The sequence below is a fragment of the Pseudomonas maioricensis genome, assembly GCF_022790535.1.
Lineage (GTDB): Bacteria > Pseudomonadota > Gammaproteobacteria > Pseudomonadales > Pseudomonadaceae > Aquipseudomonas > Aquipseudomonas maioricensis.
On the sequence record NZ_LOHG01000003.1, the window covers coordinates 367,747 to 462,100 of the forward strand.

Below are 94,354 nucleotides of genomic sequence, written 5' to 3' on the forward strand. Positions count from 1 at the left end.
AGAAAGCACATTTCAATTCAGTGATTTGCATTTTGCTTGATCGAAGTGAGCGATCTCGCCTGAACCTCTGCAATCCCCACCAAATCCTGACGTCAGCATTACGACTGCTTCCACCTGCCAAATAGTTTTTTATGGCTGTGTGCTGCCCCGTGTTGAACCTATATTCCAGCAACCTTGGGTAGAAGCCTTCGCGCCACGCATGTCGATCGCTCCGTAGTTTCCCTGACTTGATCCCCTGACAGGTTATGAAGCTATGGCGACAGCTAACATTGCAAGCGCGAGAGCATGGTCCTGGCTGACCGACCAACAGTTGACGGCACTGCTGCTACTGCCCGTGGCACTGCTCACGCTGATCATCATGATCAACAACCACGGCATGTTTATTTACACGCTGGATGACCCTTACATCCACATCGCTCTGGCCAAGCAGATATTCAGCGGTCATTACGGCATTAATGCCTCAGAGTTTTCGGCGCCTTCCTCCAGCATCTTATGGCCGTTCATCCTTGCCCCGTTTGCGATGTTCGGCGACGCGATGGCCTATGCGCCGTTCGCATTGAACCTGATCTTCGCGTATCTGACGCTTTCACTGTTCAGCAAAGTGCTGGTAGACATCAGTCCGCTCAGCAAGCTGATTATCCTGGGCGGTTTCTGCTTCGCGACCAACTTCTACGGGCTGATTTTTACCGGGATGGAGCACTCGCTGCAGATCTACCTCGTGAGCCTGATTGCATGCGGCGTGTTGAACAAAGAGTTCGGAGCCAGCGCTGTTACCCCCAAAGCGGTTTACCTGGCGTTGATCCTGCTGCCATTGACCCGTTATGAAGGGCTCGCGGTATCGATTCCAGTACTGGCGTATCTGTTTTGTCTAGGCGAGCGCCGGACAGCGGTGGTCAGCACGGCGATCATGCTGGCTCTGGTGATCGGGTTTTCACTGTTTCTCAATCATCTTGGCCTTGGCTACATTCCCTCCTCCGTGATTGCCAAGACCAATATGGCCGGCCTGCCTGCGCTGATTTTCAACATCATCAGCCAGAGCGACAAATATGGCTGGGTCATCCTCGCCCAGCTGTTTATCTGCGTGCTGTACTTCGACAGAAAGCCGCTGATTCTGATGCTGATCAGCGTGACAGTGCTGCACACGATGTTCGGTCGATGGGGCTGGTTCGGGCGCTACGAAGTGTATTGGCTGGTCTTCGTCGGGGTGTTCGTATTGCACGCTTGCCGCTCGTGCATGCGCGAACGCCACATGGCAGCACTGTTCGCCATGCTACCGGTAGCTTTTGCGACGCTGGTCAACTCCACGCTAAGCGTGCCGCTGGCCTCTGCCGCCATCTACAACCAGCAATATTCCACCTCAATGATCGTCCATGACCTGCATGAGCCGGTTGCTGTAAACGACCTAGGACTAGTGGCGCTGCACGGCGATCAGTACATTCTCGATCTGTGGGGGCTGGGCAGCATCCAGGCACTGAACTACCGCAAGACTGAAACCGGCGTGGACTGGATGACCGCGTTGATGAAAGAAAAAGGCGTTCATTACGCGTTTGTCTACGCAGAATGGTTTCCCGAAATCCCCAAGAACTGGATTGAAGTGGCGGAAATGAGGCTGACCATTCCCAAATCCTCCACGGCTTCGAAAAGCGTTTTCTATTACGCGACGGATGACGAATCAGCCAAAAAGCTCAAGACGGTCATGGAGCGGTTTCGCGACCAGACGCCCAATGGCAAATTCACCCTGAATTTTCCAGTGGTTGCGGCGGTGCGCTGAGATACGGTACCCATGAGTTGTAGAAACTGCCCCAGTGTTGTCCCGAGGCGAACATAGGAACTGTAGGAGCTGTCGAAGGCTGCGATCGCGGTGTGTCAGGATAAATGCTTCGCAGCCTTCGGCAGCTCCTACAGGTTTTCGTTTTTCTGCAGCCGTTGACGGTGTTCACGACGGCGACGTTGCGATTTGGATGAATCGACGTCCCTCAGCCTTGAGCCGCCAACTCCCCCCACCAAAGAAAACTGCCCCTATCCCGCCTCGGCTGGCATTATGTCGGTCATAAAGCTCAATGGACGCTCGATGGCTCTGCCCCGGGACGCCCGTGACTATCTGATTCATTTCGTTTGGCCGCGTCTGGCGGCCGGTCCTGCTGGAGCGACCCAATGAGCGAGAGCGCTTTCTCCAATCGCATCGTGCAAAACCTGCTCGACACCGATCTGTACAAATTGAGCATGATGCAGGCGGTGTTGCATAACTACCCCAACGTCGACGTTGAGTGGGAGTTTCGCTGCCGCAACGGTGAGGACCTGCGTCCCTATCTCAGTGAAATCCAGCACCAGATCAAGCAGCTCTGTGATTTGTCACTGAGCGCCCAAGAGCTGAGCTTTCTGGAGCGCATCAACTTCATGAAGCCGGACTTCCTGCGGTTTCTCGGACTGTTCCGCTTCAACACGCGATACGTCAAAACCACGATCGAAGATGATCAACTGTGCATTCGCCTACAGGGTCCATGGCTGCATGTGATCCTGTTTGAAGTCCCGGTGCTCGCGATTGTCAGTGAAGTGCGCAACCGCCATCGTCATCCTGAAATTCTACTCAGCCAGGCGCGCGATCAGTTGCATCGCAAGTTCGACTGGCTGGCCGCCAATGCACAGGCGGACGAACTGGCAGAGCTCAAAGTCGCAGACTTCGGCACCCGTCGACGCTTCTCTTACCGTGTTCAGGAGGACGTCGTTGATGTCCTCAAGCGTGACTTCCCTGGGCAGTTCGTCGGCACCAGCAATGTGCAACTGGCCCGCAAGTTTGACCTGAAACCGCTAGGTACCATGGCCCATGAGTGGATCATGGCCCATCAGCAACTCGGTCCACGCCTGATCGACAGCCAAAGCGCCGCCCTTGATTGCTGGGTCCATGAATACCGGGGATTGCTGGGGATTGCGCTGACAGACTGCATTACCACCGATGCTTTCCTCAGGGACTTCGATCTGTATTTCGCCAAACTTTTCGATGGCCTGCGCCATGACTCCGGTGATCCGGTGAAGTGGGCCGAAAAATGCATCTCGCACTATCAGAAGCTTGGTATTGATCCGATGAGCAAGACGCTGGTGTTTTCCGATGGCCTGACATTGCCCAAGGCGCTGGAAATATTTCGCGCATTGCGCGGTCGCATCAATGTCAGCTTTGGGATTGGCACTAACCTCACCGCAGACATACCGGGCGTTGAACCCATGAGTATCGTCCTGAAGATGACCGCCTGCGCCGGGCAACCGGTGGCCAAAATCTCCGACGAGCCTGGCAAGACGCAATGCAAGGACCCCAATTTTGTCTCGTACCTGCGACATGTGTTCAAAGTGGCGGATTAATCCGCAAACAGAATCCGTCGCCACCATCCTTAACAAGGAGTGAATCATGCAAGCCGTACAGCTCCAGATCGCTGAGCAGCTCAAGGTGCAACCACCTTTCGCCGACGAAAACGCACTTCAGGCCGAGGTCGCCCGGCGTATCGTTTTCATTCAGGACTGCCTGACCAACGCCCGCCTCAAGACGCTGGTGTTGGGCATCAGCGGCGGAGTGGATTCATTGACGGCAGGCTTGCTTGCCCAGCGCGCCGTTGAAGAGCTGCGCAGCAGCACCGGCGATGACAGTTACCGATTCATTGCCGTGCGTCTGCCTTACCTCGTGCAACATGACGAGCATGAAGCTCAGGCTTCGGTGGACTTCATCAACCCGGACATTCGCCACACGGTCAACATCGGCGGCGCGGTCAAGGCGATGGCAAGCGAGATCAAGGCGTTCGAGGGTCAACATGCAAACGCCGTGGACTTCGTACTGGGCAACACCAAAGCGCGCATGCGCATGGTTGCGCAGTACACCATCGCTGGCGCACATCAAGGCCTGGTGATTGGTACCGACCATGCAGCAGAAGCAGTGATGGGTTTCTTCACCAAATTCGGTGACGGTGCCTGCGACCTCGCGCCGCTGAGCGGGCTCGTCAAGAATCAGGTTCGGGCCATTGCCAGGCACTTCGGTGCGCCGGAATCGCTGGTCGAGAAGGTGCCGACTGCGGACCTGGAAGACTTGATGCCCGGTAAACCGGACGAAGCGTCACATGGCGTGACCTACGCCGAAATCGACGCCTTCCTGCATGGCGAGCCAGTCCGAGAGGAAGCGTTCAAGATCATCTGTGACACCTACGCCAAGACCCAGCACAAGCGGGAATTGCCGTACGCACCTTGATGTAGGTTAGGTCCCTGTAGGAGTGAACTTGTTCGCGAAGCATTTCACCTGACACGCCGCCTCGCCAACAAGTTAGCTCTCATCAAACAACAACAGGCAATCTACTGGATTGAAATGCATTTTCTGTAGGAGCTGCCGAAGGCTGCGAAGCGTTTCTTCTGATACAACGCGATCGCAGCCTTCGGCAGCTCCTACAGATCCCATGTTTGCCGCGAGACAGCGCGGTGCCATGGACACCGGGGTGCGAAGGTAACGCTTATTTCAGCGTCACGGTGCCTTTCATCATGCTGATGTGGCCAGGGAACGAGCAGAAGAAACCGTATTTTTCAGCCGGGTCCAGCTTGGAAACGTCGAACTTCACCGAATCCGTTTCACCAGCACCGATGATTTTGGTGTGGGCGATGATGCGTGCGTCGCCCTCCTTCAGGTAATCCTTGTCGATACCAGCGCCCAAGCCATCAGTAGCGATAGGCTGCATGTCCGACTCTTTGCTCAGCACCCAGTTATGGCCCATGACATTCTTTGGCAGGCTACCGGAATGGGTAAGGTTTACCGTGAACGTCTTGCAGCTTTTATCTATTTCAACGGCCTTGGTGTTGAAGGACATTTGATCAGTTGAATCAACGTCTACACTGCACTCTGCCGCCAGCAACTGCCCGCTGGCCAATGTCAGCAGGGATACAGCAACAAGCTTGCGAATCATGGGGAATCTCCAAGGCTGGGTATTTTGTTTATTCCGGCAAAGACTGCCTGATATAACGCCAGGTTCCAATGACCTGCGTCAACAAGGCTCAGTGGCAGTTAGCTATCGAGGCCATCGAGACAATCAACGGGCAGTCTGTCATCCAACCGCGCAAGATGCCTCATCGCCATATTTCAGGAAGACCATCATGCAGCTCAACAGCTTTTTCCGTAGCTTGCTCGCGGCTTATGCCTGTGGTGCCACCGGCAGCAGTGCTGAAGAATCAAATCAGGTTTAGTGACGACTTAATTGACGAAAAGCGGGGCTTGGGAATTAGGGCTTTGGACCGGAGGACATACAACGCCGTGTGCCCGACGCCGTTCTCAGGCAGAATGGCGCCATTAACCGCCTAAACAGAGGATCGCCCATGGCTAAACCTAACTATTCCTTCGCAAAGCGTCAGCGAGATCTGGCTAAAGAGCAGAAGAAAGAGGAAAAGCTTCAGCGCAAAAATGCTGCCTTGGCCGAAACCACAGCCGAAAGCGACGCCGAGACAACTGAAGCTACCGACGAAGCTGCGCCTGTAGAGCAAACCACTACTGACGACAAGCCAGCTAGCTGAAATGCTTTTTCTGTAGGAGCTAACTTGTTGGCGAGGCGGCGTGTCAGTCCCACCGCTTCGCCAACCAGTTGGCTCCTACAGGTGGACGGCAGCAACCTACACCTCACCCCTCAACCGGCATCACCGTCACCCGCACTTCCGGGTCGTGATTACCACCGCCCAGAATCACCCCGCGCAACGGCGAGACGTCTGAAAAATCCCGCCCCCAGGCCAGGCTGATGTGCTCCAGCGCAGGCTGCACATTGTTGGTGGGGTCAAAATCTACCCAGCCCAGCACCGGACAAAACACCGAAACCCAGGCATGGGAAGCATCTGCGCCAATCAGCCGCGGCTGCCCCGGTGGTGGCTGGGTCAGTAAATAACCACTGATATAGCGCGCCGACAAACCGCGTGAGCGCAAGCAGGCCAGCATCAGGTGAGCAAAATCCTGACAGACACCACGTCGGGATTCCAGCACTTCCACCAGCGGTGTCGCCACTTGCGTAGCTTCGCCGTCGAAGGTGAATTCAGTGAAGATTTTCTCCATCAATGCCTGCACGCATAACATCAGCGGCTGGCTTGGTACGAAACAATCCGCCGAAAACTCGATGAAAGACTGCTTCAAATGCACATAAGGCGACTCGAAACGATAGCGACAAGCTTCGAGGATATCCGCAGACATCGGCCTGGCGTTGTACGTCATGATGCTGCGAGTCATTTCCCAGGCGGGCGAATGATCGAAGTTAAGGGGCGCACGCTCCAGAACTTCCACCCGCAGACGCGCACTCACCTGCAGCTCATCGTGAGGCCGCTCGAACGCCAAGCGCGTCAGCGGGTTGCCGAAGACATCGAATTCATCACGGCGAATAGTCGGAATCGGGCTGACCAGTAACTGCTGCTCGGAACAGCGCTGCCACGGATTAGCCCTTGGCCACAGGTGCGCCAACTGCTGCGCCAGAGAAACCGGGCTGTCGTATTTGTAATGCGTGTCATGAAAAATCTGGTAATGGGCACTCATCAGACGGACACCGTACGCTGGCTGATATCGTCGACATGGGCAAAGTGACGCAAGGCCAGACGGTCAGAGACTTGCCCGGCGGCATCACCAATGCTTTGCAGCATGTCCGCAAGCCCCTCCAGCACTGCCTGAATACTGCTCTCACCAAACAAAGGATTTTCCAGACAACCCAGGTCGAAACTCGACAGTCGTCGAACCAACGTGCCAAGGCTCGCATCTCGCGGCGCACAAAACTCTTCGTTCAAACGATTCAGAGACTTGGATACCAGTTTGAGCTGGAACAGCACCGCGTGAGGGTTCTGGTCATCGAGCAGTAACAGGTCAAGCACCGGAATCAGTTGCGGCACGGCCAGGTAACGCGAGCGATAGGTGATGCTGCTATTACCCAGTTCCAGCAGCCACTCCAGCCCTGCCTGGTCTGACACGGCCGAACTGCGCAAGAATGCCGCGAGGCTGTTGCTGAGGAACTTCAGACGCTCGATACGCCGACCGATCATCAGAAAGCGCCAGCCTTCGTCACGGGTCATGTCGTCCAGGGCGAAACCGGACAGGGCCGCCAGGGACATCACCAGTCGATTGAGGAAATCCAGCAGTTGGCCGAAATCCGGATCCTTGCTGTCCAGACTGATGGCTTCACGCTGCAATTCAACCAGCGCCTGCCAGTTCTCCCGGGAAAGCTTGCCGCGCACCTGAGACGCAGCCCATTGCAAGCGTTGCAGGTTCGCGCGCAGGCTAAACGGCCACTCTTCGCCGAGAAGCCCCGCAAGAAGCCGCTCAGGCAGCGAACCGCCCTCTTCTTCATCTGGCAGCAGGTTCAGGCGCTCGCCCAGCGCCACGGCGGCCTCAAGAGCCACAGGATCATCGCCGTCCACATATCGCGTGAGCATGATGCGCAGCAAGCGCGCGCTGTTATCACAGCGTTCGCAATACCGACCGAACCAGAACAGGTTCTCCACCACGCGGGACGGCAGGTAAGGATCGCGACGAATCAGATCATGTACACCCAGGGTACGCTGACCTTTCCAGGGTTCGCCGGTTTGCGAGAGCTCGCCCAGCACCCAAGTATCCTTGCTGGCACCGCCGCGCTGCATCGATACCACCTCGGCATCAGCTTCGGCGGCGACCCGGGTCAGACCTCCGGGCAGAACGCGATAGCCTTCGGAACTGGCCACGGCATATACGCGCATGCCAATCGCGCGTGGCTGCAATTGCTCGCCGTCGGCCTGCCAGATTGGCGCATGGGATAGCTGTGCAAGCTCCTGCGCCACGTAAGCGTAAGGCCTGGCCTGCATACGCAGTGCAAGCGCTTCACGTTGGGCCTTGTTCAAGTCCCGGCCAAATACCGGCGCGAAACTCTGGGATGGAAACGCGGGCTTGATCAACAACTCCGGCAGCTTCTCCAGCGCCTGAGCGAGAACAGGAGGCTCGCCACACCACCAGGTGGCCACTGATGGCAGGATCAGGTCTTCGCCGAACAGGTGCTGGGATATTTTCGGCAAAAAGCCCAGCAGGCCCGGCGATTCCAGAACGCCGCTGCCCAAGGCATTTGCGACCAGCACCTTGCCCTGACGCACAGCCTCCAGCAAACCCGGTACGCCGAGCGCCGAATCAGTACGCAGCTCCAGCGGATCGCAGAAGTCGTCATCCAGACGCCGCATGATCGCGTGCACCCGGCGCAGGCCACTGAGGGTTTTCAGGTACACCGTTGCGTCGCGAACAGTGAGGTCACCACCTTCGACCAGCGGATAGCCCAACTGGCGCGCCAGATACAGATGCTCGAAGTAGCTTTCGTTGAAGCGTCCCGGCGTCAGCAAGACGATCAGCGGTGTTTCATTGCTGGCGGGCGCTTGACGGGCAAGGGTTTCCTGCAAGGCGCGGAAAAACCCGGACAGGTGCTGAACCTGCAGATCCCGGTAGGTTTCGGGAAATGCACGAGACACAATCTGACGGTTTTCCAACGCGTAGCCAGCGCCCGATGGCGCCTGGGTACGATCGGCTGTCACCCACCAACGCCCATCGGGCGTACGCGCAAGATCGACCGCGTACATATGCAGAAACGCATCTTCCGGAGGCGCGATGCCCTGGCACGGCCACAGGAAATTGTTGTGGCCGAACACCAGCTCAGCGGGCAAGAGCCCTTTGGAGATCAGGGTTTGCGGACCATACAGGTCTGCCAGCACGGCATTGAGCAACTTAGCCCGCTGGGCGATGCCCGCAGCCACTTGTTGCCATTCTTCAGCGGGAATCAGATGCGGCAGCAGATCCAGCTCCCACGGCCGGTCAGCCCCCTTGGGGTCGGCGTAGACGTTATACGTCACGCCATTTTCCTGAATCTGCCTGGCCAGCAGGGCCTGACGCTGGATCAGTTGCGCGGGAGTACTGCGCTGCAATTGCTCATACATGCGCTGCCAATGGGGGCGAACGGCGCCATCAGCATCAAGCATTTCATGATAGGTACCCGCAAACACAGGGTAATGGTCAAGCAAGTCGTGCATGGAAGGCTCGGCAGAGACTAAAAATTCAGAGTAGCGTAGTCGGATGTCAGCCATTGGATGGCTGCTCCGGCTGACGAAACCATTTTTATAAAAACGAATGAATCAAGGTGCCCGGTAGGAGCGAACTTGTTCGCGAGACGTCATACCCGATACGCAACCTCGCGAACAAGTTCGCTCCTACCAGTCCGAGCCGGCTGTGACTGACGCCCTTTTATTTATGCAAACGCATATCCAGCGTCATCGGCAGTTCATCATTAACGCTAAGCAGTGGCACTTCCAGTTTGCCGGGGGTATGACCAATCCTGAAGAACCGCGCCAGACGACGGCTTTCCGCTTCGTTGGCATTAACCGGCAGGGTCTCGTAATTACGCCCCCCAGGATGCGCGACATGATACTCGCAGCCGCCCAGTGAGCGCTGCATCCAGGTATCGACAAGATCGAATACCAGCGGTGCATGCACCGGGATGGTTGGTTGCAGACAGTTGGCAGGTTGCCAGGCGCGATAACGCACGCCCGCGACAAACTCGCCAACTCTCCCGGTGGGCTGCAACGGTATCGCAATGCCATTACAGGTCAATACATAACGTTTCGGCGGCATGCCGTTAATCTTGACTTGCAGGCGTTCAAGGGACGAATCCACGTAACGCACCGCGCCACCCGCCGAACCTTCTTCACCCAGTACGTGCCAGGGTTCAAGCGCCTGGCGCAACTCCAGTTCGATACCGCTGACCGCATAATCGCCAACCTTGGGAAAGCGGAACTCCAGATGCGCCGCAAACCACTCGGCACGCACCGGGTAACCGGCGATGTTCAACTCCTCGATAACGTCCGCAAAGTCTTGCTCAATGAAGTGCGGCAGCATGAACCGGTCATGCAACTCGGTCCCCCAGCGAGCCAGCCTGGCGGGCGCATAGGGTTCGCGCCAGAAGCGCGCAACCAGCGCTCGAAGCAGTAATTGCTGAGCCAGACTCATCCGCGCATGAGGCGGCATTTCAAAAGCACGCAACTCCAACAGGCCGAGACGACCAGTCGCACCATCCGGGGAGTACAACTTATCGATACAGAACTCGGCCCGATGGGTATTGCCGGTGACGTCGATCAGCAAGTTGCGCAGCAGACGGTCGACCACCCAAGGCGCGACTTCTTCGCCGGGCGCGGGCATTTGTGCGAAGGCGATTTCCAGCTCATACAACGAGTCGTTACGCGCCTCATCGACCCGCGGTGCCTGGGACGTCGGACCGATGAACAGCCCGGAAAACAGGTACGACAGCGACGGATGGTTGTGCCAGTAGCTGAGCAGACTGCGCAGCACGTCGGGGCGACGCAGGAACGGTGAATCACCTGGCGTAGCGCCACCCAGAACAAAATGGTTACCGCCACCGGTTCCAGTATGGCGACCGTCAATCATGAACTTCTCGGTGGTCAGGCGCGTCAGGCGCGCCTGCTCGTAGAGAAACTCGGTGCGCTCCACCAACTCGTCCCATGATGCGGACGGCTGTACGTTAACTTCAATGACGCCCGGATCAGGCGTGATACGGAAATTCGCCAGGCGAGGATCGCTCGGCGGCTCGTAGCCTTCAAGCAGAATCGGGCAGTTCAGCTCTTCGGCACTGGCCTCGATGGCAGCTACCAGTTCCAGATAATGTTCGAGCTTTTCCAGCGGCGGCATGAACAGGTACAACCGCCCTTCCCGCGCTTCAGCACACAACGCCGTACGGGTCAGCCAGTCGGCAGACTCGTCGATCTTCGGCATCCGCTCGGCGTTGGTGTCTGGATGTTCTGTAAGCCCGGTCAGTTGCGCTTGAACCTGCCCGTCATCCGGTAACTCGGGAAAGTCCTGGTTGAAGTCGGTGGGATGGATAAAAGGATATTCCGCCGCCTTGACCCAGGGCTGCGATGCCAACGGCAACCGATAACCGAGTGCAGAATCGCCAGGCACCAGACGGCAGTGGTTGTCGCGCAGATACCAACGGCCGCTCTGCCAGCGATCACCGTCAACGGAGCGCGCCAATGGCAAAACCTGGCCGATCACCTTGTCCAGCCCCTGAGCAAAAACCTTGCGCAGTCGCGCACGCTCAAGCTCGTCACCCAGCCGCGAATCTTCCGCGCTGACGTTGGCAGGCAGCGCACCTTCACGCCATAAGTAGTAGAAATTGTCTTCGTAGGCCGGGAATACAAAGCGCGTCGGCAGCTTCAGCCGTTCGGCCACGCTGGCGAGAAACTTTCCGGCCAACTCACCGGTTGCACCGTAACTTTCGGTCTCTTCGGCAATCAACGCGTTGTTGTGCCAGACCGGCTGTCCATCTTTACGCCAGAAGCAATTGAGCGACCAACGTGGCAATTGCTCGCCCGGGTACCATTTGCCCTGACCAAAATGCACGATCCCCAGTGGCGCGTAGTGCTTGCGCATGCGCTGGAACAGCTCAGCCGACAAGGCACGCTTTTTCGGCCCCAGTGCAGCCGTGTTCCACTCAGCCCCATCGCGGTCATCGATCGAAACAAAGGTCGGCTCGCCGCCCATGGTCAGACGAACATCATTGTCAGCCAGATCACGGTCTATCTGATGGCCCAGCGTCTGAATCTCGGCCCACTGTTCTTCGGTGTACGGTTTGGTGACACGAGGTGCCTCCCAGATCCGCTCAACGGACATCTCATGGCTGAATTCAGTTTCGCACGGTTCGACCAACCCGCTGATCGGTGCCGCCGATGAGGGCTCGGGGCTGCAGGCCAGCGGAATATGCCCTTCGCCTGCGAACAAACCGGACGTGGCATCAAGGCCGACCCAGCCGGCGCCGGGTAGATAAACCTCGCACCATGCGTGCAAATCGGTGAAATCGACGTCCGTTCCGGAAGGGCCATCAAGGGCTTCAACGTCGGCTTTAAGCTGAATCAGGTAGCCGGACACGAAGCGCGCCGCCATACCGAGATGCCGCAGCAACTGCACCAGCAACCAGGCGGAGTCACGGCATGAGCCAGAGGAGTTTTCCAGAGTGAATTCTGGCGTTTGCACGCCAGGCTCCATACGGATCAGGTAATCGATATCCTGACTCAGACGCTGATTGAGCCCGACCAGAAAGTCGATGGCGGGTAACGGCGTGCGATCGATGCTGGCCAGATAGGCAGCAAAGCGAGGGGTCAGCGGCAGCTTTTCAAGATACGGCGCCAGTTCGCGCTGCTCTTCGCTGGCATAGAAAAACGGAATCTTCTCGGCGTAAGGTTCGAGGAAGAAGTCGAATGGGTTGAAGACAGCCATTTCGGCGACCAGATCGACTTCAACACGCAACTCATTGGTCTTTTCCGGAAAGACCAGACGCGCCAGATAATTGCCTTGAGGGTCCTGCTGCCAGTTGATGAAGTGATTTTCGGGCAGGACTTTCAGTGAGTACGACAAAACCCGGGTACGGCTATGGGCCGCCGGGCGCAGGCGAACAATCTGCGGACCAAGTTCAACCGCTCGTTCGTAGCGGTAGTGCGTAACGTGGTGCAAGGCAATATGAATCGACACGGCGTGCCTCCTGCGAGCCTGGACGGTAATGGAACCGCGCAAGACTTATGCCATCCGGGCAAATACGGCGGTTCCTCGACGGCGAGGCAGAACCAGGCACTATTAAAGCGCCCACCGTGCCCCGCGGTGCAAGCGTTGCACAGAAATAAGGCAGGAGGATGGAAATTTTGCGGAGGAGGTTCTGATTGCGGCTATCGCGGGCAAGCACCGCTCCCACAAGGATAAGGTCTCTGTGGGAGCGAGGCTTGCCCGCGAAGAACGATAACGCGGTGTCTCTGGCTCACCGACTCGACTGCTTCGCGGGCAAGCCTCGCGCCGACAAAAGGTCGCGAAGGTCAGCGCAGGAATTGCCCGCGATATAGACGACGCGATTTAGCGTGGGACTACTGGCTTGCGCTTGGGCGGCTTGGGGCCTTTACCCTTTGCAGCGTCCATACGCTCTTTGGCAGCCTGCTTGTTACGGGCCATGGCCGCAGCCTTGGCTTCTTCACGCTTGTCCCATGGTTTGCTGCCGTCACTGCCGCGTGGTGGCAGGCCGGTGTGCTGGGTCTGGATAAGCGTGGTCTTACCCACTTTATGACTGCCAGCAGGCGTCGAGTTTTTACGTCGAGCGCTCTGGTAACTGTCGGTAGCAGGCTGGTGTTGCGGGATCAACTGATCCTTGCCGGAGCCGATCAGGTCGGCTCGGCCCATGCGGATCAGCGCTTCGCGCAGCATTGGCCAGCCTTTAGGGTCGTGATAGCGCAAGAATGCCTTGTGCAGACGACGCTGCTCTTCGCTCTTGACGATGGTGACAGCATCACTCTTGTACGTCACTTTGCGCAGCGGGTTCTTTCCGGAGTGATACATAGCGGTCGCCGAAGCCATTGGCGACGGATAGAAAGCCTGTACCTGATCTGCACGAAAACCATTGCCCTTGAGCCACAGCGCCAGATTCATCATGTCTTCATCGGTGGTGCCCGGGTGGGCCGCGATGAAGTAAGGGATCAGGTACTGCTCTTTGCCCGCTTCCTTGGAGTACTTCTCGAACATGCGCTTGAATTTTTCATAGCTGCCAATGCCCGGCTTCATCATCTGGTTGAGCGGACCTTCCTCGGTGTGTTCCGGGGCGATCTTCAGGTAACCACCGACGTGGTGGGTGACCAGCTCTTTGACATACTCCGGCGACTCGACCGCGAGGTCATAGCGCAAGCCGGAAGCAATCAGAATTTTCTTCACGCCAGGCAACGCACGGGCGCTGCGATACAGCTGAATCAACGACGAGTGATCGGTATTCAGGTTCGGGCAGATGCCCGGGAACACGCAGGACGGCTTGCGGCAGGCGGATTCGATTTCCGGGCTTTTGCAAGCGATACGGTACATGTTGGCGGTAGGCCCGCCGAGGTCGGAAATGACCCCTGTGAAACCTGGAACCTTGTCGCGGATCTCTTCGATCTCGCGGATGATCGACTCTTCAGAGCGGTTCTGAATAATCCGGCCTTCGTGTTCAGTGATCGAGCAGAACGTGCAGCCACCGAAGCAGCCACGCATGATGTTCACCGAGAAACGGATCATGTCGTAAGCCGGGATCTTCTCCTTGCCATAGGCAGGATGCGGGACACGTGCGTACGGCATGCCGAACACGTAGTCCATTTCTTCAGTGGTCATCGGAATCGGTGGCGGATTGAACCAGACGTCCACTTCGCCATGCTTCTGCACCAATGCCCGAGCGTTGCCTGGGTTGGTTTCCAGGTGCAATACGCGGTTAGCGTGAGCATAGAGAACCGCATCGCCACGCACTTTTTCCACGGACGGCAAACGGATAACCGTTTTGTCACGGGTCATGCGCGGGCTGGCCAGAATCTGCACAACTTTGGCTTCGTTCGGATCTTCAACCGGCCCCTTTTCCTGCTCGATGGCGCAGGCCTGGGTGTCCTGGGTATTGACGTACGGGTTGATGATCTTGTCGATCTTGCCCGGACGGTCAATACGGGTGGAGTCCACTTCGTACCAGTCTTTAGGCGTGTCACGGCGAATGAACGCGGTGCCGCGCACATCGGTGATGTCTTCGATCTTGTGACCATAGGACAGACGCTGAGCCACTTCGACGATCGCCCGCTCGGCGTTGCCATACAGCAGGATATCGGCACAGGCATCAATCAGGATCGAGTTGCGGACTTTGTCCTGCCAATAGTCGTAGTGTGCGATACGACGCAACGATGCTTCGATGCCGCCAAGCACGATGGGCACGTTCTTGTAGGCTTCCTTGCACCGCTGGCTGTAAACGAGGCTGGCGCGATCCGGACGCTTGCCAGCCATACCGCCTGGGGTATAGGCGTCGTCGGAGCGGATTTTCTTGTCCGCGGTATAGCGGTTGATCATCGAGTCCATGTTGCCAGCCGCAACACCGAAGAACAGATTCGGCTCGCCGAGCTTCATGAAGTCGTCTTTGGACTGCCAGTTTGGCTGTGCGATGATCCCGACGCGGAAGCCCTGAGACTCCAGCAGCCGACCAATGATCGCCATACCGAACGAAGGGTGATCCACGTAGGCATCACCGGTCACGATAATGATGTCGCAGGAATCCCAGCCAAGCTGATCCATTTCTTCCCGGCTCATTGGCAGGAAAGGCGCTGGCCCAAAACATTCGGCCCAGTACTTCGGATAGTCAAATAACGGCTTGGCTGCTTGCATGTCGGAACCTACGTTTGCACGTTGGAAAAATCGCGGGCGCGGAATATAGCACAATTTTTGATCAAGTCCGACGGTAATGGTCGGAATTGAGTTACTGGTGGCGGGACTGCCATTACCTGTGGGCAAGCACCGCTCCCACATAAACACTCCCAGCAAATCAATCGTCGTCGAAGTTGTAACTGCCCGGCGCGAGATTTTCGAAACGGGTGTACTTACCGATAAACGCCAACCGCGTGGTACCGATAGGGCCGTTACGCTGTTTACCGATAATGATTTCAGCGATGCCTTTGTGCTCGGTTTCCGGGTGGTACACCTCGTCCCGGTAAACGAACATGATGACGTCGGCATCCTGCTCGATCGCTCCTGATTCCCGCAAGTCGGAGTTGATCGGGCGTTTGTTTGGTCGTTGCTCCAGGGAGCGGTTGAGCTGCGACAGGGCAACAACCGGGCAATTGAACTCCTTGGCGAGGGCTTTCAACGAACGGGAAATCTCGGAAATCTCGTTAGTCCGGTTATCACCGCCGGAGCCGGGGATCTGCATCAACTGCAGGTAGTCGATCATGATCAAGGCGATGTCGCCATGTTCCCGCACCAGACGCCGGGTCCGGGCGCGCATCTCCGACGGGCTGATACCCGCCGTATCGTCAATGAACAGCTTGCGCTCGTTGAGCAGGTTGACCGCCGAAGTCAGACGCGGCCAATCGTCATCTTCCAGCCGACCGGCACGGACCTTGGTCTGGTCGATGCGCCCCAGCGAAGACAACATACGCATGATCAGCGATTCACCTGGCATCTCCAATGAGTAAACCAGTACTGCCTTGTCGCTGCGCAATACAGCGTTCTCCACCAGGTTCATGGCGAAGGTGGTTTTACCCATGGACGGACGACCGGCGACGATGATCAAGTCAGCCGGTTGCAGGCCACTGGTTTTTTCATCAAGGTCGGTATAACCGGTGGACAGGCCGGTGATCGCGTTATCAGTGTTGAACAGCGTATCGATACGGTCGATGGCCATGGTCAACAGGTCAGTCACCGCGACCGGGCCCCCGGTCTTTGGCCGCGCTTCGGCGATCTGGAAGATCTGACGCTCGGCCTCATCGAGGATCTCTGATGCGTTACGCCCTTCCGGGTTGAACGCACTGTCGGCGATCTCGGTACTGATACTGATCAATTGTCGCAACGTCGCCCGCTCACGAACGATTTGCGCATAGGCCTTGATGTTGGCAACCGACGGAATGTTTTTCGCCAGCTCACTGAGGTAGCCCAGACCGCCAACTTGCGAAGTCTGGCCTTCCTTTTCCAGCTGCTCGGCCAAAGTTACCACGTCGATTGGCTGATTCTGGTCAGCCAGACGTGCAATGGCACGGAAGATCAAGCGGTGGTCATGCCGATAGAAATCGCCGTCCGAGACCTGATCAAGCACACGTTCCCAGGCGTTGTTGTCCAGCATCAGACCGCCGAGTACTGCCTGTTCGGCCTCGATGGAATGCGGGGGCACCTTCAGGGCAGCGGTTTGCAGATCATATTGCTCGGGGGCGGAGATATCGTTCATATCCACTCGAAATCAGGGATGGTAAAAGCCATCGGTACAGAAAGACAAAGGGCACGACCTGTAAACAGGATCGTGCCCGATGTTAATCCTCTGACGAGCAAGTCGCCAGACGATTACGTACTGCTTAAGCAGCCACCACAACAACGCGAACGGTTGCTTCTACATCGCTGTGCAGGTGCACGGCTACGTCGAATTCGCCAACGTTACGGATGGTGCCGTTCGGCAGACGAACTTCGCTTTTCGCAACTTCAACGCCCGAGGCGGTCAGTGCATCAGCGATGTCGTGGGTGCCGATCGAACCGAACAGCTTGCCTTCGTCACCAGCGGTGGCAGTGATAGTCACTTCCAGCTCAGCCAGTTGGGCAGCGCGAGTTTCGGCAGAAGCTTTTTTGTCTGCAGCCAGTTTTTCCAGCTCGGCACGACGCTCTTCAAACGCAGCAATGTTAGCAGCGGTCGCAGCGGTAGCCTTGCCGTATGGCAGCAGGTAGTTACGACCGTAACCGGCCTTAACATTTACTTTGTCGCCCAGGTTGCCCAGGTTCGCGACTTTTTCCAGAAGGATCAGTTGCATGTGAAAATCCTCTTAACTTTTAACCTTCACCGTTCGCGCTATCGGAGTCTTTCGATCCCAGACGACCGCGAAAATCAATCAGGCTGTCGACAATGGCAATAACCACGAGCAACGGACCTATCAGGTGCATGAATGGCACCAGCGTGACGTACATCCCCACCAGCCAGAAACCGGCCAGCTTTTTCTGCGCCACCAGCCCGTGAATCAGGGCCAGCCCGGCGAAGGCCAACGGTATGCTCAACAACGGCAACAAAATCAACATCTGTACGCCAATCATCGGCCCTACAAACATCGCTGCCAGCAACGATAACGCCAGTCCTTTCGGGATTCTGATCTGACGAAATTCGCGACCAAAACCACCGGGGTTGTACAACAACGCCTGCCAATAGCGCCCAAGAATCAGGCACAACACACTGAAAACCTGAAGCGTAACCGCCATCGAACCGATGATCAGGGGTGGAATCAGTGAAGCGAAGGTAACTCGCTGGTCAGCCGAGAGTTTCTCGTAGACCTCACCGAAAGCCTGAGGCATGAGTTTCTCGAACTCCTGACTCAAACTGTCAACCATGGGACTGAACACCGTTCCCAGGCTCACTGCACACAACAACCCGACTACCACGCTGACCAGCAGCGCGCGATTCCAGGTGTGGCCTGCGCGTAAAACCAGCGACAGACCACAAGCCCCCAGCAACACTAAAAGTGCACCGGGATCTTTCTGGAAGTACCAGCAAACTAACGCTGAAAGCACTCCCACACCAATGACGCCGATGGCGTCCGAACCGCGCCGCAGTAGTACAAGACTAGCTGCAGCGGCACTCACACAGTACAACAGCGGCAATGCCGCAAATCCGGCCACAACCAGCATGGCCTGCAAACGTCCCCGCATGATGAATTCAGCCAAGGCGCGCATGCATTAGATCCTTACTACTTTGTCGACTGCCCGGTCTCAGCGGCCGTGGCTGTCGGTGTAGGCCAGCAGGGCCAGGAAGCGGGCACGCTTGATAGCGGTGGCCAGCTGACGCTGATAACGTGCTTTGGTACCAGTGATACGGCTTGGAACGATTTTGCCGGTCTCGGATACGTATGCTTTCAGAGTGTTGAGATCTTTGTAGTCGATCTCTTTCACGTCTTCAGCGGTGAAGCGGCAGAATTTACGACGACGGAAGAAACGTGCCATGTGATTGGCTCCTTAAAAGGTCCGTGGATTACTCGTCAGCGTTATCGCTGTTGTCGCTGTCATCACCATCAACGCCATCGGCGCTGTCGGAGTGCTCAGGACGGTCGCGACGCTCACGGCGCTCACTGCGGTTTTCTTCAGCCTTGAGCATCTCGGACTGGCCAGTTACGGCTTCGTCACGACGGATGACCAGGTTACGGATCACTGCATCGTTGTAGCGGAAGTTGTCTTCCAGCTCGGCCAGAGCCTTGCCAGTGCACTCAACGTTCAGCATCACGTAGTGAGCCTTGTGAACATTGTTGATTGCGTAAGCCAGTTGACGACGGCCCCAATCTTCCAGACGGTGGATTTTGCCGCCGTCTTCTTCGATCAGCTTGGTGTAACGCTCTACCATGCCGCCGACTTGCTCGCTTTGATCCGGGTGGACCAAAAAGATGATTTCGTAATGACGCATGAATGCTCCTTACGGGTTGTAGCCTGCCGCCAATAAGCGGTCAGACAAGGAGTGAATGACACTGTTAGTCTTGCTCAGGGACAGGCACATGAGCGCCTGCCGTGACAGCAAGGGGCGCAATTGTAGAGAAGGGGATGCAGAGGTGCAAGGTAATTGGTGATTATTTGAGCAATTACCACAAAGCCTCTGTAGGAGCTGCCGAAGGCTGCGAAGGTCCGAAGGACCCTCGTCGCGACTGAAGGCCAATCGCAGCCTACGGCAGCTCCTACAGGGATATTACTTCTTGGTTCCAGCCGCTTTTACGTTGCGCTGACGCATGGCCTCGAACAGGCAAACACCTGTCGCGACCGATACGTTGAGGCTGCTGACACTGCCAGCCATCGGCAGGCGAACCAGATAATCGCAGTGTTCACGGGTCAGACGACGCATGCCTTTGCCTTCGGCACCCATGATCAGGATGGTCGGGCCGGTCAGGTCCTGCTGATACAACTCCTGCTCAGCCTCCCCCGCCGTACCGACAACCCAAAGACCGCGCTGCTGGAGTTTTTCCAGGGTGCGGGCCAGGTTAGTTACAGCAACCAGAGGAATGACTTCAGCAGCGCCGCAAGCAACTTTACGCACGGCCGGAGTCAACGTTGCCGACTTGTCCTTGGGCACGACAACTGCCAAAGCACCAGCAGCATCAGCCGTGCGCAGGCACGCACCGAGGTTGTGCGGATCGGTTACGCCATCGAGCACAAGGATCAGCGGGGCACCCTCGGTACGATCCAGCAATTCATCGAGCATTGCCTCGCCCCAGACCTGGCTAGGGCTGACTTCCGCAACAACACCCTGGTGAACACCTTCAACCCAGGCGTCCATTTCGCGACGCTCGGCCTGACCGATCGAAACACGATTTTCACCGGCCAGCGCGACCAGCACCTGAACGCGAGGATCATTACGACCCTCGGCCAGCCAGATTTGCTTGACCCGCTTAGGGTGGTGACGTAACAACGCTTCTACAGCATGCACGCCGTAGATTTTTTCCAACGAACTCATGACTTGGCCTTAGGCTTGCGCACCCCGCCGCTCTTCGCGGCGGGTGCAGAGCCCGCTTTAGGCGGGCCTTTACGGTGTTTACTGGGCTTAGCAGGTCTGTCCGACGAAGGGGCAGAACCAGCTTTACCGGACTTTCCCGACGATGCCTTGCTACCACCCTTCGCTTCAGCCAGCAGAGCCTGTTTCAGTTCGCGGCTTTTACGCACTTCAGCGTTTTTCGCGGCTGCATCGCTAGGCCGGTAGGCCTCTGGCTCGGCGCTGGCCTTGGCTTTAGCCTTTGCCGGACGCTTGCTCGGCGTACGCTCCGGAGCAGCGGCTTTTTCAACAGCCTGCGGCTCGGCGCCGCGACGCTTGCGGCCAATCGGCGCGCTGATGGTTTTTTCGGCCATTTCGAAGTCGATCTTGCGCTCATCCAGATCAACACGCATGACGCGCACTTCAACGGTATCGCCCAAACGGAAGCTGCGACCGGTGCGCTCGCCCGCCAGGCGGTGATGCAGCGGATCGAAATGATAATAATCGCCCGGCAAAGCGGTGACGTGCACCAGACCTTCGACATAGATATCAGTCAGTTCAACAAACAGACCAAAACCAGTCACAGCGGTGATCACCCCAGGGAAAGACTCGCCTACGCGGTCTTTCATGAACTCACATTTGAGCCAGTTGACCACGTCACGCGTAGCTTCATCGGCGCGGCGCTCGTTCATCGAACACTGCTCACCCAACTGCTCGAGAATGGCATCGTCGTACGGATAGATACGAGCTTTCGGGATTACGGCAGCACCCGCTCGGCGCACGTGCGGCGTGTCCTGCTTCGAGCGGATCACACTGCGGATTGCGCGGTGAGTCAGCAAGTCCGGATAACGGCGAATCGGCGAGGTAAAGTGGGTATACGCCTCGTAATTCAAGCCGAAGTGGCCGTTGTTGTCAGAGCTGTATACCGCCTGACTCAACGAACGCAGCATGACGGTCTGAATCAGGTGATAGTCCGGACGATCCCGAACAGTCTCAAGCAGTGCCTGATAATCCTTCGGAGTTGGACCGTCCTTGCCTTTGTGCAGAGACAGACCCAGCTCACCGAGAAACGCACGGAGTTTTTCCAGACGCTCGGGTGGCGGACCATCGTGCACGCGGTACAGAGCAGGAATTTCGTGCTTCTTGAGGAACTCGGCAGTGGCTACGTTAGCAGCCAGCATGCACTCCTCGATCAGCTTGTGTGCGTCGTTACGAGTGGTCGGGCGGATTTCAGCGATCTTGCGCTCGGTACCGAAAATGATCCGGGTTTCCTGCGTTTCAAAATCGATCGCGCCGCGCGTATGACGAGCACCCAGCAACACCTTGTACAGCGCATAAAGCTGCTTCAGGTGAGGCAGCACGTCCGGGTATTCGCCACGCAACTGGCGAGCGTCGCTGCTTTTCGGCTGCTCCAGCATGGTGCTGACTTTGTTGTAAGTCAGGCGGGCATGGGAGTGGATGACAGCCTCATAGAACACGTAATCAGTCATCTCGCCAGTTTTGGAGATGGTCATCTCACAAACCATGGCCAGGCGATCAACGTGCGGATTCAGCGAGCACAAGCCGTTGGAAAGCTGCTCAGGCAGCATTGGCACGACCCGCTCAGGGAAGTAAACCGAGGTGCCACGCACCTGCGACTCGGCATCCAGAGCAGAACCGATCTTCACGTAGCTCGACACGTCAGCGATAGCGACGTAAAGCTTCCAGCCGCCCGAGAACAGGCGCAGTTTGCCGGGTTTGGCTTCGCAATAAACCGCATCGTCGAAGTCGCGAGCATCTTCACCGTCAATGGTGACGAACGGTAGATGGCGCAGGTCGACGCGATTTTCTTTGTCTTTTTCTTCAACTTCCGGCTTGAGCCTGGCGGCTTCTTTGAGCACGGCCTCTGGCCAGACGTGAGGAATATCGTAGGTGCGCAGTGCAACATCGATTTCCATGCCGGGAGCCATGTAGTTGCCCACGACTTCGACGATATCGCCCTGAGGCTGGAAGCGCGGTGTTGGCCAGTGGGTGATTTTCACCTCTACGAACTGACCGATCTTCGCGTTGTTGTTACGACCCGGTGTGACCAGCACTTCCTGCTGGATTTTTGGATTGTCAGGAATGACAAAGCCAATGCCGGCCTCTTCGAAGTATCGACCGACCACGGTTTCGTGGGCACGGGAAATCACTTCGACGATCACACCTTCGCGGCGACCACGACGGTCCAGGCCGGAAACGCGCGCCAGAGCACGGTCGCCGTCGAACACCAGACGCATCTGGGCCGGACTCATGAACAGGTCGTCACTGCCGTCATCGGGTACCAGGAAGCCGAAACCATCACGATGCCCGGAGATACGCCCCAGGATCAGGTCCAGCTTGTCCACCGGGGCATAGGTGCCACGACGGGTGTAGATCAACTGAGCGTCGCGCTCCATGGCTCGCAAACGGCGGCGCAGGGCTTCGAACTGATCTTCAGTTGTCAGGCCAAATTCTTCCACCATCTGCTCACGACTCGCAGGCGAACCGCGATCGGAGAGGTGAGCCAGAATCAATTCACGGCTGGGGATAGGGTTTTCGTATTTTTCCGCTTCACGAGCGGCCTCGGGATCGAGGGACTGCCAATCGGCCATTAGATAGTTTTCACCTTGTCTATATGCGGGCTAGTTTGGCATACACCTATTGAAACGGGAAATTTCACACTCGAACAGCAGTTGAAAAACCCGTGACCGGATGCAAAAAAGCCTTTGAATACACCGCCTGCGAATTTTTTCAAATATTTTAACCACTGGGGGTTTACAGTGCAAAAGGCGCTCCGTATAGTGCGCGCCATCGACAGGCAGACGCTTTTCGATGCTGCCCAGATGGTGAAATTGGTAGACACGCCAGCTTCAGGTGCTGGTGACCGCAAGGTCGTGGAAGTTCGAGTCTTCTTCTGGGCACCAATTCAGAGCAACAGATTTCAAAATCTGGTGACTCACCAAAAACCCGCGAAAGCGGGTTTTTGCATTTCAGGGTTTGGGTTGGCTTTTAGTTTTATGCTTTTTTGTTTCCTGAAGCTGAAAAGCATTTATTAAAACCAAAACAGGGGTTTACAGATCAAAAACCGCTCCGTATAGTGCGCTCCATCAACGGCGTGCAACGCTGCTGATGCTGCCCAGATGGTGAAATTGGTAGACACGCCAGCTTCAGGTGCTGGTGACCGCAAGGTCGTGGAAGTTCGAGTCTTCTTCTGGGCACCAATTCAAACAAAACCGAGCCATGTGCTCGGTTTTGTGCTTTCTGGGGTTTGGAAAAAGTTACTGAGTTGACGCAAAACCTGTGGGAGCGGTGCTTGCCCGCGATAAGGGCGACGCGATCTAAAGTGAATCGCATCCAGCCTTATCGCGGGCAAGCACCGCTCCCACAAAAGCCCATCATAGCCGCCCCACTCGCTACGCCCGGAACTGCCCCAGACTCGCCTTCAACTGCGCAGCCAGGCCATCCAGCACTTTGCCGCTCGCCGTAGTCTCTTCGACGACCTGCGCCGCACGCTGAGCCTGGGCATGAATCACCTCGACACGCCCTCTCACCGCGTGAGCACCTTCGGCCTGATGCACTGCTGCCTTGGTTGCCAGACCAATCGCCGCATGCACCTGCTCTACAGATTCTTGAACCGTCTGCTGCAATCTGGCGCTGTTGCGCAGCACTGTCAGCCCCTCATTAGCCTGCCGTCCAGCCAGACCAATGGCCGCCACCGCTTCTTTCGCACCCGACTGCAAAGCACCGATGTGCGCCTGAATATCCCCAGTGGAGCTTTGCGTCTTGCTCGCCAGTGCACGAACCTCGTCTGCCACCACAGCAAAGCCTCGACCCGTCTCACCTGCACGCGCCGCCTCAATGGCTGCGTTCAACGCCAGCAAATTGGTCTGTTCGGCAATGCCATGAATCACTTCCAGCACCACTTCGATCTGCTCGCTTTGCTGAGCGAGCCGCTCAATGACTTTAGAACCAGTCTCGACCTGACCGGCCAGAGCCTCGATCAACCCACCGACCTGATTTGAGGTACGCGTGTTTTCATCGGTTGCCTGACGAATATCCACTACCTGCCGCAAAGCTGCCTGCATCGCGTGGCTCTCGGACTGAGCCTCTTCAGCCATATGCTCAAGGGCTTGCAGACTCGCAGCAACTTCATCGCGCTGCAGCGCTGCAGCAGCTCCCGCACCGGCGTTACGCTGGCTCATCGCATTGATTTCAACACCCGTGCGCTGCGCCACATCCCCTGCCTCGCGGACAATCGGTTGAAGCTTGGCGACAAAACGATTGACCGCGGCGGCCATGTCGCCAATTTCGTCTTTGCTGTCGAGCTTGACCCGCTTGGTCAGATCACCCTCGCCAGCTGCCAGATCATCCAGCGCTGCGATCAACAACAGCAGCTTGTTGACGACCCGACGACCCAACACTACCGCCAACACCAACAGTACCCCCAGCCCGACCAGCGCCAGACCCATGCCGATCCGCCAGCGCAGTGTTTCAGATGCTTCCTTTACTGCTGACGCCGTGTTGGTCGCCATGGCCGAAGCGGCCGTTTGAGCGGAATCCAGACGCGCTCGCAGTGCCGCCGAGCTATCTTTCGAGGCACCTCCAAGACTTTCAGAGACTAACTGCCCGCCACTGGTGATAAGCGTTGCAAAACGCTTGTCCAGAGCAGCAAGGTTCTCTTCAACTGCGGAAGTGGAAACACCCATACGCACCTTGCCGATTTCGACCCCGTTCGGGCTTATCGAAGCTTCAACGTAGTAAACCGATGCGTCGTTTTTGGCCGCACTAAGCACCTTATCCATGGCCCGCTCACCTTCTCCCTTGGCAAGCAACGCCTGGATAAGAGGGTTTTCGCGATTCAGGTAGCGGGTTAGATGCTCTCCTGCCGCATCGTCATAAACCACGAACAACACATTGGGATTACGCTGCGCGCGACGGGCAAACTCGGAGAGCGTTGGCGTATCGTTATCCCACATGGCGCGAGGCGCCACAGCAGCGAGAAGCTCCGCCATATCAGTAGCGGACTCTTTCAGGTCTTTTTCAAGAGTGGCACGCAATTGCCCCTGCTCGCCTTTCAAGCGATCAGCCAGACCGGCACTCAGGCGCTGACTGGTACTGGTCGAGAGACTGTCGAGACTGGAGGTTACTTCGCGACTGGCTTGCTCCAGTTCGGTAGACAAGTGTTGCGAATCTACCCCAAGACGACTCGCAAGATCGGCTTCAAGCGCCGTAACAGTGCTCCGGGTAAGAGCGACCGCAACGAGCACCTGCACCAAAAGAGCGACACCCAAGGCAATAAACACGGGACGCAGCAAGCGGCTGCGCAAAAGAGAAAGGACAGCTGACACGGGGAATCCCTCCACCATCGGCGCCATTAAAATGATGGCACCTTTTCTGACGCTTATTACAGCAATCGCCGTGCCGTTCCGGTGGTCACGGTAAAACAGAAAAAACAAAGGGCCGCATAAGCGACCCTTTGTTTTTATTTCAACGACTTATCAACCAAACGGGTGACGCAACACGATGGTTTCGTTGCGATCAGGACCTGTCGAGATAATGTCGATTGGCGCACCGACCAGCTCCTCCAGACGCTTGATGTAAGCGCGAGCATTGGCTGGCAGCTCTTCAAGCGTCTTGGCGCCCAGCGTCGATTCAGACCAGCCCGGCACTTGCTCGTACACAGGCTTGAGGCCCAGGTAGCTGTCGGCATCGGTAGGCGCTTCGATGACTGCGCCCTGCTCGTTCTCGTAACCCACGCAGATATTGATGGTTTCGAGGCCATCCAGTACGTCGAGCTTGGTCAGGCAGATGCCGGAGATGCTGTTGATTTCGATAGCGCGACGCAGGATCACGGCATCAAACCAGCCGCAACGACGAGCACGGCCGGTAGTTGCACCAAATTCGTGCCCACGCTTGGCCAGGAAAGCACCCACGTCATCGAACAGCTCTGTCGGGAATGGACCCGAGCCTACGCGCGTGGTGTAAGCCTTGGTGATACCCAGGATGTAATCCAGGTACATCGGACCAAAACCCGAACCGGTGGCGATACCTCCAGCAGTGGTGTTGGAACTGGTGACATACGGATAGGTACCGTGGTCAATGTCCAGCAGCGAACCCTGAGCACCTTCGAACATGATGTCTTTGCCGTCGCGACGCATTTCATGCAGCGCAGCGGTAACGTCGAGCATCAGCGGTTTGAGCAGCTCGGCGTATTCCATGCACTCGTCCAGAGTCTTCTGGAAGTCGATGGCAGGCTCTTTGTAGTAATTGACCAGCACAAAGTTGTGATAGTCGAGCAACTCGCCCAGCTTGGCCGCGAAACGCTCACGATGGAACAGATCGCCAATGCGCAGGCCACGACGTGCAACCTTGTCTTCGTAAGCCGGGCCAATGCCACGACCGGTGGTACCGATCTTGAACTCGCCACGCGCCTTTTCACGCGCCTGATCCAGCGCAACGTGATACGACAGGATCAGCGGGCAGGACGGGCTGATGCGCAGACGCTCACGCACCGGGATGCCTTTCTCTTCCAGCTTGATGATTTCGCGCATCAGTGCGTCCGGCGCAACCACCACACCGTTACCGATGAGGCATTGCACGCCTTCACGCAGTACACCGGACGGAATCAGGTGCAATACGGTTTTTTCGCCGTCGATCACCAGAGTGTGACCCGCGTTGTGGCCACCCTGGTAACGCACTACAGCGGTAGCATGTTCGGTCAGCAGATCAACGATCTTGCCTTTGCCCTCATCACCCCATTGGGTGCCCAGGACTACGACATTCTTACCCATAACACTTGTCCTCATTCACGCAAACTTGGTGTCGGCGGCCGCCGACAGGAAAACTCAAGAAGCCAGCGGCACGACTTGCCAACGCTCGCCATGCTGAATCAATTGCCGATCACAATCGGCCTCACGCGCTGCAGCCACCAGCTGCCCAGGCAATGCCTGCACAACACGCTGACCTTCACTGCGCAACTGACAAACCTGCTGCCAGAGTGCTGCATCCGTACTGTCCGGCATCCAGATACCGCCGGAAGGCAATTCGATTTCCGCACGACCCAATGTCACGAGGGTTTTCAGGTCCGTGGAAAAACCGGTGGCCGGGCGAGCCCGACCGAAATCCGCACCGATGTCGTCATAGCGACCGCCCTGAGCAATGGATTGACCCACGCCCGGAACGAACACGGCGAAAACAACACCCGTGTGATAGTGATAACCGCGCAGTTCACCGAGGTCGAAGTACAACGGTAGCTCAGGGAAGCGGGTCGCAAGACGCTCAGCCACAGTCAGCAGGTCATCAAGCGCTGCCAGCACCGGCGCCGGCGCACTGGCCAGACGATCGCGGGCCGCAGCCAGCACTTCACGACCGCCGCACAGATCGACCAGCGCACGCAGCATGGACGCCAGGTCAGCAGGCAGATTGGCAGTCAGCTCGATCACTTCGTCGATAGCCTTGCGCTGCAGGGCATCAAACAGCAATTGCTCGACCTCGCCAGACAAACCAGCTGCGCGTGCCAGACCACGGTAGATACCCACGTGACCAAGGTCCATGTGCACATCTGGCACATCGGCCAGTTGCAGCATGGCCAGCATCAAGCTGATGACTTCAACGTCGCTGCTTGGGCTCGCATCACCGTACAACTCCGCGCCCAGCTGAATCGGGCTGCGAGAAGAAGACAGGGCACGCGGCTGCGCATGCAGCACGCTACCGGCGTAGCACAGACGGCTCGGGCCCTCACGGCGCAGGGTATGCGCATCGATGCGCGCCACTTGCGGCGTGATGTCGGCGCGAAAACCCATTTGCCGACCGGACTGCGGGTCGATCACTTTGAAGGTGCGCAGATCAAGGTCGGAGCCCGCGCCAGTGAGCAAGGATTCAAGGTATTCGATATGAGGGGTAACTACGAATTCATAGCCCCAGCTCTGGAACAGATCCAACACCTGACGACGCGCTACTTCAATGCGCGCCGCTTCAGGTGGCAGTACTTCTTCGATGCCATCTGGTAGCAGCCAGCGGTCAACCGTTGCCATTACGCCTTTCCCCTATGATCCGGGCGACCCGCGCCGAGGCGGGCCTTGAGTAAAGCAGAGAGTGGTCAGGTGCTGCGCGCATTCTTGCGGGCACGGCGAGCGCCCGAGAATGGCTCTTTCAGACCACTGTCCTCGAAAATCATGCCACTGCCGTGGCCAATCAATCGTGCAGACGCAAAAAAGCCGGGAATTTCCCGGCTGCCGCATCATACACACGTTTTACCGCATGATCACCCCGCCAGACGGTTTTGCCGCCCGGCGGGTGAATTGCAGCTTTCAGATCACGGCTTGGATTTTTCCAGGTAGCGGAAGAAATCGCTGCTCGGATCCAGAACCATCACGTCACTCTTGTTCGCGAAGCTTTCACGGTAGGCACGCAGGCTGCGGTAGAACGCATAGAACTCCTGATCCTGACCGTACGCCTTGGAGTAGATCGCGGAAGCTTGTGCATCACCATCACCGCGCGCCTCTTCCGACTCGCGATAGGCTTCAGCCAACAACACACGACGCTGACGATCGGCGTCGGCACGAATACCTTCAGCCAGCTCGTTACCCTTGGCACGATGCTCACGCGCTTCACGTTCACGCTCGGTACTCATCCGCTCGAAAACGCTGCGGTTCACTTCCTTCGGCAAGTCGATAGCCTTGACCCGAACGTCGATAACCTCGATGCCCAGTTCCTTGCTCGCCATGGCATTCAACGAGGCAGTGATGTCAGCCATCAACGCGTCACGCTCGCCCGACACAGCTTCGTGCAGGGTGCGCTTACCGAACTGGTCACGCAGACCGGATTCGAGACGACGCGACAGACGCTCATCAGCGATTTGCTTGAGGCCGGATGTAGCCGTGTAGAACACTTCTGCATCCTTCACACGCCACTTGGCGTAGGCATCAACCATGACCGCTTTCTTTTCCAGCGTCAGGAAACGTTGAGTCGGTGCGTCCAGCGTCAGCAGGCGACCATCAAACTTGCGCACCTGGTTGACGTAAGGAATCTTCACGTGCAGACCCGGTTGAATATTGGGCTCAACCACGCGGCCAAATTGCAGCATTACGGCACGTTCGGTCTGGGACACGATAAACAAGCTGTTCCAGGCAACCACTGCCAGCACCACAGCAACAATCAGGGCGATCAGCGATTTATTGCTCATCAGCGAGTCTCCCTTGTACGCGGCTGCTGAATCTCTGCGGCGCGGGCACCAACATCAGCTCCAGCAGTGTTTGCACCGGTAGTCGGGGCAGTGCTGTTACCACTACGGCCATTTTCGATCATCTTGTCGAGCGGCAGATAAAGCAGGTTGTTCTGCCCTTTATCACCGGTCACCAGCACTTTGCTGGTATTGGTGAACAGCTCTTGCATGGTGTCCAGATACAGACGCTCACGCGTCACTTCCGGAGCCTTGCGATACTCGGCAACCAGCTTGGTAAAGCGATCAGCTTCACCTTTAGCGCGCGAGATCACTTCGTCACGATAGCCGTTAGCGTCTTCGATAATGCGCTGAGCCTGACCGCGTGCTTCCGGGATTACACCGTTAGCGTAGGTTTCAGCCTGGTTACGCGAACGCTGCTCGTCTTCACGGGCACGAATCACGTCATCGAATGCTTCCTGAACTTCACGTGGCGCAGCAGCGCTTTGTACGTTCACCTGAGTCACCGTGATACCGGTGCGATAGGTATCGAGGAAGCGTTGCAGACGCTCCTTGATTTCGCTCGCCATCAGCTCACGACCTTCAGTCAGCACTTGGTCCATGGCAGTGGAACCCACGACATGGCGCAGGGCACTTTCAGTGGCGTGCTGCAGACTGACTTCCGGCTGATCAACGTTCAGCACGAAATCACGCAGGTTGGAAATCTTGTACTGCACAGTCAGCGGCACTTCGACGATGTTTTCGTCTTCAGTCAGCATCTGGCCTTGTTTGCTGTAGGCACGTTCGCGAGTCACGTTTTCCATGTACTTGCGATCGAATGGCGGGAAATAGATATTAAGACCCGAGCCTACTGTCTCGTGGTACTGACCGAAGCGCAGCACGACGGCCTGCTCCTGCTCGTCCACAACGTAAATGGCGCTGTACAGCCAGATCGCGACCAGCACGACCAGACCAATGCCCAGCAAGCCGACACCGCCACCCTTGCCAGGGTTGCTGTCACCACCACCGTCACCACCACTGCGTTTCTTACCACCACCGAACAACCCATTCAGGCTTTCCTGCAGCTTTCGGAAGGCCTCGTCGAGATCCGGTGGCCCCTTGCGGTCGCCGCCCTTGCGCTTACCACCCCAAGGATCCTGATTATTCGAGTTGCCACCCGGCTCATTCCAAGCCATAGCGCTCTCCATCTGATAAAGCAAAGACGCGCCCGCGGCGCGCCGACCAATGCTACAGAATGCCCAAGAGAGCCGTACAACGGCTTTCTCACGCTTTTATTGCAAAGTGTGTTGCTCGATGAATTCCAGCGGCTGCAGTCCTTCGCGACTCACCAGACGATTGAACTCAACGCGCGGTAAACGTACTGCCAACAGGCTGCTGCCTTGCTCATCATATTCTTCGCTCTGCACCGCACCCAGCTCGAAGAACTGGGCACGCAGCCGGGCAAAATCCTGAGACAGATGCAGGGTGCCGACAAACAGGTCATCACCCAGTAATTCCGCAACGGCCTGCTTGAGCAGATCCAGCCCTCGACCATCACGGGCGGACACCCAGACACGTTGCGGTTTGCCATCGGCATCACGCTGTATCTGCGGTTCTACCCCTTCAAGCAGGTCGAGTTTGTTATAGACCTCAAGTATCGGCAAGCCCTCGGCACCGATCTCGCCAAGTACAGCCATAACCTGTTCGATCTGCTCCATGCGATCAGGCTCGTGAGAGTCGATGACGTGAAGCAGCAGGTCAGAGTTGCTGGACTCTTCGAGCGTAGCGCGAAAGGCCTCAACCAGCTTGTGCGGCAGGTGGCGAATAAAGCCCACGGTGTCAGCCAGCACGATAGGCCCCAGGTCGTCGAGTTGCAGACGGCGCAGGGTCGGGTCGAGCGTGGCGAAGAGCTGATCCGCAGCAAACACGTCGGAATCGGTCACAGCATTGAACAGTGTCGATTTGCCGGCGTTGGTATAGCCAACCAGTGAAACCGAAGGGATGTCGGCGCGCTTGCGCCCCCGACGAGCCTGCTCACGCTGGCTGCGAACCTTTTCAAGACGGCCTTTGATCTGCCGCAGACGAACCCGCAACAGACGCCGGTCAGTTTCCAGCTGGGTTTCACCGGGACCACGCAGGCCAATACCACCGCCCTGACGCTCAAGGTGAGTCCAGCCACGGACCAGCCGCGTACTCATATGCTCGAGCTGAGCCAGCTCGACCTGCAATTTACCTTCATGAGTACGCGCACGTTGCGCAAAGATGTCGAGGATCAACCCCGTGCGATCAAGTACGCGACACTCGAAAACACGTTCGAGGTTACGTTCCTGACTGGGTGTGAGCACGTGATTGAAGATGACGATATCGATTTTTTCAGCTTTGACCTGATCGCGAAGTTCCTCGACCTTGCCGCTGCCAATCAGATATTTGGCCGATGGCCGATGACGCGGCACGTTGACGAACGCGACGGTATCGGCGCCAGCCGATATGGCCAACTCCCGAAACTCCTGCGGATCTTCGCGCGCCTCAGGGTCCTGACCATCCAGATGAACGAGTATCGCGCGTTCACCACCACTGTGGCGCTCAAAGAACAAAGCAGACTCCTATCAGGCGTTACCTGGCTCGGCGTCGCCCTGCTCACCTTCGTTTGCGCTTGGCAGACGAATTGGACGAACCGGTACAACGGTAGAGATGGCGTGCTTGTAGACCATTTGGCTGACAGTGTTCTTCAGCAAAATAACGAACTGGTCAAAGGACTCGATGGTGCCTTGCAGCTTGATACCGTTGACGAGATAGATCGAAACCCCAACCTTCTCTTTACGTAGGGTGTTCAGGTAAGGGTCTTGTAGCGAATGCCCTTTTGACATGTGCCGCACTCCTTTAAGGATCAATAATAATTCGAATTCAATTGGCTTGAACCGCCACCCCCCAAGGATAGACGGCTATTGCAAGGACTCAGCTCAATATGGAGACCGACCCCAGGTATTTCAAGGTGCGTGGCAAATTGTCGCTGGCCAGACTGTCTAGCCAGTGTAAATCGTCCCAACTGCGTAGCCAGGTAAACTGTCGTTTGGCCAGTTGGCGCGTGGCAATGATCCCACGCTCCTGCATCTCGGCCCATGTCAGTTTTCCATCCAGATGATCCCAGACCTGGCGATAACCGACGGCTCTTATAGACGGCAAACCCGCATGCAGGTCGCCTCTTGAGCGTAACGCCAGAACTTCGTCCAGGAATCCCTGGTCCAGCATTGTTGAAAATCTTGATGCTATACGGCCGTGCAACACCTTGCGATCTGCCGGAGCAATGGCCAGGCTGGCGACAGTATAGGGCAATTGCGGTCTACCAGAAGCCGCAGCATCAGTAGTTTGCGCACTTTGTTGTTCTCTATGTGCTGTCATGTTCAACCCACTGACCCGATAAACCTCCAGCGCACGTATCAATCGCTGCGGATCATTGGGGTGGATTCTAGCCGCAGATACTGGATCCACTATGGCCAACTGGTCGTGTAAAGCCTGCCAGCCATGGGCTGCTGCCTGCGCTTCCAGCTCCGCCCGAACACCTGCGTCAGCGGCTGGCATATCTGCCAGCCCGTCCAATAGAGCCTTGAAATACAACATAGTGCCGCCAACCAGCAGCGGAATTTTACCCCGAGCGGTTATTTCAGCCATCGCAAACAGTGCATCCGCGCGAAAATCAGCCGCCGAATAGCTTTCGGACGGATCAAGAATATCCACCAGTCGGTGAGGAAATTCGGCCAATTGTGCCTTGGAAGGCTTGGCAGTTCCGATGTCCATGCCACGATAGACCAGCGCCGAATCGACACTGATCAGCTCGCAAGGGAGGACTTTACACAGTTCCATGGCCAGATCGGTTTTACCCGAAGCCGTCGGCCCCATCAGAAAGATGGCCGGAGGTAGAGCGCTCATTCAACGACCGCGCAGGAAGAGTTTGTCCAGATCATCCAGGCCCATTTGGGTCCAGGTAGGTCGGCCATGGTTGCATTGACCGCTGCGCTCGGTGTTTTCCATGTCGCGCAGCAGACCGTTCATTTCAGGAATCGCCAGACGGCGGTTGGCCCGGATTGCGCCATGGCACGCCATGGTGCCCAGCAATTCGTTCATGTGAGCCTGAACACGGTCACTGGTGCCGTATTCCATCAGATCGGCCAGCACGTCGCTGACCAGCCGATTGGCCTCGGCCTGCTTCAACAAGGCCGGAATCTGCCGGATTGCCAGACTTTCAGGGCCAAGACGTTGCAACTCAAAGCCCAGGCGTTGGAATGTCTCGATGTGCTCTTCAGCGCAATCGGCTTCACGCTGACTGACCGCAATGGACTCAGGCACTAATAAAGGCTGACCGCTGAGGCCTTCACTGGCCATCGCAATCTTCAGGCGCTCATACATGATGCGCTCGTGTGCGGCGTGCATGTCTACCAGCACCAGACCGTGAGCGTTTTCCGCCAGAATATAAATGCCTTTGAGTTGCGCCAAGGCGTAGCCCAAGGGGGGAATATCGCCCTGAGTTTCCGGTAGCGAAACGGCAGGCGTGCCGGGCAACGGTGCATAAAACTCGCGATAGGCACTTTGCGCCTCGGCCGCAGGCAACGTCGACGCAGGGCGCGGCGTGTACTGATATTGATAACCGGCGCCCGCACCTGAACCGGCTGGTGGCGCATAGGGCTGAGCCTGCGGCTGCTCCAATAGATTATTGGCCAGACGCATTTCACCCTGCGGCCCGAATTCACCGGCTTGCGGGCCAGTCGGGCGCTCCACGGCGGTAACCGGCACTGAGCCAGCCAACTGATCTTCAGGCCGAACATCGCCTAGCGCCCGGTGCAAAGTGCCGTACAGGAAGTCATGGACCATGCGCCCGTCACGGAAGCGGACTTCGTGCTTGGTCGGGTGCACGTTGACGTCGACGACCGCAGGATCAACCTCGAAGAACAGCACGAAAGTCGGGTGACGGCCATTGAACAACACATCGCGATACGCCTGACGCACGGCATGGGCCACAAGCTTGTCGCGCACTGCCCGACCGTTCACAAAGAAATATTGCAAATCAGCCTGACTGCGGGAAAACGTCGGCAACCCGACCCACCCCCACAGGTGCAAGCCATTGCGCTCAATCTCGATGGGCAGCGCCTGCTCGAGAAAACCGGGACCGCAAATCGCTGAAACGCGTCGGGCTCGGGCAGTGTCGTCGTTGGCTTCGTGCAGGCTGAGGATCGTCTTGCCGTTGTGCCGCAGGTGGAACGCCACGTCGAAACGTGCGAGCGCCATGCGTTTGATCACTTCCTGCAGGTGATCGAATTCGGTTTTTTCAGCTTTGAGAAACTTGCGCCGTGCCGGGGTGTTGAAAAACAGGTCACGGACTTCCACCGACGTACCCACAGGGTGCGCAGCAGGCTGAACACGGGAGGCCATGTCGCGCCCCTCGGTTTCAACTTGCCAGGCCTGATCGGCATCCCGCGTTCTAGAGGTCAGGGTCAGCCGCGCGACGGAGCTGATCGACGCCAGCGCTTCCCCTCGAAACCCGAGGCTCATGACCCGTTCGAGGTCTTCAAGCTCGCGAATCTTGCTGGTGGCGTGGCGGGCCAGAGCCAATGGCAGGTCATCTGAAGAAATGCCACTGCCGTCGTCACGCACTCGCAGCAACTTGATCCCGGCCTGCTCGACATCCACGTCAATACGTTTGGCGCCAGAGTCGAGGCTGTTTTCCAGCAACTCTTTGATGACGGACGCTGGCCGCTCGACCACTTCACCCGCCGCGATCTGGTTGGCCAGTCGCGGGCTGAGCAATTCAATACGCGCAGCATTGAAGGATGCATTGCCGGTGTGCGCCTGGACACCAGGCTCAACACTGTCGAGTAGAAGATCGGTCATGGTTGAGTCGCCACCTCAGAGCTAGGGATTTTCAGGTCCTGCCCGACACGCAACTCATCCGTCTTCAGGTTATTGGCGCTGCGCAATGCGGCAGGGCTCATATCGTAGCGGGCAGCCAGCATCGAGAGGCTTTCGCCCGAGCGAACTACGTGGTTGCGCGGCCCCTGAGCGAGCTTGCCGTTATCACGCAACCAGGCAATGTAGGTGCCTTGTGGCGGGTTTTGCTGGAAGAACTGTTTCACGCCGGAATTGATCGAGCGCGCCAGTGCCTGCTGGTGCGAGGCGGCGCTGAGCTTCGCAGCTTCGGCATTGTTAGAGATGAACCCGGTTTCTACGAGGATCGACGGAATATCAGGCGACTTGAGCACCATGAAGCCCGCCTGCTCGACCCTGGACTTGTGCAGCGACGTCACGCGACCAATGTTGGTGAGGACCTTCTGTCCGACATTGAGGCTTGAGGACAGCGAAGCGGTCATGGACAGGTCCAGCAACACGCCCGCCAGCATCCGGTCCTTGTCATCAAGGCTCACCGCGCCAGCACCACCGATCAAGTCAGAGCGGTTCTCACTGTCTGCCAGCCAGCGTGCGGTTTCTGATGTTGCGCCGCGCTCAGACAACGCGAACACCGAGGCACCAAAAGCCGCGCGCGAAGGCGCAGCATCCGCGTGAATCGACACAAACAGGTCCGCGCCCTTGGCTCGGGCAATTTCCGTCCGCTTGCGCAGCGGGATGAAGTAGTCGCCAGTACGGGTCAACTCGGCACGGTAGCCCTTTTCAGCATTGATCTGCCGCTGCAGCTCTTTGGCGATAGCCAGAACGAGGTTTTTCTCTTTCTGCCCGCTACTGCCCGAAGCACCCGGGTCTTCGCCGCCGTGACCAGCGTCGATCACGATCACGATGTCGCGCTTGCCGTTAGGCACTGGTGTGAGCTTTATCTCGGGCTTGGCAGGGCTGACCGGTACAGCAGGCGCTGTATTCGCGGCCGTATCTGGAATGGTCGGACTCGGGTTGGCATCACCCGGCTCATCGAAAAGGTCAACGACAAGGCGGTTACCGTATTGCTGATTCGGGGCCAGGGTGAAGCTTTTGGGCGTCACGGCCTTTTTCAGGTCGATGACCACACGCAAATCCGTAGCTGTGCGCTGCGCCGAGCGCATGCTGGTAATCGGAGTGTTGGCCATAGGGACGTTCAACGGGCCGCCCAACGTGGCGCCGTTGATATCAATCACCAGTCGATCAGGAGAAGTCAGGGTGAAAACGCTGTGCTGGACGGGACCGGACAGGTCAAAAACCAGTCGTGTGTTATCCGGTGCACGCCATAAGCGAACACTTTTTACCTGTGTTGCGGCCAGCGCATCAACAGCCAGGGCTGTCAAAAGCAGACCCACTACAGTAACCAGCGCGCGCATGCGCATACCTAACCCCATATCTATTTGAATTCCTGCGCCAAAGCGGCACACCAGGTTTCGCCACGCGAGCCAATTGGGCTCAAAGTCAGTGCTCGACCTTGCGCATGCGGGCTAATGGTAATGGTCAGGTCAGGCTTTGGCAAAAAGCCTGCACCGAGCTGGGGCCACTCGATCAAACAAAGGGCATCGCCTTCCAGATAATCACGAATGCCCATGTACTCCAGTTCCTCGGGATCAACCAACCGATAGAGATCAAAGTGGAACACGCGAATGGAGCCTATTTCATAGGGTTCCACCAAGGTGAACGTGGGGCTCTTGACCGCACCCTCATGCCCGAGCCCACGGATGATGCCCCGCGAAAGTGTGGTTTTCCCCGCCCCCAGATCACCTTCAAGAAAAATCACGCCGACCCCTTGAGTCACTTGGGCAATGCGCTCACCAAAGCGGGTCATGGCCTCTTCACCGGCCAAATGCAGCGTTAACTCAGACACGGTTGCTGCTCCTCCAATAACTGACGAATGGCTGGAATAACATCACTGGCCGCCAACCCGCGACCCGCCTCGCCGACTTGCTGCCCGGCGCTGGCATGCAGCCACACCGCCAGACACGCCGCGTCGAACGGCTTCATTTTTTGCGCCATCAAGGCGCCAATCAGACCTGCCAATACATCCCCCAGGCCACCGGTGGCCATGGCGGGATGGCCGCGATCACATAACATCAGTCGACCATCGACGTCGGAGATCAGGCTGCCCGTCCCCTTCAGAACACAGACCGCTTTGAATTTATCGGCCAGCGCCCGCGCAGCAGCAGGGCGATCAGCCTGAACTTGCGGGGTGGTGATCCCCAGCAGGCGCGCGGCCTCTCCGGGGTGCGGGGTAATGACGCTGTTTGCAGGCAACGAAACCCATCCCTGAGCCAACTGATTCAGTGCGTCGGCGTCCCATACTTGCGGCTTTTGGGCATTGGCAGCCGCGGACAGCAGGCTACGCCCCCAAGCAGCCTGCCCCAACCCGGGGCCGACCACCAGAATGCTGGCTGGCTCGATCAGCGCCATCAATTGATTTGCCGAGCGAATCGCCGCGCTCATGACTTCAGGCAAACGAGTCAGCGCGGCAGGAATATGTTCAGCGCGTGTTGCCAGCGTCACCATGCCTGCGCCGCTGCGCAGCGCGCTTTCGGCAGTCAACAGGCTGGCACCGCCAAAGCCATGATCGCCGCCGATAATCAGAACACGACCGTACATGCCCTTATGGGCCGTGCGCGGACGGCCAGGCAAATCCGGCAGGTTGAACGTATCCAGGCGGATCGCGCTGCGGGGTGCCTGAGCAACGATAGCCGGGTCTGCCTGCAAATCGTCAAAGACCAGTTCACCGATAAGGTCTGCCGCATCGCCGGTCAGCAGGCCGAGTTTCAGGCCTATATACGTCACCGTAAGATCGGCACGTACGGCCACACCAAGGGTACGCCCTGTGTCAGCGCTCAGGCCAGAAGGGATGTCGACAGCCACGACGGGCTGATCGCTGTTATTGATCGCTTCGATAGCAGCCGCGTAAGGCTCACGCACATCACCGGTCAAGCCTGTGCCCAACAGCGCGTCCAGTACAATGCCGCGTAACGGTTGACTGGCCCAGTTCTGGACGGCTACACCCGCCGCGAGCGCCTCGGCATGAGCATTAGCGGCATCGCCAGTCAGCCCAGCGGGGTCTGCCACGGCAAACACCTGCACATTCCAACCCGCATTGCGCGCTAGAACAGCGACCAGATACCCGTCGCCAGCGTTATTGCCGCGCCCGGCCAGCACGCTTAACTCATGCACATCAGGCCAGCGTCTGCGCAGTGCTCGCCAGGTTGCATGGGCTGCGCGCTGCATCAATTCACTGCCGCAAGTGCCCGCAGCGATGAGCTGTGCGTCGAGGTCACGGACCTGCGCAGCGCTATACAGCGCGTCGGGTAATTGGGGTTTCGTATTGACCATGCGTCTCTTGGCTCCGATGTCTGGCAGAATTATACGCACCTCCACCCGGTTTCTCCTTGCGCATGCCCGTTATTACTGTTGATTCGCCCAATACTGTTGACCTCGCCACCCTTGCTCAGTCGATCAAGGAGTGGGGCCGCGAGCTGGGCTTTCAGCAAGTCGGGATTGCCGGGCTCGATCTCGCCGAACACGAGCAGCACCTTGAGCGTTGGCTCGAAGCGGGCTATCACGGCGAGATGGACTATATGGCAGCGCATGGCAGCAAACGTTCGCACCCTGAAGAACTGGTGCCCGGCACCTTGCGGGTAGTCTCGTTACGCATGGACTATCTGCCCGGCGATACAGAGATGACGCAACGCCTGACCGAGCCGGAAAAAGCCTATGTGTCGCGTTACGCCCTTGGCCGCGACTATCACAAGCTGATTCGCAAGCGTGTGCAGCAATTGGCCGAGCGCATCCAGCAAGCCATTGGACCGTTTGGCTATCGGGCCTTCGTTGACAGCGCCCCGGTGCTGGAAAAAGCCATTGCTGAACAGGCCGGGCTGGGCTGGATCGGCAAGAACACACTGGTACTCAATCGCAAAGCCGGAAGCTTTTTCTTTCTTAGCGAGCTGTTTGTCGACCTGCCGTTACCGGTGGATCCACCCCACGCGACCGAGCATTGCGGGCGCTGCACCGCGTGTTTGGACATTTGCCCCACCGCAGCCTTTGTCGGGCCTTATGTGCTGGATGCCCGGCGTTGTATTTCTTATCTGACCATCGAGCTGAAAACTGCTATCCCAGAAGAGCTGCGTCCGCTGATCGGCAATCGGGTATTTGGTTGTGATGACTGCCAGATTGTCTGCCCGTGGAATCGCTTCGCCCGACCGACCGATCAGAGCGACTTCCAGCCACGGCATAATCTGGATAACGCAGGCCTGGCCGAGCTGTTCATGTGGGATGAGGATAAATTCCTCAGCAGTACCGAAGGCTCCCCCCTGCGCCGTGCGGGCTATGAGCGCTGGCTGCGCAATCTGGCAGTCGGCCTGGGCAATGCACCGTCGACGATCCCCGTGCTGGAGGCGCTTGAGGCAAGACGGGATTATCCGTCGGAATTGGTGAGGGAGCATGTGGAGTGGGCGTTGCGGCAGCATGCGCAGAATCGCTGATCCGTAGGAGCTGCCGAAGGCTGCGAATGGTGGAGTGTCAGATGCCCCCCTCGCAGCCTTCGGCAGCTCCTACAAAAAAACATCAGTGCTCATCACCCTTGTAGACAAACTTCGGCATGTTCCAGTTGAAGCGGATAGCCAGCAGGCGAAGCAGCAGACCGCCGAACAGGGTAATCAGAATGCTCTGCTCCTCAGGCAACTGCAGGTGCTGACACAGCAGAAAACACCACGCGGCCAGAAATGACACGCTGGCGTACAACTCACGGCGGAACACCAAGGGAATGTCATTGCAGAAGATATCCCGCAGGATGCCGCCAAATACGCCCGTGATCACGCCGCAGACAGAGGCCACCAGCAAGCCGGTCCCGACTTCCAGCGCGGTCATCGTGCCTATCAAAGTAAAAGCCACCAGCCCCAAGGCGTCGAGCACCAGAAACAGCGAGCGCAGATGGCGCATCAACGGTGCGATGAAAATGGTCAACAGCGCCGCGACACTGGTCAGAATCAAGTATTCGGGGTGTTTGACCCACGTCAGTGGGTAGTGCCCCAGTAGAACATCGCGCACCGAACCGCCGCCAAGGGCGGTCACGCACGCGATCAGCACCACACCGAACCAGTCCATGCCACGCCGCCCCGCCGACAACGCACCCGTCATGGCTTCAGCGGTAATAGCGATCAGATAGAGCATCAACAACATGGCGGCAGTCCCTGCGACGAAGCCGCGCAGTTTAGGGCAAGCACCAAAAGAGGGCAAAACTAGAATGCGCGTTAGTCTTCTGTTGGAGCGTGGCTTGCCCGCGAAGAAAGTTACGCGGTATATCCGCTATACCGCGTGGTCCAATTCGCGGGCAAGCCTCGCTCCAACAGGCCGCGCATTAACCCTTAATGAAATGCTCGCGATAGAACCGCAACTCGGCGATCGACTCACGAATGTCATCCAGCGCCAGGTGGGTGCTGCCCTTCTGGAACTTCAACTCAGGCGACCAACGGGCAGCCAGCTCCTTGAGGGTGGAGACGTCGAGGTTGCGGTAGTGGAAGTAATGTTCCAGGGTCGACATGTGGCGATAAAGGAAACGGCGATCCTGGCAAATGCTGTTGCCGCAGATTGGCGAACTGCGCTCTGGCACCCATTGCTTGATGAACTCAAGGGTCTGAGCTTCTGCTTCAGCCATGCTGATAGTGCTCTCGCGAACCCGCTGAGTCAGGCCCGAACCACCGTGTTGACGAGTGTTCCACTCATCCATTTTGGCCAGGGTTTCATCACTCTGGTGAATGGCGATGACCGGACCTTCAGCCAGAGTATTGAGTTGGCTGTCAGTAATGATCGTTGCCATTTCGATAATGACGTCGGTGTCCGGGTCCAGGCCGGTCATTTCCAGATCGATCCAGATCAGGTTCTGCTTGTTCTGCATATTTGGCTCCTCAGCGTAGGCGCGCAGTTTAGCTCACCCCGGCGTGCTAGACTCCCCCGCGTTTACTTATCAGCTGCTTTATCACTCGGAACACCCATGGCCAAACGCCAACTCAATCGTCGTCAGAACTGGCGCATCGAAAAAATTCAAGGCGAGCGCGCTGCCCGCGCCGCCAAACGCGAATCACAAACCCTGGAAACACTCGAGGGCGGCGATCTAGGCCCCGAGCAGACCGGGCTGGTGATCGCCCACTTCGGCGTGCAGGTCGAAGTCGAAGCGCAGGACGGCGATCAGGCCGGTCAGGTTTTCCGCTGCCACCTGCGCGCCAACCTGCCTGCGCTGGTGACCGGCGATCGAGTGGTCTGGCGCGCCGGCAACCAGGGCATCGGCGTTATCGTCGCGCAACTGCCGCGCACCACTGAGCTGTGCCGCCCCGACAGCCGTGGGCAACTCAAGCCGGTTGCCGCCAACGTCGATCTGATCGTGATCGTGTTCGCGCCAATGCCAGAACCTCATGCCAACCTGATTGACCGATATCTGGTCGCAGCCGAGCACGCAGGTATTCGCCCGCTGTTGCTGTTGAACAAATTCGACCTGATCAACGAACAGAACGCCCCGGCGCTTAATGCGTTGCTGGAGGTTTACCGGACGCTGGGTTATCCGGTGCTGGAAGTTTCTGCGCACCACGGCGACGGCATGCAACAACTGCAAACCCAGCTGGACGGGCATATCAGCGTCTTCGTGGGTCAATCCGGCGTGGGCAAGTCATCGCTGGTCAACAGCTTGCTGCCTGAGGTCGAAACCCGTGTGGGCCCGCTGTCCGAGTTGTCTGGGCAAGGCACGCACACCACGACCACCGCCCGTCTGTTTCACTTCCCCCGTGGCGGCGACCTGATCGACTCCCCGGGTATCCGTGAATTCGGTCTGGGCCATGTCAGTCGTGCGGATGTTGAAGCTGGTTTCATCGAGTTCAACGAGCTGATCGGTACCTGCCGTTTCCGCGACTGCAAGCACGACCGTGAACCTGGCTGTGCATTGCTGATTGCACTGGAAGAAGGCCGCGTGCAACAGCAACGCATGAACAGCTACCGCTCGATCATCGCCAGTTTGCCGGAAAGCAGCTACTAGCTGCGCCTTGTAGGAGCTGCCGCAGGCTGCGAAACGCAACTGTCTGGAAGAATGCCTTCGCAGCCTTCGGCAGCTCCTACAGATTTGCGGCCGACAAAAAAGCCCGGACTCTCACGAGTCCGGGCTTTTTACTTGCAGCTTTAGGCTTGTAGCTTGCGGCTAGAACGCTAGTTCTTCGTCTCGTCCAGCTTCAACGTGCCGTCTTCGAACAGGTTCAGCTTCTGGCGCAATTCACGTGGCTGGGCATATGCCTGCGGGTCAGCTGGCTGTCCGTTCGACGCACCGGGCGCTGCGCCCGGAGCAGGGGCCGGCGCTTTTGGTGCTGAATCACCCGCACCACTGTTCTGACTGCCTTCCATCCGTTGCAACGCTTTCTTGGTCATGACCACGATGTCGATGCGGCGGTTGACCGGGTTGAGCGGCAGGTTGCGGTCATACAGCAGCGATGACGCATAACCCACCACGCGCGCCACCTGACCTTCAGGGTAAGTACCTGCCACCAGAGCGCGTCGCGCTGCGTTGGCGCGGTTGGCCGAAAGCTCCCAGTTACCGAACTCGCCATTGCCTGCATACGGTTTGGCGTCGGTATGACCGCTCACACTGATCTTGTTCGGCACTGCTTTGATGGTGTCAGCCATGGCCAGCAGTATGTCTTCGAAATACGGTTTCAGTCGCGCACTGCCCAGATCGAACATCGGACGGTTATCCGCGTCAGTGATCTGGATCCGCAGACCATCCTGAGTAATCTCGAAATGGATCTGGTCCTTGAATTTCTGCAGTTCAGGGTTCTCGTTGACCTTGTTCTGCAGCTCTTGAAGCAGCAGTTCCAGGCGTTCCTGCTCTACCTCTTCCGCTTTTGCTTCAGCTGTCTCGGCTTCGATTGGCACCGTGTCCGGCGTCGGCGTGTTCTTGATTTCCGGGTTCAGGGTCTGGTCCGGGGACATTTCCGGCGAGCCGCCCAGATCAATTACATAGGGCGAACCACTTTCCGAGAACCCGACCGGGTCCTTGAAGTAACCGGCAATAGCGACCAACTGCTCCGGGGTCGCCGAAGACATCAGCCACAACACCAGAAAGAAAGCCATCATGGCCGTGGCAAAGTCGGCGAACGCAATCTTCCATGCGCCGCCGTGGTGCCCGCCCTCATAGCGCTTGACGCGCTTGATGATTATCGGCTGATTATTTTCCATGACTCAGCGACCGCGAACCGCTTGTTCCAGCTCACTGAAGCTGGGCCGATGCGCTGGATAGAGAACCTTGCGGCCGAACTCGACGGCCAGCGAAGGTGGCATGCCGGAAGCCGAAGCGACCAGCGAAGCCTTGATGGATTCGTAAACGTTCAGCTCTTCCTTGGCGTCGTGAGCCAGGGAGGTTGCCAGCGGGCCGAAGAAACCGTAAGCCGCCAGAATACCGAAGAAGGTGCCCACCAGTGCCGCACCTACGTGGTTACCGATCGCAGCCTTGTCACCATCGCCCAGCGAAGCCATGGTCACAACAATACCCAGTACCGCCGCCACGATACCGAAACCGGGCATACCGTCAGCAATACCGGTAATGGCGTGGGAAGGATGACCCAGCTCTTCCTTGATGCTTTGCAGCTCCATGTCGAACAGGCCTTCCAGTTCGTGAGGAGCCATGTTGCCCGACGACATGATGCGCAGGTAGTCACAGATGTAAGCCGTCATGCGCTCGTCTTTGAGCACGCCGGGATACTTGGCAAAAATCGGGCTGGCTGCCGCATCTTCGATATCCCCTTCAATCGCCATCATGCCTTCACGACGACTCTTGTTGAGAATTTCGTACACCAGACCCAGTACTTCAAGATAGAACGCGTGGGTGAAGCGAGTGCCGAACATCTTCAGCGACTTCTTCATCACGTGCATGGTCATGTAGCCAGGGTTGGCCTGCAAAAACGCGCCAAATGCCGCACCACCGATGATCAACACCTCGAAAGGCTGGATCAGCGCGGCAATTTTGCCGTGTGAAAGGACGTATCCCGCAAGCACGCTCGCGAAAACGACGATGATGCCGATAATTTTAGCCATAGGTAGAAAGTACTTACTGAGTCGGGTTCAGGGACATGTGCGGAAGTTCTTGAAACTCTTCTTCTACTTATCGGCATATGTGAGCCAGACTATAGCCAGATAAATCGAAAAGCCAGTTGACCGGTGAACGGGGGCCCAGGCACAGGGGTCTTACCCATTGATTTCGCAGTGTCCACTGCCTAAATTTTCAGTCGCACGGGCCTTGATGCATGCCTCCAGAAACGTCGTCACAGCTTCCCGTTCCGAACACGCTTGATGCGTGGATCAAACAGTTGGACAGCATTGCGTTGCCAGTGCCTCTCGCCAGCCACAGCAAAGTCCGCAGCGCGCTGAACGATAGTCGCCGCTCGTTGCGGGACATCGCCGATATGATGCAGGACAGCCCGGCCCTGGTCCTGAGCGTGATGCGCGAAGCCAACAGCAACGGTACCGGCCTGACCGAACCTGCTGAAAGCCTGGAAGTGGCAATAACTCGCCTGGGTCTGGCGCGCACCGAAGTGCTGCTTAATCGACTGCCCGCGCTGGAGAACGAAAAAATCCCGGTGACTTTTCGGCAATTACTGCTGATCAGCCAACACGCCACACAGCAGGCCAACGGTCTGTTTGCCAGCCGTCTTGCTCGCCTGTGGCAAGACATCCACCTTGGTAGTTTGTTGTTTCTGGCGCCGCTGTGGCCAATAGCCCTGGCGCACCCGAAATTGCTGGATGAGTGGGAACTGCGGGTGATCCATAAAGGCGAATCATCACGCACGGTGGAGAAAGCGCTGTTTGGTGTCAGCCTGCTGGAACTGTGCATGGAGCTGGCAACCTTGTGGCGCCTGCCGTTGTGGGTCACTCAAGGTTACAAATTACTGATCAGCGAGCGACGCCAACTGGTCAAAGCGCTGCATGTGGCCCGGGCTAACGACGACCCGCTACAGCAACAACAACTGATGGACGCCGATCCGAACCTGCGGCGCTGGTTCAACCAGCCGGCCAACACGGTTCTGCTGGGCAATGGCCTTGCACTCTCGGCTCAACAGGCCTGGGACAGCCCGCACTGCCTGCGCTGGGAATTACTGTGCAGCCTGTATCTGCAACAAACTATGGACAGTGTGCAGCAGCAGGCCCACCAGAACGCCGCCAGCAGCGCTCGCAACCATAACGATCCTGTCCTGTGGCACCCGGCCGAAGCCCTTATCTGGCCGTGGGCGACCCGCCGGATTCACAGCAAACTGCAGGCGGCCCCACCACCCTCCCCCGATGCCCTGCAAAACTGGCGCAAGCAATGTGCCGAGCTGCTTGCTACACCGAGCCCCTTTAGCAACGCCATGCACTTGACCACAACGGCAAGGGACGCGCTGGTTTCCTGCGGCATGGAGCGGGTGATGCTGCTGATGGCAGACAAGACCGGTACCGTCCTGCGTGTTCACCAGATCGCAGGGCTGCGAAATGAGGCGGCGTCTCTCGCGCTCTCTATAAAGGAAAGCACTGTGTTGCAGCGTTTGTTGGCACAACCAACTCAATTACGCATGACACCTGCCAACATCGAGCAATTCTCGGCGTTATTGCCGGGCAACCTGCGCGCTCTGTTTCCCGGTAAACACTGGCTTATACGATCTCTGAGCAGTAACAACAAGGTGTTGATGCTAGTCGTGGCCGATCAGGGCGGCGGGCAGTTTTCGGAAACCTCAGTGCAGGGTTTCGGCAAAACCTGCCAGTGCATTGAACGGGCGCTGACGAGCTTTAGTGGTCGCAAAGCCTGACAGCTGGGCTACAATTCGCCTCTTTTTTCGAATTGGAGGCTGCACATGTCCGTCTTCTCTGACTTGCCGCTGGTCATTGAGCCAAGCGACCTGAAGGATCGTCTGGATGCCCCGGAACTGATCCTGGTGGACCTGACCAGCAGTGCCCGCTATGACGCAGGGCACATACCCGGCGCGCGCTTCGTTGATCCGAAACGCACTCAGTTGGGCCAGCCTCCAGCACCCGGTCTGCTCCCCTCCAAAACCGATCTGCAAGCACTGTTCGGCGAGTTGGGGCACAACGCCAATGCGGTGTATGTGGTCTACGATGACGAAGGCGGCGGCTGGGCCGGTCGGTTTATTTGGTTACTGGATGTGATTGGTCACAGCCAATACCACTACATCGACGGTGGCCTGCTGGCCTGGCAGGCGGATGGTCTGCCTTTATCCACGGATGTTCCAGCCTCCGCAGGGGCGCCTGTTGAACTGCAGTTGCACGATGAACCCACCGCCACCCGCGAGTATCTGCAAAGTCGCCTGGGCGCTGCTGATCTGGCAATCTGGGACGCTCGCGGGCCGCTTGAATACTCCGGCGAAAAAATCGTCGCCGCCAAAGGTGGACACATCCCCGGCGCGATCAATTTCGAGTGGACCGCAGGCATGGACAAGTCACGCGACCTGCGCATCCGTGAAGACATCGCAGAGATCCTCGACAGCCTGGGGATTACCGCGGACAAAGAAATCATTACCCACTGCCAGACACACCACCGCTCAGGTTTCACGTACCTGGTGGCCAAAGCACTGGGTTACCCTCGTGTCAAAGGCTATGCCGGTTCTTGGGGCGAATGGGGCAACCACCCCGATACGCCGGTTGAACGCTAAAAACTTGCCCACTTTAAGCATTACATTCAGGAATTTTGATGAAAGAGCGTCTGTTTATCCTCAGCCAGTACCTGCTTCCGCACCACTTGCTGTCGCGTCTGGCTGGCTGCGTTGCCGAGTGCCGCGTACTCTGGTTCAAGAATGCCTTCACCGCATGGTTCGCCCGTCGCTATCAGGTGAACATGGCGGAAGCGCAGGTCGAGGACTTGAGCGCCTATGAACACTTCAATGCCTTCTTCACCCGCGCCCTGAAACCCGGCGCACGCCCGCTTGATGAAACACCCGGCGCCATATTGAGCCCGGCAGACGGCGCAATCAGCCAATTGGGCCGCATCGAGCAGGGCCGTATTTTCCAGGCCAAAGGCCATAGCTTCAGCGTACTGGAATTGCTTGGCGGTGACCCTGCCCTGTCGGCCCCCTTCATGGGTGGCGAGTTTGCGACCGTGTACCTCTCGCCCAAGGATTACCACCGCGTGCACATGCCGCTCGCCGGTACCTTGCGTGAAATGGTGTACGTGCCTGGCCGGATCTTCTCGGTTAACCAGACCACAGCCGAAAACGTTCCTGAGCTGTTCGCCCGTAACGAGCGCGTCGTTTGCGTCTTCGACACCGAGCGCGGACCGATGGCTGTGGTGCTGGTCGGCGCAATGATCGTTGCTTCCGTCGAAACGGTCTGGGCCGGGTTGGTGACACCGCCTAAGCGCGAACTGAAGACTTTCCGTTACGACGAAGTCGCACGTGCGCCAATCCATCTGGAGAAAGGTGCAGAAATGGGTCGCTTCAAACTGGGCTCTACCGCCATCGTGCTGTTTGGCCCGGACCAGGTGAAGTGGGCCGAGCAACTCACTGCCATGACGCCGGTGCGCATGGGTCAGGCTCTGGCAGCACCTGTCGAGGCCTGAAAAAAGTAAATAGTGGCACTATGTGCCACTATTGCTGTCAGTACCGGAGGATTTCGGTGCTGCGACGGCAGGCCGATGCTGCTAGAGTTCTAGCACCGGCGCTGTAGGAAACTTCGCATTTTGTTGATGTAGATTTCGGCTCCCGTCCGCGGTAGCTGGTATTACTGCATTGATCAAAAGCCGCCGTTCGGGCCAGAGTGGGTAGTTGGAGTTAGCCTGTCACATGAGTAATTTGAGCCTTCCTGTGTTGTTGCGCGTGCCTGCGCCAACGCAGTCGAGCCTGACATTCTGTGAAGCGACGCCCAAGGATCTCAAGCGGTGGATATCTACGCTGCCCAAAGCAAACCTCGGTGAAACCGCCCGTCAGCTCTACCAGGCGCTTGCCGAGCTCAACCAACTGCTCACGCCCAGCGACAATCGCCTGCAACTGCTTGAGCTGCTGCGCCCCGAAGTGCATTTCGTCTGCAAGCACCTGGAACGCCACTTCCTCAATCAAGCGGTTGTGCTCGACGAACGTCCACGCAAGGTCGCCAACCTTTGCCAGGCACTGCAAAACCACTTGGCGGTCGGCTACAAACTGATCATCGAACGTGTCAGCTCACGGCTCAATAAAGACCGGATTCCGCTGCTCGCCACTGCACTGCAACGTGCCCTGCAGTGCCTGAACGGCCCGCTGATTCGCGCCAATCAATTGTATTGTCCCGTGCAGGAAGGTCTTTGGCTTGAGCTGCACAAGATCTATCAAATTGCCTGCGAACACCAATTGCAAAATATGCAGGTCGCAGATGAACAGGCCAGTCACGCCCGCGCGCTGACGGTGGAACAGACCTACATCATTGCGCTGCTAATGGGGTGCTCACGCTGCAACCAGATGCGCCAGCTCAATATTGGTCGCCTTGCTGATGTGCTGGATGCCTGGAGCCCGTTTGTCCGCTTGCAATCACCGGTAGACGAAAACAGCCTCTACGCACTTTCAGCCAGACAGGACAAGCCGCCGCTCTACAAGTCGTTGTTTCCGGAGGATCAGTACCCCAATCTGCTCGGTCTCAACACCCAGGCATTGGCAGCCATGATAAGCCGCTATCTGGAAACCCCTATAGATCAGCGAGCGCAATCGCCACTGTTGGTCCCTCAGGGCTTTACCCCCGACCTGCTTGAGCATCTGGCTGCCGCATGGGGTGATGTTGCAGAGAGAACCTTTCAGCGCACCCCCGGCCAGGGCACCCTGAGCCTGTGCATCGGCATGAGTGCCCTGCATTACTATCTGGGCGGTAAACGCTCTTTCAGTGACATGCTGCAAGTACCGGCGACCAAAGCCGCCGAGTTCACCTTGCAATTGGTGGACGATAAAGCCGACGACCCTTGGGGTAAGGCTTTTGACACCCAGCGTGGCAACACCTCGGCGCTGATGCTGCCTTATGAAGAAATCCAGTATGAACAGCCTGAAGCTGACGGCGGTGATGCAGCGTCCAACGCCCAGCAGACATTCCCGACCTTTAACCTGAACATCGTCAACCACAGCCCCGGCGGTTACTGTCTGGCGTGGCCCAAGGAAGTACCACAGCAGTTGCAGGCCGGAGAATTAGTCGGGATTCAGGATGATGCAGGTCAGGGCTGGAGTGTTGCGGTCGTGCGCTGGGTTCGTCAGGTCCGCAGCGGCGGCACCCAAATGGGTATCGAGCTGATTGCTCCATTTGCGCAGCCTTGCGGCTTGCAGATCATTCGCCCAGAGCAGAACAGCCCTTACATGCGTGCTCTGCTGCTGCCCGAAATCCGCGCCATCGGACAACCGGCCACCATGCTGGCGCCGCGCTTGCCCTTCAAAGAGGGCAACAACGTCATGATCAATATTGCCGGACAAGAACACCGCGGCCTGCTGGGCCATCAGCGCACCAGCAGCGGTAGCTACAACCAGTTTGAGTACGAGACCTTCGAAGTACCCGGTACAGCAGGCGGCGGCACGCTGAAGGCCGACCAGGAATTCGATTCGTTGTGGTCGTCGCTTTAAAGAGCAACACATCCAATACCGTGGGAGCGAATTCATTCGCGAAGAGGCTGGCACATCCCATACCTCTCTATCTGTTGAAATGCAGCCTTCGCGAATAAATTCGCTCCCACACAGACTGTGTGAAAACGTAGCGAGCGACGGCAAGACAAGGCAAAAACAGGCGAAAAAGCGGAGTCTAGGTGTTCTAAATGAGCATTTTTCGCCTGTTTTTAACGCAGTATTGCCGAGCGCAGTAGTTTTCACACAGTCTGCACAGGTTCAAATCCACAGTTTTAGTTGCGCCCTTCCCGCTCCCTGACACCCAGCAGATACAGCACCCCATCCAGCCCCAGCGTCGAGATGGCCTGCCTGGCTGACTGCTTGACCAATGGCTTGGCGCGGAACGCAACACCCAGCCCCGCAATGGCCAGCATTGGCAAGTCGTTCGCGCCATCACCGACGGCGATGGTCTGCTCCAGGCTCAAGCCTTCCTTCGCTGCCAGCTCACGCAACAGGTCTGCCTTGCGCTGGGCATTGACGATGGGCTCAACGGCCACGCCGGTACATTTGCCATTAACCACTTCCAGCTCATTGGCGAAGACATAGTCGATACCGAGTCTGGCCTGCAGCTGTTTGGCGAAGTAAGTAAAGCCGCCCGACAGAATCGCAGTCTTGTAGCCCAGACGCTTGAGTTCGGCAAAGAGGATTTCGGTACCTTCGGTCAAACGCAACGAAGCACCTATTTCGTCCAGCACGCTGACGTCCAGACCTTTGAGCAAGGCCAGACGCTCTTTGAAACTGGCACTGAAATCCAGCTCGCCACGCATGGCGCGCTCGGTGATTTCCGAAACCCGATCGCCCACGCCATGAGCCTTGGCCAGCTCATCAATGACTTCAGCCTCGATAAGCGTCGAGTCCATATCGAACACAGCTAGACGACGGTTGCGGCGGAACAGCGAATCCTGCTGGAACGCTATATCGACGTTCAACTCCTGCGCCACCTGCAAAAACTCAGCCTGCAGGGCTTTGGCGTCAGCAGGCTCGCCACGCACTGAAAACTCAATGCAGCCTTTGCCCTGTTCAGTCGGCGCATCCAGTGGCATGCGCCGTGAAAGACGATCAATCCTGTCAATGTTCAGGCCGTGTTGCGACGTAATCGAGCTGACCCGTTGCAGCTGTTGGGCGGTGACCTTGCGAGTCAGCAGCGTCACGATATGCTGGGAGTTACCCTGATCGTCTACCCACTGCTGATAATCCGCCTCGGATACCGGCGTAATACGCACCTGCTGATCCAGCTTGTGGGCGATGGACTGGATATCTTCGAGGATGGAAGAGTCTTGTCCGGAGTCAGGAATTTCAATCAGAATGCCGAACGACAGGACGTCGTGGATCACCGCCTGGCCGACGTCAAGGACGTTCACTGCGCCCTGTGCAAGCACGCCAGTGATAGCCGCAGTGAGACCGGGACGGTCTTCACCGGTGATGTTAATCAGGACGATTTCGCGCAAGGGACACCCCAGCAGTGGAAAAAAACCGCATTCTAACCACTTTCAGTGACCATCGGGCACAGGCAGCGCTTTGCCGTCACTGGGTCGGTCGTTATACTGCGCGGCAACTTCTTCGAAAGAGCCGTGCTCTGTGAACCGGCCCACGCCCGTTAAAACCGATAATTTCTTCCTGCTGATCTTCCGGGCATTGCGTCATCGCCGTGTACCGATTGCTTTGCGCATTGCCAGCCATAACGTGATCCTCGTCTCTCTGGCGCTGTTGATCTACGCCGGTGTAATGGGTTTGCAATTCAAGCAGGCCATGCACGAGCAGGCCGATGCGCTAGGTCAGGCACTCACCACGCAAACTGCGACCTCTGCCACAGAGCTGCTGGTGTCCAACGACATCCTCAGTCTTAACGTGCTGCTGGGTAATCTGGTGAAAAACCCGCTGGTGGCCCATGCCGCAATCTACAGCGTGGACAACCGTATTCTCGCGGAAGCGGGTCAGCGCCCGAAAAACGGGCTGCTCGGCGAAGCCGAAGGCCTGTACGAGATCAAAATCACTTTTCAGGACACCATGGCCGGGCATCTGCGCATCAGCCTGGACATGTCACAGTTTCAACAGCCGATGACCATCAGCCTGCAAAGCATGGGCATCCTTGCGGGTATCCTGCTGGCGCTGGCGCTGGCTCTGAGCCTGCGCCTGGGCAGACACATTTCCACTCCGCTGATGCAATTGCGGATCTGGCTGCGCGACATCGACCCGTACACTCCGGCAGTTGAACGCCAGGATGAAATCGGTGATCTGGCCCGTCAGCTACGCGCATCTTTCGCGCCGCCAATGCCGGAGCCTGAGCCCGAACCCGAGCCGGAATACGCTGAAGATGACTCGGACGATCACTACGTAGACGCCGAAGAAGACGTTGAACCGGCTTCCACAGGCAGATCCTCACGCGAGCCGGGCTTTGATGAACCGGCCAAACCGCGCTTGCCGGCACCACCGGTGCAGCGGCGTCTGGTCGCCGAAGAAGATGAAGAAGACGAGGACGATCCTTTTGCCGACCTACGCGACCACTCCAGCGTTGCGCCTCAGGTCAGCAAGGCGGCAGTCCCGAGCACACCACAACCGAGTGCCGTGCTGGCAATTCAGCTTGGCTCGCAGGATCAATTGCGTCGCTTGCCGCGCGCACGCCTTACTGATCTGCTGCAACGTTATCGCGATTGCCTGGATCAGGCGTCGTCGCTCTACGATGGCGAACTGCATACCCTGAACGACGGCAGCACACTGATGCTGTTCCATAGTCAGGAAAGCGGGGATGACTACCTCACCAACGCTATCTGCTGTGGTGAACTGTTACGGGCCCTGAGTCACGCATTGCAGATTGAAGTCGCCGATAGCGGCATCACCCTGCAATTACAACTTGGCCTGACATTGGGCGAAGGTCTGGCGGGGCTGAGTCAAATCGACCTGTTGCTGACCGAAACGGCACAAGACGCATTGGCCCTCTCGCAACACAGCCGCAACCTGTTGCTGGTAGAGCGCAAGATCAATGACGATGCTCTGATCCGTCAGCGCGCACGTATCCGCCCGATTGCCAGCCCTGAAGGCGCCTGCTGCGTAGAGCGCCTGATGGAGCCCTACCCTTCGATGCTTGAACGCCAGCTGGCGCGCATGCACGAGACGGCCCGGAAGGTTTGATTCAACTGACCTGAAGCGCACGAGCACCGCGAGGCCGGATAGCGACGCGCCGGTCTCACCGCGATTGACGGCCGTATGTAACCTTGGCCAAATCGCGGATGCATCTGAAAGACATAGAGCCTGTAGGAGCTGCCGAAGGCTGCGAAAGCGATTTCTCCGAAATACCGCCATTCGCAGCCTTCGGCAGCTCCTACAGCGAATTCCGGATAGCAGCCCACAAAAAAGCCCGCATCGCTGCGGGCTTTTTGTTTGCGCCAATCCTAGAAGCGGAACACTTCCAGATCAGTACGAATTGGAGAGGCCATTGGAATCTTTGGCTTCTCAGGCTCTTTGGCGCGAGCCACTGGGGCTTTCTTTGGCTCCTCAGGCTGCCAGGAAATCGGCTTCACCGCAGAGCTCAACTGATCCGCCAGACGCTGGAGCAACAAACCCTGAGCGCGTACCTGATCGGCAGAGGTCCCGGCGTGAAGCTCTTCAAGGTGGACAATACGACTGTCACGAACATTACCTTTACGATCCACCAGACGCCATTGAGCATCAAGAATCGCAGGTTGTTTCGCACCTGAGTCCAGACGACTGATGGACAACACCACTTGCACGTCAGGCGTGAAGTTTGCCGCCGCAGGGGCCAGAACAACGCGCTGGCTGTCCAGCTTCCAGGCGAGTTGACGCAACAGCAGTTGATCGATATCCGAAGACAGACTACCTGCCCAGCGACCATCGCTCGAAGCCGTCAGGCTACCGTCAGGCTGTCGCTGCAGCAGCGTTTCGCGCTGCAGGTAGTCAGCCACTGAGACTGGCCCCAGCAAAACAGCCAGCCCCTTATCATGTGTAGGTTGCCCGGGTGTGCCACTGTCCAGCTGATATAGCGCAGTCGGCTGATGCACACTGCAACCAGCCAGACCCAAAACACCGGTCATCAACAAAACAACGGGAAGGCGTAGAAGATTCATCATCCCATCCAGGTGGCCGCCGTCAGGCAAGCCACAGTGTATAACTCAACAAATTCGTGCAGGCACTCAGCCACGCTTGCGCCTCAAGACGTCATATCATCCGTGAATATGCGTCATGACTCCAGCGATTATGCGTCGATCTTCATGGCAAAACGAAGACCAATAGCTCTAAAGCAGGATTAAGAGGCGTTTTCTACCAAAAGCGCATCGACCCGCTGGAAGCCACGAGGCAGCTTATTACCCCGACGCCCGCGCTCGCCCTTGTAATGTTCCAGATCATCAGGTTTGAGTGACAGATTGCGTTTACCGGCCTGCAAGACCAGAGTAGCGCCCTGTGGTATCACCGCAATATCAGTTACATATTCTTCACGGCTGGCGACCCGATCACCCGGCACACCGATGATCTTGTTGCCTTTACCTTTGCTCAACTGAGGCAAGTCACTGATCTTGAAGATCAGCAGACGCCCTTCAGTGGTTACAGCAGCGAGCCAGTTCTGCTCACGATCAGCGACCGGACGCGGCAACATCACTTTAGCCCCGTTCGGCAAACTCAGCAGCGCCTTGCCCGCCTTGTTCTTGGCCTGCAGATCCTCGCCCTTGACCACGAACCCATAACCCGCATCCGACGCAATGACGTAGAGCGCGTCATCTTCAGGCAGCAACACGCATTCAAACGTCGCGCCTGGCGGTGGCTGAAGCTTGCCTGTTAACGGCTCACCCTGCCCCCGAGCAGATGGCAAGGTATGAGCGGCCAGCGAATAACTGCGGCCCGTGGAATCGATAAACACTGCGTATTGGTTGGAACGGCCCATTGCAGCCGTCTGGAAACCATCCCCCGCCTTGTAGGAAAGCCCGGTCGCGTCGATATCGTGACCTTTGGCGGATCGCACCCAGCCTTTTTCCGACAATACGACGGTCACTTTCTCATTCGGCAGCAGGTCATGTTCCGTCATGGCCTTGGCTTCAGCGCGCTCGACGATTGGCGAGCGGCGGTCATCGCCATAGGTTTCGGCGTCTTTCAGCAGCTCGGTGCGGACCAGCTTCTTCAGCTTGGCCTCGCTGCCCAGCAACGCCAGTAGCTTGGTCCGCTCTTTGTTCAGTTCATCCTGCTCATTGCGCAGTTTCATCTCTTCGAGGCGTGCCAACTGACGCAAACGGGTGTCCAGAATGTAGTCAGCCTGGATTTCGCTCAGTTCGAAGCGCTCGATCAACTTCGCCTTCGGATGCTCCTCGGTGCGGATGATATGAATCACTTCATCCAGATTGAGGTATGCCACCAACAAACCGTCCAACAGGTGCAGACGGCGCTCAACCTTGTCGAGGCGGAACTGCAGGCGACGGCGCACCGTGCGTACACGGAACTCCAGCCATTCCACCAGCAATGCACGCAGGTTCTTCAGTTGCGGCTTGCCGTCCAGCCCGATGATGTTGATGTTGACCCGGTAGCTGGACTCCAGATCGGTACTGGCAAACAAGTGCTGCATCAGCGCTTCATGATCAACCCGGCTGTTCACCGGGATGATCACGATTCGGCAAGGGTTTTCATGGTCAGACTCGTCGCGCAGGTCAGCGACCTGCGGTGCCTTGGAAGGCTTGGCCTGCATCAAGGCAGCAATCTGCTCCAGCACCTTGGCCCCGGAAACCTGATGCGGTAGCGCAGTGACGATGATGTCGCCGTCTTCAACGTGATACACGGCGCGCATGCGCACCGAACCTTTGCCGGTTTCATACATTTTCAGCAGGTCGGCACGCGGGGTGATGATCTCCGCTTCGGTCGGGTAATCCGGGCCCTGAATATGCTCAACCAGTTGTTCGACGGTAGCTTTCGGCTCATCAAGCAGACGCACGCAGGCAGTCGCGACCTCACGCAAGTTGTGCGGCGGCACGTCAGTGGCCATGCCCACGGCAATACCTGTCGTGCCGTTGAGGAGGATATTCGGCAAACGTGCTGGTAACACAGCAGGTTCGTCCAGAGTACCGTCAAAATTCGGCACCCAGTCAGCAGTGCCCTGGCCTAACTCGCTGAGCAGCACCTCGGAGTAACGCGACAAACGCGCCTCGGTGTAACGCATGGCCGCGAAGGATTTAGGATCATCCGGCGCACCCCAGTTGCCTTGCCCATCCACCAGCGTGTAGCGGTAGCTGAACGGCTGGGCCATGAGCACCATGGCTTCATAACAGGCCGAGTCACCGTGAGGGTGAAACTTGCCGAGCACGTCGCCGACGGTACGCGCCGACTTCTTGTGCTTGGAATCAGCGTCCAGGCCCAGCTCGCTCATGGCATAGACGATGCGTCGCTGCACGGGCTTGAGACCGTCGCCGATATGCGGCAAGGCACGGTCCATGATCACGTACATGGAGTAGTTGAGGTAGGCCTGTTCGGTGAAGTCAGCCAGTGACCGGCGTTCTACACCATCCAGACTGAGGTCAAGGGAGTCGCTCATGCGTGCCTCATTATTTCGTGGTCTGACGCAGCAGCATGGTGCCACCGCGCTGAGTGAATTCGAGTTGTTTCATTGCGCTCATACCGAGCAGCACCTGCTCTCCGTCCAGACCGGGCACCACCAGGGCGCGCACGTTGTACAGGACGATGTCGCCCAGCTGCAGACGTTCGATTGACGTTCGAAAGCCCTCACTGCGGCCATTGGCGGTGCTGACCCAAACCGGCGCACCCCGTTGTAACTGCAAGGTGTCTGCCACCTTGCCCGGGACCGCCACATCAGTGGCACCGGTATCCAGCAAAAACTCTACGGGGTGATCATCGATCTTGCCCGAGCTGACAAAATGCCCCTGACGATTGCCCACCAGTTGCACTTCTATATATCCATCACCGTGTTGCGAAGTGACCACCGAGTTAGGGTTCACCTGGCGATCTTCCCACTCGCCAAAAAAGCGCGTAGCCAGAAATAGCGCTGCGCCCCAGGCCATGATCATTAGCACCTTGCCCGCGCGTTTGCCGGGAGGTTGCGAACTCATGGTTGCGCACTCCAGCCGCCAGCAGGTGCTGCGAAGCGCCATACAATCGGGCGCTTCTCGCCATCCGCGCGCTCATCGAAATTGTTATCGATGCCTACCCAGGCGCCTGTTTCATCCACTACCAGAGCCTCGGTCAGAGCGAACGGCTGGTCGTAAAGCCGGTTGGGCATCAACGCCTCTTTGGCGAACGACCAGCATTGCTCGCTCTTGCCAGTCTCCAGGGAGCGTCGGCAAATGCGATACGCCGAACGTTCCAGCGTAAACAGCTTGCCGTTGAACAGCGACAGGTCGGCAAAATCACGGGATACCGATTTTCCGCCCACCTGCGGCGGTAAAACTTCACTGCCGGGCTCGGTACGCAACACGCAACTGCCCTTGCAGCGCCAGGCATCCTTGTCGCGGCTGACCACCAGCAACCCGCGTTGACTGCGCTCGGCAGCCAACCACAAACGGTCACCTTGTGGGCTAATGGCCAAGCCTTCAAAAATAGCGTTGAAGTGTTGCAACATGCCCTTGGCCCGCGCCTGTGCTACCAGTTCGGGCGGCAATTTCAGCCAGACGGGCGGCCCCTCGGCAGGCACCTTGAGCACCTCCGCGTGGGCCTCGCTGACGACATACTTATTGCCAGCCGCATCACAGCTGATGCCTTCGAAATCCAGACTCCCGCCGCGCACGAAGGACGACAGTTTTGCCAGCGAACGCAAGTTGGCCGGCAAATCACTCTCCGGCGCAGGTGGTACATCAATCTTCTCAGACTGAGCCAGCCAGACGGTGTTCGTCATATCCATACGGTAGAGCAAGTCGTCGTCGCGGTCCGAAACGGCCCATAACTGGCCACTGCACACCGCCAGCCCTGACAGATTGCCACCGACCATGCCGTCCACCGGATGCTCTGAAACAAGCGTCAGCTCTGGCAGTGGTGCTGCGAATGCCGGAGCCACCAGCAGAGTTGCAAGCAGCCCGGCCCACACAGATCGCCTGTAGGAGCGCGCTTGCCCGCGATTCGGTCGTTCAGGCGCGCCACTCACTGAATGACCTGACGCCATCGCGAGCAAGCTCACTCCTATCGAAAAAAATCTGGCTACCTGACCTGGAATGCTTTTCTGTAGGAGCTCACGAGCACCGCGAGGCAGCGATTGCGTCCTGTCTGATACACCGCTATCGCGGCCTCGCGCTGCTCGTGCGCTCCTACAGGTCCCAATGTTTGCAACGCGGTTTTGTATCAAACGCGCAATCCTGTAGGAGTGAGCTTGCTCGCGATTCGGTCTGCCAAGCGCTGAATGCAGTGCCTGAACTGACGCTATCGCGAGCAAGCCCGCTCCTACAGGGGCAGCAAAGGAATCACGCGGTGTCGAAGACACCGTGGGGCCTCGCATCAAGTCAAAACCTCGGCGAGGTTGCCTTTGGACTCCAGCCAGCTCTTGCGGTCGCCAGCGCGCTTTTTGGCCAGCAACATGTCCATCATTTCCGACGCGACTTCAAAATCGTCCAGGGTCAGTTGCACCAGACGCCGGGTGTTTGGATCCATGGTGGTTTCACGCAGCTGCGGCGGGTTCATCTCACCCAGACCTTTGAATCGTGTGACCTGCGGCTTGCCGCGCTTCTTCTCGGCCACCAGACGGTCAAGGATCCCGTCGCGCTCGGCTTCATCAAGCGCGTAGTAGATTTCTTTACCCAAGTCGATGCGATACAACGGCGGCATGGCGACATAAACATGGCCCGCGTCCACCAGCGGACGGAAATGCTGGACGAACAACGCGCACAGTAGCGTTGCGATGTGCAAACCGTCGGAGTCAGCGTCGGCGAGGATGCAGATCTTGCCGTAGCGCAACTGGCTCATGTCCGCAGCCCCCGGATCAACACCAATGGCGACGGCGATGTTGTGGACTTCCTGGCTGGCAAGCACTTCGCCGCCGTCGACTTCCCAGGTATTGAGGATCTTGCCGCGCAACGGCAGGATCGCCTGAAACTCCTTGTCCCGTGCTTGCTTGGCGGAACCACCTGCGGAGTCACCCTCGACCAGAAACAGCTCGGAGCGCATCGGATCCTGACCTGCACAGTCGGCGAGCTTGCCAGGCAATGCCGGGCCCTGAGTGATGCGCTTGCGTTCAACCTTCTTGCTGGCCTTGAGGCGACGACCGGCGTTGTTGATTGCCAGTTCGGCCAGTTGCATACCCAGATCGGAGTTGGCGTTGAGCCACAGGCTGAATGCGTCCTTTACGACACCGGACACAAACGCTGCGGCTTCCCGAGAGGACAGGCGTTCCTTGGTCTGACCGGAAAACTGTGGCTCCTGCATTTTCATCGACAGGACGAAAGCAATGCGTTCCCAGACATCTTCCGGCGCCAGTTTCACACCACGAGGTAGCAGATTTCGGTATTCGCAGAACTCGCGCATGGCATCAAGCAGGCCCTGACGCAAACCGTTCACATGAGTGCCGCCCTGCGCCGTCGGGATCAGGTTGACGTAACTTTCCTGAACGCTGTCGCCGCCTTCAGGCAGCCAGAGCAATGCCCAGTCGACGGCTTCTTTATTACCGGCAAAACTGCCACAGAAAGGCTCATCCGGCAGGCGCAGGAAATCAGTGACCGAATCCTGCAGATAAGAACGCAGGCCGTCTTCGTAATGCCATTCGACTTTTTCACCTGCAGCTTTGTCTTCAAAGCTGACCAGCAGTCCCGGACACAGTACGGCTTTGGCCTTGAGCACGTGCTTGAGGCGGCTGACCGAAAACTTGGGAGTATCGAAATATTTAGGATCCGGCGCGAAGTAAACGCTGGTCCCGGTATTACGTTTGCCGACGGTGCCGACTATCTCCAGTTCCGATGCTTTGAAACCATCGGTGAAGCTCATTTCGTATTCGTTGCCGTCACGCTTGACCCGGACTTTGACCAGGGTCGACAGCGCGTTGACCACCGAGATACCCACACCGTGCAAACCACCGGAGAACTGATAGTTCTTGTTGGAGAACTTGCCGCCCGCGTGAAGCTTGGTGAGGATCAGCTCGACACCCGAGACGCCCTCTTCCGGGTGAATATCCACCGGCATGCCGCGACCATCGTCGGACACTTCCAGCGAATTGTCGGCATGCAGAATCACCTGCACCGATTTGGCATGGCCCGCCAGAGCTTCGTCGACGCTGTTGTCGATCACTTCCTGGGCAAGGTGATTCGGCCGCGAGGTGTCGGTATACATGCCCGGCCGCTTGCGAACCGGGTCGAGGCCCGAGAGGACTTCGATGGCGTCTGCGTTATAAGAGCTAGCGCTGGGATTGGCCATGGGGTCTCGTCATCAGTTGTTCGTGGGGTTACAGAGTTGAAAACCTGTAGGAGCTGCCGAAGGCTGCGATCCGGCATAAGCCAAATGGAAGCTTTCGATCCAATCGCAGCCTTCGGCAGCTCCTACATTTAATCCGGCTATACATTCAAAGCGTCGAAACATCCACCGCCTGCAACAATTCAGGGGCGAATCCAGCAAAACTCAACAGTGCTGGCAATTGTCCGGCAAAACCTTGGTAACTGTGATCGCCGCCAGCCTGAATACGCAAGGCGCATGCCCGATAAAACGATTCGGCGCGGCGATAATCAAGGGTCTCATCACCGGTTTGCAGCCAGACCTGAACACGCGCCGGGTCTTGAGGTGCGGGCACTTCCAGTTCGGCCAGAGCCTTGACGTGATCGTGGGTCAGCTCCCAGGTTTCGCCGGTATAAAGGTTTTGCTGCGTACCGACAAAGCCATCGAATAGCTGGTGCGGATTGACTGCCGGGTTGATCAGCACGGCTTTCAGGCCGTGGCGCTGCGCCAAGTGTGTCGCATAGTAGCCGCCGAGCGAGCTGCCGACCAGCAGTGGCCGTCCGAGTTCTTCGATAGCGGATTCCAGCTGAACCATGGCCTGACGCGGATGATGATGCAATTCGGGGACTCGGACCTGCTCACTCAGCCCCAGCGAGCGCATCAGTGCGATCAACTGAGTGGCTTTTTTCGACAGCGCGGAGCTGTTCAGACCGTGGATATAAAGCAGTGTGGGTATTTCGCTGGTCACGCCGTCCGCTCCTGGATCACTGAGTGGTACAAAGCCGCGCAGTTTACAGGGACTAACGCTGAAAGACTCGTCCCCGTGTGTTTCACGACGAAATGATCAGTACCCCTCGCCCCCATAATCCACTTCGAAATCCATGCCAACGACTCGCGACACACCGGTTTCCAGCTGTCCATCGTCAAACAGACGCAGCCAGCGGTAGCCCGGAGCGGCAGTGTCGACCTTGAAGTCGACACTGCCCGGCGCGAATTGAATGCAGGTCGAAGGCGACGCCAAAAGCCGAATCGTATCGCGCATCTGGTCGTATTCCTGATGCACATGACCCCACAACATTGCACGCACCTGTGGAAAACGCTCCAGTACCGCAAACAGTGCATCGGGATTACGCAAGCCAATGGGATTCATCCACTCGCAGCCAATCGGCACAGGATTGTGATGCAGGCAGACCAGGTGATGACGTTCAGGAGCCTCGCTCACGGCTTGCGCCAGCAGTTGCAACTGTTGATCGCGCAAATAACCGGGTACCGAGCCGGGCACCGATGAGTCGAGCAACGTCACTCGCCAGTTGCCAATATCGATAACCGGGTCGAGCAGGTCGCTTTGTTGAGCGGCCTGCTGCATTTCCAGCGACTCGTCATGATTGCCGGGAAACCAGCGCTTGGGGGCCTGAATCTGATCGCTCAGATTCCGAAACGCTTCGTAGGACTCGACGCTGCCGTCTTGCGAGACATCGCCACTGGCAACCACCAGATCCACCTGCGGCTGTTCGACCAGAACCAGTTCGATGACTTTTTGCAGACTCTCGCGGGTTTTCATGCCCAGCAGCGTGCCGTCCGCCTTGGCGAACAAATGGCTGTCGGACAGTTGGACCAGCAGGACTGAGTCTTTAACGGGAACGTTCGGCAAAAGCCATCTCCTTGGGCAGAGTCTGGCGATTATGGTGGGAAGCGCTGAGGTCGGCAAATCCGGGAATGAGCGGCAGGTCTCAGTTACGATCGGTTGCAGCGAAGATTCTCTCTATTGAGTATCTCCATGAATCGACGCCGGGGTTCTGACACAGCGCTGTCGCGTAGCAAACGAATGACCCTGGTAGGAGCCAACTTGTTGGCGAGACGTCAGACCTGCATCGTCAGAAATTCCGCTTCGCCAACAAGTTGGCTCCTACCAGGTCTGCGTTTCAAATCCATTGTTGAAGTGATGTTTGATGAGAGCGCACGAGCGCTGCGAAGCCGCGATAGGGTATGCCAGACAGGACGGCATCGCAGCATCGCGGTGCTCGTGAGCTCCTACAGGACAGTTATGCACCTGTTGATTAACATCACCGCACCGCTTCAAACTCATGCCCACACGCCAGGCAATGGCTCAGCCATTCGCCCAAAAACAGATTGAGCTGAGCCTTCTCGTCCGGCTGATGCATTTCAGCGTTAGGGTATGGATAGATCCCCCGGAAGCGCCGAGCATGTTCGGCGCCTATCACTTCGGCCATGCGCGCATCGTGATAGACCTGCACTTCCAGACTGGGAACCGGCAGCCATGGCAGGCTGTGTTCCTGACGCACTTGCAGGGTAGTTGTGTATGGGCAGTCGAGCAGCACTTCGACCGCCAGGACGCCGAGCATTTGATCGCCTTGGGTGACGGCAACCCGACGTGAGCGTTGTTCGTTGCGCATGTCCGGCAACAACCGCATCAAGCGCGCGTAGTTGGCCTCGCAGGCAGCTTGTAGCCCGGCAAGGTCAACACGATAGCGCTCGCGCAATGGACTCACGACCATAACCCCCTGATTTCGACACGGTTCAGCGCCAGCCATTGCAGCGCGATAATCGTCGAAGCATTGATAATTCGCCCGTCACGCACTGCTTGCAGTGCATCGTCAAAGGACCAGACGGTAACGCGGATATCTTCACCTTCGGACTCCAGTCCATGCAATCCCCCCGCGCCCTCACTTTCACAGCGCCCCAGGTACAGATGAACAAACTCATCACTGCCACCCGGTGAAGGAAAGTATTTGGTGATCGGCCACAAGGCGCTGAAGACAATTCCAGCTTCCTCCTCTGCTTCGCGGTGAGCAACCTCTTCAGGCTCCTCAGCCTTGTCGATCAAACCTGCGACCAGTTCAATCAGCCAGGGATTGGCAGTTTTCTCCAGCGCACCCACACGGAATTGCTCGATCAACACCACTTCATCGCGTTTGGCGTCGTACGGCAGCACACAGACCGCGTCATGACGCACAAAAAGCTCACGACTGATTTCTTTGCCAAGACCACCCACAAACTGTTCGTGACGCAAGAAGACTTTGTCCAGTCTATAAAAGCCCTGGAAGCAGTTTTCACGCCGGGTGATTTCAAAAGCAGTCGGGATCGATCGGGTCTGTTCGGTCATGTGTTTCTCGCTTTGGGCAAGTCGTAACGTGATGCCATCCTAACGCGCATCGCCAACCAGATGCAGCCCCCTTGAACATGCAGGGTAGACGGCCAATAGCGAAACGAACTCTAATCCGCCCAGCGGCGAACCGATGTCACCGTTTGCAGTCCAAGCAGCCTGAACTCGAACAACGTAACCGTCTTCATTGCCACCGCAAAGGATCAACATGTCGTTATTGAGGATCGCTTCACTGGCTTGCCTGGCACTTATGCTGGGCGCCTGTCAGAGCCTGTTCCAACCCAATTACCGTGCGCCCCTGCAGGTGCAGCGTGATGCCTCCGAACTGATCAAACCGGGCTGCACAGCTGCTGACTGCCCCTTGGTGAACATCGACACCGTGCACTTCCCCGATGAGCCCAAGCTGGACGCCATCGTGCAGAAGACACTGCTGCAACTGACTCGCACGGATTCCAGCGGACCGCTGCCGACCTCGCTCAAGGCGTATCAAGAGCAATACCTGCGTGACTCCCAAGGGCGCAACGCCAGCTATTTGCAAGCCAAAGTACGCGAGCAACATGACGGTATCGTAGTCGTCGAGCTGTCCAGCTATCTGGATACCGGCGGCGCACATGGCGCGCCCGGCCGTGCGTTCATCAACTATTCACGTCAGCAAGAGAAAGTGCTGACCCTTGCCGACATGATCGTGCCGGGCAAGGAAGGCGAGTTCTGGCAGAAGGCAGAACTGGCGCATCAAGGCTGGCTGCTGTCGACCAAGATGAATGAAGACGCCGAGTTCATGAAAACCTGGCCCTTCAAACGTACCCCGCACATCGCCCTGACTTACGGCGCGTTCATCCTCAAGTATCAGGTGGACACTATCGCGCCTTACTCAATGGGCCACATCGAGCTGAAGATTCCTTATCCGCAGCTCAATGGCATCCTCAAACCGGAACTGTTCCCAGGTCGCGGTTGAGGTTTTTGCCCAGCAACAACTGCAGCACGCCAGCGACGATGAGCGCTGGCAGTGTTGCGCCGATATCCGGGTAAAGATTGGCCAGCAAATGGTAGGTGCTGACTCCGCCTAGCCATGCCAGCAAAGTCATCCAGCGAAATCCGACATTAGCCACCCGGCTTTTGCGTGCGCGCAACACAAAGTGATCCACCAGCACCACGCCAAACAATGGCGCAAACACCGAGCCGATCAGCAACAGGAAGTTCTGGTATTGCGCCAAGGGCGCAAAGCAGGCGATCAACGTGCAGATCACACCGATGGCCAAGGCCAGATGCTCGACTTTCAGCTTTAACAAAACTCCGCTGGATACCGCTGCCGAGTGAATATCGGCGAATGCATTTTCAGACTCATCCAGCAGAATAAGTAATAACGGAATCCCCAAGCCTGCACCCGCCAGCGCCAGCAACAAGGCATTGACCTGGCCACTCGGGGCGAACGCCAGCGTATAGGCCACGCCCAGGCCCATCAGCCAGAAATTACCGATGAAGAAGCCCAGCGCGGTACCGCCAAAAACGTTTCGTGCGCGTTTACCGAAACGTGAGTAATCGGCTATCAATGGCAGCCACGAAAGCGGCATGGCGATAGCGATGTCGAAGCCCACAGCGAATGGTAAGGAACCATCACCAGCCTGAGCCCAAAGCGCGGCCAGATCAGCCTTGGCGAACAGATTCCAGGTCAGCCACAAGCAAGCCGCCAACAACAGCCAGATCCCCCACTTGCGCAGAATCTGCCGCACGAACGTGAGCGGGCCACTGACCGCCAGTAACGTCGCCAGACCACCGAAAAACAACGTCCAGAGCAACGGGCTGGTCCACAGGGTGTTGTCGCCAAAAGCCTGGGTGCCGAGCAAGCTTGCTGCATCGCGCATGACGATGATTTCAAACGAGCCCCAACCGATCAGCTGCAACAGGTTGAGCAACGCAGGCAGTGAAGCACCTTTGCTACCGAGGCTGAGTTTGAGCGCGGCCATGGACGATAAACCGGTGTCGCTGCCGATCACGCCAACAGCAGCGAGCAGCAACACGCCCACCAACGTGCCGAGAAAAATCGCCAGCAGCGAACCCGACATGCCCAGCCCCGGCGCCAATAGCGCACCGGTTTGCAGGACCATGAGGCCGATGCCGAGGGAGAACCACAGAGAAAACAGGTCACGCCCGCCGAAGACGCGTTTGTCTAAGGGGACGGGGGTATCGGGGGAGTAGGTGCTGGGGGTGGTCATGGTTTTAGTCCAGGAGAACACATGTAAAGGCGACGAATCCCGGTAGGAGCGAACTCGTTCGCGAGGCGATTTAATGTGAAACCCTAAAGCCGCCTCGCGAACAAGTTCGCTCCTACCAAGACCTCTGCCAGCTTCAAATCAAACTTTTTTGTACAGCTGGCTGCCTTCCTGCTTGAAGCGCTCGGCCTGCTCCGCCAGCCCTTGGGCGACGTCCAGGTCAACGGTTTCAATCTTCTGATTGGCCGCGTACTCACGCACTTCCTGGGTGATTTTCATCGAGCAGAATTTCGGCCCGCACATGGAGCAGAAATGCGCGACCTTGGCGGAGTCTTTCGGCAAGGTTTCGTCGTGATAAGACCGTGCGGTGTCCGGATCCAGACCGAGGTTGAACTGGTCTTCCCAGCGGAATTCAAAACGCGCCTTGCTCAATGCGTTGTCACGGATCTGCGCGCCTGGATGCCCTTTTGCAAGGTCCGCCGCATGCGCCGCGATCTTGTAGGTGATGATCCCGGTCTTCACGTCATCCTTGTTCGGCAGGCCCAAGTGCTCCTTGGGCGTGACATAGCAAAGCATCGCGCAACCGAACCAGCCAATCATGGCCGCACCAATACCCGAGGTGATGTGGTCGTAGCCTGGCGCAATGTCAGTGGTCAGCGGGCCAAGGGTGTAGAACGGCGCTTCGTCACAGCACTCCAGTTGCTTGTCCATGTTCTCTTTGATCAACTGCATCGGCACGTGGCCCGGGCCTTCGATCATGGTCTGCACGTCGTGCTTCCACGCGATCTTGGTCAATTCACCCAGGGTTTCCAGCTCGCCGAATTGCGCGGCGTCGTTGGCATCGGCAATCGACCCTGGACGCAAGCCATCACCCAGCGAGAAGCTGACATCGTAGGCCTTCATGATTTCGCAGATGTCTTCAAAGTGCGTGTAAAGGAAGTTCTCCTTGTGATGCGCCAGGCACCACTTGGCCATGATCGATCCGCCACGGCTGACAATGCCGGTCACACGTTTGGCGGTCAGTGGCACATAGCGCAGCAGCACACCGGCGTGAATCGTGAAGTAGTCCACGCCCTGCTCTGCCTGCTCGATCAGCGTGTCGCGAAACAGCTCCCAGGTCAGGTCTTCGGCGGCACCGCCAACTTTTTCCAGCGCCTGATAGATCGGCACCGTACCAATCGGAACCGGCGAGTTACGAATGATCCACTCGCGGGTCTCATGAATGTGTTTGCCCGTGGACAAGTCCATGACCGTGTCCGAGCCCCAACGGATGCCCCATGTCAGCTTGGCGACTTCTTCTTCGATGGAAGATCCCAGCGCGCTATTGCCGATGTTGCCGTTGATCTTCACCAGGAAGTTGCGGCCAATGATCATTGGCTCCAGTTCCGTGTGGTTGATGTTGGCAGGAATGATCGCGCGACCGCGGGCGATTTCTTCGCGCACGAATTCAGCGGTGATTTCCTTCGGGATATTCGCGCCAAAGCTATGCCCGGCATGTTGTTGAGTGAGCAGACCCGCAGCGCGGGCTTCCTGCAACTTCATGTTTTCGCGGATGGCGACGTATTCCATCTCCGCCGTGATGATGCCCTGACGTGCGTAATGCATCTGGCTGACGTTGGCCCCGGCCTTCGCCCGACGCGGGTTACGCACATGAGCGAAACGCAGACGGGTCAGCTCGGCATCGGCCAGTCGCTGCTGGCCAAAATTCGAGGTCAGGCCATCCAGGCGCTCGGTGTCATTGCGCGAGTCGATCCACGGCGAACGCACGTCGGCCAGGCCTTTGCGCACGTCAATGGTGACATTGGGGTCAGTGTAGGGGCCGGAGGTGTCGTAAACGGTGACCGGCGCATTGATCTCACCACCAAAATCGGTTGGTGTGACATCAAGATGGATTTCGCGCATCGGTACGCGAATGTCCGGGCGGGAGCCCTGAACGTAAATTTTTTGCGAGCGGGTAAACGGCTGCACCGACCCTGAGTCGACTTGGGCGGACTCACTCAGATTGGCGGCGTTTTTTAGATTTGTACTCATCACGGGCTCTCCAGACATCATCCAGCGGCGGATTAATTGTCGGAGCGAACCTGAGGACGGAAAGACGCACCAAGGTTGGTGCTGAGTATCGAGCAGAGAGTGTTCGATTCATTTCAGGTTTTCAGAAATGAACCATCGACCCCGGACGACACTCAAGAGGACTCGCCGGGAGACGAGAAATCTTGTTCCCTACGCAGGCGCTAACCTGATCAGGTTCAACGGGATCCGGTTTAACCGATCTCAGCCTCAAATCAAGGCACCCCGACAAGAACGTTGCCAGTCTAGTCGGGACAAGGCCTGAACGCCAAGCACGTTTTCAAACGCTGGATAAATGGCTGATATGGCGGATTGTTGCCAAGCCCCCCAGCCTCTACACTCGCTAGCCAGCTTCTCGGATATCGGACTGGCACAATAATCATGAACAGGGAACGCCCCATGCTGCACAAACTTTCATTGGCCATTGCCGTGTCATGTGCCTGCAGTCCGATTGCCTGGGCAGCCGACTTGCCGCTGCCGACCAAAACCGGTCTGGTCAGCGTTTATCAGGAAGCAGTCGACAACAACGCCGATCTCGCAGCGGCACGTGCCGATTATGCAGCCCGCAAAGAAGTCGTGCCCCAAGCGCGCGCAGGCCTGCTGCCCAATTTGTCTGCGGGGGCCAACGTTAACAACACCCGCACCAGCATTGACCAGCCCAACGCCATCGCCACCCGTAGCGGCACCGTTTACCAAGCCACGCTGAGCCAACCGATTTTCCGTGCAGATCGCTGGTTTCAGTTGCAGGCCGCAGAAGCAGTCAATGAGCAAGCAGCACTGGAGCTCTCAGCCACCGAGCAGAACCTGATTCTGCAAAGCGCGCAAAGCTACTTCACCGTGCTGCGCGCCCAAGACAATCTGGCCTCGACCAAGGCTGAAGAGGCGGCCTTCGGACGCCAGCTGGATCAAGCCAACGAGCGCTTCGATGTCGGCCTCTCCGACAAGACCGATGTGCTGCAGGCTCAGGCGAGCTATGACACCGCCCGAGCCAGCCGGATCGTTGCCAAGCGTCAGGTGGATGATGCATTCCAGGCGCTGGTGACATTGACCAATCGCGAATACAACTCCATTGAAGGCATCGTCCACACCTTGCCGATCCTGGCGCCGATGCCTAACGACGCCAAAGCCTGGGTTGATACCGCTGCACAACAGAATCTCAACCTGCTTGCCAGTAATTACGCAGTGAGCGCCGCCGAAGAAACTCTGCGCCAGCGCAAGGCCGGACACGCCCCGACGCTTGATGCGGTGGCTCAGTATCAACGTGGCGATAACGACGCGCTGGGCTTCAGTAATCCGAACTACACCGGACAGAACTACCGTGGCGACGTCGAGCAACGCAGCATCGGGGTGCAGTTGAATATCCCTATCTATAGCGGCGGGCTGACCAGCTCGCAAGTGCGTGAAGCGTATTCAAGACTGAGCCAGAGCGAGCAGCGCCGCGAGGGGCTTCGTCGTCAGGTAGTGGAAAACACTCGCAACCTGCACCGTGCAGTCAACACCGACGTGGAACAGGTCCAGGCTCGCAAACAGTCGATCATTTCTAATCAGAGCGCGCTGGAAGCCACGGAAATCGGCTATCAGGTGGGCACTCGCAACATCGTCGACGTGCTGGATGCCCAGCGTCAGTTGTATGCATCAGTGCGTGATTACAACAACACCCGCTATGACTACATTCTCGATAACCTGCGCTTGAAGCAGGCTGCGGGAACATTGAACCCCGGCGACCTGCAAGACCTGTCCCGCTACCTGAAAGCCGACTACAACCCGGACAAAGACTTCCTGCCGCCAGATCTTGCAGCGGCTGCGAAGAAGAACTTCGAAAGGCCGCCGCAAAGGTAGGGAGACCTTGATGGCGCGCCATGCCAGACACCGCGCTGCAACGGTAGGAGCGAACTTGTTCGCGAGACGGCGTACCTGAACCACCGCGTCAGCCCTTCTCGCCAACAAGTTGCCTCCTACCTTAGAAGACGGCCAAGCCCATCCAGCAGCCGCTGCAATGCTCCTTGATTGGCCTTCATCACCGCCAACCCCGCCTCGGCCATCTCATGAGCCTGTTGTGGCTGGTCAAACAGTTGCTGCACGGCAGCCGAAAGACTCACCGCATCGCTGCTTTCGATCAATGCGCTGGCATTGCGCAACATCGCGGCGATTTCCAGAAAGTTGAACAGGTGCGGGCCGCTCAATACCGGCTTGGCCAGCGCAGCAGGCTCCAGCAGATTGTGTCCGCCGTTAGGCACCAGACTGCCACCGACGAAAGCGATGTCAGCCAACGCATAGAGAAACAGCAGCTCGCCCATGGTGTCGCCCACCAACACGACGGTTTCAGCGGTAACGAGTTGTGCGGTTGAGCGCCGCACTGTCGCGAAACCTTGTTGCACGGCAAGATCATGCACGCTGTTAAAGCGCTCCGGGTGGCGAGGCACCAACACCAGCAATGCATCCGGATGGCTGACAAGCAACTGCCGATGGGCCGCCAACACAACCTCATCCTCTCCAGCGTGTGTGCTTGCGGCTATCCATACCGGACGCTGGCTTGCGTGCCATTGCTCACGCAGTTGCGCGGCATCGATCAGCAGTTGCGGGTCTATAGTCAGGTCGAATTTGATCGAGCCAGTAACCGACACGCATTCCGGACGTGCTCCCAACTCCAGAAAACGCTGTGCCTCGGTTTCCGTCTGCACCGCGAACAAACTCATTTCTTCGAGCATCGGCCGGGTCAACCTGGCAAACCGTGCATAACCTCTCGCCGAACGCTCAGATAGCCGGGCATTAGCCAGAGCGACGGGAATGCCGCGCTTGCTGCACTGATGGATATGGTTAGGCCACAGCTCGGTCTCCATGATCACGCCAAGCACTGGCTGAATGTGATTCAGAAAACGGGCCGCTGCCCATGGCAAATCGTAAGGCAGGTAACAATGCTGCACGCGTGGCTCATTGGCAAACATCGCCTTGATCCGCTCTGAACCGGTCGGCGTCATACACGTTACGGTAATCGGCAGCTGTGGATAACGTGCCAGCAGCGCACGAATCATCGGCGCAGCGGCAATGCTTTCGCCCACCGATACGGCATGCACCCAGATACCGCCTTTGTGCATCGCAGGAAGGCCGAGGGCAAAGCGCTCGCCGATCCGCTGTCGATAGGCAGGCGCCTTGCGCGCTCGAAGCCACAGCCGAACGGCCACCAGTGGCAGGCCGAGATGAAACAGCAAGGTATATAAGGTTCTATTCATGGGCGCGGAGTTTATCAGCCAATGGCCCGCAAATGCCGGGCAAAACTTTCGGACAGCCACTGCGCAGCAGGCCCCAGAGGTTCGTCGCGACGCCAGACCATCTCCACCACTAAAGGTGGCGGTGTCCATTCGCTGACCAGTTCGGTCATCTGGCTCTGATAGGTTGGGTATTGCACCACATGCCGAGGCAGCCATGCCCAGCCCAGGCCACGCATGAGCAATTCAGCCATCACATAAAAACTATCGGCACGCCACACGTGCGGGCTCAATTGCTCGCCGCCCGGATAGCCACTCTGCTGCGGCGCAATAAGCAATTGTCGATGCCGTGCCAATTGCTGCCGGGTAACGCGCGCCTCGCTCGCCAATGGATGACCCACCGAGCAAACCGTGACCATTTCCACACTGCCCAGCCCTCTTCGCTCAAGCGCGGCAGGCATCTGTTCATGATGAAACAGAAGGCCCAGATCTGCGCGACGCTCAAGCAACTTGCGCGCAACATCGCCCTGCGCACCGCTGGCCAACTGGACTTCAAGCGTGGGAAAGCGATCTGACAGCGCCTCCAGGCTGTCGAGTACGGGCTGATAAGGCATGGCTTCATCGTGTGCCACACGCAATTGCGCCTCCTGACCACGCATTAACGCCAATGCGCGACCGTCGATGCGCTCGCACTGACGCAACAGTTCTCGCGCCTCTTCAAGCAGCGCCGTACCCGCCTCGGTCAACCGGGGCTGGCGACCGCTGCTGCGTTCAAACAGGCTGACACCCAAGTCAGCCTCCAGCATGGCAATGGCGCTGCTGACCGCAGACTGCGCCCGATGCATATCCCGGGCGACAGCAGAAAACGAGCGCTGCTCCGCCACGCTGACAAACAAACGCATTTGTTCAAGGTTCCACTGCATCGCCTGCCAACCTATCTCCAAGAACGATAGGTAATGACTTTACCCCATCTCGTTGATGGCTAAAATGCGCGGCATACAAAGAGGAGTTACCGTCATGCCTGCGTACTACCTGCTGGCCATCGCCATTTGTGCCGAAGTCATTGGCACCATTTCCATGAAAGCCGTGAAAGGCTTGAGCACACCGATACCGCTGATGCTGGTGATCTGCGGCTACGCCATAGCTTTCTGGATGCTGATTCTGGTGGTGCGCACGATTCCAGTGGGCGTCGCGTACGCCGTCTGGGCGGGCATGGGGATTGTCATGGTCAGCGTCGCTGCGTTCTTCATCTACGGGCAAAAGCTCGACATTCCGGCCATGCTCGGCATGGGTTTGATCGTGCTGGGCGTCGTGGTGATTCAGTTGTTTTCGAAAACCGCCGGGCATTGAAAACGCGTTCCTCTATAATGGCCGCATTCTTCCGGCCACAGAGGTGCTCATGCCTTCCGTTATTTCCACTGACGTCCTGATCGTCGGTGCCGGCGTTGCTGGTCTCTGGCTCAACGCCCGACTGCGTGGCCAAGGGTTCTCGACCGTACTCGTCGAGAACGCCAGCCTGGGCGGCGGGCAAAGTCTCAAGTCGCAAGGCATTATTCACGGTGGCGCCAAATACGCGCTGCATGGTGCCTTGTCGGGTGCATCGGAAGCGATTGCCGATATGCCGCGCCGCTGGCGTGAAGCGTTGGCCGGCACCGGCGAACTGGACCTGAGCGGCGTACGTGTACTTTCTCAAGCACATTACCTGTGGTCGCCAGGCACCCTGGCGGGCAACCTCACCAGCTTTTTTGCCAGCAAAGCCGTACGCGGTCGCGTTGATCAAGTCAAAGGCACTGACCTGCCGCCAGCCCTGCAGGACCCAAAGTTCAAGGGCAAGGTTTATCGCTTGGCTGAACTGGTCATCGACGTCCCGAGCCTGATTGAGCGTCTGGCTGAACTGGCCAATGGCAGCTTGCTGGCCGGGACCCATCTGGAGCCGTTGATGGATGGCGACGATCTGGTCGGCATGCAAGTTGATGGCCTGGATATTCTCGCCCAGCGCGTGGTGCTGTGCGCTGGCGCAGGCAATGCCGATCTGCTCAAAAAGCTCGGCGTGGCACAGCCAGCGATGCAACGTCGACCGCTGCACATGGTGCTCGCAAAAGGCCCCAGCCTGAAGCCGCTGTATGCTCACTGCCTGGGCGGCGGCCCCAAGCCGCGCCTTACCGTCACGACTCACCCGGCCGCCAATGGCCAATGGGTGTGGTACGTGGGCGGCGATGTTGCTGAGGCCGATGGTGTGGCGCGAGATCCGGCACAGCAAATCGCTGCGGTGAAGAAAGAGCTGGGCACTTTGTTGCCGTGGATTGATCTCAGTCAGGTCGAGTGGGCCACCTTGCGGGTTGATCGGGCAGAGCCAGCGCAATCCGGACTGGTACGCCCCGACAACGCGTTCCTCAGCGTACAGAACCGTCTGATGGTCGGCTGGCCGACAAAGCTGGCTTTGGCGCCGGACTTTTCTGACCGGGTACTGGCGGCGCTGTCCTACGAGGAAATCCATCCGACTCCACAGCCATTGCTGACAGGCCTGCCCAAGCCACCACTGGCCATACCTGTCTGGGACCAATTACTGCCATGAGCGTAAAAACCCTTCACGAGCTCCACCGTCCACTGGGCAGCACCGGCATCAGCGTATCGCCACTGGGCCTTGGTACCGTCAAGCTGGGTCGGGATCAGGGTGTTAAATACCCTAACGGTTTCACGATTCCGGACGACGTGCAGGCACAGATGCTGCTGCGGATGGCTCGGGACATGGGCATCAACCTGATAGACACCGCGCCCGCTTACGGCACCAGTGAAGAACGCCTTGGGCCGCTGTTGCGTGGCCAGCGTCAGGACTGGGTAATCGTCAGCAAGGTCGGAGAAGAATTCGAAAACGGTCATTCGAGCCATGACTTCAGTGCAGACCACACTCGAATGTCAGTGGAGCGCAGCCTGAAACGTCTGGAAACCGATTTTATTGATCTGGTACTGGTCCATTCGGACGGTAATGATCTGGCCATTCTCAACGACAGTGATGTTTACCAGACGCTGGCTGAGCTCAAGCGTGAAGGCAAAATTCGCGGCTTCGGTTTTTCCGGCAAGACGGTCGAGGGTGGCCTGCTGGCATTACGTGACGGCGATTGTGCCATGGTGACCTACAACCTCACCGAGCAGGGCGAAAAACCCGTGCTCGACTACGCTGCTGCTCACGGTAAAGGCATTCTGGTCAAGAAGGCGCTGGCCAGCGGTCACGTCTGCCTGAGCCCTGGCGTCGACTCGGTCCAAGCCAGCTTTGAAATGCTGTTTGCCCATCCGGGTGTTGCCAGTGCTATTGTCGGGACCATTAATCCGCTACATCTGGCCCATAACGTAGCGACTGCCGCTGCCGTGATTCGCCGTCCAGCCTGATGTAGGCGGCCGACCCCAACGCAAGAAGGAGCCGATATGCCGCGAACCTTGATTCGGAAGAATCCCAGCAACTTCAAAACCCTGCCGTTATTCGTCGAAGCCACTCCCGAAGGCCTGAACTACCAGAGCATCGGGATGCCGCTGAACTTCTCACAGACCCTGCAGCGTCGCCGCAAGATAGAGGTGGCCGATACAGAGCGCTTCTCCACGGAGCTTGCCAACCTTGGGGTTTCAGTCAGGCTGACGCTGAACTGGCAAAACCGTGATTACTGGGTGCTGGTTCGTCAACGCCGCCAGGATCGGGGCGACGTGGTGCTCAAGCTGATTTCGGGGTACGTCCCGGCGCATGAGCTGAACCTGCCGCTGCACACTGCCATCCAGGAGGTTGCCGAAGAATGCCTCATTGAAACGCCTCAGGGCTGGTTAAGCGGACGTTTCAATGACATCTGGCTGCCAGCGCCTTATGCAGCCGCGTTGCATTACCGCGAAGCCATGCCGTTTCGCCTCAGCCCGTTGTCAGGTGCTGCGCGGCCGGTACGTTGCGGGAGCATGACCCTGATCGAACGACCTCGGGCTTACGTGCACCTTCCTACGGCATCGCTGCAGCTCATTTACGACATGCGCCTGGAAGTCCCTCGGGAAGCTCGGCCACTGAGCCTTTTCCATGTGGATGAAAGCCTGGAAAAAGACCAATTGGTTGCTCGGTTGAACCGCAGTAAACCTGACCTTTACCTGATGCCACTCGAGAACGGCGTGCCACTGCCCGAGCTTTACACCTTGAAGCGCGACAAGCTGACGCCTGCGGGAACCCGCGGCCTGTATCTGGCTGAAAGCTTTGCAGCTCAGGAAGGCTGGGTAGTGCGCGACGAACGAATTCGCTGGAAGGACTGGCTACGCCAGCAAGGGATGACGCCACCGCCGAAGAAAACCGGACTAAAGCGTCTGACCGGCAAGGCCCGGCAGTTGTTGCAGTTGGTGACGTTCAAGAGTTGAGCATCAGTGGCGCCGCAAAGTCGCGGATCAAACACCGAACCTGTAGGAGTGAGCTTGCTCGCGATGGCGCCAGGTCAGGCGATCAATTCGTCGAACCAGAAACCGAATCGCGAGCAAGCTCGCTCCTACAGAGTTATTGCCCGCGGATCTTCTCGACAATCGCAGTAGTAGAGCTGTTTTCCACCAGCCCCAGCACCCGCACTTCACCGCCATAAGCCTGAACGATATCGGCACCCACAACCTGATCAATGCTGTAATCGCCACCTTTTACCAGCACATCAGGCTTGACGTAGCTGAGGAGGTTTTCCGGCGTACCTTCGGCGAAGCTGATTACCCAATCCACCGCACCAAGACCCGCCAGCACGGCCATACGCCGATCGACACTGTTGATTGGACGGCCAGGACCTTTCAAACGGCTGACAGAGGCATCGTCGTTGATCGCAACAATCAATCGATCTCCTTGCGCGCGCGCCTGCTCCAGATACGTCACATGACCGGCATGCAGGATATCGAAGCAACCGTTGGTGAAAACGATCTTCTCGTTGTGAGCACGGGCATCGTCGATAGCTTGTAACAACTGCTCAAGGCTCAATACGCCTCGCTCTGAACCTTCCTCACGCTGAATGGCGCGACGCAACTCCGGTGCGCTGATAGCAGCGGTACCCAGCTTGCCGACCACTATGCCAGCTGCCAGGTTAGCCAGGGCTACAGCGTGTGGCAGATCTTCACCGGCAGCGATAGCGGCCGCCAGAGTAGAAATAACAGTATCGCCAGCACCGGTGACGTCAAACACTTCACGGGCACGGGCAGGCAGATGCAACGGCGGGTGCTCCGGACGCAACAAGGTCATGCCGTGCTCCCCACGAGTCACCAGCAACGCGCCCAGATCCAGCTCGGCCATCAATTCTGCGCCCTTGGCAACCAGCTCAGCCTCATCGACGCAGTGGCCGACAATCGCTTCAAACTCGCTGAGATTCGGGGTGATGAGACTGGCGCCACGATAAATCGCGAAGTCTTTACCTTTAGGGTCGGCAAGCACCGGGATATTGCGCTCACGGGCAACCTTGATCAGCGCCTGATGGTTTTTCAGGGCGCCCTTGCCGTAATCAGACAGCACCAACACCTTGATGCCATCAAGCAACCCTTCCACTTCGGCGCTCAAGGCCTCCGCGTCGGTAGCAAAAGGCTCTTCGAAGTCGATACGCAGCAACTGCTGGTGGCGGCTCATCACACGCAGTTTGACGATAGTCGGTTGACTCGCAATACGCTGAAAGCGTGCCAGAACACCAGCAGCCTTGAGACTGTTGGACAGGCTTTCGGCAGCCTCGTCTTCACCGGTAACCCCCACGAGCGAAGCAGGAGCACCCAGTGCAGCGATGTTCAAGGCAACGTTGGCGGCACCGCCCGGGCGGTCCTCGATCTGCTCCACCTTGACCACAGGCACGGGCGCCTCTGGCGAAATCCTCGAGGTGCCGCCATGCCAATAGCGGTCGAGCATGACATCGCCCACTACCAAGACTGGAGCTTGATCGAAACGCGGCATGGACAACTTCATCGAACAACCCGTAACTAGAATGAACAGGGGCGGAATCTTAGCACAGGGTTTGCGCAGGCTTGGGATTGCGCAACATTGAGAATTGCGAAAGCGGCGATCTGTATAGGCTGTGCGGGAACGGATTCGCCCCCACCCAGCCTGTCCTGGTCAGATCGCGCCAACCGGCGCAGGCTCATCGAGCCCCATCGCGTGCAGGCGTGCGTAATAGCCATTTTGCGCCAAGAGTTGCGCATGGGTACCACGCTCAACGATGCGCCCGGCATCCATCACCAGAATCTGATCAGCTTTTTCAATGGTCGACAAACGGTGGGCAATCACCAGCGTCGTACGCCCTTTCATGGCGTGATCCAGCGCTGCCTGAATGTGACGCTCAGACTCGGTATCCAGCGCCGAAGTGGCTTCATCGAGGATCAGAACCGGTGCGTTCTTGAGCAAAGCCCGGGCAATCGCCAGACGCTGACGTTGTCCACCGGAAAGCAGCACACCGTTTTCGCCGACCTGAGTATCCAGACCTTGCGGGAGCTGCTCAATGAACTCTTTGGCGTAGGCATCGGCAGCGGCTGTTTCGATGTCGGCACGCGGTGCGCCGCTCAAATCGCCATAAGCGATGTTATTCGCGACGCTATCGTTGAACAGCGTCACGCTCTGGGTAACCTGAGCGATATGGCGACGCAGGTTACGCAACCGGTAGTCGCTGATTTCCACGCCATCAAGCAGGATCTGCCCATTGCTGTGCTGGTAGAAACGCGGCAATAGGCTGGCAAGCGTCGACTTGCCACTTCCCGAGCGCCCTACAAGCGCAACCATCTGACCTGGCGCCACCGAGAAACTGATGTCATCCAGCACCTGCCGCTCCGTGCCCGGGTAGGTGAAGCTGAGGTTCTTGACCTCCAGATGCCCACTGACCCGATCACGTTCAATCGTGCCATTGTCGGCTTCCGGCTCGACATCGAGCTGTTCGAATATGCTCTCCGCGCCAGCAACACCCTTTTGAATGGTTGAGCTGACTTCAGATAACTGACGGATAGGCTTGGGCAGCAAACCTGCCGCTGTGATGTACGCGACCAGATCACCGGCAGTGGAATCGCCACGCAGGTAAAGCACGAGGAACATCAGCACAGCCATCGCCGTGTAGATCACCAACTGCAGCATCGGCGTGTAGATCGCGCCGGTTTTAGTCATGCGCAATTGCTTTTTGGTGTTGTCGTTACTGGCATCGGCAAAACGGGTTTCTTCGTAATGTTCGCCACCGAAGCTGCGAACGACGCGATACCCTTGAATGGTCTCGGATGCCACGTGTGTTACATCACCCATTGCCACCTGAATTTTCTTGCTTTGCTTACGAAATTTCTTGCTGGCGCTGCCGACCATCACGGCAATCACCGGCAAAATCGCCAACATCACCAGCGTCAGTTGCCAATTCATCCACAGCAGGTAGATGAACAGAAACACGACTGTAAGGCCTTCGCGAATCACCACTTTGATTGCATCAGTGGCCGCACCTGTCACCATCGTCACGTTGAACGTGATGCGTGAAATCAGATGCCCCGAGTTATGGGTATCAAAATAACGATTAGGTAATACCAACAGCTTGTTGAATAGCTCGACGCGCAAGTCATGGACCAGGCCCAGAGAGACTTTCGCGAGAAAGTAGTTACCCAGGAAAGACCCCAGACCTTGCCAGGCCGCGATCAGTACGATAATCAGCGGCACGGCCTGAAGCAATTGCAGGTCGCGCAGGTACGGAACATGGGGGAACAATACTGCCTCAGGATTACTGAGCCCATCGACGAAGTACTTCAGAATGCCCGCCAGCATAGGCTGGGTCGAAGCAAACATGACAAAGCCGACAATACTGAGCAGGAATATCCCTACATATGGACGCACATAGGACAACAAGCGGAAGTAAATCTTCATGCTTGATTGGCTGGACGATTCGGAGGATGTCATGAGAATCCGTCATGCATAAAAAGAGGCCGAATTGTATCACAAGCGCATTTTGCTACGGCTTGCTGCGGTAACATAGGCGGCTGTCCAAGCCCTAGGGCACAGAAACCGGAGTATCGATGCAAGCGCTTGATCATGCACATTACCTTGCCTTGATCGCGGGGGCCGAAGTCCTTGAAGCAGATCATTCAGGTGATAAAGTCCTGCGGTTGACCGATGGATCAATGCTGAAGCTATTTCGCCGAAAACGGTTGATCAGCTCGGCAGCCTGGTACCCGTATGCGCGACGCTTTGCTGACAATTGCATCACCCTCGCGCAACGAGCTATCCCTTGCCCCACAGTGCTGAGCGTCGTAAGAATTGCACAAATCCAGCGCGATGCTGTGCATTACACTCCGCTGGCAGGCCTGACTCTACGTCAGGTCATGCACGCTCCAGAGAATGATGACGAACTGCGCGCACAACTGGGGCGCTTCATTGCCGAACTGCACGAGAAAGGCATTTACTTCCGCTCAGCCCATCTGGGGAATGTGATACTCACCCCGGAACGCACGTTGGGCCTGATCGACATAGCCGACATGAAAACCTTCCGCGGCCCACTGCGTAAAAGTCTTCGGCTGCGCAACTTCAAACACATGCTGCGCTATACCGAAGATCGCGAGTGGCTGCTGGGGCAAAACAATCAGGCATTTATTAACGGATACCTGGGTGCACAGGCACTCTGCGCCGCAAACGAGCTGGCCCTGGCAATGCGTTAACCGCTACCGTTAATCAACGCAAAAAAATGGCCCTCGAAGGGCCATTTTTTTTGTCTGGTTTACTGCCGCTCTAGCCTGCGCTCGCGCACGACCTGGGCATAAATCATTGCCGCAGGGAACAGCACCAGAATCCACAACTCGTCAGGGTTACCCACCAACTTGCTGCCATCAAAGTTGAGCATCACCAGCGCACAGGCCAGATAAACGCCCCATGCGCTGCGCAAGCGCCACGCATTCCAGAGAGTCAGCGCCATCACAGCAATGAACAACACCAGGGAGGTGGCACCGGTATAGAGCCCCATCGCGATGAAAATGTTATGAGGATGCTGAATGGGCATGCCGTACTGCAGGGTTTGAGTCGTGTGGAACTCAACCCCACAGCCCGTCATCCAGCCGCAATTGCGCCACTCCCCAATCATGATATGGAACAGTTCCAGACGATAGGAATCACCTCGTGCGAACAACTGCTGTACCCATGTTTCATCCTTGACCAGCCAGATCAGAAGCAGAGCCACAAGGGCCAATCCAAGCACCGCGATGACGCCTTGTTTCCTGTAATGACGCATGGCGTGAAGCGCCCATAAGCCACCGAGGAATAGTGCGCCAATAATGGCTGTGCGAGTTTGAACGACGAAAAGCACGACAAAAAGCGACAAAGCAATGGCCGCGACGGCCTCTATCCAGCGGCGCTGCTGATGCATCACGGGCAGTGCAAGACCTAGAGCACAGAACAACCAGATGCTTGCATAAATAACGTTATCCAGGCGCGCGGGCAGCATCGCAACGCGATCGCCAAATCCATACTTCCCGGTGAGCCAGCTATAGATGCCGGAAAGCAGCATGTATAAAAAAACAACCCAGAACTGACTACGGGCAAATAAACCGCTGTTGAAGAAATCGACATTGGTCAGTCCGGCGAGCACAAAAACAAACAATGCAACGTAGGCAATGTGCTTATAGAACTGGAAGTCGCCTGCAAAATAGGCAGGCATGAGAAAACCCAGCATGAACACCAGCCACAGCCAGCCCAAGCGATCGGTAAATAGACCAGCGCTACGCTCTTTGATCAGGAACAGGACGCCTGGAAGCGCAATCAATGCATAAAACAAATTATTGGTTAACTTGGAAGAAGCCCCAAAGATGAAGCTCAACAGAAAAATAATCAACGCTGCACTGAAGTAAGCAGCGACCTTCGGGTTAACGTAGAATTTTTCAGACAACATTACTAATTACCCAACCTATCACCAGCCCGAGAACCAGTGTCCCCAGTAGTTTGACGCGATCACGTTTCTTACGGCGTTGTTTGCTGACGCGCTCTTGTGGCAGCTCCAGATGATCTCCAAAACCGGTATGCAGCACCGCATCATTTTCCAGAATCAATGCATAACGATTTTCTGCGGCATAAAGACCCGACAGCTTTTTCTCTCCGCCGTGAGAGGCATAAGGCGCATGCTGCTTGTAGTCAACAAGGCGACGCAGTCCAGGGTTGAAAGAAAAACCCTGCCACTCGGGCTTGTGGGAGCCGAGCTTGTAGAAAGGGATACTTTGGAACACCTCACGCTCATTGAGATAAATGTAAGGGCTGTGAATCTGAAGGTCGTGATTGAAGCTACGTAGCCATACCTGCAAGGCCTGCGGATCGTTCTCCAGCAAGGTCATCGACTCCTCGATGAAGCCCGGGCGATAAAAGTCCCAGTCGTCTTCACAGTGGAACACCCAGGACGTCTCGATCAGCTCATAAGCCGCATCGACCGAACGCATCTGGCCAAGCTTGGGATTGTTGATAATGAAGCGAGTAAATGGCCGCCAGTGCTCTGGAATACAGGCCTCAACCTGAGCGTCGCCCGAGTCTTCGGTAATCAGGACACTGCGTATTGGTGCGGTATTGAAGCGGTCAAATGTCTCAAGCGTGCGCTTTAACAAATCAAACCGCCCACAACTGGTGACCACCAGTGTGATATCGCTACTTTCGCTTAACACCATCATGTGTACTCAATCATTGAAATTTGAAAAAGGCGATCAAAGCCCCAGCCGGGACCTCAAACGGTCCACCCAGCCCATGGCAGGCATGGTACGCAGTGGCGGACGCATTTCTTCAACTATGGCCTTCCCTAGGGCGTGAAATGTAAAGCGTTGTTCAACCAAAGTCTGCCCATTACGCGAAATTTCATCTGCCAAGCCGGGGTTATCCCTTAGTTGCCGCAGTTTTTCCTGAAGCTGCGGGATGTCGCTGTAAAACACGATGTTGTGCATGTCGACGAAACCTAGCGCGCGATTCTCTTCAGCGCCTTGATCGTAGGCAAGCAATACACAACCGCAGGCCATGGCCTCGAAGTTCTTGATCATGTATTCACCCATCCCCACGTCGGCGCTGACGAAAAAGCGAATCCGGTTGAGGGTTTCGCAATACTCCTCACCTGACTTGGTACGGGTCACGACCAGCTTTTCAACACGGCCCAATTCATCCAGTAATGCCTTGCGCCCACTGTACGCCACACTGTTGGTGCTGCCGACGAACGCCAACTCGATATCCCGCTCGCGATCACGCCACTGGAGCAGGCTCTGGTCGTAGCCTTTCGGGACAAATACGGCATCAAAGCCTTCTTCGCGCAGCCGCTCACTGACATTGAACCCGGAACACATAACCCTCACCCACGGCAGTTTGCGGTAGTGGGCACTGAACTTTCCGGTGTACTTGCAGGTGATGTAGTTCTGGTAGGCATCGTGCTCGAGGATCACCAGATTGGGGATCGTGCGTATGAAACCGACCTGACGGATTTCATGCTTGAAGCGCAGGAAGAACACAATGCGGTCGTATTGAGTAACGTCCACCTCGCGGCGGAAATAACTGCGCAGATTGCGTTGTTCCGCGGAAGTCAGCCAGCGCACATCACATTCGCAATGGGCAGCAATGCCCTCATAGAGGCGATCCAGAATGGCTCGTTGTTCTTTCTGAACCAAAAGTAAAACTTTCATTTTTTTCCTTGCAGTACCGCAGGCTGCTGATCAGATATCTCTGCGCCAGAACAGTTCATGTCGGCGAACGGCCTTTCTGAAAAATTCGTTTTCGCCCTCGGCAGGCCAACGCCGCCCGGCCAGCACCTTTTGCAACCAGCGACGCACGCGCCGCTTGAACGGCATGGGTGGCTGCAGATCATGCATCATGCCTAGCGCCATGGCTTTATCACGCTGCTGCTCAACCGACAGTTCAAGGCAATAGGGGATCATCTTCAATGAAGCATCAAACAATGGTGGCAAACAGACACCATTATAAGCATTCCCCATGGGCCAGCGGTCATTGTCGTGCAAATGATTGGCATACCCCAGGATCACTTCAGGCTGCCACTCAAGCCCTTCCAAGGCCTCAAGGACCGCGGCCTGAGCGCAAATATGATCAGGATGAGGATCGATGGCAGGATGAGGCATCACCAATACCTGAGGTCGCGCCTGCAAAAGCAGCGCCCGCAAATCTGCCAGCAAGTTGTGCCAGGTCGGCGCGCCGTCAACGTCGCCGGGCAGCGTCATGCTGTTGAACTGACGAAACATCCGTGTATCGGCAAGCTGCGCTTCACGTGAGCCAACAGGCTGGTCCGGCGCTGCCTGCATGGCTGGCAACTGCAGACAGAAATACCCCAGCTGAACACACTGAGCTTCAGGCACTCCGCCCCACCGTGGCACGGCGATACTATCCCAGGCTCTCAGCCGCCCCTTGATACGCGCAGCCTGGGCCTGATCCATGCCCATTTGCTGGTAATGCCCGGCTTCGATTTCACCCGCAGTCAGCGTGACAATCCAGGTATCGGCCGCCTGGCTGTACAAGCCGAAAGCTGCCAGCTCTGCGTCATCGGCGTGAGGTGCGATGACCATGACCCTTTGCTGGCGGGCATCTGTCTGCCGGAACACCCACAGCCGAGGTTCACCGCGCAGGGTGCAGAAGCGACCCCGCAAGCGCAAAGAACCCTCGGCGAGCGCCCGCCCAAGACCGGTCAGATTGAGGTAGCGCATACCGCCAACGCCTCGTTCGAAGGCCTGACTGTCCGCGACATCTGCTTCAGTCAGCTCAACGCAAGGATCAAAAAAACGCCCCAGCCAGGAACTCTGAACATCAACGCCCAGAACAAGGGTTTCATCCCCTGCCAGCTCCAGAGGCGCTTGCAGGTGTAATGTCTGGGCCTTGAGACTCACCCCCGCTACCTCCGCCTCTGCAGGAAAGTCATAGCGGTAATCGTCTTTCGGCGAATAGAACAGATGATCGGCAAACCAGGCTTCGTGGGCGATCCAGCCAATGACAGCCAGCAGCAGAGGCAGCCACCAGGCAACCAGCACACCGACGACAATCAGTAGAAGCAGCCCGACCAGCAGTGCCACGCGCTTGTTACGGCGATGGCGCTTGAGTAAAGCCTGCTTGCGGCTCAAATCTGGAATACCGGCACGGGGTTGCACCAACGATCCTTGTACTCGCGATCTGAGCGACCGAATGAAAAACGCAGCGGCTTGCCCAGATTGCGAGCATCTTCCCAAGCGCTTTGCGTGTTCAGGAAACTCAGCACGCTGCCAGGACTGAACTCACGGGTTTCGGGGTCAACCCCACCGTTGATGTACTCGACGCTGATCCACTCTGGTGCCTCAACCCGATAAACCAGCTGGATGGCAATCGGCGAATCATTGAGAAAAACCACCGAACCAATCAACAGTTCGCGCAGCAGCTCAATGACCTCGGCCATACGTTCGGCACCGGTGGCAGGAAACCCCCAACGGCGCTGAAACAGGTCGCAGTACATACGGGCCAGCTCGGCACTGCTGAAATCGGTTACTGGACGCACAACGCCGCCAGCTTCCTCCAGCAGTCGCAGCTCACGACGCTGGTTGTAGCGGAACTTCTTCGATAGTTCTTCTGGTGTGCGAGCCATGGCCAACGACTCGGCCTGAGGCTTGAGGGTGCTGATGCGCCCTTCATTTAGGGCAGAAAAATAACGCCCGCGGTGACGAACCGGTACCTGTGCATCGGCGGCAATCGGCACTATCAACTCGGCATTACCGAGATCAAACAGACCTTTCTTGCCGTGACTTTTCAGCACGTCTTTGGACAATGCAAGCGACCGGCCCCACGTAGGGATCGCCGCCTTGATCTCACCGTCTTTTTCCCAGCCCAGGTAGCGCACCGGGATTTGTGCCAGGCCTGCCAAGCGCTCGACCACCACCGGGTGAGTCGCCACGCTACCGCCATAACGGTGCCACGCCTGTTGGTAAGCAGCCGCATCGATCAGCGTCCAGCCGCGCTCGCGCCAGCCTTGAAATCGATTAAGCATCAAGACTCCGCAATCAGGCTGGTGACCTGAGGTAAACGCCAGAACACTTCGCGTACCGCCTGATCAGAAAAACGCTCGCGCAAACGCAGCAGCATCAGTTCAGCGCACTCGCGACGCTGATCAGCATCGAGCGCCGACAAATGAATCAGCCCGTGAGCAAGGCGTTCAGTATCGCCAAGCGGGAACAGCACACCCACGCCCTCGACCACTTCTTTCGCCCCGCCGCAGGATGTCGCCAACACAGGCACACCTGCCACCATCGCCTCAAGCAACACCATCCCGAACGGCTCGTGATCGGAGCTCAGGGCGAACACATCAAACGCTTTGTAGTAGAGGCTGGCCTGAGGTACTTGTCCCAGGAATAGCACCTGAGAACCAATGCCCAGTTCCAGGGCCAAAGCCTTGAGCTGCTGTTCGAGCGGCCCCTTGCCGAGAATCACCAGTTGGCTGTTTGACGGCAGACTTGGCAACGCTTTCGCAAAGCCGCGCAACAGACTGGCTTGATCCTTGTCTGGATGCAGCCTTCCAACGTTGCCGACGATCCAGGCGGATGAAGACAGACCCAGCTCGTTACGCGCCTGCTCGGCGGAAAGCTGAGTGGCTTGCAGGTGCTCGATATCAACACGGTTGTAGAGCGTCTGGATACGACCGGTCGGCCACGCGGGCAGACTTTTCTGCATGTCGTCACGTACGGCGTTGGACACGCCCAGCAAACTCAAACGCCTACGAAACAGATGTGCGAAGAGTTTGCGACCGCGACGTCGATAGTCAGCGAATGCATGGTGCACACCAATGACCGGCAGACGAGTCGCCAGAAGCGCGATGTACACCGGTTTGAAACGGTGCGCGATGCAGAAGCTGAAATTGCGTGAAGCAACGATCTCGCGCAAATCACGAATAGCGCGCAGCTTCAGGCCCCGGATCGCCGCAGAGCGGTACTCCATGAACAACACTTCATCGGACGCACAACCGGCAGCAACATCGGCATCAGCCGCGCCGGTCAGGAATACCGTAGTTACCCGGTATCCCTTGCCAACGAACAGACTCGCGTATTGCCGGGCACAGTCTAGAAACGGGCCATCATAACCGTGACAAAACTGCAGCACATGGCGCTCAGCCGAGCGTGTCATAGGCTTCCACGCCGTCTTTGACCACCAGAATATCTTCCATGATCAGGTATTCGAGGTCCGAGCCAAAGAACATGTTCAAGGCATCGGTAGGCGAGCAGATCATTGGCTCGCCGCGACGGTTCAGCGACGTGTTCAGTGACACGCCGTTACCGGTCAGGTTTTCCAGCGCTTTCATCATGTCGTAATAGCGCGGGTTGTATTCACGCTTCAGGACCTGGGCGCGCGAAGTGCCGTCTTCATGGACAACCTCAGGCACGCGGGTTTTCCACTCTTCAGCCACTTCAAAGGTGAAGGTCATGAACGGCGCAGGATGATCAATCTTGATCATTTGCGGCGCAACGGTGTCGAGCATCGACGGGCAGAAAGGCCTCCAGCGCTCGCGGAACTTGATCTGATGGTTAATGCGATCGGCCACGCCAGCCACGCTCGGGCAACCGATGATCGAACGGCCACCCAATGCACGAGGACCAAACTCCATACGGCCCTGGAACCAGGCCACAGGATTACCCGCAACCATGATTTGCGCGATGCGCTCCGGGGTGTTTTCAATCTGACGCCATACCGGCTTGCTCGGGTGACGAGCGCAGGCAGCGATCACATCTTCGTTGGTGTAAGACGGACCGAGGTAGACGTGTTCCATCTTCTCGACCGGCACACCACGAGCATGGGAAACATAAGCCGCAGCGCCGACCGCAGTGCCCGCATCACCCGAAGCTGGCTGCACGAACAGCTCTTTGACTTCAGGACGAGCAATGATTTTCTGGTTCAACTTGACGTTCAGCGCACAGCCGCCCGCAAAAGCGATCTTGCCGGTTTCCTTGAGGATGTCACCCAGATAGTGATCCATCATCTGCAGCGCCAGCTTCTCGAACAGCGCTTGCATGCTTGCGGCGTAGTGGATGTAAGGCTCGTCGGCGATGTCGCCTTCGCGCTTCGGACCCAGCCACTCGATCAGTTTTGGCGAGAAGTAGAAACCTTTGCCCTTCTCTTTATAACGACGCAGGCCGATGACGTTGGCCAGCTCAGTGTTAATTACCAACTCGCCGTTTTCGAAGGTCGCCAGACGCGAGAAATCGTATTTGCTGGCATCGCCGTACGGCGCCATACCCATCACTTTGAATTCGCCGTCGAGCATTTCGAAACCGAGAAACTCGGTGATCGCGCCATACAGGCCGCCCAGGGAGTCCGGATCGAAGAACTCTTTGATCTTGTGGATCTTGCCGTTTTCGCCGTAGCCAAAGAAGGTGGTCGCGTACTCACCCTTGCCATCGATACCGAGGATCGCGGTTTTCTCTTTAAAGCCGGAGCAGTGATAGGCACTGGAGGCGTGAGCCAGGTGGTGCTCGACCGGCTCGATCTTGATCTTCTTCGGATCGAAGCCCAGTTGCTCAAGGCACCAGACGATCTTGTTGCGATAACGCTTATAGCGACGGTTGCCCATCAGCAGCGCGTCGAGCGCACGATCCGGGGCATACCAGTAACGCTTGGCGTAGTGCCAGCGTGCCTTACCGAACAAGCTGATCGGCGCAAAAGGAATCGCCACTACATCGACGTCCGATGGCTTGATGCCAGCCTGTTCAAGACAGAACTTCGCCGACTCGTAGGGCATGCGGTTCTTTGCATGTTTATCGCGAACGAAGCGCTCTTCTTCAGCCGCTGCCACCAGCTTGCCGTCTATGTACAGCGCCGCGGAAGGATCATGGCTAAGGGCGCCGGACAGGCCAAGAATCGTCAATGCCACTGGGGTCTAGCCTCTTTAGTCTGCATGCAGGCGGCAAACGCCTGAGAAAAATATGTGCCCTCGCAGCGGGGCGAGGAACAGCTAAAGGGCGGGATTATAGCGTAATGACACGCGGATTTGCTTGGCTGTGAGTAAATCTGGCGCAAGCCGCAGGTTGGTTAGCGGGCGTATGAATCTACGACGTGCTGCGTAGGGCTTTTCCCAAAGTGCTTTCCGGGCATTGAGGGCCCGCCGCGCATCAGCCACTCTCCCGCCCTCGCTCAGGGTCGGGCTCAAGTATTAAGCGCTCCGCCATCTGGACCCTGGCCTCCTCGACTCGCCAGCCCAAGGCAAGGAGCCTGCATGACCGCCCCTCATATTACGCCGCGTGGCCATATGGCCAATCTAGTCGCCAAGGCCAGACCCGCCGAAGCACCTGATGCGGGCGGATTTTGTCCGTTGATGAGCCGGACCCTGCAACTGCTGCCAGTGCGTTACGGGCTGGTGGAAGACCTTGACCCGTCCATCGAAATCACCATGCCGTACAAATTGCAGGCCTTGCCCTTGGGGTTTCGCCTGCTGCGCGATGGCTATCTGTACATCATCGACAGCTCCACCGGCCTGCTGCACGAGTACCAGATAACCCATGGCTCAGTGACTGCGCTGTTGTTCAAGGGCGATCAGGTCACCAGGGATCGTCGGACTGATGTGACTGAGACTGATCCAGCGCTGGCGTTCTCTCGCAGCAGCGTGCTGCACGTCGCCTTTTCCGAGGTCCAGTGGACGGCTTTCAAATGCGCGCAGGTGATGAAGGTTACCGCCGAGCGTGAGTACTTCATGCAGCGGGTCAGCTTTGAAGGTATTGAAAAGGGACAAGCCCGGGACCTGATCGACGACCGGAAGATGGCCATATGGCTGGCTGAAAGCAGCGGCAGTTGGGCAGACAAGCCAGACGAGATTTCCAAGAAGATTCCCTACGCCTGGGAACACACGCCGCTTTATCGCCAGACGATTATTGAAGAGTTCACCAGCCAGATCACTACCGCCCATAAGCGTGACTTTCTGTTTCTCGCCGTTCGCGATGACGTCGGTGTGATGCGCGATCTGGCGCAGCATCAGGATCAGGTAGTCGACCAGATCGAGATCTGGGCGAAAAGCGGAACCGAGGAAGGCCAGGTCGAGCGCGACTACTTGCTGGGTTGTTATATCGAATCGCTCACTCAGATCAGCGAGGCCGATCTCGGCAAGCGGGCCGAGACCGATCGCGCTTTTGCAGCGGTGCTCGATGATATTGAGTACCTTGCCGAGCCAGAGCGCAGTGATACCCGGAAAACCTTGCGGGAAGTGATGAGCGAGGACAACAGTCAGCACCCCGCACCCAACGTCGATGACCCAGCGTTGCCCGCCGAGCTGCAAGCCAGGCTGAAACAGATAACGCCCAGCGCTGATCCGTCGAATCCGTATGCCGGGGAGGCGGATCGGATACGCACCCTTCAGCAGTATTACCTCGAGCAGCGTTTTACCAATACCAGCCAGGCGTTTATTGCCCGACATCGCCAGCCCCTCTGGCGGCTCTATCGCCAGATGGACAAGCGCACGAAGGAACTGCTCCACGGCGCAAAATTCGGCCAGCGGGGTATTAATGAGCTGATTGACCGTCCGGCCATGGATGCGTTTCTCAAGAAACAACGCGAAGTCCTGCAACCACTGAACGAGCTGCTGGAAAAGATCACTCAGGATCGCATCGATCTGCTGCTCAAAAACCGCCTGCATCGCGCCATCTGGTATTACGACGTCGAAGACAACGAGCAGGTTGATCACGCCTTGCTCACCGAATACGCCTGCCTGAAAGACATCTGCCGCAGTGACTACGCTCTCGAGAATGTCCTCACCTGGCTCAATACCAACCCGGCCATGACCCGCCCGATGTTCTACGCCGCGCCCCTGAGTGCGCAAACCGAGCTGGGCGTGCAGTTTGCCTACTTCGTCAATGCGGGCTGGCTGCTGATCAAGGATGCTCCCGACTCGCTGGAACGTCTGCAGCAATGGGGCGCCGGGGTTTTGCTCAATACCGAGCGGCTATCGGCCAGCACGCAGGTGATCATCAACGCCGCCTGGGGCACCCTCGCCCCGGCACTGCACATGGGCATCCAGCAGGCCCTTCAGGTGTTTTTGCAGCAGATGGACAAAGGCCAATTGCCCGACATGGACGCCCTGTTTCGCAGCCTGCCCAAGGCTACGGGCGTCACCATCCTCGACGCAGCACGACGAGAGAACGTCGCCTTCCAGATCGCCAGTGCCGAGGATCTAAAGGCATTGGGCGAGACCGTCAAAGCGGTACAAAAAGAGCGCAAATACCTGCGTTATCTGAACAACGAAGCACAAGAATCCCGAGCCAGACATCCTCTCTGGCACACCAGCACCGCTGCCGAGAACCTCAAGATCTCCCGGCAAGCCACACAGCAACGGTTGAATAAACTGGAGGAGCAACTGGCCAAGGCCATGAGCCCACTGGCTGAGTTGCCTTCGGATACGGCGCATCTTCAGGCGGCGTCATCGGGCAAGCCGGGATTGGCGTTGGTGTTTCCGGCGCAGCAGCATCAGGAAGTTAAAACCGTACTGGATAACTATCGGCGCGGGGTGACGGTTGCGCCGAAAGCGGGGTTGCTGGGGGATGGGGCCGGGTTGTTGGTGTTTGTGGCGCAGGTGGTGAATTTTGTTCAGGTGAAAAAAGAAGTCGACCTGCAGTCAGATGGAGCTAAAAACTGGGCTAGCCTCTGGAGCTCGGCAACTGCGACTTCAGCAGCAGGGTTTGGCGCAGCACAGGGCATAGCGGACACAGCCCTCAGCGCACACGCCGCGGAGCTTGCAAAAAACCTGAAGAAAGCGGAACTGATGGGCGTGCATGTGCAGATGGGCAAACTTCATGTCTGGCTCGGAGGAGTCGGATATGCCGCTGGAGCAATTGCGGCTGCTATGAGCTTGAACAGCTCTCACAAGAACTGGACGGATGCTGTACGTAATGGCAACGGCGATGCGCAGACCGGAGCTGCGATCAGTATGTTCGGCAACAGTGGTTTTATCGCCACTAATAGCTACGGCGTTGTCCAATCCACTCAAGCCCTCAGGCATGTGCTCGCCGCTGAAGCGGGTTCCGCAGCGCGAACTACGGCATGGGCTCTGGCAGGCACACGCCTCTCCACCGTATTTTTCCGCTTCAACGTAGCCGGAATCTTACTTACCGCGCTGGAGCTGTCTGGCAACTGGTTCTATAACCGCAACAACCTAAGCGGCCATGATCGCTGGTTGCTTCGCACGCCTTGGAGCCAGGACGCTGAACGACGTCGTTCGCTATCTCTAAGCAACTACCAAAAAGAACTGCATGGCCATATTCAGGCCCCACGCATGGAGATTGTTCCGTCGAATGACGACCCGAGCAACCCTAAACCCAGGCTCTTTCTGCTGCATTTTCCAAAGCTTTCTGCCGATAATCTAGCGCTACCCATCGACAGCCACGCCAGCGTAGCCTTGCTCAAAATTGGCGGTTATCAGATTGTTCGCGCCCAGCATGGCCGAGACTACAACCCAGAAAAATGGACACCTTTAAACAAGGGGCTTGAGGAAAGCTTTCAGCTTTACCAAGAGACACCTTTGATTCTGCGACTGACAAATATTAGTGGACTGCTAACTTCACCTACGCCAGGACGCTGCGACTTAATGCTGTCAATACTGCTGGGCTATCGGACACATGAAGGCCAGTACGAAGGCCATTCATATGACGTGCGTTTTCAACTTACCGGTGAGAGCGGTGATTTTCCCGCTGTCGATATTGAGCATCAGGGGGATCAGTGTCCTCACTTCGGTATCTACCCCGCGACCATGCCGTCGGGGAAGAACTGAGATGGCAGTAATAGTCCCTGAAGCACCTACCCCGATCCATCACTCCCCCCACGCGGGCATGATCGAAACCTTCCCAAGTGGTCAGGTGATCTACTTGGCACCACTACCACTGCCCACTGACCTTCCCGCTCAGGATTTCGGACACGCAGTAGGAGAAGTGAACGACACCTGCATGGACTTTGGCGTCGGGCTACCCTCTGTTTTTGCATGGCAGATGGGATTAGGAGCACCGTTTTGGGCCGTATGGTGGTTTAGCTTAGTGATCCCCGGTTTTACTTGGCTGCTCACCATCGTGGACGGGGGAGGTCCAGAACGAGCTGCGACATACATCGCTGAGCTTATTCCTCAAGGTCTGGAGATCGGAGGATGGGCCGCGGCGTTTAGCTTTGGTCTTTACCTCATCATCACCTTCAACCACCTCAACAAATACCACGAAGTCATCCCCACCCGCTTCAACCGTCAACGCCGCGAAGTTTGCTTCGTCCCCAACGGACAAACAGAGCCCATCTTCGTCCCGTGGGAATCGCTATCAGCATGGGTCGTTCAGGCACAGTCGGTCACGCAATACGGCATGGACATCCGCTACGCCATGGGCGTCGGGTTTTATCATCCGCCCCACGATGAGCATTACAGCCTGGAGTTTTTTTGCGCCGGGTTTGATCTGGCAGTGTGCAACTGGGAGGCGATTCGGGCGTACATGGAATACGAGGTTCACACCCTCAAGGAAATTCAGGACCCGTTGGAACTGCAAAACCCTGGAGATCCGCCCCACGAAGGTCTGCATACGTTTTACAACGCACGGGAGCGGATGCGGCGTCGGCGCAAGAATCGCGAGGTGGGCTTCTTCTATCCGTTCTGGTGGTACACATACCACGTGCTGACCTTGTGGACGTTGCCCAACTACCTCACCGAATGGGAAATCCGCCACATCAAAAGCATCGGCCGCGCTGCCATACCTGAAGCGATGCAAAACTGGTCAGAGCCGTTACCCGCCGAGCAATGGGCCAGGCCCAGTGAAAAGTTAAAACGTATGACCCAAGCGGTCAAAATCCTGCACGGGCAAAAGCCCAATCAAAACATTGCAGCACGGTTTACCGAGGTACAGCAGACGGCCCCCCTGTAGGAGCTCACGAGCAAAGCGAGGCAGCGATGGCGGCCTGTCTGCCCCCCATCGCTGACCTCATAAACTCGGTGCCCCCTACAAGTTTCCCGCAGCGATCTCTGCCGCCATCATCGCAGCGCGCTCAACACGCTCCAGCATGCTCAGTTCAGAACGGACTGTCAGCAACTCAGCAATGTCCGGGTGCTGCTCGAGCACGCTATCCCTCAGAAAACCGAAAACGTTGGCGTACAACCAGATTTCCTGCTCGGTCTCGAAGCCCTTATCGATGGCGGAACGAGCAAGCCGATGGATATGTTCCAGGCGCAGCTCAGGTGTGAGCTCTGCGCAATAGTAGGGGAAAAAGCGCTGCATGTTCTGGTAAAGCTCGCCCATGGATTTGTCAAAAGCCACGCCTTTCAGAGCAGCCCATTGCGCGTCACTTGCCACAAGCGGTTTGTCGTACTGCGGGTTGTACTTGTCGCCGGGGCGTTTGAGTTGTATCCATCCATCACGGACGGCGTTGCTGACGACGATCTGCTGGCAGGGGCCAAAAAGGTCCGGTCCCGGATCGCGCTCTGCTGCAAATAACGCACGCGCTACTGCGGGGTCAGAGATGCGTAAATACATGTCTTCGCCGTGAGGGGGCTTGAAACAGGTCAGCCAGCGCATGTGCGCTAACAGTTCATCCCATGAACCATCGCAGATCAACAGATACCCCCACAACGCCTGAGTGTTGGCCAGAAACTGCAAAAGAACGGGGTCATCAGCATCATGCAAGCGCACCAGACACGGTGAAAGCCGACTGATTTCAGCCCACCGGGTCCCGTGATAAAGCACGCTCACCTTAGGTGCCGGATTCCACTGGTACAGGCGTTGGAGCAGGTTTTTGACCTGAATGGCATCGAGTAGAAGCCCGACCGTCAGATCCCAGGAGAAATCGTCAGGCAGTTGAGATCGCACAGAGCGCTCGCTGCTCATGACGACGCCTTCCTGGCGTCGTCACACGCCTGGCAAAACGAGGTGCCGCCTCCGATAGCATTGCGTTGTGCATCTGGAATCAAAGACGGATTCGCGGGCAACGCCACTTGGGGTATCAACGCCGCAGGCAAGCCAGGAACCGCGGGCATTCCCGGCACTGGAACTCCGCCGAGCTGAATAGGCACGCTGCTGAAAATCCCCGCCGGGCTGATACTTATCCAGTGACCACCGGCTTTGATCGTGGCGCTGAGTCCCGCATCAATGACCACATATGCGCTTGACTGAAGATGCACCTGTGTAGCAGCGCTGACCAGATGATTGGCCGCTTTGATGTGCTGACTGCCAATTACCGTCAACGAGTCATCGGCCAGCACCTGGGTTTTGCGTGCCCCATGCGTGAGGTGGTGTTCTTCGCCATGCAGCTCATGGCTGGACAGCCCGGTGACATTGACCTTGCGCTGGTTATCCACCTGAATCGACTGATCATTAAGTACATGCTCAGACCAGTCGCGTTGGGCGCGGATGGAAATGGACTCGGCACCTTTGCGGTCTTCGATGCGCAGTTCGTTGAAACCTGCGCCGCCCGGGCTGCTTTGGGTCTTGAGCACGGTCTGGGTGTTTTGCGCGGGCAGGTTCAGCGGCGCTCGCGTACCGGCATTGGGCAGGCAGGCCTGCACATAAGGCTGGTCCGGATCGGCTTCGAAGTAACCGACGATCACTTCCATGCCGACTCGCGGAATCATTGCAGTGCCATATTGCTCATGCGCCCAGCCGGTGGCGACCCGCAGCCAACAGCTGGAATGCTCGTTACGCTTGCCTTCACGATCCCAGAAGAACTTGACCTTCACCCGGCCGTACTCGTCGCAGTAAATCTCTTCGCCCTGCGGGCCA

Annotated in this window: 73 protein-coding genes, 2 tRNA genes, 1 pseudogene and 1 riboswitch; of the genes and pseudogenes, 22 read left to right on the forward strand and 54 right to left on the reverse strand. The window is 57.5% G+C overall.

Features of this window, described 5'->3' with window-relative positions; translation table 11 throughout:
* Positions 1-253: 253 nt before the first annotated feature.
* The 3 genes from AUC61_RS07005 to nadE all read left to right on the forward strand — a co-directional run bounded on the left by AUC61_RS07005 (position 254) and on the right by nadE (position 4,228).
* On the forward strand, positions 254-1,771 hold the full coding sequence (locus tag AUC61_RS07005; RefSeq protein WP_243245233.1) for a hypothetical protein: 1,518 nt from the start codon (positions 254-256) through the stop codon (positions 1,769-1,771).
* Positions 1,772-2,154: 383 nt separating this feature from the next.
* Complete coding sequence (pncB, locus tag AUC61_RS07010) at positions 2,155-3,354, forward strand: nicotinate phosphoribosyltransferase (protein ID WP_243245235.1); 1,200 nt, start codon at positions 2,155-2,157, stop codon at positions 3,352-3,354.
* 46 nt (positions 3,355-3,400) lie between these two features.
* Positions 3,401-4,228 (forward strand): ammonia-dependent NAD(+) synthetase, encoded by an 828-nt coding sequence (nadE, locus tag AUC61_RS07015; RefSeq protein ID WP_243245236.1) that lies wholly within the window; start codon positions 3,401-3,403, stop codon positions 4,226-4,228.
* A gap of 256 nt (positions 4,229-4,484) precedes the next feature.
* On the opposite strand, the gene azu is transcribed toward nadE, so the two are convergent.
* A complete protein-coding gene (gene azu, locus AUC61_RS07020) occupies positions 4,485-4,931 on the reverse strand; it encodes an azurin (RefSeq protein WP_243245238.1) in 447 nt (148 codons plus the stop codon).
* A gap of 406 nt (positions 4,932-5,337) precedes the next feature.
* Here azu and AUC61_RS07025 point away from each other — a divergent pair, with 406 nt between their 5' ends.
* Positions 5,338-5,532: a hypothetical protein gene (locus AUC61_RS07025; RefSeq protein ID WP_243245240.1), complete on the forward strand. Its 195-nt coding sequence runs from the start codon at positions 5,338-5,340 to the stop codon at positions 5,530-5,532.
* A 103-nt stretch (positions 5,533-5,635) separates the two neighbouring features.
* Here AUC61_RS07025 and AUC61_RS07030 read toward each other — a convergent pair whose 3' ends face one another.
* The 11 genes from AUC61_RS07030 to rnr form a co-directional block, all read right to left on the reverse strand.
* Positions 5,636-6,529: a transglutaminase family protein gene (locus AUC61_RS07030; RefSeq protein ID WP_243245241.1), complete on the reverse strand. Its 894-nt coding sequence runs from the start codon at positions 6,527-6,529 to the stop codon at positions 5,636-5,638.
* Positions 6,529-9,024 carry a circularly permuted type 2 ATP-grasp protein gene (locus AUC61_RS07035; protein ID WP_243245243.1) on the reverse strand — a complete coding sequence of 832 codons (2,496 nt, stop codon included), beginning with the start codon at positions 9,022-9,024 and terminating at the stop codon, positions 6,529-6,531. Before AUC61_RS07035 ends, AUC61_RS07030 begins: the two co-directional genes overlap by 1 nt.
* A gap of 211 nt (positions 9,025-9,235) precedes the next feature.
* Positions 9,236-12,529: a transglutaminase family protein gene (locus tag AUC61_RS07040; protein ID WP_243245245.1), complete on the reverse strand. Its 3,294-nt coding sequence runs from the start codon at positions 12,527-12,529 to the stop codon at positions 9,236-9,238.
* A gap of 372 nt (positions 12,530-12,901) precedes the next feature.
* Positions 12,902-15,202 carry a YgiQ family radical SAM protein gene (locus AUC61_RS07045; protein ID WP_122663139.1) on the reverse strand — a complete coding sequence of 767 codons (2,301 nt, stop codon included), beginning with the start codon at positions 15,200-15,202 and terminating at the stop codon, positions 12,902-12,904.
* A gap of 157 nt (positions 15,203-15,359) precedes the next feature.
* Positions 15,360-16,754, reverse strand: coding sequence for a replicative DNA helicase (dnaB, locus tag AUC61_RS07050; RefSeq protein ID WP_243245247.1), 1,395 nt, complete (start codon positions 16,752-16,754; stop codon positions 15,360-15,362).
* A gap of 124 nt (positions 16,755-16,878) precedes the next feature.
* A complete protein-coding gene (rplI, locus tag AUC61_RS07055; protein WP_020293665.1) occupies positions 16,879-17,325 on the reverse strand; it encodes a 50S ribosomal protein L9 in 447 nt (148 codons plus the stop codon).
* 19 nt (positions 17,326-17,344) lie between these two features.
* Positions 17,345-18,235 (reverse strand): hypothetical protein, encoded by an 891-nt coding sequence (locus AUC61_RS07060; RefSeq protein WP_243245249.1) that lies wholly within the window; start codon positions 18,233-18,235, stop codon positions 17,345-17,347.
* A gap of 36 nt (positions 18,236-18,271) precedes the next feature.
* Positions 18,272-18,502, reverse strand: coding sequence for a 30S ribosomal protein S18 (gene rpsR, locus AUC61_RS07065; protein ID WP_002551829.1), 231 nt, complete (start codon positions 18,500-18,502; stop codon positions 18,272-18,274).
* A gap of 28 nt (positions 18,503-18,530) precedes the next feature.
* The gene (rpsF, locus tag AUC61_RS07070; RefSeq protein ID WP_027900435.1) at positions 18,531-18,956 is read right to left on the reverse strand and encodes a 30S ribosomal protein S6; all 426 of its coding nucleotides are present in this window, start codon (positions 18,954-18,956) and stop codon (positions 18,531-18,533) included.
* Between the two features lie 276 nt (positions 18,957-19,232).
* The gene (gene rlmB / locus AUC61_RS07075; RefSeq protein WP_122663142.1) at positions 19,233-19,994 is read right to left on the reverse strand and encodes a 23S rRNA (guanosine(2251)-2'-O)-methyltransferase RlmB; all 762 of its coding nucleotides are present in this window, start codon (positions 19,992-19,994) and stop codon (positions 19,233-19,235) included.
* Complete coding sequence (gene rnr / locus AUC61_RS07080) at positions 19,991-22,621, reverse strand: ribonuclease R (RefSeq protein ID WP_243245250.1); 2,631 nt, start codon at positions 22,619-22,621, stop codon at positions 19,991-19,993. Before rnr ends, rlmB begins: the two co-directional genes overlap by 4 nt.
* Positions 22,622-22,846: 225 nt before the next feature.
* On the opposite strand from rnr, the gene AUC61_RS07085 reads away from it, so the two are divergent.
* Positions 22,847-22,933 (forward strand) — tRNA-Leu (locus AUC61_RS07085).
* A gap of 210 nt (positions 22,934-23,143) precedes the next feature.
* Positions 23,144-23,230 (forward strand) — tRNA-Leu (locus tag AUC61_RS07090).
* A gap of 192 nt (positions 23,231-23,422) precedes the next feature.
* Here the strand turns inward: AUC61_RS07090 and AUC61_RS26570 are convergent.
* The 13 genes and pseudogenes from AUC61_RS26570 to AUC61_RS07150 form a co-directional block, all read right to left on the reverse strand.
* Positions 23,423-24,307, reverse strand: coding sequence for a methyl-accepting chemotaxis protein (locus tag AUC61_RS26570; RefSeq protein WP_422765120.1), 885 nt, complete (start codon positions 24,305-24,307; stop codon positions 23,423-23,425).
* Positions 24,308-24,328: 21 nt separating this feature from the next.
* Positions 24,329-25,384, reverse strand: a pseudogene (locus AUC61_RS26575) (methyl-accepting chemotaxis protein); the annotation flags it as partial.
* 123 nt (positions 25,385-25,507) lie between these two features.
* Positions 25,508-26,800 carry an adenylosuccinate synthase gene (locus AUC61_RS07100; protein ID WP_122663144.1) on the reverse strand — a complete coding sequence of 431 codons (1,293 nt, stop codon included), beginning with the start codon at positions 26,798-26,800 and terminating at the stop codon, positions 25,508-25,510.
* A 54-nt stretch (positions 26,801-26,854) separates the two neighbouring features.
* Positions 26,855-28,042 (reverse strand): ATP phosphoribosyltransferase regulatory subunit, encoded by a 1,188-nt coding sequence (locus AUC61_RS07105; RefSeq protein ID WP_243245254.1) that lies wholly within the window; start codon positions 28,040-28,042, stop codon positions 26,855-26,857.
* Between the two features lie 281 nt (positions 28,043-28,323).
* Complete coding sequence (hflC, locus tag AUC61_RS07110; RefSeq protein ID WP_087269871.1) at positions 28,324-29,193, reverse strand: protease modulator HflC; 870 nt, start codon at positions 29,191-29,193, stop codon at positions 28,324-28,326.
* Positions 29,193-30,365, reverse strand: a complete 1,173-nt coding sequence (gene hflK, locus AUC61_RS07115) for an FtsH protease activity modulator HflK (RefSeq protein WP_243245256.1) — start codon at positions 30,363-30,365, stop codon at positions 29,193-29,195. The genes hflC and hflK overlap by 1 nt, the downstream gene beginning before the upstream one ends.
* Before the next feature lie 96 nt (positions 30,366-30,461).
* The gene (gene hflX / locus AUC61_RS07120; RefSeq protein WP_027900443.1) at positions 30,462-31,763 is read right to left on the reverse strand and encodes a ribosome rescue GTPase HflX; all 1,302 of its coding nucleotides are present in this window, start codon (positions 31,761-31,763) and stop codon (positions 30,462-30,464) included.
* A gap of 12 nt (positions 31,764-31,775) precedes the next feature.
* Complete coding sequence (gene hfq / locus AUC61_RS07125) at positions 31,776-32,036, reverse strand: RNA chaperone Hfq (protein ID WP_032631228.1); 261 nt, start codon at positions 32,034-32,036, stop codon at positions 31,776-31,778.
* Positions 32,037-32,124: 88 nt separating this feature from the next.
* Positions 32,125-33,096 carry a tRNA (adenosine(37)-N6)-dimethylallyltransferase MiaA gene (miaA, locus tag AUC61_RS07130; RefSeq protein WP_243245258.1) on the reverse strand — a complete coding sequence of 324 codons (972 nt, stop codon included), beginning with the start codon at positions 33,094-33,096 and terminating at the stop codon, positions 32,125-32,127.
* Complete coding sequence (mutL, locus tag AUC61_RS07135) at positions 33,097-35,052, reverse strand: DNA mismatch repair endonuclease MutL (protein ID WP_243245260.1); 1,956 nt, start codon at positions 35,050-35,052, stop codon at positions 33,097-33,099.
* Positions 35,049-36,467: an N-acetylmuramoyl-L-alanine amidase gene (locus tag AUC61_RS07140; RefSeq protein ID WP_279290934.1), complete on the reverse strand. Its 1,419-nt coding sequence runs from the start codon at positions 36,465-36,467 to the stop codon at positions 35,049-35,051. The genes mutL and AUC61_RS07140 overlap by 4 nt, the downstream gene beginning before the upstream one ends.
* A gap of 14 nt (positions 36,468-36,481) precedes the next feature.
* Positions 36,482-36,952, reverse strand: a complete 471-nt coding sequence (tsaE, locus tag AUC61_RS07145) for a tRNA (adenosine(37)-N6)-threonylcarbamoyltransferase complex ATPase subunit type 1 TsaE (RefSeq protein ID WP_243245265.1) — start codon at positions 36,950-36,952, stop codon at positions 36,482-36,484.
* Positions 36,940-38,436 carry an NAD(P)H-hydrate dehydratase gene (locus AUC61_RS07150; protein ID WP_243245267.1) on the reverse strand — a complete coding sequence of 499 codons (1,497 nt, stop codon included), beginning with the start codon at positions 38,434-38,436 and terminating at the stop codon, positions 36,940-36,942. The genes tsaE and AUC61_RS07150 overlap by 13 nt, the downstream gene beginning before the upstream one ends.
* A gap of 62 nt (positions 38,437-38,498) precedes the next feature.
* Here AUC61_RS07150 and queG point away from each other — a divergent pair, with 62 nt between their 5' ends.
* Positions 38,499-39,584, forward strand: coding sequence for a tRNA epoxyqueuosine(34) reductase QueG (queG, locus tag AUC61_RS07155; protein WP_243245268.1), 1,086 nt, complete (start codon positions 38,499-38,501; stop codon positions 39,582-39,584).
* Between the two features lie 82 nt (positions 39,585-39,666).
* On the opposite strand, the gene AUC61_RS07160 is transcribed toward queG, so the two are convergent.
* Positions 39,667-40,281, reverse strand: a complete 615-nt coding sequence (locus AUC61_RS07160; RefSeq protein WP_122663150.1) for a trimeric intracellular cation channel family protein — start codon at positions 40,279-40,281, stop codon at positions 39,667-39,669.
* Between the two features lie 178 nt (positions 40,282-40,459).
* Positions 40,460-40,996, reverse strand: a complete 537-nt coding sequence (gene orn, locus AUC61_RS07165; protein WP_243245270.1) for an oligoribonuclease — start codon at positions 40,994-40,996, stop codon at positions 40,460-40,462.
* 96 nt (positions 40,997-41,092) lie between these two features.
* Between orn and rsgA the strand changes: the two genes are divergently transcribed.
* The gene (gene rsgA, locus AUC61_RS07170) at positions 41,093-42,124 is read left to right on the forward strand and encodes a small ribosomal subunit biogenesis GTPase RsgA (protein WP_243245271.1); all 1,032 of its coding nucleotides are present in this window, start codon (positions 41,093-41,095) and stop codon (positions 42,122-42,124) included.
* A 167-nt stretch (positions 42,125-42,291) separates the two neighbouring features.
* On the opposite strand, the gene motB is transcribed toward rsgA, so the two are convergent.
* Positions 42,292-43,314, reverse strand: coding sequence for a flagellar motor protein MotB (motB, locus tag AUC61_RS07175; protein ID WP_243245272.1), 1,023 nt, complete (start codon positions 43,312-43,314; stop codon positions 42,292-42,294).
* Between the two features lie 3 nt (positions 43,315-43,317).
* Positions 43,318-44,169: a flagellar motor stator protein MotA gene (motA, locus tag AUC61_RS07180; protein WP_122663154.1), complete on the reverse strand. Its 852-nt coding sequence runs from the start codon at positions 44,167-44,169 to the stop codon at positions 43,318-43,320.
* Positions 44,170-44,378: 209 nt separating this feature from the next.
* Between motA and AUC61_RS07185 the strand changes: the two genes are divergently transcribed.
* From AUC61_RS07185 to AUC61_RS07200, 4 genes are all read left to right on the forward strand, one after another.
* Positions 44,379-45,914: an HDOD domain-containing protein gene (locus AUC61_RS07185; protein WP_243245273.1), complete on the forward strand. Its 1,536-nt coding sequence runs from the start codon at positions 44,379-44,381 to the stop codon at positions 45,912-45,914.
* 45 nt (positions 45,915-45,959) lie between these two features.
* Positions 45,960-46,775, forward strand: a complete 816-nt coding sequence (gene rhdA / locus AUC61_RS07190; RefSeq protein ID WP_243245274.1) for a thiosulfate sulfurtransferase — start codon at positions 45,960-45,962, stop codon at positions 46,773-46,775.
* A gap of 32 nt (positions 46,776-46,807) precedes the next feature.
* Entirely contained in the window at positions 46,808-47,677 is an 870-nt protein-coding gene (asd, locus tag AUC61_RS07195) for an archaetidylserine decarboxylase (protein WP_243245320.1), read from the forward strand.
* 223 nt (positions 47,678-47,900) lie between these two features.
* Positions 47,901-49,685: a molecular chaperone gene (locus AUC61_RS07200; RefSeq protein ID WP_243245275.1), complete on the forward strand. Its 1,785-nt coding sequence runs from the start codon at positions 47,901-47,903 to the stop codon at positions 49,683-49,685.
* A 272-nt stretch (positions 49,686-49,957) separates the two neighbouring features.
* Here the strand turns inward: AUC61_RS07200 and serB are convergent, their stop codons facing one another.
* On the reverse strand, positions 49,958-51,172 hold the full coding sequence (gene serB / locus AUC61_RS07205; protein WP_243245276.1) for a phosphoserine phosphatase SerB: 1,215 nt from the start codon (positions 51,170-51,172) through the stop codon (positions 49,958-49,960).
* A 130-nt stretch (positions 51,173-51,302) separates the two neighbouring features.
* Here serB and AUC61_RS07210 point away from each other — a divergent pair, with 130 nt between their 5' ends.
* Positions 51,303-52,853, forward strand: a complete 1,551-nt coding sequence (locus AUC61_RS07210) for an AhpA/YtjB family protein (protein WP_243245277.1) — start codon at positions 51,303-51,305, stop codon at positions 52,851-52,853.
* Positions 52,854-53,113: 260 nt separating this feature from the next.
* On the opposite strand, the gene AUC61_RS07215 is transcribed toward AUC61_RS07210, so the two are convergent.
* The 9 genes from AUC61_RS07215 to AUC61_RS07255 all read right to left on the reverse strand — a co-directional run bounded on the left by AUC61_RS07215 (position 53,114) and on the right by AUC61_RS07255 (position 63,201).
* The gene (locus AUC61_RS07215) at positions 53,114-53,806 is read right to left on the reverse strand and encodes a PqiC family protein (RefSeq protein ID WP_243245278.1); all 693 of its coding nucleotides are present in this window, start codon (positions 53,804-53,806) and stop codon (positions 53,114-53,116) included.
* A gap of 179 nt (positions 53,807-53,985) precedes the next feature.
* Complete coding sequence (parC, locus tag AUC61_RS07220) at positions 53,986-56,250, reverse strand: DNA topoisomerase IV subunit A (protein WP_243245279.1); 2,265 nt, start codon at positions 56,248-56,250, stop codon at positions 53,986-53,988.
* A 10-nt stretch (positions 56,251-56,260) separates the two neighbouring features.
* Positions 56,261-56,782 carry a retropepsin-like aspartic protease family protein gene (locus AUC61_RS07225; protein WP_243245280.1) on the reverse strand — a complete coding sequence of 174 codons (522 nt, stop codon included), beginning with the start codon at positions 56,780-56,782 and terminating at the stop codon, positions 56,261-56,263.
* Positions 56,779-57,753, reverse strand: a complete 975-nt coding sequence (locus AUC61_RS07230; RefSeq protein ID WP_243245281.1) for an esterase-like activity of phytase family protein — start codon at positions 57,751-57,753, stop codon at positions 56,779-56,781. Before AUC61_RS07230 ends, AUC61_RS07225 begins: the two co-directional genes overlap by 4 nt.
* A 404-nt stretch (positions 57,754-58,157) precedes the next feature.
* Entirely contained in the window at positions 58,158-60,062 is a 1,905-nt protein-coding gene (gene parE / locus AUC61_RS07235; protein WP_243245282.1) for a DNA topoisomerase IV subunit B, read from the reverse strand.
* A gap of 145 nt (positions 60,063-60,207) precedes the next feature.
* Complete coding sequence (locus AUC61_RS07240) at positions 60,208-60,825, reverse strand: YqiA/YcfP family alpha/beta fold hydrolase (RefSeq protein ID WP_243245283.1); 618 nt, start codon at positions 60,823-60,825, stop codon at positions 60,208-60,210.
* Positions 60,826-60,921: 96 nt separating this feature from the next.
* Entirely contained in the window at positions 60,922-61,698 is a 777-nt protein-coding gene (gene cpdA, locus AUC61_RS07245) for a 3',5'-cyclic-AMP phosphodiesterase (RefSeq protein WP_243245321.1), read from the reverse strand.
* 442 nt (positions 61,699-62,140) lie between these two features.
* Positions 62,141-62,593: a DUF1249 domain-containing protein gene (locus tag AUC61_RS07250; RefSeq protein WP_122663168.1), complete on the reverse strand. Its 453-nt coding sequence runs from the start codon at positions 62,591-62,593 to the stop codon at positions 62,141-62,143.
* Positions 62,584-63,201: an NUDIX domain-containing protein gene (locus AUC61_RS07255; RefSeq protein WP_243245284.1), complete on the reverse strand. Its 618-nt coding sequence runs from the start codon at positions 63,199-63,201 to the stop codon at positions 62,584-62,586. Before AUC61_RS07255 ends, AUC61_RS07250 begins: the two co-directional genes overlap by 10 nt.
* Positions 63,202-63,409: 208 nt before the next feature.
* Between AUC61_RS07255 and AUC61_RS07260 the strand changes: the two genes are divergently transcribed.
* A complete protein-coding gene (locus AUC61_RS07260) occupies positions 63,410-64,156 on the forward strand; it encodes an RsiV family protein (RefSeq protein WP_243245285.1) in 747 nt (248 codons plus the stop codon).
* Here the strand turns inward: AUC61_RS07260 and cytX are convergent.
* Together cytX and thiC are read right to left on the reverse strand one after the other, a co-directional pair.
* Positions 64,125-65,414, reverse strand: a complete 1,290-nt coding sequence (gene cytX / locus AUC61_RS07265; RefSeq protein WP_243245286.1) for a putative hydroxymethylpyrimidine transporter CytX — start codon at positions 65,412-65,414, stop codon at positions 64,125-64,127. The two genes, AUC61_RS07260 and cytX, sit on opposite strands and share 32 nt — an antisense overlap.
* 138 nt (positions 65,415-65,552) lie before the next feature.
* Positions 65,553-67,442: a phosphomethylpyrimidine synthase ThiC gene (gene thiC / locus AUC61_RS07270; protein ID WP_243245287.1), complete on the reverse strand. Its 1,890-nt coding sequence runs from the start codon at positions 67,440-67,442 to the stop codon at positions 65,553-65,555.
* Between the two features lie 169 nt (positions 67,443-67,611).
* A riboswitch (TPP riboswitch) is annotated at positions 67,612-67,716 on the reverse strand.
* A gap of 161 nt (positions 67,717-67,877) precedes the next feature.
* Between thiC and AUC61_RS07275 the strand changes: the two genes are divergently transcribed.
* Positions 67,878-69,317 (forward strand): TolC family outer membrane protein, encoded by a 1,440-nt coding sequence (locus AUC61_RS07275; RefSeq protein ID WP_243245288.1) that lies wholly within the window; start codon positions 67,878-67,880, stop codon positions 69,315-69,317.
* A 116-nt stretch (positions 69,318-69,433) separates the two neighbouring features.
* On the opposite strand, the gene waaA is transcribed toward AUC61_RS07275, so the two are convergent.
* Both waaA and AUC61_RS07285 read right to left on the reverse strand, forming a co-directional pair.
* Positions 69,434-70,708 carry a lipid IV(A) 3-deoxy-D-manno-octulosonic acid transferase gene (gene waaA / locus AUC61_RS07280; RefSeq protein WP_243245289.1) on the reverse strand — a complete coding sequence of 425 codons (1,275 nt, stop codon included), beginning with the start codon at positions 70,706-70,708 and terminating at the stop codon, positions 69,434-69,436.
* 14 nt (positions 70,709-70,722) lie between these two features.
* Positions 70,723-71,607: a LysR family transcriptional regulator gene (locus AUC61_RS07285; RefSeq protein WP_243245290.1), complete on the reverse strand. Its 885-nt coding sequence runs from the start codon at positions 71,605-71,607 to the stop codon at positions 70,723-70,725.
* A gap of 94 nt (positions 71,608-71,701) precedes the next feature.
* On the opposite strand from AUC61_RS07285, the gene AUC61_RS07290 reads away from it, so the two are divergent.
* Genes AUC61_RS07290 through AUC61_RS07305 form a run of 4 tightly spaced genes read left to right on the forward strand, consistent with a single transcriptional unit; the run spans position 71,702 to position 75,064 of the window.
* Entirely contained in the window at positions 71,702-72,034 is a 333-nt protein-coding gene (locus AUC61_RS07290; RefSeq protein WP_122663176.1) for a DMT family transporter, read from the forward strand.
* Between the two features lie 49 nt (positions 72,035-72,083).
* Positions 72,084-73,259: an NAD(P)/FAD-dependent oxidoreductase gene (locus tag AUC61_RS07295; RefSeq protein WP_243245291.1), complete on the forward strand. Its 1,176-nt coding sequence runs from the start codon at positions 72,084-72,086 to the stop codon at positions 73,257-73,259.
* Positions 73,256-74,071 (forward strand): aldo/keto reductase, encoded by an 816-nt coding sequence (locus AUC61_RS07300; protein WP_243245292.1) that lies wholly within the window; start codon positions 73,256-73,258, stop codon positions 74,069-74,071. The genes AUC61_RS07295 and AUC61_RS07300 overlap by 4 nt, the downstream gene beginning before the upstream one ends.
* A gap of 36 nt (positions 74,072-74,107) precedes the next feature.
* Positions 74,108-75,064 (forward strand): metal ABC transporter ATPase, encoded by a 957-nt coding sequence (locus tag AUC61_RS07305; protein WP_243245293.1) that lies wholly within the window; start codon positions 74,108-74,110, stop codon positions 75,062-75,064.
* A gap of 133 nt (positions 75,065-75,197) precedes the next feature.
* Here the strand turns inward: AUC61_RS07305 and hldE are convergent, their stop codons facing one another.
* Entirely contained in the window at positions 75,198-76,619 is a 1,422-nt protein-coding gene (gene hldE / locus AUC61_RS07310) for a bifunctional D-glycero-beta-D-manno-heptose-7-phosphate kinase/D-glycero-beta-D-manno-heptose 1-phosphate adenylyltransferase HldE (protein ID WP_243245294.1), read from the reverse strand.
* A 147-nt stretch (positions 76,620-76,766) separates the two neighbouring features.
* The gene (gene msbA, locus AUC61_RS07315; protein ID WP_243245295.1) at positions 76,767-78,569 is read right to left on the reverse strand and encodes a lipid A export permease/ATP-binding protein MsbA; all 1,803 of its coding nucleotides are present in this window, start codon (positions 78,567-78,569) and stop codon (positions 76,767-76,769) included.
* A gap of 116 nt (positions 78,570-78,685) precedes the next feature.
* On the opposite strand from msbA, the gene AUC61_RS07320 reads away from it, so the two are divergent.
* Entirely contained in the window at positions 78,686-79,324 is a 639-nt protein-coding gene (locus tag AUC61_RS07320; protein ID WP_243245296.1) for a phosphotransferase, read from the forward strand.
* 59 nt (positions 79,325-79,383) lie between these two features.
* Here the strand turns inward: AUC61_RS07320 and AUC61_RS07325 are convergent, their stop codons facing one another.
* The 7 genes from AUC61_RS07325 to AUC61_RS07355 are packed head-to-tail and all read right to left on the reverse strand — an operon-like array spanning position 79,384 to position 87,504.
* Positions 79,384-80,547, reverse strand: a complete 1,164-nt coding sequence (locus AUC61_RS07325; protein WP_243245297.1) for an O-antigen ligase domain-containing protein — start codon at positions 80,545-80,547, stop codon at positions 79,384-79,386.
* Positions 80,537-81,310 carry a glycosyltransferase family 2 protein gene (locus AUC61_RS07330; protein ID WP_243245298.1) on the reverse strand — a complete coding sequence of 258 codons (774 nt, stop codon included), beginning with the start codon at positions 81,308-81,310 and terminating at the stop codon, positions 80,537-80,539. Before AUC61_RS07330 ends, AUC61_RS07325 begins: the two co-directional genes overlap by 11 nt.
* Before the next feature lie 33 nt (positions 81,311-81,343).
* Positions 81,344-82,300, reverse strand: coding sequence for a glycosyltransferase family protein (locus AUC61_RS07335; protein ID WP_243245299.1), 957 nt, complete (start codon positions 82,298-82,300; stop codon positions 81,344-81,346).
* A 30-nt stretch (positions 82,301-82,330) separates the two neighbouring features.
* Positions 82,331-83,740: a PIG-L deacetylase family protein gene (locus AUC61_RS07340; protein ID WP_243245322.1), complete on the reverse strand. Its 1,410-nt coding sequence runs from the start codon at positions 83,738-83,740 to the stop codon at positions 82,331-82,333.
* Positions 83,737-84,633 carry an antimicrobial resistance protein Mig-14 gene (locus AUC61_RS07345; RefSeq protein WP_243245300.1) on the reverse strand — a complete coding sequence of 299 codons (897 nt, stop codon included), beginning with the start codon at positions 84,631-84,633 and terminating at the stop codon, positions 83,737-83,739. The genes AUC61_RS07340 and AUC61_RS07345 overlap by 4 nt, the downstream gene beginning before the upstream one ends.
* Positions 84,633-85,763, reverse strand: a complete 1,131-nt coding sequence (locus tag AUC61_RS07350) for a glycosyltransferase (RefSeq protein ID WP_243245301.1) — start codon at positions 85,761-85,763, stop codon at positions 84,633-84,635. The genes AUC61_RS07345 and AUC61_RS07350 overlap by 1 nt, the downstream gene beginning before the upstream one ends.
* Positions 85,747-87,504, reverse strand: a complete 1,758-nt coding sequence (locus AUC61_RS07355; RefSeq protein ID WP_122663189.1) for a carbamoyltransferase family protein — start codon at positions 87,502-87,504, stop codon at positions 85,747-85,749. Before AUC61_RS07355 ends, AUC61_RS07350 begins: the two co-directional genes overlap by 17 nt.
* A gap of 342 nt (positions 87,505-87,846) precedes the next feature.
* Between AUC61_RS07355 and AUC61_RS07360 the strand changes: the two genes are divergently transcribed.
* The gene (locus tag AUC61_RS07360; protein ID WP_243245302.1) at positions 87,847-91,383 is read left to right on the forward strand and encodes a toxin VasX; all 3,537 of its coding nucleotides are present in this window, start codon (positions 87,847-87,849) and stop codon (positions 91,381-91,383) included.
* A gap of 58 nt (positions 91,384-91,441) precedes the next feature.
* Complete coding sequence (locus AUC61_RS07365) at positions 91,442-92,506, forward strand: hypothetical protein (protein ID WP_243245303.1); 1,065 nt, start codon at positions 91,442-91,444, stop codon at positions 92,504-92,506.
* Positions 92,507-92,581: 75 nt separating this feature from the next.
* Here AUC61_RS07365 and AUC61_RS07370 read toward each other — a convergent pair whose 3' ends face one another.
* Positions 92,582-93,463, reverse strand: a complete 882-nt coding sequence (locus AUC61_RS07370; RefSeq protein WP_243245304.1) for a DUF4123 domain-containing protein — start codon at positions 93,461-93,463, stop codon at positions 92,582-92,584.
* On the reverse strand, positions 93,460-94,354 hold an 895-nt coding region (locus tag AUC61_RS07375), incomplete at its 5' end, for a type VI secretion system Vgr family protein (RefSeq protein ID WP_243245305.1). The genes AUC61_RS07370 and AUC61_RS07375, both read right to left, overlap by 4 nt.

Excerpts from the sequence above, each read along its gene's own strand:
- waaA (WP_243245289.1), bottom strand. The coding sequence starts at position 70,708 with ATGAATAGAACCTTATATACCTTGCTGTTTCATCTCGGCCTGCCACTG.
- AUC61_RS07275 (WP_243245288.1), top strand. The coding sequence starts at position 67,878 with ATGCTGCACAAACTTTCATTGGCCATTGCCGTGTCATGTGCCTGCAGT.
- AUC61_RS07290 (WP_122663176.1), top strand. The coding sequence starts at position 71,702 with ATGCCTGCGTACTACCTGCTGGCCATCGCCATTTGTGCCGAAGTCATT.
- nadE (WP_243245236.1), top strand. The coding sequence starts at position 3,401 with ATGCAAGCCGTACAGCTCCAGATCGCTGAGCAGCTCAAGGTGCAACCA.
- dnaB (WP_243245247.1), bottom strand. The coding sequence starts at position 16,754 with ATGAACGATATCTCCGCCCCCGAGCAATATGATCTGCAAACCGCTGCC.
- AUC61_RS07345 (WP_243245300.1), bottom strand. The coding sequence starts at position 84,633 with ATGCTTAATCGATTTCAAGGCTGGCGCGAGCGCGGCTGGACGCTGATC.
- queG (WP_243245268.1), top strand. The coding sequence starts at position 38,499 with ATGCCCGTTATTACTGTTGATTCGCCCAATACTGTTGACCTCGCCACC.
- miaA (WP_243245258.1), bottom strand. The coding sequence starts at position 33,096 with ATGAGCGCTCTACCTCCGGCCATCTTTCTGATGGGGCCGACGGCTTCG.
- AUC61_RS07260 (WP_243245285.1), top strand. The coding sequence starts at position 63,410 with ATGTCGTTATTGAGGATCGCTTCACTGGCTTGCCTGGCACTTATGCTG.
- parE (WP_243245282.1), bottom strand. The coding sequence starts at position 60,062 with ATGGCCAATCCCAGCGCTAGCTCTTATAACGCAGACGCCATCGAAGTC.
- AUC61_RS07295 (WP_243245291.1), top strand. The coding sequence starts at position 72,084 with ATGCCTTCCGTTATTTCCACTGACGTCCTGATCGTCGGTGCCGGCGTT.
- AUC61_RS07300 (WP_243245292.1), top strand. The coding sequence starts at position 73,256 with ATGAGCGTAAAAACCCTTCACGAGCTCCACCGTCCACTGGGCAGCACC.
- AUC61_RS07285 (WP_243245290.1), bottom strand. The coding sequence starts at position 71,607 with ATGCAGTGGAACCTTGAACAAATGCGTTTGTTTGTCAGCGTGGCGGAG.
- azu (WP_243245238.1), bottom strand. The coding sequence starts at position 4,931 with ATGATTCGCAAGCTTGTTGCTGTATCCCTGCTGACATTGGCCAGCGGG.
- AUC61_RS07100 (WP_122663144.1), bottom strand. The coding sequence starts at position 26,800 with ATGGGTAAGAATGTCGTAGTCCTGGGCACCCAATGGGGTGATGAGGGC.
- msbA (WP_243245295.1), bottom strand. The coding sequence starts at position 78,569 with ATGACATCCTCCGAATCGTCCAGCCAATCAAGCATGAAGATTTACTTC.
- AUC61_RS07005 (WP_243245233.1), top strand. The coding sequence starts at position 254 with ATGGCGACAGCTAACATTGCAAGCGCGAGAGCATGGTCCTGGCTGACC.
- AUC61_RS07060 (WP_243245249.1), bottom strand. The coding sequence starts at position 18,235 with ATGCGCGCCTTGGCTGAATTCATCATGCGGGGACGTTTGCAGGCCATG.
- AUC61_RS07365 (WP_243245303.1), top strand. The coding sequence starts at position 91,442 with ATGATCGAAACCTTCCCAAGTGGTCAGGTGATCTACTTGGCACCACTA.
- hflC (WP_087269871.1), bottom strand. The coding sequence starts at position 29,193 with ATGAGCAATAAATCGCTGATCGCCCTGATTGTTGCTGTGGTGCTGGCA.
- AUC61_RS07185 (WP_243245273.1), top strand. The coding sequence starts at position 44,379 with ATGCCTCCAGAAACGTCGTCACAGCTTCCCGTTCCGAACACGCTTGAT.
- rpsR (WP_002551829.1), bottom strand. The coding sequence starts at position 18,502 with ATGGCACGTTTCTTCCGTCGTCGTAAATTCTGCCGCTTCACCGCTGAA.
- rnr (WP_243245250.1), bottom strand. The coding sequence starts at position 22,621 with ATGGCCGATTGGCAGTCCCTCGATCCCGAGGCCGCTCGTGAAGCGGAA.
- motB (WP_243245272.1), bottom strand. The coding sequence starts at position 43,314 with ATGGAAAATAATCAGCCGATAATCATCAAGCGCGTCAAGCGCTATGAG.
- AUC61_RS07025 (WP_243245240.1), top strand. The coding sequence starts at position 5,338 with ATGGCTAAACCTAACTATTCCTTCGCAAAGCGTCAGCGAGATCTGGCT.
- rsgA (WP_243245271.1), top strand. The coding sequence starts at position 41,093 with ATGGCCAAACGCCAACTCAATCGTCGTCAGAACTGGCGCATCGAAAAA.
- AUC61_RS07305 (WP_243245293.1), top strand. The coding sequence starts at position 74,108 with ATGCCGCGAACCTTGATTCGGAAGAATCCCAGCAACTTCAAAACCCTG.
- AUC61_RS07200 (WP_243245275.1), top strand. The coding sequence starts at position 47,901 with ATGAGTAATTTGAGCCTTCCTGTGTTGTTGCGCGTGCCTGCGCCAACG.
- AUC61_RS07370 (WP_243245304.1), bottom strand. The coding sequence starts at position 93,463 with ATGAGCAGCGAGCGCTCTGTGCGATCTCAACTGCCTGACGATTTCTCC.
- hldE (WP_243245294.1), bottom strand. The coding sequence starts at position 76,619 with ATGAAGTTGTCCATGCCGCGTTTCGATCAAGCTCCAGTCTTGGTAGTG.
- AUC61_RS07215 (WP_243245278.1), bottom strand. The coding sequence starts at position 53,806 with ATGAATCTTCTACGCCTTCCCGTTGTTTTGTTGATGACCGGTGTTTTG.
- hflK (WP_243245256.1), bottom strand. The coding sequence starts at position 30,365 with ATGGCTTGGAATGAGCCGGGTGGCAACTCGAATAATCAGGATCCTTGG.
- cytX (WP_243245286.1), bottom strand. The coding sequence starts at position 65,414 with ATGACCACCCCCAGCACCTACTCCCCCGATACCCCCGTCCCCTTAGAC.
- AUC61_RS07150 (WP_243245267.1), bottom strand. The coding sequence starts at position 38,436 with ATGGTCAATACGAAACCCCAATTACCCGACGCGCTGTATAGCGCTGCG.
- AUC61_RS07225 (WP_243245280.1), bottom strand. The coding sequence starts at position 56,782 with ATGAGTTCGCAACCTCCCGGCAAACGCGCGGGCAAGGTGCTAATGATC.
- AUC61_RS07360 (WP_243245302.1), top strand. The coding sequence starts at position 87,847 with ATGACCGCCCCTCATATTACGCCGCGTGGCCATATGGCCAATCTAGTC.
- AUC61_RS07335 (WP_243245299.1), bottom strand. The coding sequence starts at position 82,300 with ATGAAAGTTTTACTTTTGGTTCAGAAAGAACAACGAGCCATTCTGGAT.
- motA (WP_122663154.1), bottom strand. The coding sequence starts at position 44,169 with ATGGCTAAAATTATCGGCATCATCGTCGTTTTCGCGAGCGTGCTTGCG.
- AUC61_RS07030 (WP_243245241.1), bottom strand. The coding sequence starts at position 6,529 with ATGAGTGCCCATTACCAGATTTTTCATGACACGCATTACAAATACGAC.
- rhdA (WP_243245274.1), top strand. The coding sequence starts at position 45,960 with ATGTCCGTCTTCTCTGACTTGCCGCTGGTCATTGAGCCAAGCGACCTG.
- rlmB (WP_122663142.1), bottom strand. The coding sequence starts at position 19,994 with ATGAGTTCGTTGGAAAAAATCTACGGCGTGCATGCTGTAGAAGCGTTG.
- AUC61_RS07140 (WP_279290934.1), bottom strand. The coding sequence starts at position 36,467 with ATGCGCATGCGCGCGCTGGTTACTGTAGTGGGTCTGCTTTTGACAGCC.
- pncB (WP_243245235.1), top strand. The coding sequence starts at position 2,155 with ATGAGCGAGAGCGCTTTCTCCAATCGCATCGTGCAAAACCTGCTCGAC.
- thiC (WP_243245287.1), bottom strand. The coding sequence starts at position 67,442 with ATGAGTACAAATCTAAAAAACGCCGCCAATCTGAGTGAGTCCGCCCAA.
- orn (WP_243245270.1), bottom strand. The coding sequence starts at position 40,996 with ATGCAGAACAAGCAGAACCTGATCTGGATCGATCTGGAAATGACCGGC.
- rpsF (WP_027900435.1), bottom strand. The coding sequence starts at position 18,956 with ATGCGTCATTACGAAATCATCTTTTTGGTCCACCCGGATCAAAGCGAG.
- AUC61_RS07255 (WP_243245284.1), bottom strand. The coding sequence starts at position 63,201 with ATGACCGAACAGACCCGATCGATCCCGACTGCTTTTGAAATCACCCGG.
- hfq (WP_032631228.1), bottom strand. The coding sequence starts at position 32,036 with ATGTCAAAAGGGCATTCGCTACAAGACCCTTACCTGAACACCCTACGT.
- AUC61_RS07325 (WP_243245297.1), bottom strand. The coding sequence starts at position 80,547 with ATGTTGTCTGAAAAATTCTACGTTAACCCGAAGGTCGCTGCTTACTTC.
- AUC61_RS07035 (WP_243245243.1), bottom strand. The coding sequence starts at position 9,024 with ATGCACGACTTGCTTGACCATTACCCTGTGTTTGCGGGTACCTATCAT.
- rplI (WP_020293665.1), bottom strand. The coding sequence starts at position 17,325 with ATGCAACTGATCCTTCTGGAAAAAGTCGCGAACCTGGGCAACCTGGGC.
- AUC61_RS07045 (WP_122663139.1), bottom strand. The coding sequence starts at position 15,202 with ATGCAAGCAGCCAAGCCGTTATTTGACTATCCGAAGTACTGGGCCGAA.
- AUC61_RS07330 (WP_243245298.1), bottom strand. The coding sequence starts at position 81,310 with ATGATGGTGTTAAGCGAAAGTAGCGATATCACACTGGTGGTCACCAGT.
- AUC61_RS26570 (WP_422765120.1), bottom strand. The coding sequence starts at position 24,307 with ATGGCCGCCGCGGTCAATCGTTTTGTCGCCAAGCTTCAACCGATTGTC.
- AUC61_RS07160 (WP_122663150.1), bottom strand. The coding sequence starts at position 40,281 with ATGTTGTTGATGCTCTATCTGATCGCTATTACCGCTGAAGCCATGACG.
- AUC61_RS07250 (WP_122663168.1), bottom strand. The coding sequence starts at position 62,593 with ATGGTCGTGAGTCCATTGCGCGAGCGCTATCGTGTTGACCTTGCCGGG.
- AUC61_RS07320 (WP_243245296.1), top strand. The coding sequence starts at position 78,686 with ATGCAAGCGCTTGATCATGCACATTACCTTGCCTTGATCGCGGGGGCC.
- AUC61_RS07105 (WP_243245254.1), bottom strand. The coding sequence starts at position 28,042 with ATGGCAACGGTTGACCGCTGGCTGCTACCAGATGGCATCGAAGAAGTA.
- AUC61_RS07350 (WP_243245301.1), bottom strand. The coding sequence starts at position 85,763 with ATGACACGCTCGGCTGAGCGCCATGTGCTGCAGTTTTGTCACGGTTAT.
- parC (WP_243245279.1), bottom strand. The coding sequence starts at position 56,250 with ATGAGCGACTCCCTTGACCTCAGTCTGGATGGTGTAGAACGCCGGTCA.
- mutL (WP_243245260.1), bottom strand. The coding sequence starts at position 35,052 with ATGACCGATCTTCTACTCGACAGTGTTGAGCCTGGTGTCCAGGCGCAC.